Source organism: Allobosea sp. 01N443 (genome assembly GCF_056399325.1).
In genome coordinates, this window is sequence record NZ_JBFTRC010000001.1 from 1 (window position 1) to 112,097 (window position 112,097).

General features: G+C 65.5%; 108 protein-coding genes, 1 tRNA gene and 1 other RNA gene (1 of these 110 running past the window's edge). 52 read left to right on the plus strand and 58 right to left on the minus strand.

The window, feature by feature from the left end:
- Nucleotides 1–400 precede the first annotated feature (400 nt).
- Together AC1DRP_RS00005 and AC1DRP_RS00010 are read right to left on the minus strand one after the other, a co-directional pair.
- Nucleotides 401–475: transfer RNA gene (locus AC1DRP_RS00005), tRNA-Gly, on the minus strand.
- Nucleotides 476–581: 106 nt separating this feature from the next.
- Nucleotides 582–1,670 (minus strand): 2'-deoxycytidine 5'-triphosphate deaminase, encoded by a 1,089-nt coding sequence (locus AC1DRP_RS00010; RefSeq protein ID WP_441505030.1) that lies wholly within the window; start codon nt 1,668–1,670, stop codon nt 582–584.
- Between the two features lie 249 nt (nt 1,671–1,919).
- On the opposite strand from AC1DRP_RS00010, the gene apaG reads away from it, so the two are divergent.
- From apaG to AC1DRP_RS00035, 5 genes are all read left to right on the plus strand, one after another.
- The gene (gene apaG / locus AC1DRP_RS00015) at nt 1,920–2,312 is read left to right on the plus strand and encodes a Co2+/Mg2+ efflux protein ApaG (protein ID WP_069878462.1); all 393 of its coding nucleotides are present in this window, start codon (nt 1,920–1,922) and stop codon (nt 2,310–2,312) included.
- Nucleotides 2,309–3,484 (plus strand): acetylornithine deacetylase, encoded by a 1,176-nt coding sequence (gene argE, locus AC1DRP_RS00020; RefSeq protein ID WP_441505029.1) that lies wholly within the window; start codon nt 2,309–2,311, stop codon nt 3,482–3,484. The genes apaG and argE overlap by 4 nt, the downstream gene beginning before the upstream one ends.
- 422 nt (nt 3,485–3,906) lie before the next feature.
- A complete protein-coding gene (locus AC1DRP_RS00025) occupies nt 3,907–5,340 on the plus strand; it encodes a cytochrome ubiquinol oxidase subunit I (protein WP_476767470.1) in 1,434 nt (477 codons plus the stop codon).
- 5 nt (nt 5,341–5,345) lie between these two features.
- Nucleotides 5,346–6,353 (plus strand): cytochrome d ubiquinol oxidase subunit II, encoded by a 1,008-nt coding sequence (gene cydB, locus AC1DRP_RS00030; RefSeq protein WP_476767471.1) that lies wholly within the window; start codon nt 5,346–5,348, stop codon nt 6,351–6,353.
- A complete protein-coding gene (locus AC1DRP_RS00035; RefSeq protein WP_113516794.1) occupies nt 6,353–6,496 on the plus strand; it encodes a DUF2474 domain-containing protein in 144 nt (47 codons plus the stop codon). The genes cydB and AC1DRP_RS00035 overlap by 1 nt, the downstream gene beginning before the upstream one ends.
- A 33-nt stretch (nt 6,497–6,529) precedes the next feature.
- Here the strand turns inward: AC1DRP_RS00035 and AC1DRP_RS00040 are convergent, their stop codons facing one another.
- From AC1DRP_RS00040 to AC1DRP_RS00050, 3 genes are read right to left on the minus strand one after another with little or no spacing between them, the layout of a single operon-like run.
- Nucleotides 6,530–7,537 carry an Hsp33 family molecular chaperone gene (locus AC1DRP_RS00040; RefSeq protein WP_476767472.1) on the minus strand — a complete coding sequence of 336 codons (1,008 nt, stop codon included), beginning with the start codon at nt 7,535–7,537 and terminating at the stop codon, nt 6,530–6,532.
- On the minus strand, nt 7,537–8,454 hold the full coding sequence (gene argF / locus AC1DRP_RS00045; RefSeq protein ID WP_113516795.1) for an ornithine carbamoyltransferase: 918 nt from the start codon (nt 8,452–8,454) through the stop codon (nt 7,537–7,539). Before argF ends, AC1DRP_RS00040 begins: the two co-directional genes overlap by 1 nt.
- A 46-nt stretch (nt 8,455–8,500) precedes the next feature.
- A complete protein-coding gene (locus tag AC1DRP_RS00050) occupies nt 8,501–9,721 on the minus strand; it encodes an aspartate aminotransferase family protein (protein WP_441505026.1) in 1,221 nt (406 codons plus the stop codon).
- Between the two features lie 535 nt (nt 9,722–10,256).
- Here AC1DRP_RS00050 and AC1DRP_RS00055 point away from each other — a divergent pair.
- Nucleotides 10,257–10,793, plus strand: coding sequence for a GcrA family cell cycle regulator (locus AC1DRP_RS00055; RefSeq protein WP_113516797.1), 537 nt, complete (start codon nt 10,257–10,259; stop codon nt 10,791–10,793).
- Between the two features lie 101 nt (nt 10,794–10,894).
- Here the strand turns inward: AC1DRP_RS00055 and AC1DRP_RS00060 are convergent, their stop codons facing one another.
- The 4 genes from AC1DRP_RS00060 to AC1DRP_RS00075 all read right to left on the minus strand — a co-directional run bounded on the left by AC1DRP_RS00060 (nt 10,895) and on the right by AC1DRP_RS00075 (nt 15,145).
- A complete protein-coding gene (locus tag AC1DRP_RS00060; protein ID WP_441491934.1) occupies nt 10,895–11,935 on the minus strand; it encodes an amino acid ABC transporter permease in 1,041 nt (346 codons plus the stop codon).
- Nucleotides 11,932–13,095, minus strand: coding sequence for an amino acid ABC transporter permease (locus AC1DRP_RS00065; RefSeq protein ID WP_441491933.1), 1,164 nt, complete (start codon nt 13,093–13,095; stop codon nt 11,932–11,934). The genes AC1DRP_RS00060 and AC1DRP_RS00065 overlap by 4 nt, the downstream gene beginning before the upstream one ends.
- A gap of 184 nt (nt 13,096–13,279) precedes the next feature.
- Nucleotides 13,280–14,314, minus strand: a complete 1,035-nt coding sequence (locus AC1DRP_RS00070; protein ID WP_113516799.1) for an amino acid ABC transporter substrate-binding protein — start codon at nt 14,312–14,314, stop codon at nt 13,280–13,282.
- Nucleotides 14,315–14,455: 141 nt separating this feature from the next.
- A complete protein-coding gene (locus AC1DRP_RS00075) occupies nt 14,456–15,145 on the minus strand; it encodes a TetR/AcrR family transcriptional regulator (RefSeq protein WP_441491932.1) in 690 nt (229 codons plus the stop codon).
- Nucleotides 15,146–15,300: 155 nt separating this feature from the next.
- Between AC1DRP_RS00075 and AC1DRP_RS00080 the strand changes: the two genes are divergently transcribed.
- The 3 genes from AC1DRP_RS00080 to AC1DRP_RS00090 are packed head-to-tail and all read left to right on the plus strand — an operon-like array spanning nt 15,301 to nt 18,243.
- Nucleotides 15,301–16,299, plus strand: coding sequence for an efflux RND transporter periplasmic adaptor subunit (locus AC1DRP_RS00080; protein ID WP_476767473.1), 999 nt, complete (start codon nt 15,301–15,303; stop codon nt 16,297–16,299).
- A gap of 4 nt (nt 16,300–16,303) precedes the next feature.
- Nucleotides 16,304–17,551 (plus strand): ABC transporter permease, encoded by a 1,248-nt coding sequence (locus AC1DRP_RS00085; protein WP_476767474.1) that lies wholly within the window; start codon nt 16,304–16,306, stop codon nt 17,549–17,551.
- On the plus strand, nt 17,548–18,243 hold the full coding sequence (locus tag AC1DRP_RS00090; protein WP_476767475.1) for an ABC transporter ATP-binding protein: 696 nt from the start codon (nt 17,548–17,550) through the stop codon (nt 18,241–18,243). Before AC1DRP_RS00085 ends, AC1DRP_RS00090 begins: the two co-directional genes overlap by 4 nt.
- A gap of 21 nt (nt 18,244–18,264) precedes the next feature.
- Here AC1DRP_RS00090 and AC1DRP_RS00095 read toward each other — a convergent pair whose 3' ends face one another.
- Complete coding sequence (locus tag AC1DRP_RS00095; RefSeq protein WP_441478548.1) at nt 18,265–19,308, minus strand: GMP reductase; 1,044 nt, start codon at nt 19,306–19,308, stop codon at nt 18,265–18,267.
- A 178-nt stretch (nt 19,309–19,486) separates the two neighbouring features.
- Between AC1DRP_RS00095 and AC1DRP_RS00100 the strand changes: the two genes are divergently transcribed.
- The 3 genes from AC1DRP_RS00100 to AC1DRP_RS00110 are packed head-to-tail and all read left to right on the plus strand — an operon-like array spanning nt 19,487 to nt 21,001.
- Nucleotides 19,487–19,870, plus strand: a complete 384-nt coding sequence (locus AC1DRP_RS00100) for an ArsR/SmtB family transcription factor (RefSeq protein WP_476767476.1) — start codon at nt 19,487–19,489, stop codon at nt 19,868–19,870.
- Nucleotides 19,857–20,330 carry an SRPBCC family protein gene (locus tag AC1DRP_RS00105; RefSeq protein ID WP_476767477.1) on the plus strand — a complete coding sequence of 158 codons (474 nt, stop codon included), beginning with the start codon at nt 19,857–19,859 and terminating at the stop codon, nt 20,328–20,330. Before AC1DRP_RS00100 ends, AC1DRP_RS00105 begins: the two co-directional genes overlap by 14 nt.
- Before the next feature lie 20 nt (nt 20,331–20,350).
- On the plus strand, nt 20,351–21,001 hold the full coding sequence (locus AC1DRP_RS00110; protein ID WP_441491926.1) for a glutathione S-transferase family protein: 651 nt from the start codon (nt 20,351–20,353) through the stop codon (nt 20,999–21,001).
- Nucleotides 21,002–21,065: 64 nt separating this feature from the next.
- Here the strand turns inward: AC1DRP_RS00110 and AC1DRP_RS00115 are convergent, their stop codons facing one another.
- The gene (locus tag AC1DRP_RS00115; RefSeq protein ID WP_441491925.1) at nt 21,066–21,599 is read right to left on the minus strand and encodes a winged helix-turn-helix transcriptional regulator; all 534 of its coding nucleotides are present in this window, start codon (nt 21,597–21,599) and stop codon (nt 21,066–21,068) included.
- 108 nt (nt 21,600–21,707) lie between these two features.
- On the opposite strand from AC1DRP_RS00115, the gene AC1DRP_RS00120 reads away from it, so the two are divergent.
- Nucleotides 21,708–22,181, plus strand: coding sequence for an SRPBCC family protein (locus AC1DRP_RS00120; protein ID WP_476767478.1), 474 nt, complete (start codon nt 21,708–21,710; stop codon nt 22,179–22,181).
- Nucleotides 22,182–22,254: 73 nt separating this feature from the next.
- On the opposite strand, the gene AC1DRP_RS00125 is transcribed toward AC1DRP_RS00120, so the two are convergent.
- Both AC1DRP_RS00125 and AC1DRP_RS00130 read right to left on the minus strand, forming a co-directional pair.
- Entirely contained in the window at nt 22,255–23,190 is a 936-nt protein-coding gene (locus tag AC1DRP_RS00125) for an acetamidase/formamidase family protein (protein WP_476767479.1), read from the minus strand.
- 27 nt (nt 23,191–23,217) lie between these two features.
- Nucleotides 23,218–24,171, minus strand: coding sequence for a DMT family transporter (locus AC1DRP_RS00130; RefSeq protein ID WP_476767480.1), 954 nt, complete (start codon nt 24,169–24,171; stop codon nt 23,218–23,220).
- Nucleotides 24,172–24,580: 409 nt separating this feature from the next.
- Between AC1DRP_RS00130 and AC1DRP_RS00135 the strand changes: the two genes are divergently transcribed.
- Nucleotides 24,581–25,699, plus strand: coding sequence for an AbrB family transcriptional regulator (locus AC1DRP_RS00135; protein ID WP_441491921.1), 1,119 nt, complete (start codon nt 24,581–24,583; stop codon nt 25,697–25,699).
- A 104-nt stretch (nt 25,700–25,803) separates the two neighbouring features.
- Here AC1DRP_RS00135 and AC1DRP_RS00140 read toward each other — a convergent pair whose 3' ends face one another.
- Complete coding sequence (locus AC1DRP_RS00140; protein ID WP_476767481.1) at nt 25,804–26,973, minus strand: glycosyltransferase; 1,170 nt, start codon at nt 26,971–26,973, stop codon at nt 25,804–25,806.
- Between the two features lie 165 nt (nt 26,974–27,138).
- Here AC1DRP_RS00140 and AC1DRP_RS00145 point away from each other — a divergent pair, with 165 nt between their 5' ends.
- Both AC1DRP_RS00145 and AC1DRP_RS00150 read left to right on the plus strand, forming a co-directional pair.
- The gene (locus AC1DRP_RS00145; RefSeq protein WP_476767482.1) at nt 27,139–28,194 is read left to right on the plus strand and encodes a glycosyltransferase family 2 protein; all 1,056 of its coding nucleotides are present in this window, start codon (nt 27,139–27,141) and stop codon (nt 28,192–28,194) included.
- 10 nt (nt 28,195–28,204) lie between these two features.
- Nucleotides 28,205–29,281: a Gfo/Idh/MocA family protein gene (locus AC1DRP_RS00150; protein ID WP_441505016.1), complete on the plus strand. Its 1,077-nt coding sequence runs from the start codon at nt 28,205–28,207 to the stop codon at nt 29,279–29,281.
- On the opposite strand, the gene AC1DRP_RS00155 is transcribed toward AC1DRP_RS00150, so the two are convergent.
- From AC1DRP_RS00155 to AC1DRP_RS00165, 3 genes are all read right to left on the minus strand, one after another.
- The gene (locus AC1DRP_RS00155; RefSeq protein WP_441505015.1) at nt 29,282–30,427 is read right to left on the minus strand and encodes a Gfo/Idh/MocA family protein; all 1,146 of its coding nucleotides are present in this window, start codon (nt 30,425–30,427) and stop codon (nt 29,282–29,284) included.
- A gap of 39 nt (nt 30,428–30,466) precedes the next feature.
- Nucleotides 30,467–32,860: a Wzz/FepE/Etk N-terminal domain-containing protein gene (locus AC1DRP_RS00160; RefSeq protein ID WP_476767483.1), complete on the minus strand. Its 2,394-nt coding sequence runs from the start codon at nt 32,858–32,860 to the stop codon at nt 30,467–30,469.
- 67 nt (nt 32,861–32,927) lie between these two features.
- Nucleotides 32,928–33,989, minus strand: coding sequence for an endo-1,4-beta-xylanase (locus AC1DRP_RS00165; RefSeq protein ID WP_476767484.1), 1,062 nt, complete (start codon nt 33,987–33,989; stop codon nt 32,928–32,930).
- 254 nt (nt 33,990–34,243) lie between these two features.
- Here AC1DRP_RS00165 and AC1DRP_RS00170 point away from each other — a divergent pair, with 254 nt between their 5' ends.
- Entirely contained in the window at nt 34,244–35,368 is a 1,125-nt protein-coding gene (locus AC1DRP_RS00170) for a lipopolysaccharide biosynthesis protein (protein WP_441505012.1), read from the plus strand.
- Nucleotides 35,369–35,375: 7 nt separating this feature from the next.
- Here AC1DRP_RS00170 and AC1DRP_RS00175 read toward each other — a convergent pair whose 3' ends face one another.
- Both AC1DRP_RS00175 and AC1DRP_RS00180 read right to left on the minus strand, forming a co-directional pair.
- Nucleotides 35,376–36,269, minus strand: a complete 894-nt coding sequence (locus AC1DRP_RS00175; protein WP_441505011.1) for a DUF6492 family protein — start codon at nt 36,267–36,269, stop codon at nt 35,376–35,378.
- The gene (locus AC1DRP_RS00180) at nt 36,266–37,072 is read right to left on the minus strand and encodes a WecB/TagA/CpsF family glycosyltransferase (protein WP_476767485.1); all 807 of its coding nucleotides are present in this window, start codon (nt 37,070–37,072) and stop codon (nt 36,266–36,268) included. The genes AC1DRP_RS00175 and AC1DRP_RS00180 overlap by 4 nt, the downstream gene beginning before the upstream one ends.
- 370 nt (nt 37,073–37,442) lie before the next feature.
- On the opposite strand from AC1DRP_RS00180, the gene AC1DRP_RS00185 reads away from it, so the two are divergent.
- Nucleotides 37,443–38,897, plus strand: a complete 1,455-nt coding sequence (locus AC1DRP_RS00185; protein WP_441505009.1) for an undecaprenyl-phosphate glucose phosphotransferase — start codon at nt 37,443–37,445, stop codon at nt 38,895–38,897.
- A 112-nt stretch (nt 38,898–39,009) separates the two neighbouring features.
- Nucleotides 39,010–39,756 (plus strand): SDR family NAD(P)-dependent oxidoreductase, encoded by a 747-nt coding sequence (locus AC1DRP_RS00190; RefSeq protein WP_069878438.1) that lies wholly within the window; start codon nt 39,010–39,012, stop codon nt 39,754–39,756.
- A 48-nt stretch (nt 39,757–39,804) separates the two neighbouring features.
- Here AC1DRP_RS00190 and AC1DRP_RS00195 read toward each other — a convergent pair whose 3' ends face one another.
- A complete protein-coding gene (locus AC1DRP_RS00195; protein ID WP_476767486.1) occupies nt 39,805–40,182 on the minus strand; it encodes a glyoxalase superfamily protein in 378 nt (125 codons plus the stop codon).
- A gap of 199 nt (nt 40,183–40,381) precedes the next feature.
- Between AC1DRP_RS00195 and AC1DRP_RS00200 the strand changes: the two genes are divergently transcribed.
- Nucleotides 40,382–41,641 carry an allantoate amidohydrolase gene (locus AC1DRP_RS00200; protein ID WP_441505007.1) on the plus strand — a complete coding sequence of 420 codons (1,260 nt, stop codon included), beginning with the start codon at nt 40,382–40,384 and terminating at the stop codon, nt 41,639–41,641.
- A gap of 68 nt (nt 41,642–41,709) precedes the next feature.
- Here AC1DRP_RS00200 and AC1DRP_RS00205 read toward each other — a convergent pair whose 3' ends face one another.
- Nucleotides 41,710–43,341, minus strand: a complete 1,632-nt coding sequence (locus tag AC1DRP_RS00205; protein WP_476767487.1) for an HAL/PAL/TAL family ammonia-lyase — start codon at nt 43,339–43,341, stop codon at nt 41,710–41,712.
- Nucleotides 43,342–43,648: 307 nt separating this feature from the next.
- On the opposite strand from AC1DRP_RS00205, the gene AC1DRP_RS00210 reads away from it, so the two are divergent.
- From AC1DRP_RS00210 to hemA, 3 genes are all read left to right on the plus strand, one after another.
- Nucleotides 43,649–44,272 carry a 2-hydroxychromene-2-carboxylate isomerase gene (locus AC1DRP_RS00210; RefSeq protein ID WP_113516824.1) on the plus strand — a complete coding sequence of 208 codons (624 nt, stop codon included), beginning with the start codon at nt 43,649–43,651 and terminating at the stop codon, nt 44,270–44,272.
- Between the two features lie 145 nt (nt 44,273–44,417).
- Nucleotides 44,418–45,218, plus strand: a complete 801-nt coding sequence (locus AC1DRP_RS00215; protein WP_476767488.1) for an SDR family NAD(P)-dependent oxidoreductase — start codon at nt 44,418–44,420, stop codon at nt 45,216–45,218.
- Nucleotides 45,219–45,308: 90 nt separating this feature from the next.
- Complete coding sequence (hemA, locus tag AC1DRP_RS00220; protein ID WP_476767489.1) at nt 45,309–46,520, plus strand: 5-aminolevulinate synthase; 1,212 nt, start codon at nt 45,309–45,311, stop codon at nt 46,518–46,520.
- A gap of 87 nt (nt 46,521–46,607) precedes the next feature.
- Here the strand turns inward: hemA and AC1DRP_RS00225 are convergent, their stop codons facing one another.
- The 11 genes from AC1DRP_RS00225 to AC1DRP_RS00275 form a co-directional block, all read right to left on the minus strand.
- Nucleotides 46,608–47,804 (minus strand): O-succinylhomoserine sulfhydrylase, encoded by a 1,197-nt coding sequence (locus tag AC1DRP_RS00225; protein ID WP_476767490.1) that lies wholly within the window; start codon nt 47,802–47,804, stop codon nt 46,608–46,610.
- 108 nt (nt 47,805–47,912) lie between these two features.
- On the minus strand, nt 47,913–48,656 hold the full coding sequence (locus AC1DRP_RS00230; protein ID WP_476767491.1) for a pyrimidine 5'-nucleotidase: 744 nt from the start codon (nt 48,654–48,656) through the stop codon (nt 47,913–47,915).
- Between the two features lie 187 nt (nt 48,657–48,843).
- Nucleotides 48,844–49,059, minus strand: a complete 216-nt coding sequence (locus tag AC1DRP_RS00235; RefSeq protein WP_476767492.1) for a hypothetical protein — start codon at nt 49,057–49,059, stop codon at nt 48,844–48,846.
- Between the two features lie 7 nt (nt 49,060–49,066).
- A complete protein-coding gene (argB, locus tag AC1DRP_RS00240; RefSeq protein WP_043234901.1) occupies nt 49,067–49,966 on the minus strand; it encodes an acetylglutamate kinase in 900 nt (299 codons plus the stop codon).
- Nucleotides 49,967–50,048: 82 nt separating this feature from the next.
- Complete coding sequence (locus AC1DRP_RS00245) at nt 50,049–50,417, minus strand: DUF423 domain-containing protein (RefSeq protein WP_476767493.1); 369 nt, start codon at nt 50,415–50,417, stop codon at nt 50,049–50,051.
- 108 nt (nt 50,418–50,525) lie between these two features.
- On the minus strand, nt 50,526–51,191 hold the full coding sequence (yihA, locus tag AC1DRP_RS00250; protein ID WP_441490528.1) for a ribosome biogenesis GTP-binding protein YihA/YsxC: 666 nt from the start codon (nt 51,189–51,191) through the stop codon (nt 50,526–50,528).
- A 9-nt stretch (nt 51,192–51,200) separates the two neighbouring features.
- Nucleotides 51,201–51,833, minus strand: coding sequence for a CatB-related O-acetyltransferase (locus tag AC1DRP_RS00255; RefSeq protein ID WP_476767494.1), 633 nt, complete (start codon nt 51,831–51,833; stop codon nt 51,201–51,203).
- A 97-nt stretch (nt 51,834–51,930) separates the two neighbouring features.
- On the minus strand, nt 51,931–53,823 hold the full coding sequence (gene yidC / locus AC1DRP_RS00260) for a membrane protein insertase YidC (RefSeq protein ID WP_476767572.1): 1,893 nt from the start codon (nt 53,821–53,823) through the stop codon (nt 51,931–51,933).
- A 46-nt stretch (nt 53,824–53,869) separates the two neighbouring features.
- A complete protein-coding gene (gene rnpA / locus AC1DRP_RS00265; RefSeq protein ID WP_476767495.1) occupies nt 53,870–54,274 on the minus strand; it encodes a ribonuclease P protein component in 405 nt (134 codons plus the stop codon).
- A gap of 50 nt (nt 54,275–54,324) precedes the next feature.
- Entirely contained in the window at nt 54,325–54,459 is a 135-nt protein-coding gene (gene rpmH / locus AC1DRP_RS00270) for a 50S ribosomal protein L34 (RefSeq protein WP_038364779.1), read from the minus strand.
- Nucleotides 54,460–54,864: 405 nt separating this feature from the next.
- Entirely contained in the window at nt 54,865–55,020 is a 156-nt protein-coding gene (locus tag AC1DRP_RS00275) for a hypothetical protein (protein WP_441490531.1), read from the minus strand.
- 12 nt (nt 55,021–55,032) lie between these two features.
- Between AC1DRP_RS00275 and ffs the strand changes: the two genes are divergently transcribed.
- The 4 genes from ffs to recR all read left to right on the plus strand — a co-directional run bounded on the left by ffs (nt 55,033) and on the right by recR (nt 58,086).
- An RNA gene (gene ffs, locus AC1DRP_RS00280) (signal recognition particle sRNA small type) lies at nt 55,033–55,129 on the plus strand.
- A gap of 139 nt (nt 55,130–55,268) precedes the next feature.
- Nucleotides 55,269–57,122: a DNA polymerase III subunit gamma/tau gene (locus AC1DRP_RS00285; protein ID WP_476767496.1), complete on the plus strand. Its 1,854-nt coding sequence runs from the start codon at nt 55,269–55,271 to the stop codon at nt 57,120–57,122.
- 24 nt (nt 57,123–57,146) lie between these two features.
- Nucleotides 57,147–57,467, plus strand: coding sequence for a YbaB/EbfC family nucleoid-associated protein (locus AC1DRP_RS00290; RefSeq protein ID WP_113516833.1), 321 nt, complete (start codon nt 57,147–57,149; stop codon nt 57,465–57,467).
- Between the two features lie 13 nt (nt 57,468–57,480).
- The gene (gene recR / locus AC1DRP_RS00295; RefSeq protein ID WP_441490534.1) at nt 57,481–58,086 is read left to right on the plus strand and encodes a recombination mediator RecR; all 606 of its coding nucleotides are present in this window, start codon (nt 57,481–57,483) and stop codon (nt 58,084–58,086) included.
- Nucleotides 58,087–58,102: 16 nt separating this feature from the next.
- Here recR and AC1DRP_RS00300 read toward each other — a convergent pair whose 3' ends face one another.
- Nucleotides 58,103–58,807: an outer membrane protein gene (locus AC1DRP_RS00300; RefSeq protein ID WP_441490535.1), complete on the minus strand. Its 705-nt coding sequence runs from the start codon at nt 58,805–58,807 to the stop codon at nt 58,103–58,105.
- A gap of 259 nt (nt 58,808–59,066) precedes the next feature.
- Here AC1DRP_RS00300 and AC1DRP_RS00305 point away from each other — a divergent pair, with 259 nt between their 5' ends.
- The 3 genes from AC1DRP_RS00305 to AC1DRP_RS00315 all read left to right on the plus strand — a co-directional run bounded on the left by AC1DRP_RS00305 (nt 59,067) and on the right by AC1DRP_RS00315 (nt 62,354).
- Nucleotides 59,067–60,122, plus strand: coding sequence for a YihY/virulence factor BrkB family protein (locus tag AC1DRP_RS00305; RefSeq protein WP_441504997.1), 1,056 nt, complete (start codon nt 59,067–59,069; stop codon nt 60,120–60,122).
- A gap of 3 nt (nt 60,123–60,125) precedes the next feature.
- A complete protein-coding gene (locus AC1DRP_RS00310) occupies nt 60,126–61,361 on the plus strand; it encodes an NAD(P)/FAD-dependent oxidoreductase (RefSeq protein WP_476767497.1) in 1,236 nt (411 codons plus the stop codon).
- Nucleotides 61,362–61,484: 123 nt separating this feature from the next.
- The gene (locus AC1DRP_RS00315) at nt 61,485–62,354 is read left to right on the plus strand and encodes a VOC family protein (RefSeq protein ID WP_441504995.1); all 870 of its coding nucleotides are present in this window, start codon (nt 61,485–61,487) and stop codon (nt 62,352–62,354) included.
- A 111-nt stretch (nt 62,355–62,465) separates the two neighbouring features.
- Here the strand turns inward: AC1DRP_RS00315 and AC1DRP_RS00320 are convergent, their stop codons facing one another.
- From AC1DRP_RS00320 to AC1DRP_RS00345, 6 genes are all read right to left on the minus strand, one after another.
- Nucleotides 62,466–62,918 (minus strand): GNAT family N-acetyltransferase, encoded by a 453-nt coding sequence (locus AC1DRP_RS00320; RefSeq protein WP_476767498.1) that lies wholly within the window; start codon nt 62,916–62,918, stop codon nt 62,466–62,468.
- A complete protein-coding gene (cysK, locus tag AC1DRP_RS00325) occupies nt 62,915–63,901 on the minus strand; it encodes a cysteine synthase A (RefSeq protein WP_441504993.1) in 987 nt (328 codons plus the stop codon). The genes AC1DRP_RS00320 and cysK overlap by 4 nt, the downstream gene beginning before the upstream one ends.
- Before the next feature lie 85 nt (nt 63,902–63,986).
- Entirely contained in the window at nt 63,987–64,436 is a 450-nt protein-coding gene (locus AC1DRP_RS00330; RefSeq protein WP_113516840.1) for an RrF2 family transcriptional regulator, read from the minus strand.
- A complete protein-coding gene (gene dut, locus AC1DRP_RS00335; protein ID WP_441504992.1) occupies nt 64,433–64,918 on the minus strand; it encodes a dUTP diphosphatase in 486 nt (161 codons plus the stop codon). The genes AC1DRP_RS00330 and dut overlap by 4 nt, the downstream gene beginning before the upstream one ends.
- A 5-nt stretch (nt 64,919–64,923) precedes the next feature.
- Nucleotides 64,924–66,210 (minus strand): phosphopantothenoylcysteine decarboxylase domain-containing protein, encoded by a 1,287-nt coding sequence (locus AC1DRP_RS00340; RefSeq protein WP_476767499.1) that lies wholly within the window; start codon nt 66,208–66,210, stop codon nt 64,924–64,926.
- A 79-nt stretch (nt 66,211–66,289) separates the two neighbouring features.
- Entirely contained in the window at nt 66,290–67,744 is a 1,455-nt protein-coding gene (locus AC1DRP_RS00345) for an AMP nucleosidase (RefSeq protein ID WP_476767500.1), read from the minus strand.
- 160 nt (nt 67,745–67,904) lie between these two features.
- Between AC1DRP_RS00345 and AC1DRP_RS00350 the strand changes: the two genes are divergently transcribed.
- The 6 genes from AC1DRP_RS00350 to AC1DRP_RS00375 all read left to right on the plus strand — a co-directional run bounded on the left by AC1DRP_RS00350 (nt 67,905) and on the right by AC1DRP_RS00375 (nt 71,584).
- Nucleotides 67,905–68,285, plus strand: a complete 381-nt coding sequence (locus AC1DRP_RS00350; RefSeq protein ID WP_441490545.1) for an ArsR/SmtB family transcription factor — start codon at nt 67,905–67,907, stop codon at nt 68,283–68,285.
- 110 nt (nt 68,286–68,395) lie between these two features.
- A complete protein-coding gene (locus AC1DRP_RS00355; RefSeq protein WP_113517055.1) occupies nt 68,396–68,818 on the plus strand; it encodes a DoxX family protein in 423 nt (140 codons plus the stop codon).
- 42 nt (nt 68,819–68,860) lie between these two features.
- A complete protein-coding gene (locus tag AC1DRP_RS00360; RefSeq protein WP_476767501.1) occupies nt 68,861–69,400 on the plus strand; it encodes an SRPBCC family protein in 540 nt (179 codons plus the stop codon).
- A 45-nt stretch (nt 69,401–69,445) separates the two neighbouring features.
- Nucleotides 69,446–69,922 (plus strand): DUF1579 domain-containing protein, encoded by a 477-nt coding sequence (locus AC1DRP_RS00365; protein ID WP_476767502.1) that lies wholly within the window; start codon nt 69,446–69,448, stop codon nt 69,920–69,922.
- Between the two features lie 55 nt (nt 69,923–69,977).
- Entirely contained in the window at nt 69,978–70,394 is a 417-nt protein-coding gene (locus tag AC1DRP_RS00370) for a VOC family protein (protein WP_441504986.1), read from the plus strand.
- Nucleotides 70,391–71,584, plus strand: a complete 1,194-nt coding sequence (locus tag AC1DRP_RS00375; RefSeq protein ID WP_476767503.1) for a serine hydrolase domain-containing protein — start codon at nt 70,391–70,393, stop codon at nt 71,582–71,584. Before AC1DRP_RS00370 ends, AC1DRP_RS00375 begins: the two co-directional genes overlap by 4 nt.
- 6 nt (nt 71,585–71,590) lie before the next feature.
- Here AC1DRP_RS00375 and ubiB read toward each other — a convergent pair whose 3' ends face one another.
- A complete protein-coding gene (gene ubiB, locus AC1DRP_RS00380; protein WP_476767504.1) occupies nt 71,591–73,147 on the minus strand; it encodes a 2-polyprenylphenol 6-hydroxylase in 1,557 nt (518 codons plus the stop codon).
- A 16-nt stretch (nt 73,148–73,163) separates the two neighbouring features.
- Nucleotides 73,164–73,925 (minus strand): bifunctional demethylmenaquinone methyltransferase/2-methoxy-6-polyprenyl-1,4-benzoquinol methylase UbiE, encoded by a 762-nt coding sequence (ubiE, locus tag AC1DRP_RS00385; RefSeq protein WP_441490551.1) that lies wholly within the window; start codon nt 73,923–73,925, stop codon nt 73,164–73,166.
- 112 nt (nt 73,926–74,037) lie between these two features.
- Here ubiE and mutM point away from each other — a divergent pair, with 112 nt between their 5' ends.
- The 11 genes from mutM to gyrB all read left to right on the plus strand — a co-directional run bounded on the left by mutM (nt 74,038) and on the right by gyrB (nt 87,686).
- On the plus strand, nt 74,038–74,928 hold the full coding sequence (mutM, locus tag AC1DRP_RS00390) for a bifunctional DNA-formamidopyrimidine glycosylase/DNA-(apurinic or apyrimidinic site) lyase (protein ID WP_476767505.1): 891 nt from the start codon (nt 74,038–74,040) through the stop codon (nt 74,926–74,928).
- Nucleotides 74,929–75,068: 140 nt separating this feature from the next.
- On the plus strand, nt 75,069–75,842 hold the full coding sequence (locus tag AC1DRP_RS00395) for an enoyl-CoA hydratase (RefSeq protein ID WP_069878406.1): 774 nt from the start codon (nt 75,069–75,071) through the stop codon (nt 75,840–75,842).
- A 106-nt stretch (nt 75,843–75,948) separates the two neighbouring features.
- The gene (locus AC1DRP_RS00400) at nt 75,949–76,947 is read left to right on the plus strand and encodes a threo-3-hydroxy-L-aspartate ammonia-lyase (protein WP_441504982.1); all 999 of its coding nucleotides are present in this window, start codon (nt 75,949–75,951) and stop codon (nt 76,945–76,947) included.
- Entirely contained in the window at nt 76,944–77,333 is a 390-nt protein-coding gene (locus tag AC1DRP_RS00405; RefSeq protein ID WP_441504981.1) for a RidA family protein, read from the plus strand. Before AC1DRP_RS00400 ends, AC1DRP_RS00405 begins: the two co-directional genes overlap by 4 nt.
- 188 nt (nt 77,334–77,521) lie before the next feature.
- On the plus strand, nt 77,522–77,788 hold the full coding sequence (rpsT, locus tag AC1DRP_RS00410; protein WP_069878404.1) for a 30S ribosomal protein S20: 267 nt from the start codon (nt 77,522–77,524) through the stop codon (nt 77,786–77,788).
- Nucleotides 77,789–78,588: 800 nt separating this feature from the next.
- Nucleotides 78,589–80,091, plus strand: coding sequence for a chromosomal replication initiator protein DnaA (dnaA, locus tag AC1DRP_RS00415; RefSeq protein WP_441504980.1), 1,503 nt, complete (start codon nt 78,589–78,591; stop codon nt 80,089–80,091).
- Nucleotides 80,092–80,248: 157 nt separating this feature from the next.
- A complete protein-coding gene (dnaN, locus tag AC1DRP_RS00420; RefSeq protein WP_069878403.1) occupies nt 80,249–81,364 on the plus strand; it encodes a DNA polymerase III subunit beta in 1,116 nt (371 codons plus the stop codon).
- A gap of 14 nt (nt 81,365–81,378) precedes the next feature.
- Nucleotides 81,379–82,503, plus strand: a complete 1,125-nt coding sequence (gene recF / locus AC1DRP_RS00425; RefSeq protein ID WP_441504979.1) for a DNA replication/repair protein RecF — start codon at nt 81,379–81,381, stop codon at nt 82,501–82,503.
- Between the two features lie 93 nt (nt 82,504–82,596).
- Nucleotides 82,597–83,211 (plus strand): LysE family translocator, encoded by a 615-nt coding sequence (locus AC1DRP_RS00430; protein ID WP_476767506.1) that lies wholly within the window; start codon nt 82,597–82,599, stop codon nt 83,209–83,211.
- Between the two features lie 77 nt (nt 83,212–83,288).
- Complete coding sequence (recQ, locus tag AC1DRP_RS00435; protein WP_441504977.1) at nt 83,289–85,121, plus strand: DNA helicase RecQ; 1,833 nt, start codon at nt 83,289–83,291, stop codon at nt 85,119–85,121.
- Nucleotides 85,122–85,265: 144 nt separating this feature from the next.
- Nucleotides 85,266–87,686 carry a DNA topoisomerase (ATP-hydrolyzing) subunit B gene (gene gyrB, locus AC1DRP_RS00440; protein WP_476767507.1) on the plus strand — a complete coding sequence of 807 codons (2,421 nt, stop codon included), beginning with the start codon at nt 85,266–85,268 and terminating at the stop codon, nt 87,684–87,686.
- A 273-nt stretch (nt 87,687–87,959) separates the two neighbouring features.
- On the opposite strand, the gene AC1DRP_RS00445 is transcribed toward gyrB, so the two are convergent.
- Nucleotides 87,960–88,241: a hypothetical protein gene (locus AC1DRP_RS00445; protein WP_441504975.1), complete on the minus strand. Its 282-nt coding sequence runs from the start codon at nt 88,239–88,241 to the stop codon at nt 87,960–87,962.
- Between the two features lie 193 nt (nt 88,242–88,434).
- Nucleotides 88,435–89,022, minus strand: a complete 588-nt coding sequence (locus AC1DRP_RS00450; RefSeq protein WP_476767508.1) for a phosphatase PAP2 family protein — start codon at nt 89,020–89,022, stop codon at nt 88,435–88,437.
- A 555-nt stretch (nt 89,023–89,577) separates the two neighbouring features.
- Between AC1DRP_RS00450 and AC1DRP_RS00455 the strand changes: the two genes are divergently transcribed.
- A complete protein-coding gene (locus AC1DRP_RS00455) occupies nt 89,578–90,579 on the plus strand; it encodes a LacI family DNA-binding transcriptional regulator (protein WP_476767509.1) in 1,002 nt (333 codons plus the stop codon).
- Here AC1DRP_RS00455 and AC1DRP_RS00460 read toward each other — a convergent pair.
- The 8 genes from AC1DRP_RS00460 to AC1DRP_RS00495 all read right to left on the minus strand — a co-directional run bounded on the left by AC1DRP_RS00460 (nt 90,546) and on the right by AC1DRP_RS00495 (nt 100,557).
- Entirely contained in the window at nt 90,546–92,207 is a 1,662-nt protein-coding gene (locus tag AC1DRP_RS00460) for a metallophosphoesterase family protein (RefSeq protein ID WP_476767510.1), read from the minus strand. The two genes, AC1DRP_RS00455 and AC1DRP_RS00460, sit on opposite strands and share 34 nt — an antisense overlap.
- Nucleotides 92,204–92,845, minus strand: a complete 642-nt coding sequence (locus tag AC1DRP_RS00465) for a dual specificity protein phosphatase family protein (RefSeq protein WP_441504971.1) — start codon at nt 92,843–92,845, stop codon at nt 92,204–92,206. The genes AC1DRP_RS00460 and AC1DRP_RS00465 overlap by 4 nt, the downstream gene beginning before the upstream one ends.
- 165 nt (nt 92,846–93,010) lie before the next feature.
- Nucleotides 93,011–93,841 carry an inositol monophosphatase family protein gene (locus AC1DRP_RS00470; protein ID WP_476767511.1) on the minus strand — a complete coding sequence of 277 codons (831 nt, stop codon included), beginning with the start codon at nt 93,839–93,841 and terminating at the stop codon, nt 93,011–93,013.
- Between the two features lie 33 nt (nt 93,842–93,874).
- A complete protein-coding gene (locus AC1DRP_RS00475; protein ID WP_441504969.1) occupies nt 93,875–94,990 on the minus strand; it encodes an ABC transporter substrate-binding protein in 1,116 nt (371 codons plus the stop codon).
- A gap of 77 nt (nt 94,991–95,067) precedes the next feature.
- Complete coding sequence (locus AC1DRP_RS00480; protein WP_441504968.1) at nt 95,068–96,177, minus strand: ABC transporter substrate-binding protein; 1,110 nt, start codon at nt 96,175–96,177, stop codon at nt 95,068–95,070.
- Between the two features lie 32 nt (nt 96,178–96,209).
- Nucleotides 96,210–97,343: an ABC transporter ATP-binding protein gene (locus AC1DRP_RS00485; RefSeq protein WP_441504967.1), complete on the minus strand. Its 1,134-nt coding sequence runs from the start codon at nt 97,341–97,343 to the stop codon at nt 96,210–96,212.
- Nucleotides 97,343–99,211 (minus strand): ABC transporter permease, encoded by a 1,869-nt coding sequence (locus AC1DRP_RS00490; protein ID WP_441504966.1) that lies wholly within the window; start codon nt 99,209–99,211, stop codon nt 97,343–97,345. Before AC1DRP_RS00490 ends, AC1DRP_RS00485 begins: the two co-directional genes overlap by 1 nt.
- 455 nt (nt 99,212–99,666) lie before the next feature.
- Entirely contained in the window at nt 99,667–100,557 is an 891-nt protein-coding gene (locus AC1DRP_RS00495; RefSeq protein WP_476767512.1) for a LysR substrate-binding domain-containing protein, read from the minus strand.
- A 113-nt stretch (nt 100,558–100,670) separates the two neighbouring features.
- On the opposite strand from AC1DRP_RS00495, the gene AC1DRP_RS00500 reads away from it, so the two are divergent.
- A complete protein-coding gene (locus AC1DRP_RS00500) occupies nt 100,671–101,372 on the plus strand; it encodes an SDR family oxidoreductase (protein ID WP_476767513.1) in 702 nt (233 codons plus the stop codon).
- A 205-nt stretch (nt 101,373–101,577) separates the two neighbouring features.
- On the opposite strand, the gene AC1DRP_RS00505 is transcribed toward AC1DRP_RS00500, so the two are convergent.
- The 5 genes from AC1DRP_RS00505 to AC1DRP_RS00525 form a co-directional block, all read right to left on the minus strand.
- Complete coding sequence (locus tag AC1DRP_RS00505) at nt 101,578–102,525, minus strand: glutaminase (protein ID WP_476767514.1); 948 nt, start codon at nt 102,523–102,525, stop codon at nt 101,578–101,580.
- Nucleotides 102,526–102,754: 229 nt separating this feature from the next.
- Nucleotides 102,755–103,960 carry a diguanylate cyclase domain-containing protein gene (locus AC1DRP_RS00510; protein WP_476767515.1) on the minus strand — a complete coding sequence of 402 codons (1,206 nt, stop codon included), beginning with the start codon at nt 103,958–103,960 and terminating at the stop codon, nt 102,755–102,757.
- A gap of 157 nt (nt 103,961–104,117) precedes the next feature.
- Nucleotides 104,118–104,687 carry an NADPH-dependent FMN reductase gene (locus tag AC1DRP_RS00515; RefSeq protein ID WP_441504962.1) on the minus strand — a complete coding sequence of 190 codons (570 nt, stop codon included), beginning with the start codon at nt 104,685–104,687 and terminating at the stop codon, nt 104,118–104,120.
- 150 nt (nt 104,688–104,837) lie between these two features.
- On the minus strand, nt 104,838–105,629 hold the full coding sequence (locus AC1DRP_RS00520; RefSeq protein WP_476767516.1) for a class I SAM-dependent methyltransferase: 792 nt from the start codon (nt 105,627–105,629) through the stop codon (nt 104,838–104,840).
- Nucleotides 105,630–105,751: 122 nt separating this feature from the next.
- Nucleotides 105,752–106,516, minus strand: a complete 765-nt coding sequence (locus AC1DRP_RS00525) for a Crp/Fnr family transcriptional regulator (RefSeq protein ID WP_476767517.1) — start codon at nt 106,514–106,516, stop codon at nt 105,752–105,754.
- A 248-nt stretch (nt 106,517–106,764) separates the two neighbouring features.
- On the opposite strand from AC1DRP_RS00525, the gene AC1DRP_RS00530 reads away from it, so the two are divergent.
- The 3 genes from AC1DRP_RS00530 to AC1DRP_RS00540 all read left to right on the plus strand — a co-directional run bounded on the left by AC1DRP_RS00530 (nt 106,765) and on the right by AC1DRP_RS00540 (nt 109,979).
- Nucleotides 106,765–108,540, plus strand: a complete 1,776-nt coding sequence (locus tag AC1DRP_RS00530; protein ID WP_476767518.1) for an ABC transporter ATP-binding protein/permease — start codon at nt 106,765–106,767, stop codon at nt 108,538–108,540.
- A 120-nt stretch (nt 108,541–108,660) separates the two neighbouring features.
- Complete coding sequence (locus tag AC1DRP_RS00535; protein ID WP_441504958.1) at nt 108,661–108,939, plus strand: hypothetical protein; 279 nt, start codon at nt 108,661–108,663, stop codon at nt 108,937–108,939.
- Between the two features lie 158 nt (nt 108,940–109,097).
- The gene (locus AC1DRP_RS00540; protein ID WP_441504957.1) at nt 109,098–109,979 is read left to right on the plus strand and encodes a transglutaminase family protein; all 882 of its coding nucleotides are present in this window, start codon (nt 109,098–109,100) and stop codon (nt 109,977–109,979) included.
- A 6-nt stretch (nt 109,980–109,985) separates the two neighbouring features.
- On the opposite strand, the gene AC1DRP_RS00545 is transcribed toward AC1DRP_RS00540, so the two are convergent.
- Together AC1DRP_RS00545 and AC1DRP_RS00550 are read right to left on the minus strand one after the other, a co-directional pair.
- Nucleotides 109,986–111,632, minus strand: a complete 1,647-nt coding sequence (locus AC1DRP_RS00545) for a sensor histidine kinase (protein ID WP_476767519.1) — start codon at nt 111,630–111,632, stop codon at nt 109,986–109,988.
- A protein-coding gene (locus tag AC1DRP_RS00550) for a sigma-70 family RNA polymerase sigma factor (RefSeq protein ID WP_043234959.1) crosses the window boundary here: on the minus strand, nt 111,632–112,097 show its 3' portion. 95 nt of this gene lie beyond the right edge of the window; 466 of the gene's 561 nt are visible here — the last part of the coding sequence; the start codon falls outside the window, past its right edge; it ends in the stop codon at nt 111,632–111,634. The genes AC1DRP_RS00545 and AC1DRP_RS00550 overlap by 1 nt, the downstream gene beginning before the upstream one ends.

A 112,097-nucleotide genomic window follows, 5' to 3' on the forward strand; every position in this document is an offset into this window, starting at 1 on the left:
ACGCAAAGCTCCTTTAGATCAGCTATCAGGGCATCCACGACCTGCTTTTGATCATGTTGCCGCCGTTTCGCGAAATGGAAGTCACTGATGTGCAGGATTGTCTTAAGCGTCGGCTGAGTCATCTGCGGTTCCGGCCTGCATAGTTTTGCCGTGGCAAGTTACCTTAGGTTGAACGGTATTGTCCGATCTGCTCGCCCCTACTTTAGTATATAGAGCGCCGCCAACCGAGCGCCCCCCGGGGGGCGCTCCTCGGAGGCGTGCGAATGGGCTTGCTCGGCCTCTATCAGCCTTCCCGGCGACTGGTATCGGCTGCTAGATCGGTCGCTTCGAGGATCTAGAGGTAGCTGAGGAGTAGCTGGCGAAATCGCCGACCATACTCAGCTTAAGTGCCTGAAAAGATTGGAGCGGGCGATCGGGATCGAACCGACGACATTCAGCTTGGGAAGCTGACGTTCTACCACTGAACTACGCCCGCATGCGCTCGCAGCGACCGCAGATCAACGGCGAGGACGCGAATCTCATAGCGGCTTCCGGCGCAGGTGTCATCCGGCAATCGTGCAGGATGGGAGCGTCTGATTCAGTCAGTCGCGAAAATGCTTCGAGAGCTTGAGCGCCTGGCCCTGGTAGTTCGATTTCAGGTCGGCGCCATAGAGGGCGTCCGGCCGTGCTGCCATGTGCTCATAGACCAGTCGACCGACGATCTGGCCGTCCTCGATGATGAAGGGCACGTCGCGCGAGCGGACCTCGAGAACGGCGCGTGCGCCCTTGCCACCGGCGCCGCCATGGCCGAAGCCGGGGTCGAAGAAGCCGGCATAGTGGACGCGGAACTCGCCGACGAGCGCATCGAATGGCGTCATCTCGACGGCATAGTCCGGGGGCACATGCACCGCCTCCTTCGAGGCCAGGATGTAGAACTGGTCCGGATCGAGGATCAGGGAGCGCGAGGCGTCCGCCTGGATCGGCTCCCAGAAATCAGCGACGCGGTAGGCACCKACCCGGTCGACATCGACGAGCGCGGTATGGCGCTTGCCGCGATAGCCCACGAGGCCGTCGAAGCCGGCGAGATCGACGCTGACGGCGACGCCGCTCTGGAAGGAGGGAGTGGCCGCGCTGACCAGCGTCTCGCGCTCGTGCAATTCCCCCAGCGTCCGGTCGTCGAGCCGGGCATCGCCGGCGCGGAAGCGGATCTGAGAGAGCCGCGAGCCGGAGCGCACCAGGACCGGGAAGGTGCGTGGCGAGATCTCGATGAAGAGCGGGCCCTCATAGCCTTCCTCGACCAGATCGAATTCGCGCGCCCGGTCGGTGATGACGCGGGTGAAGACATCGAGCCGGCCTGTCGAGCTCTTCGGGTTCGCCGCGGCGCGCAGGCCCTGGGGCAGCGCCAGCCCTTCCATCAGCTCGGCGACATAGACGCAGCCGGTCTCGAGCACAGCACCCCTGGTCAGGTCGATCTCATGCAGGGCGAGCTGGTCGAGCCGCCGTGAGACGGTCGACCCGGGGCCGGGCAGAAAACTGGCGCGGACGCGATAGGCCTTGTCGCCCAGCCTGAGGTCGAGGCTGGCCGGCTGGATCTGGCCCTCCGCGGGCGGCCGCGCGAGCTTGATCACACCTTCTTCGATGAAGGCACGGATGCGGCTGTCGGGCTGGATGCCGGGCAGGAAGGGCAGCATGAGCGTCGGACCTGTTCAGCATGAGCTAGCGAAGCCTGGCATGAGGGCCAGGCGGGCCAGTCCTATCGCCCGTTTTCGGGGCGGTTGTCCATGCGGGAATCATTCTGTCCGCCGCCGCGCCGGGCCGGACGCAGGACTGGCCAGCGCGGCTTCGGGATTGACGCTGCCGCCGGCCGGTCCATAACAGGGACGTCGTTCCCGGCCCAATTCCGCCCGCCGGCGAACCGCAACGGCACGGAGCCGCTGAGCATGTATCAGGCGCAAACCCGAGGCGTGCGCGTGACCGCCGTTCCCGAGTTCATGGAACGGGAATCCGCCCATGAGCAGGGTCGCTATTTCTGGGCCTATACGATCGAGATCGTGAACCAGTCGCGACAGACCGTGCAGTTGATGACCCGCCACTGGTTCATCACCGATGGCCGTGGTGAGGTCCATGAAGTGCGCGGCGATGGCGTGGTCGGCAAGCAGCCGGTGCTGCGGCCGGGCGAGAGCTTCAGCTACACCTCGGGCTGCCCGCTGATGACGCCCGACGGCTCGATGCGTGGCTATTACGCCATGCTGGGCGAGGATGGTGTGGTCTTCGATGTCGAGGTGCCGTTGTTTCCGCTCGATTCCCCCTATGTGAAGAAGGTTCTGCATTGACCATTCCGACCACGGCCGCGCGGCGCTACACGCCGCTCGAAATGCTGTCGCGCCTCGTCGCCTTCGACACGGTGAGCGCCAAGTCCAATCTCGATCTCATCGCCTTCGTTGCGGATTATCTCGAGAGCTGGGGTGTGTCCTCGATCCGGATTCCCAACGCCGAGGGCGACAAGGCTGCGCTTTTCGCCACAATTGGCCCGGCCGATCGCGGCGGCATCGTCCTGTCCGGCCATACCGATGTCGTGCCCGTMACGGGGCAGGCCTGGTCGAGCGACCCCTTCACCCTGCGCATTGCCGATGGCAGGGCCTATGGTCGAGGCGCCGTCGACATGAAGGGTTTTGTGGCCCTGGGACTGGCCCTCGTGCCGGAATTCCTGGCCGCCAGACTGACGACGCCGATCCATCTCTTCCTGTCCTATGACGAGGAACTCACCTGCCTCGGCGTGGTGGACGGCATTGCCCGCATGGGTCGCGATCTGCCGCTGCCGCGCGCTGTCATCGTCGGCGAGCCGACTTCGCTCGAAATTGCCGACGCCCATAAGGGCATCCGCACCTTCAATACCGTCGTCACCGGCTTCGCCGCCCATTCCTCGAAGCCGCATCTCGGCGCCAGCGCCGTCCATGCCGGGGCGTTGCTCGCCGCCGAGCTTGACCGGATGGCGCAGGAGCTGATGGAACGGGCCGACCCGGCAGATCGCTTCGATCCGCCCTACGACACGGTCCATGTCGGCAAGCTCCATGGCGGAATCGCCCGCAACATCCTGGCCGATCGCTGCGAGCTTGGCTGGGAGGTGCGTACGTTGCCGGGTTCGGACCCCGACGAGGTGCCGCATCGCTTCGCCGCCTATGCCGAGACGGTGCTCGCGCGCATGCGCCGCACCGCGCCGTCCTCGACGATCACGACCGTGATGACATCGGATGTGCCGGGTCTTGCGCCCGATGCCGGCTCGACGGCGGAGGCCCTCACGATGCGGCTTGCCGGCCGCAACAGCACGATTGCCGTGCCCTATGCGACCGAGGCTGGGCATTTTCAGCGCGCCGGCCTGCCGACGGTCGTCTGCGGCCCCGGCTCGATCGATCAGGCGCATCAGCCTGACGAGTTCATCACGCTCGAGCAGCTCGCCGCCGGCGAGACATTCATGCGCGATCTGATGGAGAGCTGCCGGAGCTGAGAGGCTCTGAGCCCCCGCATCGGTGACGRCAGGCAGCCGGGGCGAGCGTCGCCTCGGTGCGTTGGGGGTGAGGTCTGCCCAGCCAGCCGCGCAGCCCGATGTTCTGCCGTTCGGCGCGCCCCGGGCGCACCATCCGGGCCAGGTGCGTCGTCTTGCCCGTGCTGAACTTGCTCGCATAACGCCGTACACGTCGCAGCGCAGTCGCCCGTGCAGGGACGCCTGCGCTGTCTTGCCTCGCTTGCGCGCGGCACGCTTCACTGGAAAATGCATACGCTTAGGAATAATGTATGCAGACATTGATTGGATGTAGCGAGCGATAATCCATTGCTCGCCGAACTCTGGTGAAGCGATGGAAAACGCGTCAATCTCGGCGCTCGCCTGCGGGAAACCTGCCTCGGCAGCGGCATGGGTGAGGAGCTGAGATGTTCGGTCTGACCGCACTCGAGCTGGCCCGCATCCAGTTCGGCTTCACCATCTMGTTCCACATCGTCTTCCCGGCGATCACGATCGGGCTCGCGAGCTATCTCRCCGTGCTGGAAGGCCTGTGGCTGTGGAAGCGCGACACCGTCTATCGCGACCTCTACCATTTCTGGTCGACGATCTTTGCCGTGAACTTTGCCATGGGCGTCGTCTCCGGGCTGGTCATGGCCTACCAGTTCGGCACGAACTGGAGCTATTTCTCCTCCTTTGCCGGCAGCGTCACCGGGCCGCTCCTCACCTATGAGGTGCTGACCGCGTTCTTCCTCGAGGCCGGCTTCCTCGGCGTCATGCTGTTCGGCTGGAACAAGGTCGGACCTGGCCTGCATTTCTTCGCGACGATCATGGTCGCGCTGGGCACGCTCGTCTCTGCGACCTGGATTCTTGCCTCCAACAGCTGGATGCAGAYGCCGCAGGGCTTCGAGATCATCGACGGTCGGGTCATCCCGGTCGACTGGCTGAAGGTCATCTTCAACCCGTCCTTCCCCTATCGTCTCGTGCATATGACCATCGCCGCCTTTCTCGCGACGGCGCTGTTCGTCGCCGCCTCCGGCGCCTGGCATCTGCTGCGCGGCCGCAACACGCCGGCGATCAGGACGATGCTGTCGATGGCGATGTGGATGCTGCTGGTCGTCGCGCCGCTGCAGGTTGCCGTTGGCGATGCGCATGGCCTGAACACGCTCAAATATCAGCCGGCCAAGATCGCCGCGATGGAAGGACACTGGGAGAACAAACCCGGCGAGGGCGTGCCGCTGGTGCTGTTCGGTTGGCCCGACATGGCGGCCGAGACAACGCGCTACAAGCTCGAAATCCCCCGCCTGGGAAGCCTGATCCTGACCCATGACTGGAATGGCCAGATTCAGGGCCTGAAGGAGTTCGCTCCCGAGGACCGGCCCAATTCGACCATCGTGTTCTGGAGCTTCCGCATCATGGTCGGCCTCGGCTTCCTCATGCTGGCGCTCGGCCTCTGGAGCGTCTGGCTGCGCTGGCGCGGAGGATTGTACGAGTCGAAGCTGTTCCTGCGCTTTGCCTTGCTGATGGGGCCGTCGGGGCTGGTCGCCATCCTCGCAGGCTGGTTCACGACGGAGATCGGTCGTCAGCCCTGGATCGTCTATGGCGTGATGCGAACGAAGGACGCAGTCTCCAACCACTCGGCACTGGCGCTGTCGGCGACGCTGATCGTCTTCATCGTCATGTACATCGCGGTCTTCGGAACCGGTGTCAGCTACATGCTGAAGCTGGTGGGACATGGTCCAGAGAGCCACGGCCCGGAGCCGGAAGCCCATGGCGATGAGCTCTTGAATCAACGCCCGGCCCGGCCGCTCTCGGCCGCGCCGGATCACCTCGATGCCCCCAGCGGCGCCGGCAAGGGAGCGTGAGCGAGATGGGTATCGATCTTCCGATCATCTGGGCGGTGATCATCGGCTTCGGCCTGATGATGTATGTGATCATGGACGGTTTCGACCTCGGCATCGGGATCCTGTTTCCCTTCGTGAAGGGGCGGGAGGATCGCGACACCATGGTCAACACGGTGGCGCCGGTCTGGGATGGCAATGAAAMCTGGCTGGTGCTGGGTGGCGCAGCGCTGATGGCCGCTTTCCCGCTCGCCTATGCCGTGATCCTCAGCGCGCTTTATCTTCCGCTCGTCCTGATGCTGGCCGGGCTGATCTGGCGCGGCGTCGCCTTCGAGTTCCGCTTCAAGGCCGATGAGGCGCACAAGCCGTTCTGGGACAAGGCCTTTGCCTGGGGCTCCTACATCGCCACCTATTTCCAGGGCGTGTCGCTCGGCGCCTTCATCAATGGCTTTGTGGTGCGCGACGGCGCCTTTGCCGGCGGCGCGCTCGACTGGCTGACACCGTTCAGCCTGTTCACCGGCCTTGGTCTTCTCGTGGCCTATGCGTTGCTGGGCAGCACCTGGCTGATCATGAAGACGGAGGAACAGCTGCAGCAGCGCATGATCGCGCTCGCCCGCCCGATCGTCATCGCCCTGCTCGTCGCCATCGTGCTTGTCAGCCTGTGGACGCCATGGCTGCATCAGCGCGTGGCGGAACGCTGGTTCACGCTGCCGAACCTGTTCTTCTTCGCGCCCGTCCCCATCCTTGTCTTCGCGACGGCCGCGCTGATCCTGTCGGTGCTGAAGCGGTCGCCGCATGCAGCGCCCTTCCTGCTGTCGCTGGTGCTGCTCTTCCTCGGCTATAGCGGCCTTGCGATCAGCCTCTGGCCCAACATCATCCCGCCCGACATCTCGATCCGCGCGGCAGCGGCTCCGCCGCAGAGCCTGGGCTTCACCCTGGTCGGGGCGCTCTTTATCATCCCGATCATCCTCGCCTACACCGCGTGGTCCTATTACGTGTTTCGCGGCAAGGTGAAGGCGGGGGAGGGCTACCACTGATGGAGCCGGTCACTGCCCCTCGCAAGTCCTGGCTCAGCCGCTTCGGCTGGCTCGTCCTGATCTGGGGCGCAAGCGTGCTCTCGCTCGGCGTCGTTGCCCTCGGCTTCCGTCTTCTGATGAAGGCCGCCGGGCTGTCGCTCTGAGAGAACAGCGCCGGAGCGAGAATCGCGGCAGCGTCAGGGCGAGGTGTTCAGCCCCGCCTCGACCTCGGTCGGGTCGAAATCATAGCGCCGCGAGCAGAATTCGCAGGTGACGGCGAGCGTGCCGTCATCGGCGACCATGGCCCGGCGGTCCTCGGCGGAAAAGCCGCGCAGCATGCCGAGCACGCGCTCACGCGAGCAGCGGCAGGATTCATGCACGATCACCGGCTCGAAGACGCGTGCGCCACGCTCGTGGAACAGGCGATAGAGCAGCCGCTCGCTTTCCAGCATCGGGTCGAGCAGTTCGTGGTCCTCGACCGTCTCGACCAGCGAGCGGGCCTCGGCCCAGGCATCGTCGGCGATCCCGTCGGGGTGGTCGCTGGCCAGGATCTCGTGCCCCTGCGGGGCATCGCCCGGATGGATGTCGGCGGCGCGTAGCCGGTCGGGCGAGGTCGGCATGAACTGCACGATCAGCCCGCCAGCTCGCCATTGCCGTCCCGCGCCTGTGACGACGCTGCCGACGCCGAGCCGCACCCGGCTCGGAATCTGTTCGGACTGCTTGAAGTACTGGTGCGCCGYGTCTTCGAGGCTCTGATGTTCGAGCGCGACCACGCCCTGATAGCGCGTCGACTGCGAGCCCTGATCGACCGTCAGGCCGAGATGGCCCTTGCCGAGCAGATCGCCCGTGCTCAACGTGCCCTCAGCGACCGCCTGCTGTAGCCGCGCCTCGTCGTAATGCGCGACGGCGCGATAATTGTCGGGCGCGTTGAAATCGACCACCAGCATGGAGATCGGCCCGTCGCTCTTGGTCTGGAGCTGGAAACGGCCTTCGAATTTAAGTGCGGTGCCGAGCAGAACGGTAAGCGCGGCTGCTTCGCCAAGGACGCGCGAGACCGGCTCCGGATAGTTGTGACGCTCGAGGACTGTGTCGATCGAGGCGCCGAGCCGTACGACCCGGCCGCGAATGTCGAGGTCCGGGACCGTGAACGGCACGACCCGATCGTCTAGCGCCGCCGTCTCCGAGGGGGTGTCAGCGACGGCCATCAGGCTGCGACGCCGCCAAAGCACCAGGCCAGGATGCCCTTTTGCGCATGCAGCCGGTTCTCGGCTTCGTCGAAGACGGCCGATTGCGGGCCGTCCATGACCGCATCGGTGACTTCCTCGCCGCGGCTCGCCGGCAGGCAGTGCATGAAGATCGCATCCTTTTCGGCGCGACCGAGCAGGCGCTCGTCGACCTGGTAGGGGCGCAGCAGATTGTGGCGCGTGCCTTCCTCGTCCCCCATCGAGACCCAGCAATCGGTGATGACGCAATCTGCGCCCTCGACCGCGGCTTCGGGCCGGCTGGTCAGCCGGATCTTGGCGCCCTGCTTGCGAGCCCAGTCGATCAGGGCCGGCGGGGGCGACAGCTCTTCCGGCGTCGCGATCGCAAGCTCGAAATCGAGCCGCCCGGCCGCGTGCACCCAGGAGGTCAGGACATTGTTCGTGTCGCCTGTCCAGGCGATGCGCTTGCCGGTGATCGGCCCCCTGCGCTCCTCGAAGGTCATGACGTCGGCCATGACCTGGCAGGGATGCTGGCGCTTGGTCAGCCCGTTGATGACCGGCACGGTGGCATATTTCGCCATCTCGACCACGGAATCATGGTCGAGCATGCGGATCATGATGGCGTCGACATAGCGCGACAGCACGCGGGCGGTATCGGCAATGGTCTCGCGCTCGCCGAGCTCGATCTCCTGCCCCGTCACCATCATCGGCGAGCCGCCAAGTTCGCGGATGCCGACGTCGAAGGAGACGCGGGTCCGCAGGGAAGGCTGTTCGAAGATCATGGCGATGACCTTGCCTTCGAGCAGGCGGTCGGAGGCTGCCGCCGGCGTGCGGCGGCGGGCCTTCATCTCCTCGCCCGCGCGCAGGATGGCGCGGAGCTGGTCGCTGGAGAAATCGGAAAGATCGAGGAAATGGCGCATCGTCGGCGCTTCCTTCAAAAAAAACGTGCCGTGGGCGGAGGGTTCGTTATTCGGCCGCCGGTCGCTTCAGGGTGGCCTCGACCGCTTGCGCAGCCCTTTCGAGCCGCACGATCGCCTCCGCGGCATCGGCCTCGGTGATGACCAGCGGCGGCAGCAGGCGCACGACATTGTCGCCGGCTGCGACGACCAGCAGCCCGGCCGCACGCGCCTCGACCACGAAATCGGTGTTCGGCGTGTTGAGCTTCAGGCCGATCATCAGCCCCTCGCCGCGGATCTCCGAGATCACGTCGGGATGGTGATCCCTGAGCTGGGCCAGCGACTGTCGCAGGCGCAGACTCATCTGCTGGACGTGATCGAGGAAGCCCGGCGCCAGCACGACATCGAGCACGGCATTGCCGACCGCCATGGCGAGCGGATTGCCGCCGAACGTCGTGCCATGCGTGCCGAGCGTCATGCCCGAAGCCGCTTCCTCGGTGGCGAGGCAGGCGCCCATCGGGAACCCGCCGCCAATGCCCTTGGCGATCGCCATGATGTCGGGCGCGACGCCCGAGAGCTCATAGGAGAAGAACTTGCCGGTGCGCCCCACGCCGGTCTGGATCTCGTCGAAGATCAGCATCAGGCCATGCGTGTCGCAGAGCTCGCGGAGCAGCTTGAGGAAGCGCACGGGCGCGGAGCGCAGGCCACCCTCGCCCTGGATCGGCTCGATCATCAGCGCAGCCGTCTCGGGCCCGATCGCGGCCTTCAGCGCGGCCTCGTCGTCGAAGGGCACCTGGTCGAAGCCGTCGACCTTCGGGCCGAAGCCGTCGATATATTTCTGCTGGCCGCCGGCAGCGATGGTCGCAAGCGTACGACCGTGGAAGGCGCCCTCGAAGGTGATGATGCGATAGCGCTCGGGATGGCCTTTCGCAGCATGGTACTTGCGCGCCATCTTGATGGCGCACTCATTGGCCTCGGCGCCGGAATTGGTGAAGAACGCCCGTTCCGCGAAGGTCGCCTCGCAGAGCCGCCGGGCCAGCCGTTCTCCTTCCGGCATGCTGTAGAGGTTTGAGGTGTGCCAGATGCGCGAGGCCTGCTCGGTCAGCGCCTGGACCAGATGCGGATGCGCATGGCCGAGCGCATTGACGGCGATGCCTGCGCCGAAATCGAGATAGCGCTGGCCGTCCGAGGCGACCACCCAGGCGCCTTCGCCGCGCTCAAGCGCGATCGGCGCGCGAGCATAGGTCGGCAACAGCACGGACTGGGAGGGATTAAAGGGAGCAGGGGTCATGACAGGCGATCCTCACGGAAGGGCGAATGAGAACGGGTGGGCGCTGGATGGAAGAACGGAGTCGCGGGGCAAGAATTGGCAGCCCTCTGCGACCCGCCGGCGACATTATCGTCGCAGCCAGTTCCCGACGTCTCGTCGCGCCGTCATCCGCATCACCAAGAAGACCTTGATCCGTCAAAAACATAAGCGCCGCCCGTGGAAGGGCGGCTAGGTCGGCGAGACTATGCAAAACCGGTCCCCCGCTGTCAATTCCGCGCCGTAAGGTCAGTTGCTCCGCAGGTGGGGGCTTGACCCGCGATCCGCGAATGGCTGGGGAAAAACCAATTTCCGATTCGGGGACTCTTGTGGCCGAGTCCCGGCATCTTGTATGGTCCGGTTTGTCAGATACGACATCTCGTGCGGCGTCTCCTGTACCGTCAATTCCGGGTGTAACGGCCTCCGTTTAACAGCGGGAGCTGCCGGTTTCGGATTCCGCCCACGATCGGCCCATAGGCCGGTTCCGTGAAGGAGCTGGCCCGATGAGACAGGTGAAGCCATGAACGACGTCGGAGCATGGACGGACGAACGCGTCGAGCTTCTCAAGAAGCTCTGGAGCGACGGACTGAGCGCCAGCCAGATTGCGGGCGAACTCGGCAACGTCACGCGTAATGCCGTGATCGGCAAGGTGCACCGGCTTGGTCTTTCCGGGCGAGCCAAGAGCCCGGCCGCTTCGTCGACGCCGCGCCCCCGCAAGGCGCCGACCCGCGCGCCGAGCCATCCTGTCGGCGGCAATGCCGGCATGACCCGTGGCGCCAATGCGCTCGCGCCGCAATATGAGCCCGAGGTCGAGGTCGAGGCACAACAGGCGCCGGCTTTGCCTGAGGACGTCGTGGTGCCGTTCTCCGATCGGGTCACCATCATGGACCTGCGCGAATATATGTGCCGCTGGCCGATGGGCGACCCGACCACGGCGGAATTCCGCTTCTGCGGCGGCCGTTCGCAGACCGGCATGCCCTATTGCAGCTACCACGCCCGGATTGCCTATCAGCCCGCGGCCGATCGCCGTCGCGACCGCAAGGTCGTGCGCGCCTGAGCCAAGGCTCCTTGGATCTGAAATCGAAGCCGGCCCCGCAAGGCCGGCTTTTTCATTGGGGCCCGCGGGAGCGGAGCGGGTGATCCCGACTTTACGGTCGCTTAACCCAGTTTGCGTCGCTCGAGGCGCTTGCTCCAGCGCGATAGCGCGTAGCAGATCAGCCAATAGATCGCCCCGGCAAAGGCATAGGCCTCCATGTTCATCCCGACCCAGTTGGGGTCGGCAAGCGAGGCCTGGGCGATGCCGAGCAGGTCGAGGATCGAGACGACGAGCACGAGCGTCGTGTTCTTGATCAGCGCGATGAATTCGTTGGTCATCGCCGGCAGCGAAATCCGCAAGGCCTGCGGCAGAACGATCAGCCCGGTTGCCTTCCAATAGGTCAGTCCCAGCGCGGTTGCGGCCTCGCGCTGGCCGGAGGGAAGCGCCTGCAATCCGCCGCGGACGGCTTCGGCCATATAGGCGGCGATGACGAGGCCGAGCCCGATCACGGCGCGCGCCAGGCGGTCGATGCCCGTGCCGCTCGGCAGGATCAGCGGCAGCAGCAGCGAGGCGAGGAAGATGACCGCGATGATCGGCACGCCGCGCCAGAACTCGATGAACAGCACGCTGATCAGCCGCACCACCTTGAGCTGCGACTGGCGTCCAAGCGCGAGCAGGATGCCGAGCGGGATCGCGATCAGGCTGGAATAGACCGAGATGAAGAGCGTCAGCATCAGCCCGCCCCACTCGCGCGTCTCGACCGGGCGCAGACCGAACCCGCCGGCAAGCAGCCAGACGCCGAGCGGTGGCAGGATGATCAGCGCCAGGATCGCGAGCCGGATCCGCATGGATTTCGGCGAGAGATAGAGGCCGAGCCCAGAGAGTGCGAAGATTGCTCCGGTGAGATCGGCCCGCCAGCGCTCGTCGACGGGATAGAGCCCATACATGAACTGGCCGAAGCGGGCCCGAATGAAGACCCAGCAGGCACCGCTGCCGGTGCAATCATTGCGCGTGGTGCCGGACCAGGTCGCGTCGATCAGCGCCCAGCGGATCAGCGGGACCGCGACCCAGGCGATGCCGAGTGCGAGGACCACTGTGAGGGCGGCGGTTGCCGGCGTGCCGAACAGCCTCTGGCGCCAGAGCGGAAAGGTCGCTGCGCTCATCGGGTCACCAGCGCGATCCTGGCATTGTACCAGTTCATGAAGGCGGAGACGGCAAGCCCGATCACCAGATAGACCGCTAGCGTCATGGCGATGATCTCGATCGCCTGCCCGGTATTGTTCAGCGCCGAGCCCATGAACAGGCTGACGACGTCGGGATAGGCGATGGCCGCACCGAAGGACGAGTTCTTCAGCACGTTGAGATATTGGTTGGTCATCGGCGGCACGATCACGCGCAGCGCCTGCGGGATGACGACGAGCCGCAGGATCTGGCCGGGACGCAGCCCGAGCGCTGCAGACGCCTCGCTCTGGCCATGCGGCACGGCCTGGATGCCGCCGCGCACGATCTCGGCGATGAAGCCCGCCGTATAGGTGACGAGGGCCGCCAGCAGCGCGACGAATTCGGGGATCACGACGAAGCCGCCGCGGTAATTGAAGCCGCGCAGCACCGGCACGTCCCAGCGCACGGCGAGTCCGGCCCAGGTGACGGCCAGAGCGGGCACGATCAGGACGAACAGGATGCCCAGCATGAGCACGGGCGCATCGCGGCCGGTCTCCTCCTTGCGCCGGCGTGCCCAGCGCATCACCAGCCACTGTATGAGCCAGGACAGGAGCATGATCGCCAATGCCCAGCGGAAGGGCGCCGGCGAGTCGGGCAGCGGCATCGTCAGGCCGCGATTATTGAGGAAGGCGACGCCGAATAGGCTCAGCGAGGCGCGTGGCGCCGGCAGGGCCGCGATCACGCCGAAATACCAGAACAGGACGAAGAACAGCAGCGGGATATTGCGGACGAACTCGATATAGGCACCGGCAATCGTCGAGAGCAGCCAGTGCGAGGACAACCGCGCGATGCCGATGATGAAGCCGAGCACGGTGGCGAGCGCGATCGCGATCACCGTGACGAGCATCGTGTTGGCGATGCCGACCCAGAACAGCGCGAGGATGTTGTCCTGCTGGGTGTAGCCGGTCAGGACGAAGGGAACCTCGATCCCCGAAGTGCGCCAGAGAAAGTCGAAGCCCGACGCGATGCCGGCCTTGACCATGTTCTCCGAGGCGTTGCGCACGAACCAGACGATCGCGCCGACGAGCCCAAGCACGAGCGCGACCTGATAGAACAGGTCGCGCACCCGCTTGTCGTTGATGAAGGACAGAACGCTGGCCACGGTTGCCGCCTCTTAGACAAGTGGCGAAGGAGGGGCCCCATTCCTTGCGGAGCGTAGCGCAGGCCCGGAAACCATCGAAAGGCGCTGCGCGCTGCGATGGCTTCCGGAGCTGTACGGCTTCGCCGCCTGCCCGGAATGACGCCCGGTTTCTCGAAGCACCGTCAGGCGCCTGATGCCGTGGTTCTCACTGGAAAGGCGGCGTGAACAGCAAGCCGCCCTTGGTCCAGAGCTGGTTCTGGCCACGCTCGAGCTTCAGCGGCGAGCCCATGCCGACCGAGCGCTCATAGCTCTCGCCATAATTGCCGACCTGCTTGATGGCCTTGTACATCCAGTCGTCCGGCAGGCCCATCATCGCGCCGAAACCGCCTTCGACGCCAAGCAGGCGGCGGACTTCCGAGTTCTTCGAATTGGCCTTCATCTCATCGACATTGGCCGAGGTGACACCGAGCGCCTCGGCGGCGATGGTGCCATTCAGCACCCAGCGCACGATCAGCTGCCAGCGCTCGTCGCCGTAGCGCGTTACCGGCCCCTGGGGATCGTTCGAGATCGGCTGGGTCAGGATGATGTGCTCGTCGGGGACCTTGAGCTTGGCGCGTTGGCCGGCGAGCGCGCCGACGCCGGCGGTATAGGCGTCGCAGCGGCCGGCATCATAGGCGGCGATGGCGTCGTCGTTCTTCTGGAAATTGGTGATCGTGACCTTGAGGTTGCGCTCGCGGAACCAGTCAGCCGCGTTCTTCTCTTCGGTCGAGCCGGCTGCGACGCAGACCGAGGCGCCGTCGAGATCGGCCGCCGTCTTGGCATTGGTCGACTTGCGGACGATGAAGGTCTGGCCTTCGTAGAAATTGATGCCCTGGAAGTTCAGGCCCAAGGTCGCGTTGCGCGAGAAGGTGATGGTCGAGTTGCGCGAGAGCAGGTCGACCTGGCCCGATTGCAGGATCGGCCAGCGCTGCTGAACCGAGGTCGGCGTGAACTTCACCTTGGTGGCATCGCCCAGCACGGCCGCAGCCAGTGCCTTGCAGTAATCGACATCGAGCCCCGTCCACTCGCCCTTGTCATTGGCGAAGGAGAAGCCGGGCAGGCCGAGATGCACGCCGCATTCGAGATGCCCGCGAGCCTTTATGGCATCCAGCGTCGGGCTCGGCGCCAGCTGTTGCGCATGGGCGGAGGTCGCCGCGACTGCGAGGGCGGCTGCGGCCCCCAGGATCATCATCTTCGTCATTGTCATTCCCCCGAAGCCTGGGCGGCTTTCTGCATGGTGGCGCGACTATGCAACAGCTGAGCGGCGAAGGGGAGTGGGTGGAATTCGAATCCCGGATGCGATGTCGAGTGGAAGACGGCTGGCGACACCGTCATCCCTGCATCACTGCGCGGTCATGATGGCCTGCACGAATCCGTCTTCGACATAGGTGACGCTGCCGTCCGGCAGTCCGAGGATGCGGTCAATGGCGATGCCCTGGAAACGCAGCTGCTGATCGAGCGCATCGATCGCCGCCGGAGCGTCCGGGGTTCCCGATGCCGAGATCGCCCGGGCCATGGCGTCGTGACTGGTGGCGCTGAGATGCAGCACGATCTCGGCTGCGATTCCGGCATCGGGCACCTTGAACACGCCTTCGGCCTTCCCCGCCGCGATGATGCGGGTGAGCACCGGGACCGCGAGCGGGATCACGGTTGCGTTGATGCGGTGATAGAGCACGATGTTCTCGGGCTTGAAGAGGACATCGAATGTCGCTCTGAGCCGGGGTGCATCCTCGAGCTTGATTTGCCGGGCGCGCGCCAGAAAGCCGTTCAATCGCGCAAGCGGTGGGAGATCGGGCGCCTCCGTCAAATCCGTGAGGCGTTCGACCGAGGTCAGGGCGAGCCGAGACGCCAAGGCGGCAAGCAGGTCCTCCTTGGCGGTGAAGTGGTGATAGAAACCGCCCTTCGAGATGCCGGCACGTGCAATCACATCGTTGATCGTCGTGCGCTCGTAGCCGCGTTCGAAGAACAGCGCCTGGGCGCAGTCGAGCAGCTCGTTCCTGCGATCATCGGGGTGTTTCACCACGCGGGGCATGCCGGTTCGGTCTCTCCAACTTGACGACCGACCGTCGGTCTGTAAAATGACCGACGGTCGGTCTGTAACTTTAGCGCCTGGATCGATGCGGGGGCAATGAATAATCGCGTCGCGCCATGCTGCTGCTGCCGCCGCCTCCTCCTGGGAGGGATGCCTTGAAGCTCGTTCGTCGTCTGCTCGTCCTGGCCGCGCTCGCCGTCGCGACTGCGGCCTACTGGTCCGCCACCCGGCCGGCGCAGGTCTCCAGCGTGCTGGCGAAGCGTGGCGACGCGGCGGCCATCGTCTATGCGACGGGCGTCGTCGAGCCTCGGACCTGGGCCAAGGTGACCCCGCTCATCCGCGAACGCATCGTCGAACTCTGCAACTGCGAAGGCATCCGGGTCGAGGAGGGGCAGATTCTGGCCAGGCTGGACAGGGCCCAGRCCGAGGCGACGCTGGCCGAAATGAAGGCGCGCCATGCCCTTGCCTCGACGGAGCTTGAGCGGCTTTCGACGCTTGTCGAGCGCAAGGTCGTCACCCAGCAGGCGCTTGATCGCGCCCGCAGCGAAATCGGCCAGGCCGCGGCGCTTGTCGCAGGCCAGACTGCCCGGCTGGAGAACTATCTGCTCCGCGCGCCGATGCGTGGCACCGTCCTGCGCCGCGACGGCGAGGTTGGCGAGATCGCCGAGCCCGGCACGGTGCTGTTCTGGATTGGCGAGGCGAAGCCGCTGCGCGTCGTCGCCGAGGTGAACGAGGAGGACATTCCCCAGGTCAAGGTCGGCCAGAATGTCTTGCTGACGGCCGATGCCTTCCCGGGCCGGAAGCTTGAAGCCACGGTCGACAGTATCACGCCCAAGGGCGATCCGATCGCGAAGAATTATCGTGTCTATCTGTCTTTGCCGGATGAGACGCCCGTGATGATCGGCATGACGGTCGAGATCAATGTCATCGTGCGGGTGTCGCAGAATGCCCTGCTGCTGCCGAACAACGCCGTGCACGACAATGCGGTATTCGTCGTCGAGGGCGATGTCGTGCGCCGCCGCGAACTGACGATCGGTATCCGCGGCACGAGCGAGGTGGAGGTTCTCTCGGGGGTGCCGGACACGGCGCGCGTCGTTGCGCCCTATCCCGAACGTCTCAGTGACGGCGCGCACGTCAGGGCTCAGGGAGGGTGAGGCCATGCGGCTGATCCTCGATCTTGCCTTGACGCATATCCTCGGGCGCGGTCGGCAGACGCTCGTCGCCGTGCTCGGCGTGGCGCTCGGGGTCGGCTTCTCCATCGCCATGGCGGCCCTGATGCAGGGGGGCGAGGACGATTTCGTCGCGAGGCTCGTCGACACCATGCCGCATGTCGCCATCACCGACGAACGGCGCGCCGCACGCCGGCAACCCGCGCAGGACCAGTTCGCATCGGTTCGGATCGCCGGGCTGAGACCCAAGGACGATCGTCGCGGTATCCTCAACCCGACCGAAGCGACGGCACTGCTGAGAGCCTGGGTTCCCGGCCGGATGGCATCGGGCCTGAAGACGCAAGGGGTGGTGCGCTATGCCGGGCGCGATGTCGGCATCGGCATCATCGGCATCGAGCCGCAGGCCGAAATGCGCGTCTCGTCGATCGCCAGGGATTTCCGCCAGGGGAGCTTCACCTCGCTGATCGCCGGGGGCAACAACATCGTCGTCGGCGACCGCCTGGCCCAGCGTCTTGGTGCCGAACTCGGAACAACCGTGACGGTGGTCTCCTCCACCGGCCAGACCCGTGCCTTCAAGATCGTCGGCCTGTTCCATACCGGAACGACCGCCCGTGACGAGGGAGAGGGCTATGTTCTGCTCAAGAACGCTCAGATCCTGAGCGAGCGGCCGAACGCGATCAACGAGATCCGCCTGAAGCTCGACGATCCCGCTTCCGCTCCCCAGGTGGCACGGCGCGCGGAGGCGCTGATCGGCTACAAGGCGGTCGCCTGGCAGGAGGCGAACGAGTCGCTGCTCGAGGCTTTGGTGATCCGCAATGTCATCATGTACACCGTCGTCGGCGCCATCCTGCTGGTCGCCGGCTTCGGCATCTTCAACATCATCTCGACCATCACCCATGAGAAGGCGCGCGACATCGCCATCCTGAAGTCGCTTGGCTTCACGGAAACCGACATGCGCCGTCTGTTCCTCCTGGAGGGGCTTGTGCTCGGGGCTGGAGGTTCGCTGATCGGCTGGGCGGTCGGCCTTGCCCTGTGCTTCGCGCTCTCGCTCGTCCGCTTCGAACTCTCGGGGGCCTCAGTGGTGCAGGAGATCACGCGGCTGCCGCTGGCCTGGAGCCCCTGGCATTACCTGATTGCGGCCGGGTTCGCCCTGGTTTCGGCCGGGATAGCCGGCTATCTGCCGGCGCGGCAGGCGGCGCGGCTCAACCCGGTCGATATTATCCGGGGGGCGACATGACGGCGCTGATCGAAGCAGCCGGCCTGACGCGCGTGCTCCCGGCCGCCGTGCCCGTGACCCTGGTGCAGGACGTGACGCTGACGATCGGCGAGGGCGAATTCGTCGCCATCACCGGCCCGTCCGGCTCGGGCAAATCCTCGTTGCTCTATCTGCTTGGCCTGCTCGACCGGCCGACAACCGGCCTGCTCCGCATCGGCGGCCGCGACACCGATGGGCTCGGCGAACGGGAGAAGGCGCGGATCAGGCTGGAGACTCTCGGTTTCGTCTTCCAGTTCCATTTCCTGCTGCCGGAATTCACCGTGCGCGAGAATGTCGAGATCCCGATGCGCCGGCTCGGGCGCCTGACGTCTGGAGCGATGCGCGAGCGCTCGACGCAACYGCTCGAGGCGCTCGGCCTCGTCGACCATCTCGACAAGCGGCCGGACCAGCTTTCGGGCGGGCAGCGCCAGCGTGTCGCGGTCGCCCGTGCTCTCGCCAACGACCCGCCTCTCGTGCTCGCCGATGAGCCGACCGGCAGCCTCGACAGCAAGAACTCCGAGCAGGTCTTCGCGATTCTCGACGCGCTGGTGCGTGAGCGCGGCAAGACCGTGATCGCGGTGACGCATGACCTGGAGATGGCGGCGCGGATCGGACGGCGCATCCATCTCGTCGATGGCCGGGTGACCGAGGACGAAACCCCGACGGAGGGCTGAGCCGCCGCCCGCGCGAGCGCCTCAGGTGCCGAACACCGTGTTCAGCTGGCTGCCGACCATGATGAAGGTGGTGCGCTTGGGCATCTCCTTCAGCCGCACGGCGCCGATATAGGTCATCGCCGAGCGCACGCCGCCCATCAGTTCCTGCATCGTGCCCTCGACCGGGCCGCGATAGGGCACCTCGACGGTCTTGCCTTCCGAGGCGCGGTATTTGGCGACGCCGCCGGAATAGCGCTTCATCGCCGTGTCCGAGGACATGCCGTAGAAGGTCATCGCGACCGGAACCTTCTTGCCGTCGTGCTCCTCGTACCGGATCTTGCCCTCGCATTCGTCATGGCCGGCGAGCATGCCGCCGAGCATGACGAAATCGGCACCGCCGCCATAGGCCTTGGCGAGATCGCCCGGCACAGTGCAGCCGCCATCTCCGCAGACCAGACCCTTCAGGCCATGGGCCGCATCGGAGCATTCGATGATGGCGGAGAGCTGCGGATAGCCGACGCCGGTCATCTTGCGGGTGGTGCAGACCGAGCCGGGGCCGATGCCGACCTTGACGATGTCGGCGCCGGCAAGAAGCAGCGCTTCCGTCATGTCGCCGGTCACGACATTGCCGGCCATGATCGCCGCATGCGGGAAGGCTTCGCGGGTCGCCTTGACGGTGTCGACGAATTTTTCGGTGTAGCCATTGGCGACATCGAGGCAGATCTTGCTGATCGGCGCCTTGGAATGGACGTGCTTCAGCTTCTCGTGATCGGTCTCGGTGGTGCCGAGCGAATAGAAGGCGTTGGCCGATTCCTTCTCCTTGAAGAAGGCGATCAGATCGTCGGCATCGTAATGCTTGTGCAGAGCCACCATCGCGCCGTGCTTCAGCAAGGCGCGCGCCATGCCCATGGTGCCGACCACGTCCATGTTGGCGGCGATCAACGGGAAGCCGGTCCAGTCCTTGCCTGTATGGGCGAAGCGGAACGTGCGGTTGACGTCGACATGGGCGCGGCTGCCCAGTGTCGACCGCTTGGGCCGGATCAGGACGTCTCGGAAGTCGAGCTTGGGATCGTTCTCGATACGCATGATGGAAGCCTCGGCTGCTTTGGCGCGGAATTCGGGCGCACGCTGAGGAGGCGTGCCGGGACTCATAGCCGGTCCGGGGCCTTGGACGCAAATGGCGTGCAGCGGCCGTTCGCGGCAACACTTTAGCAGTTGCTAAAATAATTCTGGACGGACTCGCTGCCTCAAGATACTTAAGCGTATGCTTCACCAATCGGCGCAACTCGACTTGATGTTCCAGGCCCTGGCGGACCCGACCCGCCGGCTGATGGTGGAACGCCTGTGCGACGGGCCGGCGTCCGTGAGCGAGCTTGCCGCCCCGMTGGCGATGACATTGTCGGCCGTCGTGCAGCATCTCGCCGTGCTCGAGGAAAGCGGCCTCGTCCGCTCGCAGAAGCAGGGCCGCGTCCGGACCTGCCATGTCGAGACCCAGGCCCTGCGCGCCGCCGAACGCTGGATCAACGAGCGCCGGATGCTGTGGGAGCGGCGCTTCGATCGCCTCGGCGCCTATCTCGCAGAAAATCCGGACGAGCCGGATGACGGAAGCCCGGCATCGAGCAGAGGAGCACGGGATGACAGATCATAGTGTCACGCACGCCACCTTCACCATCGAGCGCGTCTATGACGCCTCCGCGGCCCGCGTTTTCGCGGCCTGGGCCAATCCGGCGATCAAGCGGCGCTGGTTCGCCTGCCATGACGACTGGGCGGCCGGCGCACACACGCTCGACTTCTCGGTCGGCGGCCAGGAGCATTCGACGACCCGGGATTCCGACGGCGTCGACCATGTCTATGACGCGGTCTACCAGGATATCGTGCCCGGCAGCCGCATCGTCTACGCCTATGCGATGCGCTTGGCCGAGCGGCGCATATCGGTGTCGCTGGCGACCGTTCTGTTCAGGTCTGAAGGCGCGCAAACGCGGCTTGCCTTTACCGAGCAGGCTGCCTTCCTCGACGGTTACGACCGCCCGGAGGAACGGGAACACGGCACCCGCATCGGCCTCGACAATCTCGCCCGCGAATTGCAGCGCCAGTCCGCCGCTGCCTGATGTCTCACGGAGGCTCGACCATGTCCCTGACGCTGCATTTCCACCCGCTGTCCTCGTTCTGCCAGAAGGTGGTGATCGCGCTCTATGAGAACGGCACACCCTTCACGCCAAAGCTTGTCGACCTGGGTGATCCGGAACAGCGCATGGCTCTGCTGCAGCTCTGGCCGATGGGTCGATTCCCGCTGCTGCAGGATGAAGCGCGGGGCCGCATCGTGCCTGAGTCCAGCATCATCATCGACTATCTCGACCAGACCTATCCGGGGGCGCTCAGGCTGATCCCTGACGATGCCGGACACGCGCTCGAAACCCGGCTGCAGGACCGCTTCTTCGACATTTATCTCAATGAGACCATGCAGAAGATCGTCGGTGACCGCATCAGGCCGGCCGACGGCAAGGATCCGACCGGCGTCGAACAGGCAAGGAAACGGCTCCAGACGGCCTATGACGTGCTCGAGCATACGCTGGCCGGACGGCGCTGGGCCGCAGGGGATGCTTTCACCATGGCTGACTGCGCTGCCGCGCCGGCGCTCTATTATTCCGAGCTCGTGCTCCCGTTCCGCGACACGCACAAGGCCGTCGCAGCCTATTTCGACCGGCTGCTGGAGCGCCCGTCCTATATGCGCGTGCTGCGAGAGGCCGCGCCCTACCTGCATATGTTTCCACGCGGTTAGCGGCTATCGCGAACAACCCTTGCATCATGACTGCACACTGTGTCGCTCGCGATGAAGCATGCCATCAGCTTGCGCCGGCGAGCGCCTCGGCCGCCTTGCGCGCGACCACGGCGTCATAGGCGGCCCGCAGCCGCGTGCCGACGCTGAGCCAGCCGGGATTTGCGCGTCGCGGATTGGGCTGGCCGAGATGGCTTTCGCGCAGTTCGTCCATGAACTCTTCCCAGAGGGCGGGTCCGCCCTCGGCCAGCAGTTCGGCGCGGATCGAGAGTTCCTCGCTGACCGGCAGGAATTTCAGCCCCCAGCACGACATTTGGGCCAGCGCCGGCAGGAGCCCGATGCCCTTCTCCGTCAGGCTGTAGGTCACCTTCTGCTTGTGGCTCGGGTCGTCGCTCCTGGTGATGATGCCCTGGTCGAGCAGCGTTTTCAGCCGGTCGGCCAGGATGTTGGACGAGATGCCCTCCTTGGAATGCAGCAGCAATTCCCGGAAGTGCCGACGGTTTCCGAACATCATGTCGCGAATGATGAGCAAGCTCCATTTGTCGCCGACCACCTCGAGGGTGAGGTTGATCGGACAGCCCGAGCGAGGATCGTCGGTCATGCGCAGTCTCCCGAAAGCCGGCTTTCAAATACCGCTTGCATTATGGGATCAGTCTCCCTAGCTTACAACCAGTTGCAAAAAGCAACTGGTTTTGATTTGGAGACGAATATGTCTGACCGCACCGTCACTCACGCCAGCTTCGTCATTGAACGCGATTATGCCGCTTCCCCCTCCCGGGTCTTCGCGGCCTTTGCCGATCCGGCGCAGAAGCGCCGCTGGTTTGCCGAGGGCGAAGGCTGGAGCATCGAGCGCTTCGATGTCGATTTCCGGATCGGGGGCTCCGAGCGCAGCAGCTTCCGCTATCAGGGCGGACCGCCGATCAGCAACGACACTACCTTTCAGGATATCGTGCCCGATCGCCRTATCGTCTCCGCCTACACCATGACGATCGCAGGCGAGCCGATTTCCGCGTCGCTGGCGACGGTCGAGCTCATTCCGGTCGGATCGGGCACCCGCCTCGTCTATACCGAACAGGCTGCCTTCCTCGACGGCAAGGATGAGGTATCCACGCGCGAGGCCGGCTCCCGCGAGTTGCTTGAGAGTTTGGCTCAGGAGCTCGAGCGTACCGCGGCGGCGGTCTGATCCTCGTGTCGGCCATAGGGGTCGAAAGCCTGGAGAGGAGGCGCAATTCCTCCTCCCAGTGCCTTGCCGGGAGTCAGGCCACCAGGCTCTTCGCCAGCATGCAGTGCACGCCCTTGGAGCCGTTGACCGTCTGGGTCACACGCAGGTCGGCCGCGAGGCTGCACAGCATATAGGCCTCCTCCCGCGTCAGTTTGGTGCGTTCGCAGATCAGGACGATCATCTCGCGCAGCGCCTTCTGAGCGCAGATGTCGAGATCCGGGTCGATGCCCATGGTGATGTGATGCGTCGGCGTCTCGGCGCGCGGCGTGGTGAAGCTCAAATCCTCGCGCAGGATGAACTCGAAGGTGCCTTCCAGGGCGGTCTCGATCGCGGTGACGCAAACCTCGCCGTCGCCCTGGGCGCCATGGCCATCGCCGCAGGAGAACAGCCCACCTTCGACGAAGACGGGGAGATAGAGCGTCGACCCCGCTCCCAGTTCCTTGTTGTCGAGATTGCCGCCGAAGGCGCGCGGCACCAGCGAGCTCTGCCGGCCCCAATGCGCGGGCGGAGCCACGCCCATCACGCCGAAGAACGGCGCGAGCGGCAGCTCCATGCCCCAGGGCAGATGCGCCAGATTCCTTTCGGCATCGAGCCCGATATGGACAAGCTTATAGGTGTCGAACTCTTCCGGCAGGGTGCCGGCGAGAGGCCTGATGAACGTGTAGCCCCAATCGGTGCGGAGTTTGACCTCGCGGATGCGCACTTCGAGGACATGGCCGGGCCTTGCTCCTCTCACCGCGACCGGACCGGTGAGGATATGGCCCGGCATCGGGCGCTCGACCTTCGCGTGAATCTCGTGAGTTTCGGGCAGAACATGGAAACCCGATTTCGGCTGCTCTCCCGTGCCGCCGTTGATCGTGCGGATGGTGACGCTGTCGCCGCTCGCGATCGTCAGAACGGGCGGCAAGGCAGCGTCGAAGAAACCCCAGTGGCAGGTCTTCGGTCCGGCATCGAGCTGGTGATGGATCACGAGGGCATCCTGTAGCGGGCGCGAAGATCAGGCGGGAGGGGCAAGCGGCCGGGCGTTCTTGCGCATCGTGTAGAGCGTTGCCCCGATCACGAAGGTGGCGCCGATCCAAGTGGTGAGCGCCGGAATCTCGGAGAAGAAGACGAAGCCGGTGAAGCTCGCCAGCAGCAGGCGCGTGAAATCCAGCGGAGCGAGCGCGGCTGCCTCCCCGACCTGATAGGCGCGCGTGATCAGCCATTGCCCTGCCGTACCGAACAGGCTGAGCAGGATCAGCGAGAGCCATTGCTCGGCGGTCGGCTGGACCCAGAAGATCCAGGTCGGCACGGCGAGCACGATGATCAGCACGATGCCCTGGTAGATCAGGATCGTGTCGGTCCGTTCCGTCGCCGCCAGCTTGCGCACGCTGATGGTGATGCCCGCCCCGAGAAATGCGCCTGCGACAGACATCAGCGCGTAGATGTTCAGCCCCTGCGCCGATGGATTGAGCATGATGATGACGCCGATGAAACCGATGGTGGTCGCGACCCAGCGGCGGCCGTCGACCTTCTCCTTCAGCAGCAGCACCGCGGCGATGGTGACGAACAGAACCTGGCTGAATCCGATCGCGGTCGCCTGAGCCAGCGGAATGTAGATGATGGCGCTGAAGCCGCAGAGCATCGAAGCGAGCGTGATCAACCCGCGGAAGACCTGCAGTCCCAGGCGCGAGGTCCGCATCATGGCTGGCAGCTGGTTGGCCGCGAAGGCGATGATGATGACGCTCATGATCACCTGTCGGATCAGCAGCGTCTGGACCAGCGGAATGGCTGAGCCGATATGCTTGATCAGCCCGACCATCACCGCATAGACCAGCATCGACGACAGCATGTAGACTGAACCGCGCAGGTTCGGTGTCGAGCCGCGCCACCAATGCCTCAGCCGGTGCCGGCGGCCGGCGAACCAGCCGGAAGGGCCGGGTTCGATCACGCCGGGAATGGCGGCCAGCACGATAGGCGGAGCCTCGTCGCCTCTTGATTCTGGAGGTTCGGAATCCTCCGGCGATGCGTGCCGTAACGGCGTCGACAGCTCGCCGACACCGTCGTCAGAACCCGAGCCGCGCCGCTGCTCGGAAAGCCGGTCTTCGCTCATCGCCCGAACCATTGGCCGAGCGCGATCGCGCCCCCGGCTCTTCACATCGCAAATGCCCTGAAACCATTGATGATCTTCGACGTCCTGACCAGATGGTCAGTGGGCATGGCGGGGTTGTGATGGAAGGTGGCCGTCATGCGCCGACCCGTTCGGGTCGCGGAGCCGACATTCCATCGGCGGACTGTATGCGTCGGCCGAAGCGGTGTAGGAGCCGTGCCACCATCGACGCATTTCCGGCCGTCGCCGGGTTGAAGGGCACGACAGACGCATGCGGGAATTGCTGTCCGATTTTGTGAGCGGTCTGCGTTCGCTCTCTCCCCGGCGCTTCCCCTATCGCCGTTTTGGCCTCGCCCTTGCGCTCGGCGGCTTCGGCGGCTGGCTCTTCGTGCAGGCGAAGTTGCCACTGCCCTGGATGCTGGGTTCCATGGTGTTCTGCACGGTCGCCGCGCTGCTCAAGGCGCCGGTCTCCGCGCCCGGCGTCATTCGCCCCCCGATGAGCGCTGTGATTGGCGTGATGCTCGGTGCGGGCTTTCGCCCCGATCTCGTGGCGCAATTGCCGAACTGGCTGCCGACGCTGATTGGCCTCGTTCTGTTCATGACCGCCTGCGGCCTGTGCTGCGTCACCTATTTCCGCCGCGTCGCCGGCTTCGACCGGGTGACCGCCTTTTTCGCCGGCATGCCGGGCGGGTTGATGGAGATGGTTCTCCTCGGCGAGGAGAAGGGCGGCGATGCCCGGATCATCGCGCTGATCCACTCGGCGCGCGTTCTGCTTGTGGTGATGACCCTGCCGTTCATCGTTCAGTCGATCGAGGGTGTCTCGCTGTCGGCAACGCGCAATGCCGGCCCCTCGCTGGCGCAGACACCGCTTTTCGCCGAGCTCTGGCTTATCGGCTGTGGCGTCTTCGGGGTCATTCTCGGACATCTGCTGCGGCTGCCGGCCAAGCACCTGCTCGGCCCGATGGTGGTCAGTGCGCTGGTCCATTTCCTCGGCTGGAGCGATTCCGCCCCGCCCTTCCAGGTCGTCAACGCAGCCCAGCTCGTGCTCGGCGTCACGGTCGGCTGCCGCTTTGTCGGCACCTCGCCGAGCGTCATCCTGCGCGTCCTGCTGCTTTCGGTCGGCTCGACGGCGGTGCTGCTCGCCCTGACGATTGCCTTCGCCTGGGGCGTCTCGAAGGTTTCGATCTATGGTCACGTGCCGCTGATCCTGGCCTATTCACCGGGCGGGTTGGCTGAAATGAGCCTGATTGCGCTGGCGCTCCACACAGAAGTCGCCTTCGTCGCGGCCCATCACATCATTCGCGTCTTCCTGGTCATGGTCGGCGCCGGGCCGGTCTTCGGCCTGATCCTCGGCGACAAGCGCAAGACCGAGACCGCGCCGGCCGAGTAGCGCCCAAGGCATCGGCCGGGAAAGTGGATTGCGATTCCCGGGAAAGCCGACGCTAACGCAGACGATGAGGTCGTCGGGTCTGATACGATATCCGGCCCCGTGATCTAGCGGCGCGCGGCCTCGAGCCCGGCGGCCAGTGCGCTCGCCAGGGCAGCCCTCTGGATGGCCATGAACGCCGCTCCATCGATGCGCTGCGGGTTTCCCGCGCGCGCGCTTCGCACCCGTTCGGTCAGGGCCTGGGCAAAAGCCACCGGCTCGTCCGCGAGCGAGAAATTCGCCGGCAGGGCTGTAAAGCCGCGACAGGAGAGTGTCGTCGCCACGGCTGGCATGCCGAGCTGCATCGCCTCGATCGTCTTCAGCTGCACGCCGGTTCCGGCGCGGCTCGACAAGGCCAGCACATGGCAGGATTGGAGGAAGGTATTTGCGTCAGCGACGCGCCCGATCAGTCGCACCTGGGCCGGGACCGGTGGCATCTCCGCCGGAAGGCGTCCGGCGACGGCAACCGAGATATCGGTCGGAAGGAGCGGAGCGACCTCGCGCAAGAACCAGTCGAGACCGATGAAGTTCGGCTGCCAGGTCCAGGTTCCGATCATGCCGATGTCGAAGGCCGGTGCGACCGGCTCCGCCATGGCGGCCGGCTGCGGGCCACTGCCCGAGACGAGTGGCAGCACCGCCGCCTTCCCTGCGGCAGGGCCGAGTGCGCGTCGGTCCTCCTCGGCCAGCGTCCAGATATAGCTCACCTCGTTCCAGAGGCGCGTCTCGACGGCTTCCAGCAACCTGGCCTCGCGGGCATAGAGCCAACTCATCAGCCCGGTGCCGGCATGCGCTGCATTCTGCCGGGCGGAGACATGCTCGATATTATGTTCCACCAGCACGCAGGACCCGAGCGTGGTCAGCTCCGGAAAGGCGCCAGGCAGCATCACCGAGTTGAGAATCAGCGCGTCGAACGGGCCGCGCGCCCTTACTGCCTCGACCAGTTTGCCGGCGCCGGCGAGCCGCAGCTTGGCGCAGGCGACAGGCAGGCCGTGGCTGAGCGCATATCCGAGCCATTGCAGCTTGCGGCTGGCGGGCGCGACCGCATTCTCGATATCGACGGCGCCGATCACCATGGCCTGAGAGGGGTCGGCCGGCACTTCGCCCGGGCGCAGGAAACCGAAGGCGGTGACCTCGTGCCCTGCGGAGCGCAGCGCATCGAGGATTGCGGCATTGGCGATCTCGAAGCCGGTATTGGGCCTTGCAACCGGGATCAGCGAGGTGATGAAGGCAAGACGCAACGGGGCCGATCCTGACGATAGGGATGGCCGTGAGAGAGGCGTCAGATGTTCGGTCGGGTCAAGTTCGGCGACGAACTATCCTGAACATCAGGTGTGGGAGTGTGCGCGCCGGCGCAGGATCGCCGACACCGAACCTTAAGCGGAGATGTGGCATGCTGGGGCACCATGGCTGACCCCCTCCATCATTCCGCCGCCAATTTGGAAGGCGCCTCGCGACGCCCCGCCATTCCCGGCTTCGATGCACCCGAGACCTTCGAGATCGTCGCAGCTTCGCCAGAGGCGGCGCTGCAAGGCGTCGAAAGCGTGATTTGCGTGCCGACCTTCAAGCGGCCGGAGCTGCTGGAGCGCACTTTGCGCTCTCTGGCCGCGCAGCAGGGCGGGCATGATTTTGCGATCATCGTCGTCGAGAACGAAGGCGTCGAACGCGCCGGTGCGGAGCGGGCGAGTGCCCTTCACGCTGCGGGGCTGTTCAAGGGATATGTCATCGTCGAGCCGCGACAGGGCAACTGCAAGGCCTATAATGCCGCCTGGCGCTGCGGGCTGACCCGCCTTCCCGCGCTGAAGCAGGTCCTCGGCATCGATGACGACGAGGAGGCGCTGCCGCTGTGGCTCGACGCTTTTCTGCGTGCTGCGGCAACTGCGCCGGCCCAGCTCTTCGGCGGCTCGGTGACCCCGGTCTTCGAGGATCAATCGCGAGCCTGGCTGAGCGCACACCCGGTCTTTCGATCGCATTATGCTGTCTCGGGCGAAGTGCCGATCCTGTTCTCGAGCGCCAACTACCTGATCCGGCGCGAGGTGCTGGAGGCACTTGGCTTCCCCTTTCTCGACGAGAGCTTCGATTTCACCGGCGGCGGCGACAGTGACTTCTTCCGACGCAGCAAGGAAGCCGGCTTCCGTTTCTGGTGGGTCCAGGACGCCGCGATGCGCGAGACCATGCCGAGGCGCCGCACGGAATTCAGCTGGATCGCGGCCCGCAGCCTGCGCAACGGCGCGATCTCGGCCACGATCGAGCGTCGACTCGATCCATCGGCGCGGGGGCGGCTCAGGGTTCTGGCGAAGAGTCTAGCGCTGCTCGCAGCCTCACCCTTTCGCGGGCTCGCGCTCGGCTTGCGCACCGGCTCGGCGACGATCGGGCTCTATCACGCGCAGGTGGCGCTCGGTCGCCTGATGTCGGAGCTCGGCGTCAGCAACGAGCAGTACCGCAAGCCGGACAAGAACTAGGACGTGCGGCATGGCGAGCGGTGATGCAGCTCCGATCGGAGCGGAGCGCTTTTGCTGGGGCATTATCGGAACCGGCGTGATCGCGCGGCAGTTTGCGGCCGATCTCGCGTTGCTGCCGGACGCGCGGATCGGCGCGGTCCAGTCCCGTGCGTTGGAGAAGGCGCAAGCCTTTGCGGCCGAGTTCGGCGCTACCGTCGCCTATGGCGATGCCGAGACCCTTCTCGCCGATCCGGCCATCGATGCGCTCTACATCGCGACGCCGAACGCCTTGCATGTCGCACAGGGCCTCCGGGGTATTGCTGCCGGCAAGCCGGTCTTGATCGAAAAGCCGATCGCCCTCACCGCGGCCGATGTTCACAGCGTGATCGAGGCGAGCCGGGCGCATCGCGTCTTCGCGATGGAGGCGATGTGGACGCGCTTCCTGCCGGCCGTGGTGGCGGCGCGCGAGCAGGTGGCGGCGGGGCGGATCGGCAAGGTTCGGCGCATTCGGGCGGATCTCTCCTATGTCCGCGAGGACATCCCCGGCAGCCGCTTCTTCGACCCCGCGCTGGGCGGAGGCTCGGCATTCGACCTTGGAGTCTATCCGGTCTCGCTTGCCTTGCATTGGCTTGGCAGTCCCGAGCGCGTCACAGGTCGGTGGTTGGAGGCGCGCAGTGGCGTCGACCGGCGTTGCGAGATCGTCCTGCACTATCGGGAGGCGTTGGCGGAGCTCTCCTGCGGCTTTGATCGCAATGGAGGAAACCAGTTCGTGATCGAGGGGGCCGCAGGCGCGATCCGTCTGGATGCGCCCTTCCTCAAGGCGCAGCGGCTGACCCATTATACCACCGCGGCACTTGGGAGCTCGTGGCGAGGGCCACGGCTCCGGAATGGACCGGCCGGAAAGCTGCTCGACCGCCTGCCGATGCCGGGACGCACCCGAGAGATCTACAGCTTTGCCGGCAATGGACTGCAGTTCCAGGCCCGTGCCGTGATGGATGCCGTTCGGAGCGGCGAGACTGGCTGCGCAATCATGCCGCTCACCGAAAGCGCGGCCGTACTGAATATCATCGAGACGGTCCTGGCGCAGCCGCCAGTCAAAACCTTCTGATCAGAAACGGCTCTGCATCCGATAGGGCTGCGGCAGGTCGCGGGCATTGTTCAACGCCAGCGCAAGCTCGGTGATGTGGAGTGCGAGCGCGCCCGAGAAGACGGGCTTCTGCTTCGCCGCAATCGCGTTTGCCTGGTCGGCGATGCCGCGCGCGAAATCGATTTGCGAGGGGAAAGCCGGCAGCGCGGACCGGCCCGTGGCGGCGGGGTAGGCGAGTTTGCGGCCGGGCTCCGGCTTCCAGGTCAGGAAGCGGCCGAGCCGCGCCTCGACGCGGTTCGCCAGCAGACGGGGGAGGCTGCGCGTTGCATCCGTGCGCTCGAGATGGATTGCGGATCGGTTGTCCCAGAGGTCGCGGACCGTGATCGTTCCCTTGTCTCCGAGAATCTGCAGCGAGCGGTCCTTGGGTGCGGCCAGGCCACAACTCAACCGGGCGACGGGACCGGAGCGAAAGGTGAGGCAGCCGACCGAGAAATCTGGGGCCATGGTGATGGTCTCGGTGCCGGGCCCCTTGTCCGGGAATGTCACCGCGGAGAACGCGGTCAGGGCTTCGACCGCGCCGAAGAGCGACACGAGCCAGGACAGTGCGTAGCCCGCATGCTCCAGCGTGCAGCCGATCTCGAACTCATGCAGGCCAGGCCATGGTGCGCCGGAACGCGACCGCCAGGTCGCCCAATTGCCCCGGAAGACCGGGCCGTCCTCCATGGCGGCATAGATCAGCCGCGGCGTTCCGATGGCCCCCTGCGAGAGCGCATCTCTCACCAGCCGATGAGCATCGCTGAGGCCGTTCGCCGGTGCGGTGGCCAACGTCAATCCAGCGGCATCCGCAAGGGCGACGAGTTCGCTGGCCTGCTCGAGCTGCATGGCCAGCGGCTTTTCACAATAGACATGCTTGCCTGCGGCGAGCGCCTGCCTGGTGATCTCGTAATGGCTTTCGGGCGTCGTCAGGTTGACGATGATGTCGACCTGCGGCTCGGCGAGCACGGCCTCCAGGCTTTCATAAGGCCTCGCGCCGTGAAAGGCGCAGAACGCACGGAGGCGGTCCGGCGAGCGATCATAGACGCCGGCAAGCTGAAGCCCGGGATGGTTGGCCAGCGTGGTCATGTAGTAATCGGCCACGAATCCTGTGCCGATAAGCGCGATCTTCATCACGGTGTCCTGTCTGGCGATCGATGGCGACGGCGGCGCTCAGGCTTCGTTTCTGACGAAGCCGCGGATCTTGGCTGCGTTCCGGCCCAGCGCCGTACTTGCCTGCTGGAGTTCGCCCGCGCCGACCTCACCCTCGCGAACGACCAGCACGATGTCGTCGACCGCATCTGCAAAACGCTCCGTGAAAGCGTCGGAACCCAGCGAGGCACCATCGATGAAGACCGGCCCGAAGCGGCGGGCCGCGCCGAAGAAGTCGTGGCTGATCTGTTCGGCTGTGACGAGTTCCGGATGCCCTTTGCGCGGCACGAAGAACAGGCCGGTGCCCTCGTCCTGCAGCGCCGCACGGATCAGGCTGGCGCTGCCGGAGACGATCTCGTGCACACCTGCCTGCGCGTCCGGCGCGAAGACCGATGTCAGGCTGTTTCCGCCGAGGCCGGCATCGACCAGCATGGCCGGCAACCCCGCTTGCGCGGCATCGAGCGCGAGGTTGAGCGCCAGCGTCGAGGCGCCGGCATTGCGGCGCAATCCGACGACGAGAATCCGCCGACTGGGACTGCCCTGGCTGGCGAGTTCGGTTCGGATGCCGCGGATCGCCCGGGCGAAGGAGGCATTCGGCTTGTCGATGACGTCGACGAGATGAGCCTTGGCCTGAAAGACCGAGCGCACTTCGCCATCCCGCCGCCAGCGTCGATGCCTCACGGCAGGCAGTTTTGCCAGCAAGGCCAAGGGGGGAGCTGCGGGGGCTCGCACGACCTCCGGAGTACGGGCTGGTTGACCGCCTTGAATCGCCATGAAACGCCGCCATCCGGTCCTGGCGGGGGCCGCGACCGCATCAGGGGAAGGCGGCTCCGTGGCCGCAGCGACCACAGGGACGGGATCGGCAGGAGCGGGCGGGGGCGATGCCTGAGCGGCAACAGGCTCGTGGCGATTGCGGAATGGCCAGCGGCGCAGCCCGGCAGGCGGTGCAGGCAGGGAGCCGCCAAACAGCGCCAATCCGAGTGCGGCGATCGCGCCCAGACCGCCCCCGGCGATGCCTCCGAGCATGACGACGGTGCGCCTGCTGACGCCGCTCTTCTCGAGCGCCGGCATGGCCATGCTGATGACGCGCGCATTGGTCGTGTCGATACCGGACAGTTCCCCGGTCTCACGTGCCCGCCGCAGGAAGGCGTCATAGACGGCGCGCGAGGATTCGATCTCGCGTTCGAGCTCGCGCAACTGCACCGAAGCGCGGCCGGCGCTGTATTGCTGCCTGGTCAGCTCCTCGACGCGCCGCGCGATCTGCCTCTCGGCATCGACGGCGCGGTCGTATTCGATCTTGGCGGCGCGCGCGATCCGGGCAAGTTCCTCGTTGATCTGCCGGCGCGCATCGCGCACCTGAGCCTGCGCCGCGGCGAGCGCGGGGTGACGCGAGCCGAGCGAGGCCAGCAGATCGGCTTCCTTGCTGAGCGCCGCGCCCAACTGGGACCGGAGTGCAGTCATGGTGTTCGAGGCGACCGCCTCGGGTATGGCGCCGGCCTCGATGCTCGAGGCGCGCGTCGCAAGCGTCTGGTCGTATTTCGCCTTGGCTTCGCTGACCCTGGTGCGCAAGGCGACGAGCTGGGCATTGTTCAGCGCAAGCTGTTCTTCGCCGATCGACTTGCCGCCTGCACCGACGAGGCTGTTGGCTTCCTTGTATTTCTCTGCCTTCTCCTCGGCGATGCGCAGGCGGTTGCGCAATTCCTCCAGGCGCCCGGTCAGCGCGCCGGTGGCGCGTTGCGCAGCCTCGGCACGGACGGAAGCCTGGTCGTCGAGATAGGCGGTGGCAAGCGCATTGGCGATCCGCGCTGCCTTATCGGGATCGCGCGAGGTCACCGAGATGTCGATGACGAAGGTCCGCTCGCCACGCCGGACCGTGACGTTCTTGTCGAGGGCCGCGAGCGCATAGAGCAATCCATCGCGGGAAGAGGTGCTGTTGCTGCCAGAGAGGAGTCGACCCAGCCCGCTCTTGGCGGCCTCGCCCCCGAATTCCGGATCCTTGTCGAGGCCCTCGCTCTTGACGACGCGCGCCTTGATGCTGTCCGAGGCGATGATGCGCGCCTGGCTTTCGAGATAGGCCGTAAGCGAGGTCGGGTCGCTGCCGACCGCATTGGGCGAGACTTCGTTCTGCAGCACGCGCAGATCGCGCGGATCGATGAAAAGCTGGGCGGTCGAGACGTATTTCGGCGGAATGAACAGGCTTGCCAGGGCGGCAAGGAGGGCGCCCGCCAGCGCTGCCGCGATGATCAGTCCCTTTCGGCTCCACAGCGTCTGAAAGAGCCAGGCCGGGTTGGTCAGGCGCGCCAATGCTGACGGCACAGCTCCGCCGGCCGCCGGCTCCGTGCGGCTGCCGGCCTGTTCGGTTCTGCTGAGCTCGCCATCGGCGGTCTCGGTCGTGAACATGACGCTACGCTTCACTCAAACCTGCCCGGCCCGGGATGATGATGGTCGTCACCCCGGCGGACATCGAACTCACCAACACCGCTCAGCTCGTCCCCAGCCGATAACGGTCAAGTACCTTCATCATCGGCTTCGGCCTGTAGTCCTCATCGAGGGGGAGTGGCCGGGCCTTGGCAGAATCCTTACGCGCGAAGGTCTCTCCGATCCATGAATAGCGGTCGCTGAGGCCCCAGGTGACGATCGCCTTGGGCTGGCGCGCGGGGACCACCGCATTCAGGAAGGTCGAAACGAGGTTTGCCGCGGTGCTGTCGCGCTCCCGCTCTACAGCCSGCAGCTTCCAATCGATCACGTCGAGTTCGGTAATCTCGACATCGACGCCGAGCGTGCCGAGATCCTGCATGAAATGCTGCAAGCCGGGCGTATCGATGGCGCGTTCGCCGTACAGATGGGCCTGCATACCGAGCCCATGGACCGGGATGCCCTTGTCGCGCAGGTCCCGGATGATCGAGAGAGCCGCGGCGCGGCGCCTCACGATGCGCGGATCGGTATCCTCGAAATCATAGTCGTTGATCACCAGCCGCGCCTCTGGATCGATCTGGGCCGCGGTCCGGAAAGCGATCTCGATATGTTCGGGGCCGAGCAGGCGCTGCCAGATCGTGTCGCGATAGGGCTCCTCGAGGGTCGGATCGTGAGCGATCACCTCATTGACCACATCCCAGGTCGGTATGACGCCCTTGTAGCGGTCCACGACGGTCTCGATATGGCTGATTAGCTCGCGCTCGGCTTCCGCCTTCGTGCTCATCTCCTTGGCCCAGGGCGGCAAGGCCATGCCCCAGAGCAAGGCGTGGCCGCGCAGGGCCTGCTTGTTGCCGCGTGCGAAGGCGATCAGCTCGTCGGCTCCGGAGAAGTCGAACCGGGAGCGGTCATGCCGGAGCGCTTCCCATTTGAGGTCGTTCATCGGGACGATGACGTTGCAATAGGTCTTCAAAGCCTCGCGATAGCGCGGGTCGGCGCGGAAGGGCTCGATCTGCGCGGCCGAGCCGAATGGAATGGCGGGTCGGCCGACCTGCGCGAGACCGGCGCTCGGCCACGCCAGGGCGAGGCTGGCAGTTCCGGCCAGGGCGTCGCGCCTGGTGATGCGGCTCATGTTCCGTTCCGATTCAGGCAGCTGCGCGGGGCAGCGCTTCCCGGGCTTCGTTTAGGGTCGCTCAATGCCTTTGCGTTAAGCGAGGTTCGGGCTCAATTTTGGCGTGAGCAGGGCCCGAGCCAGCTCTCGCCGCCGCCGCAATGGACTCCATGTCGCCAGATCGTGCCACCATATCCGCCTACCTTACGATCCTGAGCGGCTCAGCCGGTCGTCTCATTATCTCTCTTGTATATTTCCTCATCGTTGCGAATACGTTGACCCTTGGTGAGTTTGGCCTGTTCGCGACGGCCTCCTCGACAGGACTCATTCTCTCGCGGTTGCTGGCTTTCGGCTTCGTCTCGCCGGTCTATCGCGTCGCCACGGTCAAGCCGCGTCTCCTCGGCGCCTATCTCGCCGGCTTCGGCGGGCTTGCCGTCCTGTCGCTGCCGCTGATCGCTGCAGTTGCCGCCCTGGCCTATGTCGCCTTGTTTAGGGAGCGGCTGGATCTTCTTCCCTTCGCCCTGATCATCGTCGCCGAGGTGCTCGGCTGGCGCCTCGTCGAGGTCGTCGCCATCATCAATAACGGCCTGAGGCGTTTCAGGCAGTCCGCCCTGCTCGTCATCATCGGCTCCTCGCTGCGCACGCTTGCTGCGGTTGCCTTCTATGGTCTGGGCCATGCGAGCCTGGAAACCTGGGTCTGGGCCTATCTCGGCACTACGATCCTGTCCGCGGTGATCGCGCTGACGCTGTTTCTGCCGCCGCTGCGCCTGCGTTTCGTTAGGGCGCTCTATCCCCGCCGCATGGCCGATGCCGTATTCGCGGGCGCGGCCGACATCGTGTTCTACGTCCAATCCGAACTCGACAAGCTGCTGATGCTGGCGCTCGCGGGAGAACGCACCGCGGGGCTCTATGCCATCGCCATGCGCGTCATCGATCTTACCGCGATGCCGGTGCGCAGCTTCAACCAGATGCTGGTCCAGAAGATCATGAAGGATCGCGGCCTCGGCGGCGGCTGGCGACGCAAGATGCTGGTCGAACTCGCGATCGCGTTGGTCTCGATCGGCGGACTGGTCGCCATCGTCATTCTGCTGATGCCGTTTCCCGGCGCGCTCGGCCGCAACGTCTCCGAGGCCGCCTATCTCTTCCTGCCGATGTTCGCGGTGCCTGCCTTCCGCAACCTCGTCGAGTATCACGCCGAGTTGCTCTATGCGCGGGAGCGCACCGGCTCGCGTATCGCGCTGCTCTGCGCCATCACCGCGCTCAAGGCGGCACTGATCGCCTGGGTGATGATTCGCTTCGGCCAGGAAGAGGCCTGGGCCCCCTGGTTCAACGCCGTCTTCGGCGCAGTCTATCTGCTCTCCGTCACGGTCACCTATCGGTTGCTTGGCCGGGCCCGCTGAACCGGGACTATTGTGCTTCGAACAGCGCCTTCAGGCGCTCGACGGGCTGCCCGATGAAGGATTGCACGCCGACCGCGACCTGTCCCGGTTCCAGGATGTCCTCGAAGCTGCGCAACGTCGCCAGCTCGCCGACATCTTCGGGAAACCAGTAAACCTTGCAGAGCTCGTGCTCGTCCGGCCAGTGGCCGGCGGCTTCGAGCCCGAGCACGCGTTCGACGAAATAGCCGTAGATCATGTATTCCGAGAATTGCCGGTGCGTGGCGATCGCTTCGACCCAGCTGCGCCCGGCTATCTCCTCGATGCGCGTCATCATCGCCAGCACGGCGTCCCGTCGCCAGCTGACGAGATTGTTGATGTAGTCGGGACTGGGAAATGCTGGTTCCGGCAGTCCGAGCAGGCGGGCCGCCATCATGCACCAGTCGGTATGCTGGGCCATGGCGCCGGTGATGCCGTCGGGCTTGCGGTAGAGGCGGACCGTCCCGTCCCGGCCGAGGCGCGTGACGTCGAAGGGCCGCAGGAACATCATGTCGGAATCGGCGAAGATCACCACGTCCTCGTGGCTCTTCATCGGAAAGGCGAACTTGCGCAGCTGTTGTGCGTGCCAGCCGCGCAGCGGCGGCAGACCGCGCCGCAGGGCACCGAGGCCCGTCCAGACCCGGCGACGTCCGAGGCTCAGGAGATCGGGCCGGGGTTTCAGCCAGGAGGGCAGAAGCTCCGCCTCCGCGATCACCCGCCGGTGCGGACCTTCCAGCTGCTTGAACAGCGCGACGTCCCGATCCTCGACCAGAAGGTAATGGGCCGTGTGGCCGGTGACGAAACGGTCGATGCTGGCGCAGAGCAGCCGGCAGCGTTCGAAGTCCCCGGCATAGCTCGGCGTCGCAATGGCGTAGCTGAGGCTCATTGCGTCGGACCGCGGGGCTGGAACCTGATGCGCAGCATCCGCAGCAGGAACGCGGGGTTGCCGAGCACATAGCGCCGCCACAGCCGGCGGGGCTCCAGCAGGAGGCGGTAGAGCCATTCCAGCCGCAGACGCCGCAGGACGTCTGGCGCGCGCTCGACCTCGCCTGCCAGAAAATCGAACAGCGCACCGATACCGGCAGCGATCGTCGCGTGCTGGAGCGTGATCTTCTCTGCAATCCAGCGTTCCTGAAGCGGATTTCCGAAGGCCACGAGCAGGAGATCGGGCGGGCTTTCGGCCAGCTGCGCCAGAAGCCCGGCCTCTTCGCTCTGAGCAAAATAGCCGTGGCTCAGCACGGTGAAGCCGTGCCGTGGGTAATCCTGAGTCAGGCGCGCCGCAGCGCGCTCGGCCACACCTGGCTGTCCGCCCAGCAACGTCACGCGGAGCGAACGGTTCTGCGCGGCGAGCAGGGCCGGAATGAAGTCGGTGCCATTGAGATTTGCGGGGAAGGACGCGCCATAGAGAAGCCGGGAGCCGATATCGACGCCGATTCCGTCCGCAAGCACCAGGAAGTCCTTGAGCTGCGCCTGCAGCCTTGCGTCCACGGCGGCCAGGTTGACGAGGTTCGCATTGCAGAAGGCGAGCTTCACGTGGCGGTGACGGGCAAGTGCCGTGTCGAGCACCGCGAGCGCCTGCGCGCGATCGAGCACAGCCACACCAATGCCGCCGATATCGCGGCGGGCATGGTCGGGATGGTCGGCTGGCTGCGTGTGCGATGACATGTCGAAGAATGAAATGGCAGTCACGATCTCGTTCATTTCGAGGCGTTTTCGGTTCCTGTCTTGGCCGCTCACGGCGGTGGATCACGCCAAGCCCGATGGACGGTGAACAGCCCTTGACCCTGACTACCATCAGACCGGCTGCCGAGGAGTTGCGGAACGGGATTGGCGCTGTCTCATAACGGGACGCCGTCATGTCGGTCGTTGCAGCCGGATTCCCTGACCCCTTCGTGTCGCGGCCGAACTCCGCTCTCGGCGTCTCATTCCGGCGCGTGACCGGGCGGCATGGCGCTTGCCGCTCGCAGCCGTGAGAGCAGTTGGAAGGGAGCGTCCTGTTCCGTTCCGGAGCGCTCGCCGCCGGCCGTCAGGCCGTTGTGGCTCCGGAGAGCCTGCCGCGATGATGAGCGTCAACGATCTGAACTATGCGGCGGCGGCTGCCGACGAACGCGCCAATGCCTGGCGGCACTGGATCGGTCTCGTCACGGCGCTGACAGACGCGGTCGTGGTGCTGACGATCGTGTCCCTCGCCTCCGTGGTCTACCACCTCCTGGCCTACGGCCATTTCGGCGATGTCAGGATCACGCGCGAGCTGGCGATGATGATCGCGGCGATCTTCGTCTTCACCAATGTGATGCGCGGTCGCTACCAGCTCAGCCATTATCTCTCTGCGAAGGGGCAGATGGCCTCGGCCTTTACGGTCTGGAACATTACGATGGTGGCCTTCATCGCCGTCGCGTTCCTCGCCAAGATCGTCGATCATTATTCACGCGCCGTCGTGCTCGTGACCTATCTGGCCGGCATTCCGCTGATCACTCTGGCGCGTGCCGGCATTGCCCGCATCATTTCAGTGGCCAGCAAGACCGGCCGCATCACCACGGAGCGGGTGTTCCTGATCGGCCGTGAACCCGACGTGATGTCCTTCGTCTCGCGCCATCAACCCTGGAACATGGGCTTCGCCATCGTCGACGTCGCTTTCCTGCACAGCAACGACGCGCGCCGCATCAATGATCCGATGGCCGCGCTCAAGGCCGATCTGGTCACCGCTGCAGGGCGCTGCCGGCAGATGCGGCCGGACGCGGTCTTCATCGCCTTGCCCTGGTCGGATCAGGAGACGATCGATGCCTGCATCGATGCCTTCATGAACCTGCCGGTCGCGATCCACCTCGCGCCCGAGCGGATCATGGATCGGTTCGACAGTCCCCATATCGTGCGCATCGGCTCGTTCGCCAGCCTGCGGCTGACGCGCCCGGCGCTGTCCACCGCTGCGATCGTCGCGAAGCGCGGCTTTGACATCGTCGCCGCTTCGACCATCCTGCTTCTGGCGTTGCCGGTTCTGCTGATCATTGCGGGGTTGATCAAGCTCGACACGCGCGGACCGGTGTTCTTCCTGCAGCGACGCTACGGCTTCAACCAGCAGCCCTTCCGGATCTTCAAGTTCCGCACGATGACGGCGACCGATGACGGCGACGTCATTCGTCAGGCGACGCGTAACGACCCGCGCATCACGCGCATCGGCCGCTTGCTGCGCCGCTTCAATCTCGATGAGCTGCCGCAACTCATGAATGTCATCGCCGGTCAGATGTCGCTGGTTGGGCCGCGCCCGCATGCGCTCGCCCATGATCACGCGTTCCAACGCAAGATCGCCCTCTATGCCCGGCGTCACAATGTGAAGCCGGGCATCACCGGCTGGGCTCAGGTCAACGGCCTGCGCGGTGAGACCGACACGGACGAGAAAATGGCCAAGCGGGTCGCATTCGATCACTGGTACATCGACAATTGGTCGTTCTGGCTTGATCTCGGCATTCTCCTGCGCACTGTGTTCAGCGCGCGGGCCTATCTCAACGCCCAATAGTCGACGCGCTGATCTGCCCCGATTTGCGCAGACCGGCATGGCACCGAGCGCGCTGGCCTAGCGGAAATCAGGCCGCTACCGTGCAGTCCGACTTCTCAGCCGGGGGCTTGCCATGAACCAAATCGATTTAGACGGTCGCGTCGCCATTGTGACCGGTGGAGCGCAGGGGATTGGCCGTGCGGTTGCCGAGCGCTTCGCGGCGAGTGGCGCCAAGGTCGAGATCTGGGACCTCGATGGCGCGCTCGCAGCAAAGGCGGCGGGCGAGATCGGCAAGGGGGCGACCGGGATCGCCATCGATGTCACCGATGCCGCCGCCGTGAAGCGGGCGGCCGACGCGCTCGAGGCTCGCCTCGGCAGCGTCGATATCCTCGTGACCAGCGCCGGCATCGCGGGCCCCAACCTGAAGACCTGGGAATACCCGCTCGACGAATGGGCGAAGATCATGCGCCTGAATGTCGATGGCACGCTGCATTGCTGCCAGGCGGTGATACCCGGAATGCTGAAGCGCAATTACGGCCGGCTGGTGCTGGTCGCGTCGATCGCCGGCAAGGAAGGCAACCCCAACGCCTCGGCCTATTCCGCCTCGAAGGCGGCGGTGATCGCCTTGACCAAATCGCTCGGCAAGGAACTCGCCGACAAGGATATCGCGGTCAACTGCATCACGCCCGCAGCGGCGCGGACCCGCATCTTCGACCAGATGAGCGAAGAGCATATCGGCTACATGCTGGCCAAGATCCCGCGCGGCCGTTTCCTGCAGCCTGACGAGGTCGCCTCGATGGTCGGTTTCCTGGCTTCCGCCGAGAACAGCTTCACCACAGGCGCGGTGTTCGATCTGTCGGGTGGGCGCGCGACTTACTGATCCCGATCCGCGCCGCGCGGTTCTGCGGGGCGCGGTTTGCCTTTTCGGTCAGAGGCGCTGGCCGACATCGATCCGGTTGCCGTYCGGATCGGCGAAGACGAAGGACCGCAGCCCGTATTCCTGGTCCCGCAGCCCCTTGATGATACGCAGCCCTTCGCGCTGGCAAATCGCGTGCAGGGCCTCGGCATCGCCGACCATCAGATGGGCGACGTTGAATGGCGCGGCGAGATGCGTCTTCTGCAGGGTGAGATGCAGTTCGGCTTCATCGCGCTTCAGGATCATGAAGCCGACGGGGACACCGTTCTCGAAGGTTTTTCGGAAGCCGAGCACCCGTGTGTAGAAGTCGTGGGCCTTGTCCATGTCGCGTACTGGCAACATGGCGGCAATCCGTCCGAAGCGGATTCCGTGGTCGATTGGGTCGGTCATGGCAACGTCTCGCGATGGGGAGCCGCTTCACCCGGTACCGGCGGTGCGGCGCGGACGAGTGCTTTCCAGGGGGTGAAGAGAGACGGTGCTCCGGCTGGATGATTAGCAGGCGGATGGGCTGTCGCGCCAGTCATGGAAATTCGACCTGGGGACGCCTCTGGCTGCTTCCCCCGCAGGGCCGATGCGCTATGGTTTCGCCATGACCGCCTCACTTCCCTCCGCCGCCGTCCTTGGTGCCCGTGCCTTTGCCGCACTCGATGGACTGAACCGCTTCACCGACGAGCCGGGCAAGATCACCCGTCTCTACCTCTCCCCTTCGCATCGGCAGGCTGCCGAGTGGACGAAGGGCGCGATGGAAGTGGCGGGGCTCGACGCCTTCATCGATGCCGCCGGATCGGTCCAGGGCCGTCGCGAGGGCGCAAAGCCTGGTCTTCCCGCCGTGCTGATCGGCTCGCATATCGATACGGTGAAGGATGGCGGCCGGTTTGACGGCAATCTCGGCGTCGTCGCCGGTATCCTTGCAGCGCAGGCGCTTCGCGATGCCGGCATCGTCCTGCCCTTCGCACTGGAGGTGGTCGGTTTCGGGGACGAGGAGACGGTGCGTTTTCCGACCTCCCTTTCGACCTCGTCGGCTTTGATCGGGCACTATGATACGGCTTGGCTCGACTCCCGGGATGCGGATGGCGTGGTGCTGCGTGATGCGCTCGTCGCCTTCGGCGGGGACCCATCGGGAATTGCTGCGCTGAAGCGCAAGCCCGGCTCCGTAAAGGCTTATCTCGAAGTCCATATCGAGCAGGGTCCGGTGCTGGAGAGCGAGAACGAAGCCGTCGGCATCGTCACGGCCATCAACGCCCAGAAGCGGGCCCGGGTCCGCGTCACCGGCGAGGCCGGCCATGCCGGGACGGTTCCGATGAAGCTGCGCAAGGATGCACTTGCGGCTGCCGCGGAGATGGCGCTGGCGCTCGAGGATATTGCGGCTGCGCATGAGCAGGCGGTCGGCACGGTAGGGGTGTTCAGGCCTGATCCGGGCGCCACCAATGTCGTGCCCGGCGCGGTCGACTTCACCGTCGATTTCCGCTCGCCGCGCAACGAGACGCTGGCGAGCATGGACAAGGCCATTGCCGAGCGCTTCGCCGCGATCGCGGCTCGGCGCGGTGTCGGGTTGGAGATCACGCCCTATTCGCAGGAAGATGCGACGCCGATGGCGGAGCGGCTGCAGGAGGCCTTTGCGACGGGCATCGCCCGTACGGGCTCGAACCTCAGTGCTCGCCGTCTCCCGTCCGGCGCGGGCCATGACGCCATGGCGATGGCACGGCTCTGTCCCTCAGCCATGCTCTTCGTCCGCTGCGAGAGGGGCATCAGCCATTCCCCGCTGGAGAACATGACCGAACTCGACGCCGGCATCGCGATCCGGGTGCTGCTCGAGACCGTCCTGGAGCTGGCGCGGCAGGAGGGGTAACCCCTCGTCCTGCTCGGCTGTACGCGCCGAGCAGCTATTTTCGTGCAAAAACCGCGTGACGGCTGGCCTTACTCGAGCGTCCCGACCACCGCCTCGACCGCCTCGACGATCGCGCCCGAGCGCACCAGCGCCGTCGCCTGATTCATCTCGGCAGCGTACCAGCGGTCGCCGTCGAGCGCGGGCGGGATCGTCTCGCGCAACGCGTCGAGCGCCGCCTGCGTGCCCCGGCCGAGCGGATGGCCCTTGGCGGTCTCCGCGATCAGGGTCAGCGCCTGGCAGGCCATCAGGATTTCCATGGCAATGATCATCTCGACATTTTCGACCACGGTGCGGGCCTTTCGGCCGCACCAGGTCGAATTCGAGACATGGTCCTCGGCATTCGACTTGCCGGGGATCGAATCGACGGATCCCGGCGACGACAGCGTCCGGTTCTCCATCACCAGCGCCGACATCGAGCACTGCACCGTGGCGAAGCCGGTATTCAGGCCGCGCTTGCCGGCGAGCAGGTTGCGCGGCAGGCCGTAGCTGAGCGTCGGGTCGATCAGCCGGGCGAGGCGACGCTCGCAGATCGAGCCGAGATCGGTCATGGCCATGGCGAGTAGGTCCATCGCCTGCGCGACGTATTGGCCGTGGAAATGACCGCCGGAGATCACGGTGTAGCTGCCGCTTTCCTCGAAGATCAGCGGGTTGTCCGTGGCCGAGTTGGTCTCGGTGCCGATGACGCGCAGCACGTAGTCGAGCGCCTCGCGTGCCGGACCATGCACCTGCGGGCCGCAGCGCAGCGAATAGACATCCTGTACGCGTGGTGATGGCGGCTTGCCGGGGGTGCGGCCGATCTCGTCGGGGTAGATCGTCTCGCGGGCCGAAGCCGAGCAGCGCTTCGAGCCCTGCGTCAGTTTCAGGATATTGCGGGCCACCAGCCCCTGGCCCGGATGGGGACGCGCGGCGTGGACGCGCGGATCGAAGGCTGCAAGCTCGCCCCGCATCGCCTCCAGCGAAAGCGCGAGCCCGATATCGGCCGCCTTGACCAGGCGTTTGGCATCCTCGCTCGCCAGGACGCCGAGCGCGAGCGAAACCGTCGAGCCGTTGATCAGGGCAGAGGCATCCTTGGCGCCGAGCGGGAAATCCGGTGTGAGGCCAGCCTTCGCCAGCGCATCGCGCGCCGGCATGCGCTTGCCCTTGTAGATCGCTTCGGCTTCGGCGAAGCCACAGACAGCCGCCGACATATGGGCGAGCGGGGCGAGATCGCCGGAGGCGCCGACCGAGCCCTTCTGCGGGATCACCGGGTGCACGCCGGCATTGAGGCAGGCGAGCAGGCGCTCGACGAGCTCGACCTGGGGGCCGGAATAATTCGAGGCGAAGGCATTGGCGCGCAACAGCATGGTGGCGCGCGTCACGTCTTCAGCGAATGGCTCTCCGATGCCGGTCGCGTGCGCGTAGACGCTCTTGCGCTGATATTCGGTCATCTCCGACATCAGCACGCGCTGGTCCTTGAACAGGCCGACACCCGTGTTGAAGGAATACATGAACGGCGCATCGTCGGTCATGAAATGCGCATCGATATGGGCGCGTGTCGCCGCAATGCGCTCGCGTGCCGCCTTGGCGAGGCCGGCCTTCTCGTAGCGACCGGAAGGGCCCGGCCTTGCGACCTTGAGAACCTGCTTGCCCTTGAGCGTGCGCCCGTCGATCGAAACCGCCATGCTCGTCCCTTCCGCGTGGTCCGTTCTGTTTCCTCTGGTCTAGAGCATGGCATCCGAAAGGGGAAACCGGCTTTCCGGCGGTTTTTGCGCCCTAACTCCTTGATCCAAGACGGATTCAGGTTTCAAACCAAGCAGCTTTGCTGTTTCGTGAATAATCGGCCGGTCCTTGTGGCGTGGCTGCAGCAATGAAAAAGGCCGTGCACTGATGGGCGAGGTCAAGATTTGGAATTGGTGGCTTAGCCCCCGGCAGCGCATTGTGCGCCGAACGCCTCATCTTGAGCGCTCCTGACAACGGATTCGCCTGCCAATGCCTCGCATGATCGACTATTTCTTCACGCTGTCCTCGCCCTGGGCCTATCTCGGCCATGCGGCTTTCCTCGAGACCGCCAAGCGCCATGGCGCGACGGTGACCTACCGGCCGATGCCGGTGCGGGCGGTTTTCGACGAGACGGGCGGACTGCCGCTGCCGAAGCGCCACCCCTCGCGCCAGCGCTATCGTCTCGTTGAGCTGCAGCGCTGGCGCGAACGGCGTGGCCTGCCGCTGGTGTTGCAGCCGAAGCATGTGCCGTTCGATCCTTCCCTGGCGGATCGCTTCGTCACCGCCGTGGTGGCGGCTGGCCATGATCCCGATGCGTTCCTGCGCCGCGCCTTCCACACCATCTGGTCGGACGAGCGGGACATGGGCGATCGCTCGGTGATCGCCGGGCTGGCCACCGCGGAGGGGCTTCCGGCCGAGGCCCTGCTGACGGCCGCCGAGAGCGCGGCGAGTTCTGAGCGCTATGAAGCCAATCGCGTTGACGCGATCGCCGCCGGTGTCTTCGGGGCGCCCTCCTATGTGCTCGATGGCGAGGTCTTCTGGGGCCAGGACCGTATCGAACTCCTCGACTCCGCTCTGGCGAGCGGGCGGGCTGCCTATCTCCCGCAAGCCTGATCAGGCTCTCGCAGGCCTGATCTGACGCGACGCCTCGGGTGCCCTGCGACCGAGGCGCTGGCATGCCGTGCCCCAGGCGATATGGTTCAGGAACGCCTCCTAGGCGTGCTCAAGAATTCAATCGATTAAGGGAGAGCCGAGCGCGATGACACAGGATCATTCGACACCGAACTGGCCGCAATTGGCTGATCTCAGGGGCAAGAGAGTACTGATCACCGGTGCCAGCACCGGCATTGGCGCGGCGGCTGCGCGGGCCTTCGGTGCCAATGGCGCTCGCGTCGGCGTTCACTACAATGCCAGCCGTGACAAGGCGGAAGCGGTGGCCCGCGAGATCGAGGCGGCCGGTGGCAAGGCTGTGCTGATTGGCGGCGACGTCACGGAGAGCGGCGAGATTCCGCGCATCATGGCCGAGGCGCTTTCGGGCCTCGGCGGACTCGATGTGCTGATCAACAATGCCGGCGGGTTGGTGAAGCGCGTGCCGGTCACCGATTATGACGATGGCATCATCGACGACATCATCGATCTCAACATCCGCCAGGTCGCGCATTTCATGCGCGAGGCGGCCAGGACCCTGATCGCGCAGGGCACGGGCGGCAGCATCGTCAATGTCAGCTCGGTCGCGGCGCGCATTGGTGGCGGCCCAGGTTCCGTGCTCTACGCCGCCTCAAAGGGGTTCATCTCGACGGCGACCCGCGGCTGGGCTCGCGAACTGGTCAAGCACGGGATCCGGGTCAACGCCGTTTCGCCCGGGGTGATCATGACACCGTTCCACGAGCGCTACTCGACCCCCGAGCAACTCGCCGCGATGCAGGCCGGCATCCCGATGGACCGGCTCGGCAAGGCGGATGAATGCGTCGGCGCGTTCCTCTATCTCGCCTCCGAGACACTCGGCAGCTTCGTCACCGGCCAGATTCTCGAGGTCAATGGCGGCCAGTACATGCCGTAACCGTCGTTCCGTAACGGCCCCCGCGACACCGCGCACCATTTCGCGTTAGGCTCCTCTCTCGTAGGAGAGGCCCGTCGCAGGAGGCCACCGATGGACTACGAACACTTCTTCCGCACGGAGCTCGACGCGCTTCGCAAGGAGGGACGCTACCGGGTCTTCGCCGATCTGGAGCGCATCGTCGGGCGCTTTCCGCGTGCGCGCTACTACGGCGCGGACGGGCCCCGCGAGATCACGGTCTGGTGTTCCAACGACTATCTCGGCATGGGCCAGCATCCCGACGTGCTGGCCGCGATGCAGGAGGCTCTTGCCGGTTGCGGCGCTGGTGCCGGCGGCACCCGCAATATCAGCGGCACCAACCACTACCATGTGCTGCTTGAGCGGGAACTGGCCGACCTGCACGGCAAGGAGGCAGCGCTTCTCTTCAACTCCGGTTACATGTCGAACTGGGCCTCGCTCTCGACACTGGCCTCCCGGCTCCCGGGCTGCGTCGTCCTGACCGATGCGCTGAACCATGCCTCGATGATCGAGGGCATCCGGCATTCGCGCGCGGAGAAGCTGATCTTCGCCCATAATGATCCCGACGATCTGCGCCGCAAGCTGCAGAGCATCGATCCGGCCCGGCCCAAGCTGATCGCCTTCGAGTCGGTTTATTCGATGGACGGCGATATCGCCCCGGTCGCCGCCTTCTGCGACATTGCCGACGAGTTCGGTGCCATGACCTATATCGACGAGGTCCACGCTGTTGGCCTCTACGGGCCGCGTGGCGGCGGCATCAGCGAGCGCGACGGCCTCAGCGATCGCCTGACCCTGATCGAGGGCACGCTGGCCAAATCCTTCGGCGTGATGGGCGGCTATATCGCTGGCTCGGCCGCGCTCTGCGACTATGTCCGCAGCTTTGCCTCGGGCTTCATCTTCTCGAGCTCCCTGCCGCCGAACCTTGCGGCGGGGGCGCTCGCCGCGATCCGTCATCTCAAGACGAGCTCAGTCGAGCGCGAGCGCCAGGCCGACAGGGTCATGGCGTTGAGGAGCCGGCTCGACGCGGTCGGCATCGCGCATCTCGCCAATCCCAGTCATATCGTCCCGGTGATGGTCGGCGACGCGGGGCTGTGCAAGGCGATCAGCGACGAGCTGCTGGCGCGCTTCGACATCTATGTCCAGCCCATCAACTATCCGACGGTGCCGCGCGGCACCGAGCGGCTGCGCATCACGCCGTCGCCGCTGCACAGCGATGCGGATATCGATCAGCTCGTGGTGGCGCTGACCGAGATCTGGAGCAGGGTGGGACTGAAGCGCGCGGCATAGCCGCGCCGACCWCTCCCGAACGGGAGCTCCGGAACCCATTCCGGAATGCCCTGGGTCCCGGCTCTGCGCTTCGCTGAGGGGCGGCCCTCAGACAGCCGCCAATGCACGCTCGAAATCGGCGATCAGGTCGTCGGGATGTTCGAGCCCGACCGAGAAGCGCACCAGCCCGTCGGTGACGCCCATGCTGGCGCGAATCTCCGGCGTGAAGCGCTGATGGGTCGTCGTGGCGGGGTGYACGATCAGGCTCTTGGCGTCGCCGAGATTGTTGGAGATGCGGATCAGCTTGAGCGCATTGAGCAGGCGGTAGACGGCCTCCTTGCCCCCATTGACCTCGAAGGCGATCAGGGTCGAGGGACCGCTCATCTGGCGCGCAATGATCTCGGCTTGCGGGTGATTGGGGTCGCCCGGAAAGATCACTTTCGGCAGCTTGGGCTGCTTGGCCAGCCAGGCGGCAAGGATCGCGGCGCTCTGCGCCTGCCGGTTGACGCGCAGCGGCAGCGTCTCCAGGGCCTTCAGCATCACCCAGGCGTTGAAGGGCGACATCGCCGGCCCGGTCTGGCGCAGAAAGGTCTGGATCTCGCTCTGGATCAATTCCTCCGAGGCGAGGACCAGTCCGCCGAGGCAGCGGCCTTGCCCGTCGATATGTTTCGTTGCCGAGTAGACGACGCAGTCGGCACCGAGTTCGAGCGGACGTTGGAAGAGCGGGGTCGCGAAGACATTGTCGACCACGAGCTTGGCGCCGACCTCCTTCGCCAGCGCGGCGACGGCCGCGATGTCGATGACCTCGAGTGTCGGGTTCGCGGGGCTTTCCAGGAAGAAGACCTTGGTGTTGGGCTGCACGGCCTTCCGCCAGGCCTCGATATCCGGGCCGTTCACCAGCGTCGATTCCACGCCGTAGCGAGGCAGATGATCCTCGACGACATAGCGACAGGAGCCGAACAGGGCCTGCGCCGCGACGACGTGGTCGCCAGCACGCACCAGGCTCATCACTGCTGCCGTCACGGCGGCCATGCCGGTCGCCGTAGCGCGGCAGGCTTCTGCACCCTCGAAGGCGGCCATGCGCTGTTCCAGCATGGTCACGGTCGGGTTCGAGAAACGGGCATATTGGAAGCCCGGATCCTTGTTCAGGAAGCGCGCCTCGCATTGCTCGGCGCTGTCATAGACATGGCCCTGCGTCAGGAAGAGCGCTTCCGACGTCTCGCCGAACTGCGAGCGCAGGGTGCCGGCATGAACCAGCCGCGTTTCGGGATGCAGCGCCTTTGCGCCAGCGTCTGGACCTGACATGAACTGAACTCCGGCCGTTCGTTATAACGGACAAGGGGAATAACAGCTCAGCCATCGTTCGTAAAGACGGACAAAAATTCTCCGGAAGGAACGCCCGAGATCTGCGCCTTAGCGTGACAGTTTCGGCGGGCGCCCGAGCGGGGTGAGGAAGCCGGTGAGGTCGGTCGTGACGTGGTGGACATGGCCGGCTTCAATCGCGGCCTGCTCCCAGGCTTCGCGGAATGGGTCCGGCGTCTGCGGCAGGATCAGCACGGTCTTCATGCCGAGCGCGTTGGGGACCAGCAGGTTCCTCTCGATGTCCTCGAACATGGCGGCGCGGCTGGGATCGACCGCATGTTTCGCCAGGAAATGCTCATAGGTCGCGCGCTCGGGCTTGGGCAGGAAGCCAGCCTCGACGATGTCGAAGATGTCCTCGAAATGGTGGAGGATACCGAGCTTGCCCGCGACATTCTCGGCATGTCCGCGCGAGCCGTTGGTGAGGATGAGCTTGCGCCCCGGCAGGGCGGCGATGGCGTCGCCAAGCGCGGGGTTGGGATCGAGCAGGGAGAGGTCGATMTGGTGCGCGAAATCGAGGAAATCGTCGGGATCGACGCCGTGTTCCTCCATCAATCCCTTCAGGGTCGTGCCGTAGCGCTGGTAATAGTATTTCTGCAGCGCCCGCGACGACAGCCCGTCGAGCCCGAACAGTTCGCCGAGGAACAGCGTGATGCGCTCATCGACCTGCGGCCAGACTTTGGCCTCGTGCGAATAGAGCGTGTTGTCGAGATCGAAAACCCAGTGCTCGACATGCGCAAAGGCTTCCGCATTTGGCAGGAGCGGCGTAGCGGCGGATATGATCGGTTTCTGATTCATGGGCTATGTCATGTGGCGACGTCAGCGTAGCATGCAAGTCTTCCGCAAAGGTTTACCGACGTGCGACGAAACCGGCCGATCGGCGGTCAGGCTGCTGACCCACGATCAAAGCAATGATCAGGCCGTTCTCTCAAGCGCCGCATGTGGCGTGAACGGGTCGCGCCTGAGACTCATGCGGCCCGTCTCCCTACCTTTCGTCCCGAAACGACCTGGCGCTTCGCGCCGGGACACGCGCGATATCCTCTCGCCGTCGTGATGTGGTGCGGACGAGTGCAAGACCGACCATGGCCAGCGAGAGGCCGAGGCCGAGCGCGATGGTGATCGAGTAATCCATGATCGCTCCTCCCGAGACGCCCCCCGGGAGGATGATGAACCTGTCGTTGCCGGCACGCATCACCGGCAAAGGTGGATCACCTTCTGATGATGGTGCCCGAGCCGGTATCGGTGAAAAGCTCGATCAGCGCCGCGTGCGGGATCTTTCCGTCAAGGATGACGACCGCCTCGACGCCCTTTTCGAGCGCGTAGATGCAGGTCTCGATCTTCGGGATCATGCCGCCGGAGATGGTGCCGTCCGCGATCAGGCGGCGGCATTGCTCCACCGTGAGCTCCGGAATCAGGTTCTTGTCCTTGTCGAGCACGCCGGGCACATCGGTCAGCAGCAGCAGGCGCTTGGCGTTGAGTGCACCGGCGATCGCGCCCGCAAAGGTATCGGCATTGACGTTGTAGGTCTGGCCGTCGGCGGCGGCACAGACCGGTGCCAGCACGGGGATCAGCTCCGCCTTCAGCACGGCCTCCAGCACGCTGATGTTCACCGCTTCAGGCTCGCCGACAAAGCCAAGATCGAGCACCTGCTCGATCTTGGAATCGGGATCGACGACGGTGCGGGTCACCTTGCGGGCGGTCACCATATTGCCGTCCTTGCCGCAGAGTCCGATCGCCTTGCCACCCTCGCGCGAGATGTAGCCGACGATCTCCTTGTTGACCGAGCCGGCCAGAACCATCTCGACGACATCGACGGTTGCGCGGTCGGTGACCCGCAGGCCCTGCTTGAACTCCGACTTGATGCCGAGCTTGTCGAGCATGCGGGCGATCTGCGGGCCGCCGCCATGGCAGACGACCGGCTTCAGGCCGGACTGCTCGAGCAGGACGATATCCTCGGCAAAATCCTCGGCGGTCGCGGCATCGCCCATGGCGTTGCCGCCATATTTGATCACGATGATTTCCTGATCGTAGCGCTGCATATGCGGCAGCGCCTGAACCAGCAGTTCTGCCGATTGCGACGGCGTCAGGTGGACGGCGGGATTGATCATCGGCAGGCTCCGCGGGACGCGAGGATCGCGCGCCGGGCCTTCTAGCCGAAGAATGGCCGGGGCGGAAGCCGGCGGGCGCGGTTCAGCTACGCCGCGCGAACAGGGCGGAGAAGGCCAGCGCGAGCCAGCCGGCCAGCATCAGGAAGCCGCCAGCAGGTGCGGCGCCCGCAAAGAGCCGCTCGTCATAGAAGCCACGCCGGGTGAGATCGGCGGCAAAGAGCGCGACGCCGATGATGATGACGGAGAGCGCGACCCGTGCCAGCAGATCGGAGAGCAGGCCGGCCTTGCGTGCGGCCGTTGCGCCCAGGATCACGGGAGCGTGGGTCAGCAGCATCTGGCCGGCGGTCTGGAGGCCGCTCGTGCCTGGCCCATGCGCTGCCGCAGCCAGGAGCGTCACGCCCGCAAGGCCCATCAGCGCGGCCAGCGTGAGATGAATCTTTGCGGCGCTCATGGCAGGATCACTTTCTCTGGACCGGACCGAAATGCTGGCGTGCGGGGCCTCGCGAGGAGGCCTGGCCGGATTGCCTCGCCTCCCTCGCCATCACGGCAGCCGCGAGGCTTATGCCCGCTCTGCCAATACGCGCGCGATCGCTGCGCGCAGCTCCGGAATGCCGAGGCCCTTTTCGCTCGAGGTGAGCAGCACCTCGGGGAAGGCGGCCGGCCGGCGCTTGATCTCGTCGAAGGTCGCTTCCTGCATGAACTGCTGGTCGGCCTTCTTGATCGCGTCGCCCTTGGTCAGCACGACCTGATAGGAGACGGCGGCCTTGTCGAGCGTCTCCAGCACCGCGCCGTCGACATCCTTGATGCCATGGCGGGCGTCGATCAGCACATAGACCCGCATCAGGTTGGAGCGGCCGCGCAGATATTCGTGGATCAGATTGGTCCAGGCTGCGACCTTGTCGCGCCCGACGGCGGCATAGCCGTAGCCGGGCATGTCGACGATGGTCAGGCGCTCATCATGCCCGACCTGACGGAAGAAATTGAGCTGCTGGGTACGGCCCGGCGTATGCGATGTCCGGGCCAGCGCATTGCGCCGCGTCAGGGCATTGATCAGGCTCGACTTGCCGACATTGGAGCGCCCGGCAAAGGCGATCTCCTGGCCGACCATGGGGGGCAGGTCGTCGATCTTGGTCGAGGCCCAGACGAAATCCCAGGGACCTTCGAAGAGCTTGCGAGCGCTCTCGATCTCGTCCGGAGTGAAGGGGGTTGTCGTGCTTGCTGTCATGGGTCCTGCCTACACGGCGGCGCGCAAGGCGTCGATGTTGGCGCCGGCGATTGCACCGAGATTGCGGGAGATTGTCTCTGCATCCCAATCCCACCAACGAATGGCGAGGAGTTCCGCGATCGTCTCGGCCGGGAAGCGCATCTTTACGATCTGACCGGGATTGCCGACAACCACCGCATAGGCTGGCACATCGCGCGAGACCTGGGCCCGTGTCCCGATGATGGCGCCGTCGCCAATCGTCACGCCGGGCATGATCACCGCCTCGCGGCCGATCCAGACATCATTGCCGATCACCGTGTCGCCACGCAGGCCAAGCCTGTCCGGCGTCATCTCGGGAGCGCCCTCGAATCCGAACATCTGGAATGGATAGGTCGAGAAGCCGCCCATCGGGTGGTTCGCGCCATTCATGATGAACTGTGCCGCCTGGGCGATGGCGACGAATTTTCCGATGATCAGCCGGTCGCCGATGAAGTCGAAGTGATAGCGCACGCAGCGGCCGACGAAGTGCTCCGGCCCGCGCGAGTCGTCATAATAGCTGTAGTCGCCGACCTCGATCAGCGGGTGGTCGACGACGGCCTTCAGGAAGGCCGTGCCCTTCCAGCCCGGGATCGGGTGAAGGGTCCGCGGATCGGGAAGCGGCATGGAGGCTCCCTTTCGAAGGCAGCGTGAACAAGGTCCGAAAAAAAAGCAAAAAGCCCCCCTCCCGAGGGAGAGGGGCGTCGCGTCGCAGCCCGGAGGCTTACTTCGCCTTGTTGCTGTTCGCCGGCTTTCCGGGCGCCGGCGTCGCCGTTGCTGCCGCCGCAGCCGGCTTCTTGCCGAACATGCTCTTCAGATTGTCGAACAGTTCGATCTTCACACCGTGCTTGCGCATGATGAAGCCCTGCTGGACGATCGAGAGCAGGTTGTTCCAGCTCCAGTAGATCACCAGACCGGCCGGGAAAGAGCCGAGCAGGAAGGTGAAGAACACCGGCATCCAGGTGAACATCATCTTCTGCACCGGATCGGGCGGCTCCGGGTTCATCTTCATCTGGATGAACATGGTGATGCCCATGAAGATCGGCCAAGCGCCAATCATCAGCATCGCGGGGACCGCGAAGGGCAGCAGCCCGAACAGGTTGAAGACCGAGGTCGGATCGGGCGCGGCAAGATCCTTGATCCAGCCGAAGAACGGCGCGTGCCGCATCTCGATGGTGATGAACAGGATCTTGTAGAGCGCAAAGAAGACCGGGATCTGCACCAGTACCGGCCAGCAGCCGGCGAGCGGGTTGATCTTCTGGGTCTTGTACAGCTCCATCAGAGCCTGCTGCTGCTTCATCTTGTCGTCGGCGTAGCGCTCGCGAATGGCGAGCATCTCCGGCTGCACCGCCTTCATCTTCGCCATCGAGGCGTAGGACTTGTTGGCGAGCGGGAAGAACAGGGCCTTGAGCAGCACGGTGACGATCAGGATCGAGACGCCGAAATTGCCGACGTGCTTGTAGACCCAGTCCATCACGAAGAAGAGCGGCTTGGTGATGAAATAGAACCAGCCCCAGTCGATCATCAGCTCGAAGCGCTTGATGCCGAGATTCTTCTCGTAGCCGTCGATGGCCGCGACTTCCTTGGCGCCGGCGAAGAGCCGGGCATTGGCGGTCGCGCTGGCGCCCGGCGCGACCGTGACGGCCTCGCCCAGGAAATCGGCCTGGTAGGTGTGCGAATTGCCGGTCTGGACCGAGGAATAGCGCCCGTCATACTTGCGCTGCTGATCGGGGATGACCGCGGCCGCCCAGTACTTGTCGGTGATGCCGAGGAAGCCGCCGACGGCGTCCTTCCAGACCTTGCCGGTGGTGCCGGGCGAGAGCGTCGGCTCCTTGTCGATCTTGTCGTAGGTGTATTCCTGCAGGCCCTGCTCGCCGAGATTGCCGACGAGGCCTTCGTGCAGCACGTAGTAGCYAAGCGTATGCGGCTTGCCGTGGCGAACCACCTGGCCGAACGGATACAGCGTGACCGGCGCACCGCCCTTGTTCTCGACCTCGTCGCGGATCGAGAACATGGCGTTGTCATCGACCGAGATCATCCGCTTGAACAACAGGCCCTGGCCATTGTCCCAGGTCAGCGTCAGCGGCGTACCGGGGCGCAGCACTTGGGCGTCCGCGGTCCAGACGGTCGTCGCATTCGGCAGCACCACATTGGCGCCGGGTGCGGCGACCCAGCCGAAATCGGAATAATAGGCGTTGGGTCCGCCGAGCGGCGAGAGCAGCACGATGTTCGGGCTGCTGCGGTCTACGGTCTCGTGATAGGCCCTGAGCGAGACGTCATCGATGCGCGCGCCGGTGAGCGAGATCGAGCCGGCGATCTTGGGCGTGTCGATCTTGACGCGCGGACCGCGTGCGAGCGCCTGCTCGCGGGTCTCGACAGCAGCGACGGCCTGGGCCGTGCCGGGAGCGGCGGTCGCTGCCGGCTGGCCTGGAACGGTCGCCGGAGCCGGAGTAGCCGACGAGCCCGGCTGGGCCGTCTGGGTCTGCGCCTGCTGGCTCTGCTGCGCGGCCTGCTTCTGCTTTTCCATCTGCGGCACGCCGTAGAAGAACTGCCAGCCGAGCAGCACGACCACCGACAGGGTGATCGCCAGAAGCAGGTTGCGATTGTCTTCTTTCATCATGACCGGAAACGGATCTCGCTGAATGCCCCGAAGGGCTTTTGGCCTAAGGCTGGGGACGGGTGCCACCACTGGTGGGGCGCTTGTCGGTCGGCCTGCGGCCGGGTTTTGCGGGTCTGGCGCGATCGAGTGCGACGGAAAGATCGGCGATCAGCGCGGAAAACGGAGCTGTCAGCACCTCGCGCCGCGCGACGATCACGAGATCGCAGGGCCGGTCGGCCTGGGCGGCAAGGGCTTGTTTCGCGGCGGCGCGCAGACGGCGCCGGATGCGGTTGCGCTCAACGGCATCGCCGACCTTGCGGGAAGCGGTCAGGCCGAGGCGCAGGCCGTGACGGCCTTCTTCACCCGCGGCATCGCGCACCTGCGCCGTGAAGGCAGGCGAACGAAAACGGCGGCCATGCTCGGCCGCCGCCAGAAACTGTTTGCGTTCGGTCAGACGGGCGTGGCGCATGGCGATGGGCCTGTCTTCCGGAAACGGCGCGCAGGTCACGCGCCGGTCGCTCAGGCCGACAGGCGCTTGCGGCCATGCGCCCGGCGGGCGGCGATGACCTTGCGGCCACCCTTTGTCGCCATACGGGCGCGGTAACCGTGGCGGCGCTTGCGAACCAGCTTGCTGGGTTGATAGGTTCTCTTCACGGTCCGTCTCCGGGGCCTTGTTCCGGCATGGCGACCGGGTTCCCGCTGGGGAAAATCGGCCGGCCAAGCCTGTCATGCAAAAGGGGCGGCGCCGCCCGAAAGGCTGCGCAGGTCGCGGGCTTATGGCGGAAGGGCGGGGGCGAGTCAATGCCGAAGGCGCATCCTGCGACGATGCCGCGCGGATCGACAGGCCCGGCTCCTCGGCCCGCCCGTGCCTTGAAGACGTTGATCATCAGGAGCCGCGACGCAGTCGGCGTGCAGAGGGCCTTCGATCGTGAAAAGAGGCAGGGCGTCGCCAGGGGCCGCCCGTGCGGCAAGGCTGACGACGCCGAGGTTCATCGGGCCGGCTCTGTCATAGAGCGGCTCGCGCCGGCGCTGGGGAGGCGGCCGAGCGGCTGGTTTCGGTCAGATGCGATCCTTGATGCCCATGCGCAACATCTCTTCGCGCGGCAAAATCATCTCTTCGCGCGGCAAAATCTCTTCGCGCGGTAGGAGGGGAAGCGCCCGGGCGAACTGCGCGACAAGGCGTAGCTCGCGCTTGCGCTCTCGATCGACATGCACGATATAGCGCCCGGGAGGTTGGCGAGGGACGTCTCACTCGCCAACCGGGTCAGGTCCGGAAGGAAGCAGCCCTAACGAGACCGAACGGGTCTTCGTCCAGCCTCCCACTTTGCGGCTGCCTTGCGCGCTGCTCCCGCTTGCCAGGTCTTCGATCCAAGCCTTGGATCGGGGCCGCTCCTGCCTCGTCCCGGCCGGAGTATTGCAAGTCCGGCGTTGACCGTCGCCTCCCGATTGGCGAAAGCATGCGGATGACCGACGAGACCGCCGCTGCCGATTCCGTTGAAGAGCTGGGTTTTCCCGGCCTCGCGCCAGCGCCCGTCGCGACCGCGGCGCCTTACCGGGTGCTTGCGCGCAAATACCGTCCGGCCCATTTCGGCGACCTGATCGGCCAGGACGCCATGGTGCGTACTCTGACCAACGCCTTCGCCGCCGGCCGCATCCCGCAGGCATGGATGCTGACGGGCGTCCGCGGTGTCGGCAAGACGACCACGGCCCGCATCCTGGCGCGTGCCCTGAATTTCCAGAGCGCGGATGGGGCGGGTGGGCCGACCACCGATCTCTCGCGTTTCGGCTTGCATTGCCGCGAAATCATCGAGGGCAGGCATATCGACGTGATGGAGATCGATGCCGCCTCGAACAATGGCGTCGACAATATCCGCCAGATCAACGACAGCGTGCGCTATGCGCCGGTCTCCGCACGCTACAAGGTCTACATCATCGACGAAGTGCACATGATGACCGGGGCGGCGTTCAATGCCTTCCTCAAGACCCTGGAAGAGCCGCCGCCGCACGCAAAGTTCATCTTCGCCACCACCGAKATCCGCAAGGTGCCGGTGACGGTGCTGTCGCGCTGCCAGCGTTTCGATCTGCGCCGGGTCGATGGCAGCCTGCTCGTCGGCCATCTCTCGAACATCTGCAAGGCCGAAGGGGTCGACGCCGAAGAGGAGGCGCTCGGTGCCGTCGCCCGCGCCGCCGAAGGCTCGGTTCGCGATTCTCTCTCGATCCTCGACCAGGCCATCGCCCATGCGGCCGGCCGAATCACGCTCGAGGATGTGCGCTCCATGCTCGGCCTCGCCGACCGGGCCCGCGTCATCGACCTGTTCGAGTCGGTGATGAAGGGCGATATCGCGGCGGCGCTCGGTGAACTCAGGGCGCAATATGATGCCGGTGCCGATCCGGTCGTGGTGCTGACCGATCTCGCCGAGTTCACCCATCTGGTGACGCGTCTGAAGCTCGTGCCCGAAGCCGCCCGGGATAACGGCCTGAGCCAGGCCGAGCGCGTGCGCGGCAGTGATTTCGCGGCCCGACTGTCGGTGCGCGTGCTGGCCCGCGCCTGGCAGATGCTGTTGCGCGGCATGGCTGAGGTGAAACAGGCCGACAGGCCGGTGATGGCGGCCGAGATGGTGCTGGTCCGTCTCACCCATGCGGCCGACCTGCCGACGCCCGACGAGGCCATGCGGATGCTGCGCGACGGCAATGGCTCTCCCGCCGGATCGGGCAATGGCGGGGGGGGCGCAGCGCCCCGCCCTCCCTCCGGTGGCGGCAACACGGCGCTCGCGGCACGGCCTGTGCTCGCCAGCGCGAACCCCGCGCCCGCTGCCGCCCCTCGTGCGGTTGCGGCCCCGGCCGTGCTCGTCGCTTCGATCGAAGATATCGTCGCGCTCGCCTCGCAGAATCGCGACATCACCTTGAAGATTGCGCTCGAGCGCGATGTGCGGCCCGTTCGCTTCGAACAGGGGCGGATCGAGTTCGCCCTGGTCGAAGGTGGTTCACGCACGCTCGCCAATGATCTGTCGCGCCGCCTCAAGGAATGGACGGGACAGACCTGGATGGTCGTCATCGTCAATACGGAGGGGGGCGCGACGCTGCGCGAGCAGGCCGTTGCCGCCAAAGACCAGCGCGAGAGCGACGCTGCCGCTCATCCAGCGGTGAAGGCTGTCCTGGAGCGCTTTCCCGGCGCCCGCATTGTCAACGTGCGCGATCCGCGCGCGGCTGAAGCTGCCGAGGCGCAATCCTCGGGCTCGGCCGACGATGATTACATGTCTGATGCCGAGCCGCTGTTCGACGACAGCGAGCCGGATTTCGACGGCGTCGATTTCTGACACTTTCGCATACGGAGAGACACCATGCGCGACATGATGGGCCTGATGAAGCAGGCGCAGCAGATGCAGCAGAAGATGGCCGATGTTCAGGCCGAGCTCGACACGATCGAGGTCGAGGGCGCCTCCGGCGGCGGCATGGTCACCGTGACGATGACCGCCAAGGGCGCGCTCAAGTCGGTCCGGATCGACCCGAGCCTGATGATGGCCGACGAGCGCGAGATACTCGAGGATCTGATCGTCGCGGCCAGCACCGACGCCCGCGCCCGCGCCGAGCGGGTGATGCAGGAGCGCATGGCTGAGATCACCAAGGGCCTGCCGATCCCGCCCGGCATGAAACTGTTCTGAGCTGCAGGCCCGCATGTCACGCGCCATTGCCGGCCCCGAGATCGAGCGGCTGATTCAGCTTCTCGCCAAGCTGCCGGGCCTCGGGCCGCGTTCGGCCCGGCGCGCTGCCCTGCATCTCGTCAAGAAGCGCGAGCAGCTTCTGGGCCCGCTCGCCGAGGCCATGGCGACCGCGCGCGAACGCATCGTCGTCTGCACGACCTGCGGCAATATCGATACCAGCAATCCCTGCTCGGTCTGTCGCGACGCCCGCCGCGACGATGGGGTGATCGTCGTCGTCGCGGACGTCTCCGACCTATGGGCGCTCGAGCGCTCGGGCGCTGTTTCAGGGCGCTATCATGTTCTGGGCGGCGTGCTCTCGGCGCTCGACGGCATCCGGCCCGAGCACCTGACGCTCGATGCGCTGGTGGCCCGTGCCTCCGACCCGGCCGTGAAGGAGGTCATCCTGGCGCTCAACGCCACGGTCGACGGGCAGACCACGGCGCATTTCATCACCGATCTGCTTGCCCATTTGCCGGTCAAGGTGACGAAGCTCGCCCATGGCGTGCCGGTCGGCGGCGAGCTCGACTATCTCGACGACGGCACGCTCGCTGCCGCCATTCGCCAGCGCACGGGCTTCTGATCCGGGCTTCGTCCCGTCAGAACTTGTAGCTCAGGCTCGTGCGGACGCTATGCAGCGTCGAATCCTGATCGGTCGTCACGCCAAGGAAGGCGCCGCGCGCCAGGCGGTTGAACCGGCCGAAATCGGTGTAGCGGTATTCGACGCCGGCGATCAGGTGGTCGGTCAGCGCAAAGGAAAGACCGCCGCCCACGCTCCAGCCCGAGCGCGATGTCTGGGCGCTGTCACGTGCTCCCGAAGCCGGATCGAAGAGCTGCTGGTCGAACTCGGTGAAAGTCGCGCCACCCGTGGCATAGATCATGAAGCGGTCCATCGCAAAGCCCAGGCGACCGCGCACCGAAGCCTGCCAGTCGCGTTTCACCTCACCGATGCCGAGGGCATGACGGAAGCGCCCATCGCTATTCAGGGCCTCGATATCGCCTTCGATGCCGAGGACATAGGAGCCGAACTGGTAATTGAAGCCGGCATGTCCGCCGCCGAGCACCGAATCGGTATCGGAGGTGAAAGCCGCGCCGATGCCGTTGGCGGCGATGAAGCGGGTGCGCTCCGAGCCCCAGGAATAACCGATCTGGCCGCCGGCGTAGAACCCGGTCCAGGAAAAGAATTCCGGCAGTGCAGGAGCCGGCGGCAGCGTGCCCTTGCGATAGGGCATGTCCGCCGCGGAGGCCGCGCCGCCAGCCAGAAGTGCGAGGCTCGCAAGGCCGGCTTTCAGGAACATCTTCATCGCAGGTCTCTGTATGTCGTTCGCCGATCGGGTGGCCAGATGYGGTGCCTCCCGTCATCCGGGACGAGGAGGTCGCAAGCCTTTGCTGACGCATGTGAAGCGCGCGTTTTCTGGCTCTGATTAGGAACTGTTAAGGTTAACAAACGGATAAGCGGCCTGGGGTGGCCCGCCGCGCAGGGAACAAACTCGTCGTCCGCCCGGTTTGCCCTAGGCTGGTGCCAGGCCGCGTGTCGACCCACCGCGGCGGCGGAGACTTTTCATGGCCTTCTTGAAACGCATCACGGGCGCAGCGGGCGCGGGGGTGGCGCTGGGCTACGTGGCCGAGGCGATCTCGCGCTGGCGTGCGCGGCCTTCGCGAGAGGAGGTTGCACGCGGCCGCGACGCGGCTTCGCCGCTCGAGATGACCTGGCTTGGCTGGAAGGATGTCCTGCTGCGCTTTGCCGGCAATGTTGCCGATAACCGTCTCAGTTCTCTGGCTGGTGCGGTCGCCTTCTTCACCTTGCTTTCGCTTGTCCCGGCGCTCTCGCTCCTTGTCGCGCTGTACCGCTATTTCACCGACCCGCTGACCATCGCCGGCCAGCTCGACAGCCTCACCACGGTCTTTCCAACTGCCGCACGCGAGTTGATCCGCGAGCAAGCGATGCGGCTTGCGACACAATCCAGCACCGGCCTGTCCCTTGCTGTCCTTGTCAGCCTGCTCGTGGCGGCCTGGAGTGCGAACGCCGCGGTGAAGGCGGTCTTCGATGCGCTCAACATCATCTATCGCGAACGGGAGAAGCGCAGCTTCTTCAAGCTGAACCTGATCTCGCTGCTGACCACGCTGAGCGGGGTCGTGCTGCTGATGGCGGCGCTGATCGCGATCGCCATCCTGCCGGTCATCTCCGCGTTCTTCCCGTTCCACTACGAACTCGAGCAACTGGTCCGGCTGGTGCGCTGGCCGACCTTCGTCGTGATGGCGACGCTGGCGATCGCCTGCCTCTACTGGATCGGACCGAGCAGGCGGCGGCCGCGCTTCGCCTGGGTCATGCCAGGCGCGATCGCCGCCTCGCTGCTCTGGGCGGCCGCGTCATGGGCCTTCTCCTGGTATGTCGGCACGCTCGGCAATTACACGGCGACCTATGGCTCGCTCTCGACGGTGGTGGTCTTCATGACCTGGCTCTGGCTGTCGGCGATGATCGTGCTCGCCGGTGCCGAACTCAATGCCGAACTCGAGCATCAGACCGAGCGCGACACCACGATCGGGCGACCCAAGCCTCTCGGCCGCAGGGGCGCGACCATGGCGGACAGGGTCGGTGCTGCCATGGCGGACGAGTAGGCGATGCTGGATCCCGACGACACGCGCCAGAGCGACCTGCGCAGCGGTTCGAGCCCCTGGCGCACAGATGCCGGACATCCGCGAGGCGAGACGCTCGAAGCGGATATTCGCTGCGACGTGGCGATCATCGGCGGCGGCATCACGGGGGCGATGCTGGTGGAACATCTGACCGCGCGTGGGCGGCAGGTCGTGCTCGTCGATCGTGAAAGACCAGGCTTCGGCAGCACGGTGGCCAGCACTGCGATGCTGCAATGGGAGATCGACCAGCCCTTGCGGCGGCTTTCGGCGCTCTACGACTTCGAACGGGCGGCGGATATCTATCGGCGCAGCCTTCGGGCCGTGGCGGGGCTTCGTGAGCTGGTCCTGGGCCAACAACTGCGCTGCGCCTTCCATCCCCGTGACACGGTCTATCTCGCAGCTGGCGAGACCGGGGCGCGTGAATTGCTGGACGAGCATCTCCTGCGGGAGCGCGCTGGCCTGCCCGGCTCCCTGCTCGGCCATGACCTGCTGCTGCGCGAGTTCGGGTTCGACCGGGCGGCAGCCATCGTCTCGCCCGGATCGGCGGAAGCAGACCCCCTCAGCCTGTGCCATGCCCTGCTCGGCGTGGCGGCAGCGCGGGGCGCGCGTCTTATCCGCGACGAGGCGGTGGCATTCGATGGCCAGGGTCGCTCCGCCATGGTCCAGCTCGGCGCTGGCCACACGATCGAAGCCGGTCATGTCGTCCTGGCAGCCGGCTATGTCATGCCAGATTGCGTCCGGAGCGATCTGCATCGCATCGCCTCGAGTTGGGCATTGGCGACGCAGCCGCAGCCCGCACAGGCGCTCTGGCCTCGGCGTGCGCTCGTCTGGGAGGCTTCGACGGACTATGTCTACTGCCGGACCACGGCCGATGGAGGCATCGTCATCGGAGGCGAGGACGAGGGGAGCGATGACGCCGATCTGCGCGAGCGTCTCGGGCCGGAGAAGACAGAGGCGCTGCTCGGCAAGCTCGCGGCCCTTGTGCCGGCTGCGCGGCTCTCGCTTGCTCACACCTGGTCCGGGGCCTTCGGCCAGACCGGGGACGGGTTGCCGCTGATCGGGCGGGTCCCTGGCCAGCCACGCCTGCTGGCGGCCTATGGCTATGGCGGCAACGGCATCACCTTCAGCTTCCTCGCGTCTCGTCTCCTCGGCGCCCTGCTAGAGGGCAGGGAGGAGGCCTGGTTCTCTGATTTTGCGATCGACCGGCCGAGCCCGGTCTGACGGYCCCGCGATATTGCGCGGCTGCAATCTTGGTCTTGCCATGCCAAGGGGCGACAATGGCTCGGTTTCTTGCCATTTGAAGACTGCGGCGGACGTCGGGCCGCATCATTTTCGGAGGCGGCGATGCTCACGGTTAAGGACAAGGTTTCGTCACCGGTACGGCTTGAGGCCTATGACGCGCCCCTTCACATTGGCGCGGTCTCCTTGCGGGTGCGCGATCTGCCGCGCCTGACGGCCTTCTATCGCGACGCGATCGGGCTGACGCTGATCTCGGAAGAGCCCGGCCTCTCCGTGCTCGGTGTCGACGGCGTGCCGCTGGTGCGGCTCGAAGGGGGGGCGAGCGCACCGGTATCGGCCGCCGGCCTCTTCCATCTCGCGATCCTGCTGCCATCGCGCCGTGACCTCGCCAACTGGCTGGCGCATGCGGCCAGGACCCGAGTGCCGCTGGAAGGCGCCTCGAACCATCTCGTCAGCGAGGCGCTCTACCTCTCCGATCCGGAAGGCAACGGCATCGAAATCTATCGTGATCGCAGCCGGCCGGAATGGCCGCGACTTGATGGCGGCGCCATCAAGATGTCGACCGATCGGCTCGATCTCGACCTGCTCCTGCGTGAGTCGGACGGAGCCGCCTATCCCGGCATGCCGACTGGCACGGGCATGGGGCATGTTCATTTGCGCGTCGGCGACACCGCGCAGGCCGAGGGCTTCTACCGCGATGGGCTCGGTTTTGACGTGATGGTGCATTATCCCGGCGCCAGCTTCCTCGCGACCGGTGGCTACCATCACCATATCGCCGTCAATGTCTGGGGCAGCCGGGGGGCAGGCCTGCGGGCTGACAGCGATGCGGGRCTCGCGAGCTTCGAGCTCGTCGCCGCCGACGACCCGGCCTTCGCGGCGATGCGGACGCGGATGATCGCTGCCGGCGGTCGTGATCAGGGAGGCACCGTCACCGTTGCCGACCCCTGGAATAACCGTCTGATCCTGCGTCGCTAACGGATCGGCCCGAAAAGTGGGGCGCGGTTTTCGGGAAAGCCGATGCAAACACGAAAGCCTCGGCCCGAAAGGTGGGGTGCGGTTTTCGGGACGCCGATCCAGGCTTCGATCCTAGCGCGTGAGCAGATGGCTGCGGCGTGTACCGCCGCCATCGGGCTTGAAGCCCATGGCTTCCCAGAAAGCGGCCGCGCCGGAATCCGCAGCGTTGAGCGAGAGCCTCGGCGCCAGCGACAGCCCTTGTTGCACGAGTGCGCTCGCCAGCAGGCGGCCGACGCCTCGGCGCCGGCCGGTCGGCCGGACATAGACATGGCGAATGCGCAGGAGGTCGGGCGCTGGGTCATAAGGGTCCGGCGTCACCGCGCCGATCGCGGCGAGCACCCCATCGCGAAACACCGCAAACAGGGCATTCCGCTCGTCGGCGTCACGATAACGGCCGGATTGCCACTCGTCCCGCAAACCGTCGACGAAGCGGTAGCCTTCGGCCGCCGCTTCGTCCTGCAGGGCAGAAAAATCGTCCGGCAGCGTTTCGCTGAGCCGGACGACCTGAAGCGCGCTGGAGATCACAGGCCTTCGAAGAGAGCGCTCGAAATATAGCGCTCGGCGAAGGAGGGGATGATCACGACGATGGTCTTGCCTTCGTTGCCGGGACGCGCGCCGATTTCCAGCGCGGCAGCGACTGCCGCGCCCGAGGAGATGCCGGCCGGAATGCCTTCGAGGCGGGCCAGCGCGCGAGCCGTGTCGAAGGAGGTCTGGTTGCCGACAGTCACCACCTCATCGATCACCGAGCGATCGAGCACGCCGGGAACGAAACCGGCGCCGATGCCCTGGATCTTGTGCGGACCGGGTTGGCCGCCGGAGAGAACCGGGGAGTCTTCAGGCTCGACCGCGATGACCTTCAGCCCGGGCCGGCGGGGCTTCAGCACCTGGCCGACACCGGTGATCGTGCCGCCGGTGCCGACACCGGAGACGAAGATGTCGATTTCGCCGTTGGTGTCGTTCCAGATCTCTTCGGCGGTCGTCCTGCGGTGAATCTCGGGGTTGGCCGGATTCTCGAACTGCTGCGGAATGATCGCACCCGGGATCTCGGCCTTGAGCTCTTCGGCCTTGGCCACGGCACCGCGCATGCCGCCCGGGCCGGGCGTCAGCACGAGTTCGGCGCCGAGCAGGGCCAGCATCTTGCGACGCTCCAGCGACATCGTCTCCGGCATGACCAAGATCAGGCGGTAGCCGCGCGCGGCAGCGACGAAGGCGAGCGCGATGCCGGTATTGCCCGAGGTCGGCTCGATCAGCGTGCCGCCCGGCTTCAGAACGCCTGAGGCTTCGAGCGCATCGACCATGTTTACGCCGATACGATCCTTGACGCTGGAGATCGGGTTGAAGAATTCGAGCTTGGCAAGGATCGTCGCCTTGACGCCGCGTTCTGCCGGGAGACGGTTCAGCCGCACCAGCGGAGTGTCACCGATCGTATCGGTGATCGACTCATAGACCCGGCCTCGACCGGGCGCCTTGTCCTGTGCGGGATTGAGCTTCTGTGCTGCTTCGGCCATAGCGGCCTCCCTTGCGTCATATGGTCAGGATGGAAGGGCTAACGTATTTCACATCTTATGTCGAATAATTAGTTTAATAACATAATTATATTGTGAAATCGGCTCTCTGGGCGATCTCTCCGAAGACCGACTTCTGCTCGGACTGGCGACAGAGATCTTCGACGGTGACGCTGTCGAGCTCGGCCAGGAAGGCATCGGTCGCCCGCCTCAGCGCCGGGCCGACCACCTCGTCGATAAGGCGGGACTGCGGCAGGGGCGTGGTTTCATCGCTCGTTTCCTGCATGGCCGCACGCGCGATATCGCCGGCGGTGATGCGGCGGCGTTCGCGAGCGAGCTCATAGCCGCCGCGCGGACCGCGCACGCCCTTCAGGATGCCGGCGCGCACGAGCGCCTGCAGCATGGTTTCGAGATGGCGCGGCGGCAGGTCGTGGCGTGCAGCCAGGAATTTGGCGGCGACGGGCGACGGGCGAGCATGCAGCGCGATATCGACGACTGCGGCGACGGCGAGGAGGCTGCGGTGCGAGAGCGGCATCATTGGCCGCCACCTTGCGCCGTCGCCTTGCTCCCAGCGATGCCGGTCGAGCCGAAGCCGCCGTCCCCGCGCGCGGTCTCGTCGAGTGTGGCAGCCTCGACCAAGGCCGCCTGTGAGACCGGGGCGACCACGAGTTGGGCGATGCGGTCGCCGTGCCGGATCACGAAGTCTTCTGCGCCGAGATTGATCAGGATCACCTTGATCTCCCCACGATAGTCGCTGTCGACGGTGCCGGGCGAATTCAGCACCGTGACGCCATGCTTGAAGGCGAGGCCCGAGCGCGGCCGGACCTGCGCCTCGAAACCCTGCGGCAATTGCAGCACGATCCCCGTCGGGATGAGACCGCGTCCGCCCGGCGCCAGAACGCAGGGCTCATCGGCGGCCAGGGCGGCACGGAGGTCCATGCCGGCGGCGCCGCTGCTCTCATAGGCCGGCAGCGGCAGGTCGGCGCCATGGGGCAGGCGCTTGATGGGAAGCGTGACCATGGCGCTCAGCGGTCCGTCTTGCTGGCCTGCGGCATGCGCGCCAGATGCGCAATCAACCGGCTCGCGACCTCGCCCTTGGGCAGGGTCGGCCAGGTTTCGACATTGTCGGAGGTGACGAGATGCACGGTGTTGGCGTCGCCGCCCATCACTCCGGTGCCGCCGACATCGTTTGCGACGATCAGGTCGCAGCCCTTCTTTGCCAGCTTGGCGCGGGCATAGTCGATCACGCGGTCGGTCTCGGCGGCGAAGCCGACGACGAGGGCGGGGCGATCGATCTCGCGTGCGGCGATCGTCGCCAGGATGTCCGGGTTCTCGACGAGGGCGAGGGCAGGCGCGCTCGCGCCGGCCTGCTTCTTGAGCTTGCCGGGCGCCTCTTCCGCAACGCGCCAGTCGGCGACCGCGGCGGCGAAGATCGCGATATCCGCCGGCAGCGCGCCTTCGACTGCGGCCAACATATCGCGGGCGGATTCGACATGGATCGTGGTCACCCCCTCCGGATCGGCGATCGCGACCGGGCCGGACACCAATGTCACGCTGGCGCCCGCGGCCGCGGCGGCGGCTGCGATCGCGTGACCCTGCTTTCCGGAGGAGCGGTTGGCGATGTAGCGCACGGGGTCGATCGGTTCATGCGTCGGCCCGGAGGTGATCAGCACGCGCTTGCCGGCGAGCAGCTTGGGGGCACCGGACGCGCCGCCCGGACTGCGACCGAGGAAGCCGATCGTTCCACCCGGGGAGAGCCGGGTTTCGCCGGCCAGCGCCTGTTCGATCGCCGCCAGCAGCTCATGAGGCTCGGCCATGCGGCCGGRTCCGTTCTCGCCTCGCTCGGCCATGGCACCGGAGTTCGGCCCGACGACGAGCACCCCGTCCTTCTCGAGCTGCGCCATGTTGCGCCGTGTCGCCGGATGCTCCCACATGCGCGGGTTCATCGCGGGCGCGATCAGGATGCGCTTGTCGGTGGCGAGCAGGGCCGTCGAGGCAAGGTCATTGGCAAGGCCCGTCGCCATCTTGGCGATCAGGTCGGCGGTCGCGGGAGCGACGACGACCAGATCGGTCGAGCGCGACAGCGCGATATGGCCGATATCGGCTTCGTCGGTCAGCGAGAACAAATCGGTGAAGCAGCGTTCGCCCGCCAGCGACGATACGGCGAGCGGCGTCACGAACTCTTCGCCGGCTTTGGTCAGGATGCAGCGCGAGGTGATGCCGTGGTCCTTCAGGCGCCGGATCAGCTCCAGCACCTTGTAGGCGGCGATACCCCCGCCGATGATCAGCAGGACGGAGCGAGATGCGGACAAGGGCGGGCTCCCGAGGCAAGAAGCCCTTCACCTAGCATCGCGGAGGCGCGGCTGTCATGGGGCGGACGTGCAGGGGCCTCTAGCGGAAGGGCGGCTCGTCGAAGGAACGCAGCTTGCGTGAATGGATCGTGCTGCCGGCTTCCTTGAGCTTCTCCAGCGCTGCAAGTCCAATTTTCAGGTGCTCGCCGACAGCGCGCTCATAGAAGGCGTTGGCGGCGCCCGGCAGCTTGATCTCGCCATGCAGCGGCTTGTCGGAGACGCAGAGCAAGGTGCCGTAGGGCACGCGTAGCCGGTAGCCCTGTGCTGCGATGGTCCCGGATTCCATGTCGACCGCGATGGCGCGCGACAGGTTGATACGGCGGCGCTCCTTGGTCCAGCGCAGCTCCCAGTTGCGATCGTCCTGCGTCACGACGGTACCGGTGCGCAGCCTCTGCTTCAGCCGGTCGCCCTTCTCGCCAGTGACCTCGGCCGCAGCCTGCTGCAAGGCGACCTGGACCTCGGCGAGCGCCGGAATCGGAATGTCCGGCGGCACATGGTCATCCAGGATGCCGTCCTGGCGGAGATAGGCGTGGGCCAGCACGTAGTCGCCGATGATCTGCGTCTGCCGGAGGCCACCGCAATGGCCGACCATCAACCAGCAATTCGGCCTGAGCACCGCGAGATGGTCGGTGATGTTCTTCGCATTGGACGGGCCGACGCCGATATTGACCAGCGTGACGCCTTCGCCTCCAGCGCGGATGAGGTGATAAGYCGGCATCTGGAAGCGATGCCAGGGCGCGGACATCACGCGCTCGGCGGCGCTGACATCGATGCCTTCGCGGTCGATCCGGATCCCGCCCGGCGCGACGAGCGCCTCGGCGGTGCCGGCCTCGATCTCGGCCAATGCCAGCCGCACGAACTGGTCGACATAGCGATGGTAGTTGGTCAGCAGCACCCAGGGCTGCACCATCCGCCAGTCGGTGCCGGTATAGTGGACCAGCCGCCGCAGCGAATAATCGACGCGCACCGCATCGAAGAGCGAGAGCGGGCGTGGCTCGCCCTCGATGATCTCGAAGGTGCCGTCGGCGATCTCGTCGCCGACCAGCGAGAGCAGCGGCGTCGGGAAATGCCGCGCAAGCTCCGCGGGCGAGATCCGGCCGCCGCCCAGTTCGTCGCCGCCCTCGATTGCATAGGGGTAGGGAATTTCCTGGGTGCTGATGCCCGTCTCGATGGTGGCGCCGTATTCCGTCACCAGGGGGTCGAGCTGGTCGAGCAGATAGGTCCGGAACTCGGCCGGCTGGGTCACCGTGGTCGAGTAGATGCCGGGCGCCGCAAATTTGGCGAAGCCGCGGCGTGTCGCTGCGGGCAGCTTCGACGGCTCATAGGTGACGCGCAGCATCGGGTAGCGATAGCGGGCGCGCTCCTCCGGCGTCGGCGGCTGTCTCGTATCGAAGAAGCGTTGGAGATCGGCGCGGAGCGCGTCCTTCGCTTCGGCATAAAGCGCCTCCAACCGGTTGATGGCGTCATGCGGCGTGGCGGCGATCTCGAAGCTCATGGCTGACTCTAGCCGGCTGCGGGCGCTCCTGACAACAACCGGCATCGCACCGGCCGATGGTCGGCAGGCCGGGCGTTCAGCGGTCTCGCAACGGGCGCTTGACGTTACGGCTTTGGTGCATTAGTAAGCCGGTCAGTTAATTAACCGATCGGTTTAGTTGATGTCGCCGGACCACCTCAGCGCCACGCTCTCTGCCCTCGCCGATCCCACCCGGCGGGCCATCCTGGCGCGCCTCGCGCTGGGGGAAACCTCGGTCAAGGAGTTGGCGGAACCTTTCGCGATGAGCCTCCCGGCCGTCTCGAAACATCTGAAGGTGCTCGAGAAGGCCGGCCTGATCTCCCGTGGCCGCGAGGCGCAGTGGCGGCCCTGCCGGCTCGATCCCGGCCCGCTGCGCGATGTGGCTGCCTGGCTCGAGCACTACCGGGTCTTCTGGGACCAGAGCCTGGACAGGCTGGAGAGCATGATTCTGGAGCTGAGGACTGAGGACCAGAATGCGGCGCTGTCGTTGAGCCCGCCTTCGAAGGGGACGGACGGACAATGATCGCGGCCCGTCATCGCCCCGGAATCCAGGCGGTTTTGCCTGCTCGCCAGGCGGTCTTGTCTGCTCGCAATGAGATCTTAGATCCCAATCAAACAACTTTGGAGAGCATCATGTCTCTATCGATTACCGAGCCCGCCTTCGCAGAGCCAAGAGCCAAGCTCTGGACGGGACGGGTGCTGAGCGGTGTCGTCGTCGCGTTCCTGCTGTTCGACGGCGGTATCAAGCTGGCGCCCCTGCAGGTGGTCAACGATACCCTGCAGCAGCTGGGATATTCGGGAAGCAATGAGCTGGCCCGGGGGCTCGGCGCCATGACGCTGATCATTGCGCTGCTCTATGCCTATCCCCGCACCTCCATTCTTGGCGCCGTGCTGCTTACGGGGCTGCTTGGCGGCGCCATGGCGACGCATCTGCGCGTCGGCAGCCCGCTCTTCAGCCACCTCTTCTTTGGGCTCTATCTCGGCCTCATGGCCTGGGGCGGACTCTACCTGCGCGATCCGAGGCTGCGCGCACTCATCCCGCTGCGAAGCGCCTAGCAGCTTTCGCCACTCCCTCTCGATCCGTCACAGGAGCGTTCCGTGCTCAGCACCCTTCTTTGGGCCATTGTCGCCATTCTCGCCCTCGCCATCGTCGTCGTGCTCGTCCTGGCCGCGATGAAGCCCGACAGCTTTCGCGTCCAGCGTTCGCTCGCCATCAACGCACCGCCGGAGCACGTCTTTCCGCTGATCAACGGGTTCCGGAGCTGGGGTGACTGGTCGCCCTGGGAGAAGAAGGACCCGGCGATGAAGCGCAGCTTCAGCGGCGCGGAAAGCGGCCTCGGTGCGGTCTATGCCTGGGACGGCGACAAGAATGTCGGGCAGGGCCGCACGGAGATCGTCGAGGCCTCGGCTCCCCGCAAGGTTGGATTGAGGCTCGATTTCATCAAGCCCTTCGAGGCTCATAACGACGTCACATTCGCGCTCGAGCCTCGCGGCGGCGCCACCGAGGTGATCTGGACCATGACCGGCCCAGCGCCGTTCCTCACCCGGATCATGCATGTCTTCTTCAACGTCGATCGCATGGTGGGGCGCGATTTCGAGACCGGACTCGCCAATCTGAAAGTGGCGGCCGAGCGCTAGACCCATCTCAGTTCCCGAAGAACCAGCAAGGAGGAGGCTATACCCATGCAGACTGTCGAACCGCAGGACGAACATCGCTGGCTTCAGCAGCTCGTCGGCAACTGGGCTTATGAATCGAACTGCTCGCCCGACAAGCCGGAGGAGATCTTCAAGGGCTCGGAGACCGTTCGCTCCATCGGCGATCTCTGGATCGTCGGGGAGAGCAAGAGCGAGCTGCCCGACGGAAATCCCGCGACCATGCAGATCACGCTCGGCTTTGACCCCCAAAAGGGCCGTTTCGTCGGAACCTGGCTGGGCTCGATGATGGCGATGATCTGGACCTATGAAGGTTCTCTCGACGACAGCGGCAAGATCCTGACGCTCGAATCCGAAGGGCCCAGCTTCTCCGGCGATGGCACGACGTCGAAATATCGGGACATCATCGAGATCGGCAGCCCGACCGAGCGGTTGTTCTATTCGAAGGTTCTCGGTGCCGATGGCAACTGGAGCGAGTTCATGAGAGCTCGCTACCAGAGAATCTGATCCACCAAGCCATCCAAGGCCGGCGCKACCGGCCATTTCTCAAGGGAACAGCCCAATGAAGCTCTCGACTTATCTGATGTTCAACGGCAATTGCGAAGAAGCGTTCACGACCTACCAGAAGGTGCTTGGCGGCAAGATCACCGCGATGATGAGCCATGAAGGCACGCCGGCGGAGAACGACGTCTCGCCGGAATGGCGCAAGAAGATCATCCATGCCTGCCTGGAGCTCGACGGCCAGATGCTGATGGCGTCCGATGCGCCGCCGGACCGCAGCAGCGGCCCGATGCGCAGCGTCTATGTCAACGTCATGGTTAAGGAGGTCGCCGAGGCCGAGCGCATCTTCAAGGGGCTCTCGGAGGGCGGCCAGATCCAGATGCCGATCGGGGAGACCTTCTGGTCCAAGAGCTTCGGCATGCTGACCGACCGCTTCGGCACGCATTGGATGGTCAATGCCGAGTTCAAGAACGGATGAGCGCTGGCTTCTCCGAAAAGGCCCTCGCCGACACGGCCGCCGCGATGCGCGGCCATGTCACGCGCGGTGCCGTCGCCGGGATCGTCACGCTGATCGCCCGGGCGGATGACGTGCATGTCGAGACCTTCGGCCTGGCCGATTTCGACAGTGCTGCGCCGATGCGTCGCGATGCGATCGTCCGCATCGCCTCGATGACCAAGCCGATGCTGGCGGTGGTGGCTCTGTCGCTCGTCGAGGATGGAGCGATCGGGCTCGATGACGCCGTCGAGCCTTGGTTGCCGGAGCTGGCGGACCGCCGGGTCCTGCGCAGCATCGCTGGCCCGCTCGACGACACCGTGCCGGCCCGCCGATCAATCACGTTGCGCGATCTGCTGACGCTCAGGCTCGGCATCGGCGCGATCATGGCGCCGCCGGGCCGTTACCCGATCCAGCAGGCAATGGCCGATGCCGGCGTCGCGCCCGGTCCAATGAGCCCCGAGATGTCGCCCGACGCCTGGATGAAACGGCTCGGCTCCCTGCCGTTGATCCACCAACCCGGGGACGTCTGGATGTATCATACCGGCTTCGACGTGCTCTCGGTGCTCTTGGCCAGGGTTTCCGGCAAGCCGCTTGATGATCTCATGCAGGAACGTCTGTTTCGACCGCTGGGCATGGTCGATACCGGCTTCAGCGTGCCGGCGGGCCAGGCCGGACGACTGGCCAGCGCCTATCGTCTCGATTCGGACGCGGGCCGGCTCGTCCTGTTCGATCGCGGCGCCGGAAGCGCGTTTGCCCGCGCGCCCGCCTTTCCCTGCGAGCTTGTCTCGACGGCCGACGATGTCCTGAGATTTGCGCGCGTGCTCCTGGCGCGCGGGCAATACGGCGGGCAGGGCATCCTCTCGCCAGGGATGGTCGAGCAGATGACGCGGGATCAGATCACGCCGGAGCAGAAGGCGGTTTCACCGTTCTTCCCGGGCTTCTGGGAGAGCACGGGCTGGGGCTTCGGTCTTGGGATCGCGACGCAGCCCGATCCGATCTCGGCGGTTCCCGGGCGCTATGGCTGGGAAGGCGGGTTCGGCACCAGTCTCAATATCGACCCGCATCGGAACCTCGTCACGGTCTTCCTGAGCCAGAGACTGATGCAGGGTCCGGAAGACGCCGCCCTCGGCCAGGAATTCCAGGTCCTGGCCTATCGGGCGGTCGCCGGCTGAGGGGCGTCAGCTGAAGATGCTGTAGGCCAGCAGGCCCGCGATCAGCCACAATGCCCAGTTGCCCCAGCGGTTGCGCCGGGCTTCGGCCCGGCCAATCTCCTGGATGCTGCGTTCGTCCAGGACAAAGCCCTGGCGCGAGGCGTCCTCGAGTTGGCCCAGCACACGCTCGGCCCGAGCGGCCGTTTCAGGAAGGCTGGCGAGCGTCGAGAGCATGGACTGGGCGCCTCGGCTGACTTCCTCGATCTTGCCGAGAGGGCCGAGATTGCGGGTGATCCACTCGCGCACCACCGGCTCGGCCGTCTTCCACATATCGAGCTGCGGATCGAGCGAGCGCGCTACACCTTCGACCACGACCATGGTCTTCTGCAGCATGACGAGTTCGGTCCGGGTCGCCATATCGAACAGCCCGGTGATCTCGAAGAGAAGGGTCAGAACCTTCGCCATCGAGATCTCGTCGGCACGCCGGTCATGGATCGGCTCGCCGACGGCCCGGATCGCCTGGGCGAAGTCAGCGACATCGTGATGGGCCGGAACATAGCCGGCCTCGAAATGGACCCGGGCCACGCGGGCGTAGTCGCGCGTGATGAAGCCGAGCAGGATTTCGGCGAGGAACCGCCGTTCCTTGAGGCCGAGCCGGCCCATGATGCCGCCATCGACTGCAACCAGCCGGCCCTGCGCATCGACGAACAGGTTCCCCGGATGCATATCGGCATGGAAGAAGCCGTCGCGGATCGCGTGCTTCAGGAAGGACTGGATGACGGTGCGGCCGAGCGCCACGAGGTCATGGCCGGCAGTACGCAGCGCTTCGACATCGGAGAGGCGAATGCCGTCGATCCATTCGTCGACGAGCACCTCGCGCGCCGTCAGCTGCCAGTCCGGCTTCGGGACGCGGAAATCGGCATCGTCCCTGGTGTTCTCGGCGAATTCCGAGAGCGCTGCGGCCTCGAGGCGAAGGTCCATCTCCATGGTGACGGAGCGCGCCAGCGTCTCGACCACGCCGGAGAAACGCAGGCGCCGCGCCTCGTGCGAGCGGCTCTCGGCGAGTTCGGCGCCGAAGCGCATCGCCGCCAGGTCGCGGTTGAAACGGTCACGGATGCCGGGCCTAAGCACCTTGACCGCGACCTCCGAGCCATCCTTCAACCGTGCGCGATGGACCTGGGCGATCGAGGCGGCCGCGACGGGCTCGCCGAATTCGGAGAACAGCGCCTCGACTGGCTCGCCATGCGCGRCTTCGATCGCGGCGCGGGCCTGTTCCATCGGGAACGGCGCCATCCTGTCCTGAAGCGCCGACAGGTCTTCGGCGATCTTCATCCCGACCACATCTGGCCGCGTCGCCAGAAACTGGCCGAACTTGACATAGGACGGACCAAGCCGGGTCATCGCAGCGGCAAGGCGCGTGGCCGAGGAGCCGGCGCCCCGGCGCTCGATCAGCCGGCCGACCCTGATCAGCGCACGTGCCGCGGGCGGCAGAACCGACGGATCCACCAGCGCGAGCGCGCCTTCGCGAGCCAGAACGAAACCAACCCGCGCCATGCGGGTGAAATGGGCGATTGAGGAGATCATGCTGGAAGGCGGGCCGTCACAGCTTCCAGCCGGAATGCAGTGCCACGACCCCACCGGTCATGGGCGTGAAGCGCGCCCGCCGGAAGCCGGCTGCTGCGATCATGTCGGCGAAAACCTGTGGTTTCGGGAATTTGCGGATCGATTCGACCAGATAGCGATAGGGCTCCGCATCTCCCGTCACGAGCCTGCCCATCGGTGGGATCAGGTTGAAGGAATAGGTCTCGTAGATCTTGTCGAGCACCGGCACGTCGACATGGCTGAATTCGAGGCAAAGGAAGCGCCCGCCGCGCTTCAGGACGCGATGCGCCTCCGTCAGCGCCTTGTCGATGCGTGGCACGTTGCGAATGCCGAAGGCGATCGTATAGGCGTCGAAACTGTTGTCCGGCAGGCCGAGCTCCTCGGCATTGCCCTGGACGAAGCGGATGCGGCCATCGCCTGGAAAGCGCTTCTGCGCGCGTTCGCGCCCGACGCTCAGCATCTCGCCATTGATGTCGAGCACCGTCACATCGGTTGCCGGGCCGCCGGCTTCCAGGACCTGGAAGGCGACATCGCCTGTGCCGCCGGCCACGTCGAGATGGTGGAAAGCCCGGTCGCGCGGCGGCTTCAGCGTCGAGATCAGGGCATCCTTCCAAAGCCGGTGCAGACCCGCCGACATCAGGTCGTTCATCAGGTCGTAGCGGCCGGCGACCTTGTGGAAGACGTCGTCGACCTTGGCCTGTTTCTCGGCGAGCGGCACGGTCTCGAAGCCGAAATGGGTGGTATCGGAGGCTGCTGTCACGGCTTGGCCCGGAGCTTGTGTTCTGGTGAGGCGGTAACTAGAGCCGGATGAATAGCGAAACGAGCGAGCCTTGTCGCGGCCCGTCTCGACGCATGCTGAAGAGCGAAGTGCAATGCCCGAGCTTCCCGAGGTCGAAACCGTCCGCCGTGGGCTGGAGCCCGCCATGCTCGGCCAGGTGCTGGCCCGGGTCGAGCAGCGCCGGCCTGATCTGCGCTTTCCATTGCCTGAGCATTTCGTCGAGCGCCTGACCGGGCGGCGGGTCGAGGGCCTGTCGCGCCGCGCCAAGTACCTGATCGCCGATCTAGACGATGGCGAGGCGCTGATCATGCATCTCGGCATGAGCGGCCGCTTCGTGGTCGAGGCGTCGGGCACGCCACCCACCGAACCTGGCGCCTATTACAACGAGATCGGCCGGCACCTGCAGCACGATCATGTCGTCTTCCATCTCGGATCGGGAGCGCGCGTCACCTATAATGATGTCCGTCGCTTCGGCTTCATGGATCTCCTGCCGCGGGCCGAGCTGGAGAGCTCGAAGCATTTCGCGGCAATGGGAATCGAACCTCTCGGCAACGAGCTCTCCGGCGAAGTCCTGGCAAAGCTCTTTGCCGGCAAGCTCGCGCCGCTGAAGGCGGCGCTGCTCGACCAGCGGCTCGTGGCAGGCCTTGGGAATATCTATGTCTGCGAGGCGCTGTTCCGGGCGGGGCTTCACCCGGAAGCGGCGGCCGGTACGATCACGACGCCAACCGGTCGGCCCCGCGAGGCAGCCCATGCGCTCGCACAGATTATTCGCGAGGTTCTCGAGGAGGCGGTGGCCGCTGGCGGCTCGACCTTGCGCGATTTCGCCCATGCCGACGGCTCGCTCGGCTATTTCCAGCACCGCTTCAAGGTCTATGACCGCGAGGGCGACCCATGTGTCACGCCCGGCTGCGGCGGCCTGGTGAAGCGGCTCGTCCAGTCCGGTCGCTCGACTTTCTATTGCGAGCGCTGCCAACCGAAGCGCTGAGCCAACGTCATATCGCGCGCGGAGCGGTGTCGGCGGCACGGCTTCCGCAGGGTTCGAAAGCCGCCTTTGCGCGGCCGCGCATGGACCGCGCCCGCGGCCGCCGCTAATGCTGCAGGCGAAGCATCATCCGGGAGGCCGCCATGGCTTATGAGACCATTCTCGTCGAGGTGAAGGGCAAGGTGGGCGTCATCACGCTGAACCGCCCGCAGGCGCTGAATGCGCTCAACGGCCAGCTGATTGGCGAGGTCAACACGGCGATCGATGGTTTCGAGAAGGATGCCGGCATCGGCTGCATCGTCATCACCGGCTCGGAGAAGGCCTTTGCCGCCGGCGCGGACATCAAGGAAATGCAGTCCCGCACCTTCCCCGAGACCTATCTCGACGACAAGTTCGAGCCGTGGGACCGCATTGGCCAGCGCCGCAAGCCGATCATCGCGGCGGTCGCGGGCTTTGCGCTCGGCGGCGGCTGCGAACTCGCCATGATGTGCGATTTCATCATCGCCGCGGACAATGCCCGCTTCGGCCAGCCGGAGATCAATCTCGGGGTCATTCCCGGCGCCGGCGGCACGCAGCGCCTGACCAAGGCGATCGGCAAGGCCAAGGCCATGGATCTCTGCCTCACCGGCCGCATGATGGACGTGAACGAGGCGGAGCGCTCCGGCCTCGTCGCCCGTATCGTTCCGCTGGCCGACCTGATGACGGAAGCGCTGAAGGCGGCCGAGGCGATCGCGGCGAAGTCGCTGCCCTCGGTGATGATGGTCAAGGAATCCGTCAACCGGGCCTTCGAGGTCACCCTGAACGAGGGGCTGCGCTTCGAGCGGCGCGTGTTCTCCTCGCTCTTCGCCACGCAGGATCAGAAGGAAGGGATGGCCGCCTTCTCCGAGAAGCGGCCGCCGGATTTCAAGAACCGCTGAACCCAGTCATGAGCGGGGCGAATGCCGGGGCCGACGATCTTTGATTTGCGGCTCAGCCCCGCTTGCTGACACGATGGGGGTTCTCTTCGAAGCTTAGGGATACCAGATGAACGCTGCCGCTCCTTCCGCCACGGGCGGGCTCGTCCTGCCGACCTATGAGGATGTCGTGACGGCGGCGGGTCGCCTCCAAGGCATCGCACACCGGACGCCGGCACTGACCTCGCGCACGGCCAATGCCCGCACCGAGGCCTCGCTGGTCTTCAAGGCCGAGAACCTGCAGCGCATGGGCGCCTTCAAGTTCCGTGGCGCCTTCAACGCGATCTCGGCGCTGAGCGCCGAACAGAAGCGTGCTGGTGTCGTCACCTTCTCCTCGGGCAATCACGCTCAGGCGATCGCCCTGTCGGGCAAATTGCTCGGCGTGCCGACCGTCATCCTGATGCCGCAGGATGCGCCTGCCGCGAAGGTTGCGGCGACCCGTGGCTATGGCGCCGAGGTCGTGCTCTTCGACCGTTACAGCCAGGACCGCGATGCGCTCGGCCGCGAGCTGGCCGAGACCCGCGGCCTCTCCCTGATTCCGCCCTATGACCATCCCGATGTCATTGCCGGCCAGGGCACCGCCGCCAAGGAGCTGATCGAGGAGGCTGGCCCGCTCGATATCCTGCTGGTCCCCCTCGGCGGCGGCGGTTTGATTTCCGGCGCGGCTCTCGCGGCCAAGGCGCTCAACCCCGGCATCCGCGTCTTCGGCGTCGAACCGGAGGCCGGCAATGACGGCCAGCAATCCCTGCGCAGCGGCAAGATCGTCAAGATCGACGTGCCCAAGACCATTGCCGACGGCGCCCAGACCGCCTTCCTCGGTCAATACACCTTCCCGATCATCCAGAACCTCGTCGAGGATATCGTCACGGTGCCGGATGCGGCGCTGATCGAGACGATGCGCTTCTTCGCCGAGCGCATGAAGCTCGTGGTCGAGCCCACCGGTTGCCTTGCGGCTGCAGCGGCCTTCACCGGGGCGGTTCCGGTCACGGGCAAGCGTGTCGGCGTCATCATCAGCGGCGGCAATGTCGATCTTGCTGCCTTCGCACGCTTCGTAGGGCCTTCGGCATGAGCAGGATCGAGACCATCGCCTCGCCCGAGGTGCCGGCCCCGGCGGGGCATTATGCGCATGCCGTGGCCTATAAGGACCTCGTCTTCGTCTCCGGCCAGCTCGCTCCCCGCCCTGACGGCAGCCATAGCTCGGCCGAGCCCTTCGCCGTCCAGGCGCATCAGGCGCTGGCCAACATGCTCGCGATCCTCACGGCGGCTGGCTGTGCGCCGTCCGATGTCGTCAAGGTTACGGCCTATCTGGTCGGGGTGGGCAACTGGCCCGAGTTCAACCGGATCTACGCTGAGGCCTTCGGCGATCACCGCCCTGCGCGCTCGGTCGTGCCGGTGCCCGAGCTGCATCATGGCTACCTGATCGAGATCGAGGCTGTGGCGGTCCGAAGGGGCTGATCTGGCGCTCCTGGCGTGATACGGCCATTCCGGCGTTGACGCGGCCCGCACAAGATACTATAGGCCAGCGTCTCGCGACGGCTAGCGCAAGCAACCGCCGCCGCACATGCATTTCAATCAAGGTAGCGGCCCGAACCCGCCAGGCAAATCCGCCGGGTGTTCGGTCGCAATGAAGACGAGGACGATCGATGGCCAATACGACGTCGGCCAAGAAGGCCACGCGCAAGATCGCGCGGCGCACCGAGGTGAACAAGGCGCGCCGCAGCCGTATGCGCACCTTCCTGCGCAAGGTCGAGGAGGCAATTGCCTCGGGCGACAAGGGTGCCGCTGCGGAGGCGCTCAAGGCCGCTCAGCCGGAGATCATGCGCGCCGCTCAGAAGGGCGTCGTTCACAAGAACACCGCTTCGCGCAGGGTCTCGCGCCTGGCGCATCGGATCAGCGCTCTCGCTTCCTGAGCGGCGTTCTGCAGAGCAGTTTCGGACTAAGAAAAGCCCGGCCGTCAGGTCGGGCTTTTTGTTTGCTGTGTTAACCGACCGTTAGGCAAGCCTGACTGCCGCAGACGAGAAAAATCTCATCTGCGGGGCCGATTCAGTAATCTTTCCGCTGCGTTATGGGGTTGACTTCGGTTGTGGTTTCAGGGCGCCAAAAGGTGCTTTTTTCGCCTTTTGGCCGCGCAAATAAATCCCATATTTTTCATGACGTTAGCGGGCAAAGGAATCTGTTGTCGGGAATCGCCGGAGCTTCTACCTGCGTCTCCGTCGCTTCCCGAAAAAAAGATTCGCGCTCCGCGCGCAGCCTCCGCCGTAAAAAAAACGTTAAGTTCCCCAACCTATTGGGCCTGCCTTGCCCATAGGTCATGGGGGCTCTGAAAGGGCTTGAGTCTCCGAAGCCGGCTGACTGGGATATTGCCCCCGTTCGAGGCGCCCCTGTAAGGTCCCTTCATCGCCGGGCGGACAGCAATGACCTCCGGTGGTTTCCAAAGATTAACGGCGTTTTTGGCTCACGCCCCAGAGGGGAGAGGATGCGGCTCTTTGTCTGTTTGAGTTGAGATGAAGTAGCGGCTCCGTCCTTCGGCGAGCCTTCTAAGCGTAATCAGAAATGGATCGAGAGCCTGTCACCCGCCGGCGCATGCCGTCGAGTGGGCGTCATTCTCTTTGTCCAAACAACAGCTCCGGCAGGCGGTCCACCAAGAGCCGCCGCCGATAGCGCATCTCTTGATATTGAAATGGGGCACGAAATGTTCGAGCGGCAAGCCATGGACGAGATTACCGATGCGAAGGCTGTGCCGGCGTCTGTGATCGCGACCACGACTGCGAGCATCCAGGGGGAGGGAGCAGCGCTTTCCCTGACTGAAGCCTGGGACCGCGTGCGCCGCCGCCTGCGTGCCGAACTCGGCGAGGATGTTTTCTCCAGCTGGTTTGCGCGTGTCGAGATCGGCGGCCTCGTCGATGGCGTGGCCTATCTCACCGTGCCGACCCGTTTCCTGAAGAGCTGGCTGGAGGCGCATTATGCCGAGCGCCTGCGGGCGCATTGCCTGGCCGAGTTGCCTGCTGCCAATGGCATCCTGCTTTCGGTGCGCCAGGCTGCCCGGGATGCCATTCCGGCCGCGGTCCGCGAGGCTGCCATGGCTGCCCCGCGTGCGGCGGCACCCGAGCCCGTCATGGCCCTTCGCTCGGCGGAGGCCGGATCCCTGCCCTGTGAGCAGGAGCTTGTTGACGCCTGCGGCACCATGCTCGACCGGCGCCTCAACTTCCAGAGCTTCATCGTCGGCAAGTCGAACCAGCTGGCCTTTGCAGCGGCCGAGCGAATTGCCGCGGCCCCGGCCGGATCGACCCCCTATAATCCGCTCTACCTTCATGCTGGGGTCGGGCTCGGCAAGACGCATCTCCTGCAGGCGATTGCTCAGGATGCGCGCAATCATGGCAAACGCGTGGCCTATTTCACGGCCGATCGCTTCATGTACGGTTTCGTCGCGGCCCTGAAGTCRCAGACGGCGCTCGCCTTCAAGGAAAAGCTGCGCGGCATCGACCTGCTGATCGTCGACGACGTACAGTTCATCCAGGGGCGCTCGATCCAGCAGGAGTTCGGCCACACGATCAACGCCTTGATCGATGCCGGCAAGCAGATCGTGGTCGCGGCCGATCGGCTTGCCAATGATCTCGAAGCGCTCGACGAGCGCATCCGTTCGCGGCTGGCCGGCGGGCTTGTCGTCGAGGTCGGCGAGCTTGACGAGGCGCTGCGCGTGAAGATTCTCGGAAGCCGGCTCGAGTCGCTGCAGGCGGCGCATTCGAGCTTCCACGTCAATTCCGACGTGATCGCCTATGTTGCCCGCGTCATCACCGCCAATGGCCGCGATCTCGACGGCGCCGCCAATCGGCTGCTGGCCCATGCCACCTTGTCCGGCAATGCGGTGACGCTGGAAACGGCCGAGGCGGCGATCCGTGACCTGGTCCGGACCCGCGAGCCGCGCCGCGTCAAGATCGAGGACATCCAGAAGCTGGTCGCCACCCGCTACAATGTCAGCCGGGCCGACATCCTCTCCGAGCGCCGCACCGCGGCAGTCGTGAAGCCGCGCCAGATCGCCATGTATCTGTCCAAGGCGCTGACTCCGCGCTCGCTGCCGGAGATCGGCCGCCGCTTCGGTGGCCGCGATCACACCACCGTGCTGCACGCCGTGCGCAAGATCGAAAAGGCGATCGCCGAAGATCGCCTGCTGCATGACGAGGTCGATCTCCTGAAGCGGATGCTGCAGGAGTGAGCTGCCTGCCGCGCTATGCCCTGAAGGCGAGCGCGGCTTTGGCTGTGGCCGGTTGTGAGAGCGCCCTTGCGCCACCGGCGCGCGTCCTGCAATGTCGCGGGCCATTCCGTCGCCCGTGCAGCCGCTGCTCGGGCGCTAGCACGCCAGAAGACAGACGATGAAGGTCACGGTCGAACGTTCTACGCTGTTGAAGTCGCTGGGTCATGTCCACCGCGTGGTGGAACGCCGCAACACGATCCCGATCCTGTCGAACCTTTTGCTGAGCGCGGACGGTGCCGGCCTCAAACTGAAGGCGACCGATCTCGATATCGAGGTCGTCGAGACGGTGCCCGCCGATGTCCCGGAGCCGGGCGCGACGACCGTGCCGGCACATACGCTCTACGATATCGTGCGCAAGCTGCCCGACGGCGCCCAGGTCTCGCTCGAGACGACGGGTGAAGCGGGGCTGACGCTCCGCTCCGGCCGCTCGCGTTTCATGCTGCAAACCCTGCCCGAGGGCGATTTCCCCGACATCACCGCGGGCGAGATGGCGCATCGCTTCACGCTCGCCGCGGGTGAGCTCAAGCGCCTGATCGACAAGACCCAGTTCGCGATCTCCACCGAGGAGACGCGCTACTATTTGAACGGCATCTATCTCCACACCATCGAAGTCGAAGGCCGCAGCCTGCTGCGCGCCGTTGCGACGGACGGGCACAGGCTTGCCCGCGTGGATACCGCGGCTCCGAGCGGGGCTGCCGGCATGCCGGGCGTGATCGTGCCGCGCAAGGCCGTGGCGGAGATCCAGAAGCTGCTGGAGGATGGCGACACCGAGGTCTCGGTCGAGCTCTCCGCCACCAAGATCCGTATCGCGACGCAGGCGGTGGTGCTGACCTCGAAGCTGATCGACGGCACCTTCCCGGATTACCAGCGGGTGATCCCAAGCGGAAACGACAAGCGCCTGACCGTCGACAAGGGCGATTTCGCTGCCTCGGTCGATCGTGTCTCGACGATCTCCTCCGAGCGCGGTCGCGCGGTGAAGCTGTCCATCGCCGATGGCCGCCTGACCCTGTCGGTCACCAATCCCGATTCCGGATCGGCGACCGAGGAGGTCGAGGTCGATTATGATGCGAGCCCGCTCGATATCGGCTTCAACGCCCGCTACCTGATGGATATCGCCGCCCAGCTCGATGGCGACACGGCCCTCCTCAAGCTTGCCGATCCCGGTTCGCCGACCGTGATCCAGGATCGCGAAGGTGCGTCTGCGCTCTATGTGCTGATGCCGATGCGGGTTTAGGCCGCGCTCGCATCTTGACCACGGTCGCGCGCCTGATCCTTCAGGATTTCCGCTCCTATGAGGCCCTCGATCTCGCGATCGGGGGCCAAATCGTTGCGCTTGTCGGTGAGAATGGCGCCGGCAAGACCAATCTGCTCGAAGCCGTGTCTCTGTTCGCGCCGGGCCGGGGGCTGCGCCGCGCCGATCTCTCCGACATGGCGCGCCAGGCGGGCCCGGGCTCCTTCGCCGTATCGATTGCGCTCGCGGAGGATGGGCCGCGCCTCGGCATCGGGCTTGGCAGCGAAAGCGACGGGCGGCGTGCAAGGCTTGCCCGCATCGACGGGGTCCAGGTCGGCTCGGCGCTGGCTTTCAGCGACTATCTCCGCGTGGTCTGGCTGACGCCGGATCTCGACGGCTTGTTCCGTGGCTCGGCCGGCGACCGCCGCCGCTTCCTCGACCGGCTCGTGCTTGCGGTCGATCCAGGCCATGCGACACGCTCGAACGCGCTAGAACGGGCTTTGCGCTCGCGCAACCGGATCCTCGAGGACACTCCGCAAGAGTCGTCCTGGCTTGAAGCGATCGAGCGGGAGATCGCCGAACTCGGCGTGGCCGTGGCTGCCGCGAGGGCCGAGACGGTTGGCCGACTGGCGATGATCATCGCGGCCAATGGCGACGACGCATCTCCCTTCCCCCGTGCCGCGCTCGGCCTTGAAGGCGAGATCGACCGGCTTGTGGCGGGGCTGCCGGCACTCGATGCCGAGGATCGCTATCGCGACATCCTGAGGCAGGGGCGCCAGCGCGACCGCGCGGCCGGGCGCACCCTTGTCGGCCCGCAGGCGTCGGACCTCCTCGTTCGCCATGCCGCCAAGGATATCCCGGCCGAGCAGGGCTCGACCGGCGAGCAGAAGGCCCTGCTGATCGGGCTCGTGCTTGCGCATGCGAGGCTGGTCCGGAGCATGAGCGGGCTTCCGCCACTGGTCTTGCTCGACGAAGTCGCCGCCCATCTCGATCCGCGTCGGCGCGCGGCGCTCTACGCCGAACTCGGCGAGCTGGGCTCGCAGGTCTGGATGACGGGTGCCGATCCGGCGTTGTTCACCGATCTGCCGGCAGGGGCGCAGTGTTTCACCGTGACATCCGGGCAGGTCGAGGCCATCGGCTGACGTGCTTGAGCTGGGCTGATCGGTCAGATCACGCGTCGCAATGAGACGCCTCGGGTGCATTAGGGTTGCCGCTGCTCTGAAGAGGCTGCTCCCATGGAACTTACAGGCCTTCTGGTATTTGCCGGCGTCTATTTTCTGGCGGTCGCTTCGCCTGGTCCTGCGGTCGCTGCCCTGGTTGCGCGCTCGCTCGGCACCGGCTTTCGCCGCTCGCTTCCCTTTGCGGCGGGAATCGTCGCAGGCGATCTGATCTGGTTCTCCTGCACGGCGCTTGGCCTTGCGGTGCTGACGCAGGGCTTCCATGGACTCTTCGTCGCGATCAAATATGCCGGCTGTGCCTATTTGCTCTATCTCGCCTGGAAACTCTGGACCGCCCCGGCCGAGGCGCCGCGTCAGCCGCCGAGTGCCCGCGGGGAGGGCTTGCGGCTGTTCTTCGGCGGCATCGCGCTGACGCTCGGCAATCCCAAGGTCATGGTGTTCTTCCTGTCGATCCTGCCTCTTGTCGTCGATCTCGGCCGGATGACGATGCTCGCCTTCGTCGAGGTTGCGTTGCTGCTGACCCTGATCATAGGCTCGACGATGCTCGCCTATGCCTATGCCGCGGATCGGGCTCGGCGGCTGGTGGCGAGCCCGACGGCGATGCRTCGGATCAATCGCCTGACTGGCGGCGTCATGGCCGGTGCGGCGGCTGCTATCGCCGCTAGGGGCTGAAAACCAGCTCCATCGCCCCCAGGATGGTCGCGGCTTGGGGCTGGCCATTGCCGCCAGCCTCGGGCAAACCCTTCGGCATGCCGCAATCTCGCGAATCACAGGCGCGCGCGACGCTGAAATCCGTCTTCGGCTATGACGATTTCCGCCCGGGACAATGGGAGGTCATCGCGGCCGCGCTGGCGGGAAACGACGTCTTCGCGGTGATGCCGACCGGCTCCGGCAAGTCGATGTGCTATCAGCTGCCCGCACTGGTCACGGGCGGGCTGACGCTCGTGGTCTCGCCGCTGATTGCGCTGATGCGGGATCAGGTCGGGCAGTTGACGCGGGCCGGTGTCGCGGCGGCTTCGCTCAACTCGATGAACAGCGAGAGCGAGGCGGCGGACGCCTGGGCGAAGCTCAACGCCGGCGACCTGCGTCTGCTCTTCGTCTCGCCGGAGCGATTGGCGGGGGAGGGACTGGTCGCTCGGCTGCGCAGGCTCGGCGTTGCCCGGCTTGCCATCGACGAGGCGCATTGCGTCTCGCAATGGGGGCATGATTTCCGCCCGGAATACCGCCTGCTTGCCAAGGTTCGCGAGGCGCTCGGCGGCGTCCCGGTCACGGCACTGACGGCCACTGCGGATCGGCAGACGCGCGATGACATCGCCCAGCAGCTGTTCCCGAAGCCGCCTGTCACCGTCATTCATTCCTTCGATCGGCCGAATCTGAAGCTCGCCTTCGCCCCGAAGGACCAGCCGCGGCGCCAGATCGCCGATTTCCTGAAGCGACATCGCGGCGGCAGCGGCATCGTCTATTGTTCGTCGCGAGGCCGGACCGAGCGCCTCGCCGAAGGCCTGCGCGAGCAGGGCTACAAGGCCTTTGCCTATCATGCCGGCATGGAGCAGCAGGAGCGCAACCGCAACCAGGACCTCTTCCTGCAGGAGGATGGTGTGGTGATCTGCGCCACCATCGCCTTCGGCATGGGCATCAACAAGCCCGATGTCCGCTTCGTCGTCCATGCCGACATGCCGGGCTCGATCGAGGGCTATTATCAGGAGATCGGCCGCGCCGGCCGCGACGGACTGCCGGCCGATACGCTCACCCTCTACGGCGTCGAGGACATGGCGCTGCGCCGCCGCCAGATCGACGAGAAAGCGATCGACGACGAGCGCCGGCGCATCGAGCATAGGCGTCTCAGCGCGATGACCGACCTGTGCGAGTCGGCGCTCTGCCGGCGCTCTTCCCTGCTTGCCTATTTCGGCGAGGAGACGCCGCCTTGCCGGCATCGGGAAGCACAATTCCGCTGCGATCTCTGTGCTGGAGAGGCGACGCTCCAGGATGCCACGCTGGATGCCCGAAAGCTGCTTTCGGCAGTGGCGCGCTCGGGACAGCGCTTTGGCGCCGGGCATCTCGCCGATATCCTGACCGGCACGATGAGCGAAGCGGTCCGCCGCCAGAACCATGACGGGCTGAAGACCTTCGGCGTCGGCAACGACAAGCCCAAGGCCGCCTGGGCAGCCCTGACCCGCAAGCTCTTCGCCGCCGGCGCGCTCGCGGAAGCCAGCACCGAACATGGCGGTTTCCGCCTGACGGAGAAGGGCGAAGACATCTTGTTCGGACGCGAGCCGATCGCGCTCAGGGCCGATGCCCTCCCCGTACGGCGCGGTCGCCCTGCCGAGCGTGGCGCGCGGGCCGATGGGCTCGATGAAGGCACCGCTGCCCTGTTCGAGCATTTGCGCCAGCTCCGGCTGACGATTGCCCGCGAGGAAGGCGTGGCGGCCTATATCATCTTCACCGACCGCACGCTGATTGCCATGGCGCGCGAGCGGCCGCTCGGGCTCGATCAGATGCGCGGGATCGAGGGCGTCGGCGAGCGCAAGCTCGCCCAGTATGGCGAGGTCTTCGCCGATGCGATCGCGGGCTTTCGGGGATAGCGGGGCAGTCTCGTCACGATGCGCCGGGGCTGCCCCTGCGCGCACGTACGCGTACGCGCGTGAAAAAGCCACCGTTCCCGCCTATATTCATGATACGAATCAAGACGATCGCGGGCATAGCCTCGCCCGCTGAAGGACCCCGACATGAGTGATGCTGCCCGCGACCTTGAAGACGCTGCCTATGGCGCCGATTCCATCAAGGTTCTCAAAGGCCTGGATGCGGTGCGCAAGCGCCCCGGCATGTATATCGGCGACACCGATGACGGCTCGGGCCTGCACCACATGGTCTACGAGGTGGTCGACAACGCCATTGACGAGGCGCTGGCAGGGCACGCCGATCTCGTCACTGTCACGCTGAACGCCGATGGCTCGGTCACGGTCACCGATAACGGGCGCGGCATCCCGACCGATATCCACAGCGAGGAGGGCATTTCCGCCGCCGAGGTCATCATGACCCAGCTCCATGCCGGCGGAAAGTTCGACCAGAATTCCTACAAGGTTTCGGGTGGCCTGCACGGCGTCGGTGTCTCCGTCGTCAACGCGCTCTCGGTCTCGCTCAAGCTGCGCATCTGGCGTGGCGGTAAAGAGCATTTCATGGAGTTCCATCATGGCGACGCCGTCGCGCCGCTCGCCATTGTCGGCCCGGCCGGCGACAAGCGCGGCACCGAAGTCACCTTCCTGCCCTCGACCCAGACCTTCACGATGGTCGAGTTCGACTACAAGACGCTCGAGCATCGCCTGCGCGAACTCGCCTTCCTGAATTCGGGCGTTCGCATCGTCCTCACCGACGCACGCCATGCCGAGGTCGTCCGGGAGGAGCTGAGATATGAGGGCGGCGTGGAGGCCTTCGTGCGCTATCTCGACCGCGCCAAGACCCCCGTCGTCGACAAGCCGGTGGTGCTCGGCGCCGAAAAGGATGGCATCACCGTCGATGTCGCCCTGTGGTGGAACGACAGCTACCACGAGAACGTGCTCTGCTTCACCAACAACATCCCGCAGCGGGATGGCGGCACGCATTTAGCCGGCTTTCGTGCTGCGCTGACTCGCCAGATCACTGGCTATGCCGAGACCTCCGGCATGATGAAGAAGGAAAAGGTCTCGCTCACCGGTGACGATTGCCGCGAAGGACTGACGGCCATCGTTTCGGTGAAGGTGCCGGACCCGAAATTCTCCTCGCAGACCAAGGACAAGCTGGTTTCCTCCGAGGTGCGTCCCGTCGTCGAGAACATCGTCAATCAGGCGCTTTCGACCTGGCTCGAGGAGCACCCCAATGAAGCCAAGACCATCGTCGGCAAGGTGGCGGAAGCTGCCGCGGCCCGCGAAGCGGCCCGCAAGGCGCGCGATCTGACCCGGCGCAAGGGCGCGCTCGATATCGCCTCGCTGCCCGGCAAGCTCGCGGATTGCCAGGAGCGCGACCCCGCCAAATCAGAACTCTTCATCGTCGAGGGTGACTCGGCCGGTGGCTCCGCCAAGCAGGGCCGTGCCCGTGAATACCAGGCTGTGCTGCCGCTGCGCGGCAAGATCCTCAATGTCGAACGCGCGCGCGTCGACAAGATGCTTTCCTCCGAGCAGGTCGGTACGCTGATCATCGCGCTCGGAGCCGGCATCCGCGAGGAGTTCAACATCGAGAAGCTGCGCTACCACAAGATCATCATCATGACCGACGCGGACGTGGACGGCGCCCATATCCGCACCCTGCTGCTGACCTTCTTCTTCCGGCAGATGCCGGAGGTGATCGAGCGCGGGCATCTCTTCATCGCCCAGCCGCCGCTCTACAAGGCGGCGCGCGGCAAGTCGCAGACCTATCTCAAGGATGAGCGCGCGCTCGAGGAATACCTCGTCGACTCGACCTTGGACGGTGCTGTTTTCCGGACAGGAGACGGCATCGAGCGCGCCGGTCCCGACCTGCGCAGTCTGATCGACGAGGCGCGCGGCGTACGCAACACGCTGTCGCAGCTCCATTCGCGTTATGACCGGCGCATCGTCGAGCAGATGGCGATCGCGGGCGCGCTGCATCCGCTGACCAACGAGAGCGATGCGCAGGCCAGCGAAGCCGCGGCCTATGTCGCGCGGCGGTTGGACGCGATCTCCGATGATCTCGAGCGCGGCTGGGAAGGCCGGGTGGAGGACGGCAGCTTCACCTTCTCGCGCCTCGTGCGCGGCGTGAAGCAGGTCGCGGTACTTGATGCCGGCCTGCTTGCGAGCGCCGAAGCGCGCAAGCTCGCTGCGGCAGCCGTCTCGCTGCAGGAAGCCTATGCCAAGCCGGGCGTGCTCAGCCGCAAGGGCGATGATCACATCGTCAATGGCCCGAGCGATCTCTTCGACGCGGTCAGCGCCATCGGCAAGAAGGGCGTCTCGCTGCAGCGCTACAAAGGCCTCGGCGAAATGAACCCCGAGCAGCTCTGGGAGACGACACTCGATCGCGACGTGCGCTCGCTGCTCAGGGTCAAGAACGACCAGAATGACGAGGCTGACGATCTCTTCGTCAAGCTGATGGGCGACGTCGTCGAACCCCGTCGCGACTTCATCCAGAGCAACGCACTGAACGCGACCGTCGATACGTGACGGCGCGGCCCTGGCGGTCCGTGACCCGGACCGATCGTGCCGCCCTGCTCCACGGACGCGTCCCTCGAGTGGTGTGCCAACACCACCACTCAAGCACGCGGGTGCCGTCGGATGGGGGCGTCCTGGGATGCCCATCAGATCGGCTGATATCAAATCTGCGCGACAGCGAGGTTAGGGAAAGAAAACAGAGGCGTAGCGAGATGCGCGCGGACGGAATCGCGCAGCGGGCTACCGCGGCTACGCGGGCAGTCGCTGAGGCCTGAGGCGAGGGCATCAGGGTTTCTTTTCGTTGGGTGCCTGCGTTGCCGCGGTGATTGCCGCGATCAATCGCTGGCGATTGTCGAGCACGAAGGCCGTGAAGGTGTCCTGACCGACGATCGACCTCAGCATGGTCGGCAACATGCCGTAGAGCTTGAGGGCGAAACCGGTCATTGCAGCGTCGTCGTTGATGAGACCGGAGGCCTTCTGCCCCACGAAGTCCGTGATGAGATGCTGGTTCTGGCTCACCAGCGCGACGATCTCCGCTTCGATTTTATCTTTCACGGCTTCGAGCATGAATCACCTCGGTCGGCACGATCGGGAAACCAAGAGTATCGGCCCGCAAACGGGAATGTGGCTCTCAGGCTCATGCTAGACGCTATCCCGATCAGGCGGGCGTGTCGCCGAAAGGAGGCAATTGGCTTCAGAACGCGTCACCTGAACCGAGATGCCGACGCGGTGGCCGATGATGTCCGCGGATGTTGCCCTTTCAGCGTCGACTGGTTCGCGTCAGGCGGGTCTGCAATCTGCGCTGCAGGCCCTCGACCGCTGCGATGATTGACCCACCGTGTCTCGCTGTCACCGCGAGCGAGATCAAGGCCGCTGGAATGGCCACGATAATCGCGCCGAAGAGGTCGGATGGGTAGTGGACGCCGACGTAGACGCGCGACCAGCCTACGAGCGCACCAATCGCGGCAGCAAGRCAGGCCACCCCGTATTGCCGCACCAAGGAAAGCACAGCCACAACCACCGCGAAGGCGAGGGCGTGATTGCTCGGGAAGGAGGCGCTGGAGCGGTGATCGACCAAGCTGTGCCCGAGGCTGACCATGAAAGGACGAGGCCGAAAGGCGATGAGCCCGATCACAAAACTCATGGTCATTGCGATGACCAGAGCGAGAGTGAGGGCAAAGGCGAGAAGGCGCCGCCTTCGAGAGCCGCGGATCCACAGGACGACGATGTAGCAGGGAATCAGGAGAATCACGAAGCGAGTGACCGCTATCGCGAAAAGAGCGACATAAGAGCTTGGGCTCGGCCCGGCATTGAGAGCAAGGAACAGTTCGGTATCTAGTGCGAGCATCGGCGAGAGAATCGGTCACGATCTTGGGGGACGGCTGTCGCACACGATGCGGTGGCGGGCGAATGAAATTTACCGGCCTTTCCTCGACCGTATGGAGGCCGTGCGCCTGCGGCTCCTTGGAGGGTGGGAGCCTGTCTCGGCCCGATTTTCATCGCAGCCTTCGTTCTCGACGCTTCCGGGATCGTCTTCGTCCTGATGCCGAGCCTGTTGCCGCTCTGCTGGAGATCGAGCCCGTATCAGAGGGATGACACCGGTCGGGACCGCCGGCTTTCTGCTTTGCAACGGCGACATCAAGGCCTCCGCATCGATCGAAAGCATGGCGCGATGAGCGCGCGGCGAGCACGGCTGGACCGCTCGTAACGGATGTCCGATTCCGGGCCGTGACGGCTCGGCAAGTGGCGCTTGAAACGCGGAGATATTTAGCCGTCTGCACATGCTTGCGTTCAGCAGAAATTATTACGATCTAACAATAATTTCTGCTGGCGGAGACCTCGTTCGGTTCCATTTTTGGGAGCCCTGTGCAAATTTGCACAGGAGCGCGCCAAAGGGTTCCCTATGAACAAGCCGATTCGTCCGCCGATCAACGCCCAGCAAGTCGCCGATCGCGCCGGCGTGTCGCGTTCGGCGGTGTCGCGCACCTTCACCGAGGGCGCCAGCGTGTCGGAGTCGACGCGCGCCAAGGTGCTCCGGGCAGCCGCAGACCTCGGCTATCACGTCAACCATCTGGCTCGCGGCCTGACCAGCCAGCAATCCGGCATCGTCTGCCTTTTGATCGGCGAAATCGCCACGCCTTACCAGTCGGCCTTGCTCGATGTGGTGACGCGGCGGCTGCAAGCCATGGGCAAGGTCGTGATGGTCTTGAACACGGCGGGGCAGGCGGAAGCGACAGAGGCCGCGTTACGCCAGACGCTCAATTACCGCGCGGACGCCACCGTGGTCGTGTCGGGCAGTCCTTCATCCTCGCTCGTGGAGACCTGCGTCGCCAACGGCCAGCGCGTCATCCTGATCAATCGCGACGATCTGCTCGAAGGAACCCAGCAGATCCTCGTCGACAGTTCCGGCGCCGCTGCCGAGGCGCTGATGATGCTGCGGCGCGCTGGCTGCGAGCGCATCGCTGTCGTCAGTTCGACCGCCGGCACGCCCAGCATCGTGGCGCGCGAAGTCAGTCTTTCGGTTGCTGCCGCCAAGGCCGGGGTCGACGTGCAGCTGTGCCGTTTCGGCCCGACGGGTTACGCCACGGGCGCTGAGACGGCGCGTCAGCTTTTCGCCTCGGCGGCGCGGCCGGATGGCGTCTTCTGCGTCACCGACCTGCTGGCATTGGGCTTCATGGATGCGGCGCGGAAGGAATTTGGCCGGCGCGTCCCCGAGGATCTCTGTGTCATCGGCTTCGACGATATACCGCAGGCCGGCTGGGCTGCCTACGAGCTAACGACCTTCCGCCAGCCGCTCGACACCATGGCCGACCATATCGCAACAATCCTGGAGGGCGGCTGCCTGGTCGAAGGCCCCATCAACCTGCCGGCTCAGACGGTCTGGCGGCGCAGTGTCCGTCCCTGAGACGGCGTGACGACGAGCGCCTTGAGATCCAGCGCGACATCAAGGGTCGGCATGCGGTCGAGATAGCGCCCGAGCAGGCTGATGAAGGCGATGAGCCGCCCGGCCAGCCCCGCGGCTTCGGCATGATGCAGTTCGCCGATCCAGCGGCGATAGACGGCAAGGCGCGCTTCAGGCACCAGATCGAGCGCGAGGTCTGCTGCCTTGCGCAAGCGGTACCAGTCCTCGGCGAGGGCGGTCAGGGCTATGTCACCCGTGCTGGCAGCCGGCGTTGCCTGTGGCCAGAGCAGTCTCTCCAGATCGGCGAAGCGCTGGGTGTGTGCGAACTCCGCCATATCTCGCGGCCATTCGCGTGCCATGTAACGGGCGCCGACGAGGGCGCACAGATGACGGTCGAGAAAGCCAAGATGGCCGCCGGCGCTGACAGCCTTCGGTGACGGATCGCCGGCGGCGCCCGCCTCGCGGCTATAGTCATCGAACGCGGCATCGTGACCGGGCACGTCGTCGAGACGGATGGTGCGTAATCGCACGTGGTCCGTGGTGACATCGAGCAGCTTCATCGCCGGAGCGAAGCCGACCGGCGATGGCACGGCGATGTTGAAGAAGCCCCCATTTTCGTCCCGGAACACGGCGGTATCGTTCACGTGCAGATGGCCGGAGAGGTGAAGACGCACGCCGGTCTCGGTGAAGCACCGCGCCACCTCCATGGTCGGCGCGCGCCGGGCGAGGCCGGAACTTGGGAAAAGTGCGCACTCCAATGCCGAGGCGCCGGCGAGTGCGTCCAGCACCGGATAATGCGAGAATGCGACGAGAGCCTTGCCGCCGCGCCGCGCTCGCTCGGCGACGTCGCGCATCCAGGGGAGCAGATGCGGGCGCGTGCGCAACACTGCAGACCACCCGCCATCCGAGGGATCGAGCATCTGCGCGGGATCATCGAGATCAGTTGCCCCATCGCGCGGCGCGACGATGTTGGCGTCGATCGAGAGCAGCCACAACCCCGCAACGGGCTCGATCAGATATGATGCGTCGATCATATCAAAGCTCGTGGCTCCGTCAGGGCTGGCGGCACGGACCGTTCGCGAGCTCCAACGGGCATCGCTGCCAAACGGCGTTTCAAAATGCTGGTCGTCGGTGCGAGGTTGGAAGCCGAGATCGGCCATGAGCGTCAGCGCCTCGGGCGCGCCGAGCATGGCAGTCTCCGGCGACGCGATCGCGGCGCCACCCGGTGCGGCGTGGCTCCCGACGATGACCCGGCTGCCGTCGCGCCCGACGAACTCCTTGCGCTGCGGCCGGCCCTTCAGCGCCCAGAAATCGTGATTGCCGGGTGTCATGAATACGCGCAGGCCATGGCGACGCTCGTACTCGGCGATGAGCGCGACGGCGACTTCGATATTGTGCCGCTGACCATCGTCGGTGAGATCGCCGGGAACGATGACGAGCCTCGCGCCTTCCGCAACAGCGCAATCGAGCGCGGCGCGGAAGGCAGGAAGGCTCTCGTTGAATACGCGGGTGGACGCAGCTGTATCGGCCCAGCTGCGCACTGCGCCCGTAAGCCCCGCCCCCGCTGGTCGCCAGGCGACGTCATGCACATGCGGGTCGGCGATGACGGCGATGCGGTATGTTGGGTTCAATCAGCCAACTCCGGCAGAGGGCCGTGCTCTTCCGGATGCGCGGCGATGTCGTCCTCGATCATGCGCGCCCAGCGAGCAGTCCGTGCGGCGGCGGCGATCAGCATGGGCTTGGGCGTCTCATGCCACTCGTCGGGACGGAGTTCGCGCTTGCCGCGAACGTAATTGATGGCGTCCTCCAGGGTGGGAAACTCCGCTGGGAGACGCAGATGCAGAAACAGGGCCACCAGGATGACGGAACGCGACCGCCCGGCCCGGCAGCTGACCAGCACATTGCCGCGCTCGCGCACGGAATAGGACGGCTTCTCCGGCAGAATCTGGTCGAGTGCGCCCTTCAGCTGAAAATAGCCGGCCAGCATCATGGTTTGCGGGTTGCCCGGTCCGTCAACGATACCAAGCTTGTAGTAGCGGATCGGGGCATGCCCGAAATCGACGTCGTTCAGCGCGTCCGGCGCCGGCTCGGCCACGTAGTTGAAGTCGAGATTGACGGCGCAGTTGAGCACCGTGGTGATTCCGTGCCGCTTCAGCAGCGGGATATCGGATGCGCCTTCACGCCCGCCGACATAGAGATCGATGCCATAGCCGGGCAGGTTCTCGTAGACGCGCGAGATGTGCGGCCGGTCATAGCGGGGCGTGGGCATTTCAGGGGCAGCAACGTCTCTTGTCGGAGCCATAAGGGTACTCGCCAATTCCGGATCGAATGAGTTTGCACAGCTGTTCACTATCGCTCGCTCGCAGCCGCTCGTGCAGATGCAATGACGCAGTCCACTCCTGCGGTGACCGCGCCGCCGCAACGGCACGGCCATCTAGGCGACGCGTCGCCTTCGCCCTTCGGAGATCTCGCGCGCGACGCGATCGAGCGTCGGATAATTCGCCCCTGCGCCTACAGCGACATAGCCCGGGTGGAGGAACGCCGGCGCGGTCGGCCCCACCTTGCCGAGGTCGTGCGGGGTGTAGCGGCCGCCCGCCTTCTCTAGGATCAGGATGGCGGCGGTGACGTCCCAGGCGTTGACGCCGAAACCGGCGGCGGCGTCGACCCAGCCGGCCGCGACATGGGCGATGCTGAGTGCGGCGCTACCCGGTCGTCGCAGGGTCGCGAAGGTGCGTGTCAGTTCGCCGAAACGGCCGAGCGCGACCGCTTCGCCGTCGTTGCGGAAGTCGCGCGGCACCGGATAGCCGGTGATCAGTACGGCGTTGGCCTCGTCGGGGGCGGCACGGCTGGCGAGCGGTTGCCCGTTGAGCCAGGCCCCGTTCCGATCGGCGAGGAACAGGTTGCCACCGATCGGATCGAGGATGGCCCCGGCGACGGTCTCGCCGTCGACCACCGCTGCCACCGACGTGCACCAGAACGCCATCCCGCTGGCGAAATTGGCCGTACCGTCGATCGGATCGACATACCAGTGCACCGCGCCGCTCCCGACCGAGCCGCCTTCCTCGCCGACAAAGGTCGAGTCGGGAACCTCCCGGAACACGAGATCGCGGATCACCGCCTCGGCGCGGCGGTCATGCTCGGTGACGGGGTCGTGCCGGTCGCGCTTGAAATCGACCACCATGCCGGCGCGAAACGCGGCCGTGAGCGGCTCCTGAACGGCGAGAACGGCTTTGCGGGCAATATCGGCGATCGTCGTATGCAGCATTGTCTGGACTTCCGGCTCAAGGGGCGCGGTGTGTTAGCGCTTGTAGTGGATCTGCCAAAAATCCTGCCAATCCTGCCGCTTGTCCCAGTCGTCGAGGCCTGTCTTGGCGTCGTAGGGAAACAGGCGGTCCAGCACGACGGCAACACCCGATGGCTCGTCCTTGGGGACCGGGATCGCCTTGCTGGTCGGCAGCTTGCCATCTTGCATCTGCGGCATCAGCCCCTCTTCCGTCAGAATGTAGCGGACGAAGAGTTTGGCGGCGTTTGGGCTTTTGGTGCCTTTGGCGATGAGCGCAAGCTTGGTGTAGCTCCAGCCGACCCAAGGCTGAAGCGTCTTGCAAAGGCCAAGCTTGTAGCCCTTGTCGGCGTTGTCGCGGAACTTGGCGGAGCTCAGCAGCCCCATGAACGGCGCCTTCTGCCCGGGCGCCCCGACTGCGTCGGAAATGCGGTCGTCATTCTCGGACACGAGCGGCGCATTCTTCGCCAAAGCCGCGAGCCATTCGGCGGCAGCGGTCTTTTGCTGCGGGACCAGCGGCTTGCCGTAGTGCGCCTTGTAGGCGGCAGCGAGCGCCTCGTTGCCGTGCTGGGCCAATTGGTTGAACCAGTCAGTATAGGTTCCCTTGGTCAGCGGATCGATGAAGGCGACGCGACCCTTCCATTCCGGCTCGGTCAGCTGCCAGACATTGGAGATCGGGCAGGTCGCGCCGTGGATTTCGGTGTTGTAGGCCCAGACATTGGCGTTGACGGAAATGGCGAGCGGGTCGCGATAGCCGGCCGGGATTTCGCCGGCGAGGTCGGCAGGCAGGTAGCTTTCCAGCACCTTGGCCGGCAGCATCTGGCCGATGACGGCCGGCGTGTCGGTCAACAGCGCCACGTCTCCCTTGACGTTGCGGCTCTGGCTCTCACGCAGCAGCATTTCGAGCTGGCTGTTGGCCGACACCTTCTGCCCCGTGGCACTGAGGCCGTACTTGGCCGAGAACGCCTTGGCCATGTCGACGATCTTKCCGGTGCTGTCGTAGATGGTGATCGGCGGCTCTTTCCTGGCCGCGGCGATCAGGCTGTTGAGGTCGAGCGGCTCGGCGGCGATGGTCGGAGTGGCGGCGGCTGCCAACGCAACGGCCAGCAGCGGTGCTCTCCAGTAGGCGCTCATGGTCGTTCCTCCCTTGTGCGGCTTGCGAGCTGTTGCACCCGCGCCGCTTGCTTGTTGGGTTCGCGTGCAGGGCGCCGTCAGCGCCTGAGGTTGACGCGCCACAGGTCCTGCCAATCCTGGCGGCGCTCCAGGTCGCTCACGGACGACGCGAGATCCCACGCCATCATCCGGTCGAGGGAACGGCCGATGCCCGAGGGCTCATCAGCGGGCAAGGCGATCTTGGGGTGCGTCGGCACCTTCCCGTCGACGAGTTGCGGCGCGAGTCCCGGTTCGGTCAGCAGGTAGTTGATGAACAGCTTCGCCGTGTTGGGGCTCTTCGTGCCGGCCGCAACGACAGCCATGCTGGGATAGAGCATGCCGGCGAAGGGTTGCATGTCGCGGCAGATCGTCAGGCTGAACTTCTTGTCGATATTGTCGCGGAACTTGGCGACCGGCACCATGCCAAAAAACGGCTGCTTTTGTCCGGGCGCGCCGACGGCGGCGGCGACGGCGGTCGAATCGGCGATGAGTGGCCCGTTGGCGGCCAGCGCCTTCACCCAGGCGGCGGTCGCCGAGCCCTGCCGCTTGTCGAACGGCTTGCCGAAATGCGTCGCATATGCGGCCGCCATCGCGGCGTCGTGGTGCGTCTCCAACTGGTTGAACCAGTCGGCATAGGCCGGCCTCTCCAGGGGGTCCATCAGGGTCACCAGACGCGACCATGCCGGTTCGGTCAGTTCCCAGACGTTCTTGACCGGGCAGGATTGCGATGCCGCGCCGTTATAGCTCCAGACATGCGGATCGGTGACGAAGACCAGCGGATCCCGCGCATTTTTCGGCAACAGGTTCGCCGCGTCGTCGGGCACGTAGGAGGTGACGACCTTCTTTGGCAGCAACTCGGCCGCGACCGACGCCGTGTCGGCCGCAAGCGAGATGGAGGCGAGCGCGGCACCGGCGCGATGCTCCCGAATGAGCAGTTCCACCTGGCCTGCCTCGCTGACCTTCTTGCCGGTGACTCCAAGCCCATAGATCTTGTTGAAGGCGTTGGCCGTATCGACGATCTTGCCGGTAACGGCGTAGACCGTCATCGGCGGCTCGGCCTTCGCACGCTCCGCGAGCAGCTTCAGATCCTCGGCCATGGCGGCCATTGCAGCGACCGACGCGGCGACCGCCAGGCCGGTGCGGAGTGCAGCCCTCGTCATGACAAGCATGGATCCCTCCCGTTTTCTGTCGTTGGGGGCGTTCATTGGACAGCTGTTTGCGCGAGGACGTCGTCGGCACGTTGGAGACGCTGGCCGTCGCGCGAAAACACATGCAGCGCTGCCGGTCGGACGTGGAACCAAATCGTGTCGCCGACCTTGTGGCGCGGCGCCTCGTTGGCGGTCGCGAATGTCTTCTTGCCGCCCGAAGTCAGCTCGACGATCCAACTGCCACCGGTCGGAAGGATGCCGGTCACGACCGCCTCGTCGGCGAAGTTGCCGAGAGGCACCGCGTCGGCCGAGTCGGCAATCTGAATGGTTTCGGGCCGGAGCCCGAGCGAGCCGATATCGGCATCGGGGCCCAGTCGGGCCGTGAGAAAGGTCACCGCGTGCCGCCCGACGACGTCGTGCGAGGCAGCGCCGATCTCGAAAATGTTGATCGGCGGGCTGCCGACGAACTCGGCAACGAAACGGTTGGCTGGCCGGTCATAGATGTCGTTCGGCGTCCCCATCTGTTGCAGCGAGCCCTCGTTCATCACCGCAATTGTGGTTGCGAGCGTCATCGCCTCCCATTGATCGTGCGTGACGAAGACGATGGTGGTGCCGAACTCAGCATGGATGCGCTTCAATTCGGCGCGCATTTCCAGCCTCAGTCGGGCGTCGAGATTCGACAGCGGCTCGTCGAGCAGCAATACGCCCGGATTGACCACAAGCATGCGGGCAAGCGCCACACGCTGCTGCTGGCCGCCGGAGAGCTGCGACGGATACCGTCCCCGGTATTTTTCGATGTCGAGCGCCTTCATGACGCGGGTGACGAGAGCCTCGCGTTCGGCCTTCGGCACCTTGCGCAGGCGCAGGCCAAAATCGGTATTGCGCTCGATGGTCAAGTGCGGCCAGAGCGCGTAGCTCTGGAATACGAGGCCGAGCTCGCGCTTTTCCGGCCCGACGAACAGGCCCTTGGAAATGCTGTCGACGACGCGCTCGCCGATGCGGATCTCGCCGCCGGAGAGGTTCTCCAACCCCGCGATCATCCGCAAGGTCGTCGTCTTGCCGCAGCCGGATGGGCCGAGCAGGCACATGAACTCGCCATTGGCGATCTCGAGGTCGAGATTCGACACTGCGTTGGGCGAACCGGCGCCGTAGCTCTTATTGGCGTTTTCCAGGATGATCGCGGGCATCAGCTGCCTAGTCCTTCCGCCAGGTTCGTCTTGGTGAGCTTCTGCGCCGCCAGAGTGCCGAAATAGGCGATGGCCGCGATGATCAGGACGACCGCGTTGGCCGCCTGCGTGTAGTGATAGTCGACGAGGCGCATCGAGAAGGTGGTCAGCACGTCGGTGCTGGGCACGGCGAGCATGACGAACAGGCTGAGCCCCTTGATGCCGGAGATGAAGGGCAGGAGGATGCCGGTCATCAGCGAACCCTTCTGGATCGGTACGACGACAAGGCGCATGCGCGCGAGCCAGCCTGCGCCGACGACCTGGGCCGCCTCCTCCGGATCTCTGCCGAGTTGCATCATGGCGGAGATGCCGGCGCGCGAGGCATAGGGCATCTGGTCGGCGATGAGTGCCAGGATCAGGATGAGCGAGGTGCCATAGAGCGCCGGAATCGGCCCGCGCGGCACCGCAAACAACGAGAGATAGGCGGCTGCGAAGGCGATGCCCGGCACGAGATAGGGCATGAACGTCACCTGGCGCAGGACGGCGGCGAGTGGCCGGACCGGCGTGCGCACCACGACATACCCGGTGATGATGCCGAGCAGGCCCGAGCAGGTCGAGGCCAGGCCGACGATCCATAATGTATTGAACGCCGCCTGCCACAGGTCCGGGCTGAGCAGGATGCCGGTGCGCATGGCGACCGTTGGCAGATTCCAGCCGATCCAATAGTCGAGGGTGAAGTTCGACCATGAAAAATCCGCCGGTACACGCATGACCGTCGACAGGAACAGGGTCAGCAGTGGCACGCCGACGCTGGCGGCGTAGACGCCCGCGGCGAAGCCGGTGGCCGGCCAGCGCCAGATGCCGAGCCGCGCCGGCCGGTTCATGGCGCCCTTGCCGCCGACTGTGACGAAGCGTTGCGCCTCGCGCACCAGATAGGCGTCGATCAGGATCGTGATGATGCCGATCAGCATGATGGCGCCGGCAATCACCCCGGCCACGCCGGTCTGGCGCGAACCGATCGAGCGGTACAGCGAGGTCGCGAGAACGTCGTACTTCACCGGCAGTCCGAGCACATAGGCGACGCCGAACTCGCCGAGGCACTTGGCGAAGATCAGCACCACCGCCGACATCAGCGCCGGGCGCATCAGGGGCAGGATGATCTTCAGCGCGATAGCCCCGCGTCCGGCACCGAGGACGCGAGCCGAATCCTCGAGTTGACTGTCGAAGCGGCGCAGCGCCGACCCGAAGAGGAGAATGACGAACGGCGTGTAGTGCAGCGCCAGGATGAGCGTGATCGGCACCTGGCCGTAGGCGAGCCAGTCCGGCGGGGTGAAGCCGAGGCTCTCCATCCAGCCGGCCTGGCCGCCGACCGTGCGGTTCTTGAACAGCGTCGTCCAGGCGAGCGCAAAGGTCCAGGCCGGCAGCATATAGGGCACGATGAGGGCCGTCGCGAACCACTGCCGCGCGAACATGTCCGTGCGGCAGATCAGCCAGGCGATGGCCGTGCCGACGACGACGGCGATACCAATGGCGCCGGCGGCCACCATCAAGGTGTTGCGCAGCGGTTGCCAGAACAGGTTCGCCGCCACCGGCGATGTGAAGGCGCGGGTGAGGTAATAGGTTGTGAGGCTGCCGACCTCCGCGGCGGTCCGGCGCTCGTCGCCGAACTGCACGGTCACCGCATCGCGCAGAATGGAGACCACCGGCACGACGATGAGATAGGCAAACAGAAGCGCGGCGAAGAGGCCGATGATGGTCGTCGGCTCGCGCAGCGCAACGCGGAGCCGGTAGCGCAGCCGACATGTCCAGGCCGGCGACGGGATAGCATTCGTCCGGGCCCCTTCCCGGCCACTCTCGCGGCGTGGCGCGACGGCATTACCGGTGGTCATCGAGGCGCCCTATTCCGCGCAAGGGCGGGCGCCCGCTGAAGCGGGACACGTCTTGGCCATCGTACCCTCCCTCTCCCCGCACAGCCTTGCAAAGAACGCTCTGCTGTGGGGCAGCTCTTATTTAGCTCTGATCGTGGGGCTGCACGCAGCTTGACCCGATCCGTTGCGTATCAAGCTCAACGCAAACGGCAGGCCTGTCAATCGCAATTTTGCACATGCGTGCAAGCGCGAACCTGGGCAGGTTGTGGTGAACCTCGACCGCGGTTTGCGACGCGATCCTCGCGTTTGAGCACGTTGGGCGGGCGCCGTTGGCCAAAGCCGCTACGGCCCGGCGGATGCGATCATCCGCCTCGGCGGAACCGTCATGGGAGCACTCTCATCATGGGAGCTCTTGGCGGTCCGACCTCCTCAACCGGGCGGGCCGGACGTCAGATCCAGGCAGCCCGGCGGGGCCGTCACTCCGCATCCAGGCCGGCGTCGCATTCGTCGATCAGCCAGGAGCGAAAGCTCGAGACCTCAGCACGCATTCGGGAGAGCCTCGGCGTGAGAAGATAGAAGGCCCGCTCCGACGCGACACGCAGGGCCGTGCCGAATGGTGCCGCCAGGCGTTGCCCGGCGAGATCCTCCGCAACGAGAGCAGATGGCGCAAGCGCCACGCCCTGGCCGTCAAGCGCGGCAGCAAGGGCCAGCGCGGTCTGGTTGAATCGGCGTCCGACCGTTGGTGGGGTCGATGCGTTCGCCAGTTCCAGCCAGAGCGGCCATGCGTCGTGGGCGTCGTGAAGGAGCGTCGCTCCTGCAAGGTCGTCCAGGCTCGAGAGTGTCTTGGCGATGGATGGGCTGCAGACTGGAAAGAGATCGTCCGCAAGCAGGCGCCGGGCATCGAGCGAGCGCTCGAAGGGCGGAGCTGACAGACGCACTGCGAGATCCGGCAGGCCATGTCCTCCGAGGCGTTCGGTCGATTCCGACGCCAGGAYGCGTACCTCGACATCCGGCGCAATCACCGAGAATTTCCCGAGCCGCGGAATGAGCCATCTTGCCGCGAAGGAGGGAGTGACAGTGACCGTCACGCCGCGTCGTTCGCGTTCCTGCGTGGGTTCGATTGCGACCATGGCGCCCGCGATAAGTGCGAAGGCCCGTCTGATCTGCGGATGAAAGGCCCGCCCGGCCGCGGTGAGCGCGAGGCCGCGCGGCTCCCGCTCGAACAGGGCGACCCCGAGGCTGGCCTCCAGGGCGCGAACTTGTTGGGCGACAGCGCCATGCGTCACATTCAGCTCTTCCGCCGCAAGGCGAAGATTGAGATGGCGCGCGGCCGCATCGAATGCGCGCAAGGTCGCGAGAGGGGGCATTCGTGACATGATGAGGGTGTAGCAACGCTACAGGGACACCGCACGGAAAATCCATGGTTCGGGGCGTCCTCGTCGCCTACGACCAGCTGCAGCAGGCAACCAGGGGAAAGTCCATGACTCAGAAAGTCGCGATCATTACGGCCGGTGGCAGCGGGATGGGGGCTGCCGCCGCGCGCCGTCTCGCCAAGGACGGTTTCGCGGTTGCCATCCTGTCCTCATCCGGCAAGGGCGAAGCCCTGGCCCATGAGCTCGGCGGCATCGGAGTGACCGGTTCGAACCAGTCCAATGACGATATCAAGCGCCTCGTCGATGCGACCGTCTCCCGCTGGGGGCGCATCGACGTTCTCGTCAACAGTGCAGGCCATGGCCCGCGCGCGCCGATCCTGRAGATCCCGGACGAGGACTGGCATCGCGGCATGGAGGTCTATTTCTTGAGCGTCGTACGGCCGGCCCGGCTGGTGACGCCGGTCATGCAGGCTCAACGCTCGGGATCGATCATCAACATCTCGACGGCATGGGCCTTCGAGCCCGACGCTATGTTCCCGACATCGGCCGTGTTCAGGGCAGGGCTCGCCTCCTTCTCCAAGATCTTTGCCGACAAGTACGCAGCGGACAATATCCGCATCAACAACGTGCTCCCCGGCTGGATCGACAGCCTGCCGGCCACCGATGAGCGACGCCAGCGCGTGCCGCTGCAGCGCTATGGCAGGAGCGACGAAATCGCGGGCACGATCGCCTTCCTTGCCTCCGACGATGCCGGCTACATTACCGGACAGAATATTCGCGTCGACGGCGGCATCACGCGCGGGATCTGAGCAACAGCGCGCGCTGGGCTCTTGAACATTTGGGGGGCTTGCGGAAAACGCTCGCGGCCCCCTCAGGCGCGCCCGGAAATGCCCTTTCCCCCCAGAAGGCTCCTTCCGACAGAGGGCTCTTGCCCGGTTGCCCTCGGGGGGAGTGGCTCCCGGGTCAGGGCGGAGGTGCAGGCCGGTGACGTGCTGTCTGGATGCTGCCGACCGCTCAGGGGCGGCCGCCTCCTGATGGGCTGAACACCGACCAGCCCGTCGCTTCGGCAATGCGCTCCAGCGCGAGGGTGCCGAGGCGGGAATTGCCGCATTCGTTCAGTCCGGGCGACCAGACGGCGATTGCGGCCTTGCCCGGCGCGATCGCCAGGATGCCGCCGCCGACCCCGGATTTTCCGGGCAGGCCGACGCGGAAGGCGAAGTCGCCGGAAGCATCGTAATGACCGCAGGTCAGCATCAGGGCATTGATGCGGCGGGCTCTTTGCGCCGAGATTACCCGCGCTCCGCCGGGCGAATGCAGGCCGCCGAGCATCAGGTAGCGCCCGGCCATGGCGAGCTGCCGGCAGCTCATGGCGATGGCGCATTGGTGGAAATAGACGCCAAGCGTCAGTGGCGCCGCATGCGTCAGATTGCCGAAGGCCTTCATGTAATTGGCCAGCGCAATGTTGCGGAAACCGGTCTCCTGTTCGGCGCGGGCCACGGTCTCGTCGATGACGATCGTCTCGTCCTCGGCGAGATAGCGGATGAAGCGCAGCAGTTCGCCGATCGCGATGCGCGGTTCATGTCCGGCGAGATTGACGTCGCTGACGACGAGTGCGCCGGCATTGATGAAGGGATTGCGCGGAATGCCCTGTTCGCGCTCGAGCTGGACGATCGAATTGAAGGGGGTTCCGGAAGGCTCGCGTCCGACGCGGCGCCAGAGCGTGTCGCCGACCTTGCCGAGCGCCTGGGTCAACGCGAAGACCTTGGAGACGCTCTGGATCGAGAAGGGCTCTTCGGCATCCCCGGCAGCATGCGTTGCGCCATCGGAGGTGACGATGCAGAGGCCGAACTGTCCGGGATCGACATGGGCGAGCGGCGGAATATAGCTCGCGACCTCGCCCCGTTCGGGATGGGCGGCCATCTCCTCGGCCACCTCGTGGACGATTCGTCCGATATCTGCCACGGCCGCTCTCCGCTTTCTCGGACGGCAGGAAGCCCGAGGGCTGCAGGGGGGTCAAGACTGCGGCGCGCCAGACCGACCTTGCAAGGGGCCGTCGTTGCGGTGCTGCGGGCGACGATGCTTCGCTGCCGGATGACGCCGTGGGCGTGCGGCATTGCCTGGCCAGGATCGCTTTGGCGACATGCCGTGGGGGAGGAGCGCTGCGAGCTGCAGCAAGCCGCGAATCTTGGGCTCAGTGCAACTGGCGGGCCGAGCTGACCAGCAGCGGCGCGCCGGAGAAGGGCCGGTCGAGTTCGCTTTGCGACGCGATCATGCAGCGCGACTTGCCGCGCGACTTGGCCTGATAGAGTGCGCTGTCTGCCGCAGCGAGCAGGGTCATCATGTCCGTGCCGTGGTCTGGAGCAAGCGCAATCCCGACCGAGGCTCCCACGGTGACCTCGTGCTTGTTGTCGAGCTCGTAGGGCCGCGAAATCTCGCGGATCAGCCTTTCGCCGAAGCCGAGAAGTTGCGCGGCTTCGGTTTGCTCGGACAAGACGATGAACTCGTCTCCACCCATCCGGGCGGCGAGATCACCAGTGCGGATCATGCCACGCAACCGCTCGGCGACGAGCTGCAGCAGCCGGTCTCCGGCCATATGGCCATAGCTGTCGTTGACGGCCTTGAAGCCGTCGAGATCGAGATAGATCAGTGCGAGCCGCTTCTGTCCGGCATCGCGGGCGAAATGCGCGTCGAGTGCCTTCGTCAGGCCCGAGCGGTTCGAGAGCCCGGTCAACATGTCATGGCGCGCATGGAACTCGTTCTCGCGCTCGGCGCGCATCGTCGTGACCAGCATCTTGTTGAGCGTGCGGGTCGCCCGGCTCATGCTGAAAAGATAGAAGGGGATCTGCATGAAGACGATCAGCATGATCGGCTCGCCGAGGAAGGGCGCGGCAAAGCAGCAGGCCCCGAGCGTGAGGAAGATCATCACTCCGGCGAGTCGTGGCGCCCCGTAATTGCGAAAGCAGATGCCGCCGACCATTGCGGCGGCCGACAGGCAGGCGAGCGTGGCCACCACCCAATCGCCGCTGCTCAGGCTGATGAAGGTGCCGTAGCCGACACCGCCGGCCCAGGCGACGCCGAGCAGGATGTAGAGATCCGTCGGTGTTTCCTTGCCCTGCCTCGCCCGCTTCTGGGCGACGAGCAGCACGAAGAGCCGCGTCACGCAGCAGAGGACCTCGAAGGCGCACCAGAGCACGAATGGCAGCGTCGGAATCCGCATCGCGATCAGAAACGACACGGCGATGGTGTTGATCACGCCGCCGGCGAAGATCGGCAAGGTGCCATAGAGGCTCCCAATCAAGGCGACCCTGATGTCGGCGGGCACATCGGGGCCAGCATCGGTCAGCCAGCGCGTCAGGCGCCAGCGCGGCAAACTATAGCTTGATGCCTGGCCATTCATACGCGTGCTGCAACTCCCTGGCCGTGAGGTCCTGGAAGAGACCGGGTCGAGACCAGTGCTCTTGTTCGCGGCTCATAGGGCCGAGCTGTTACGATTCCGTGTGGAAGGCATAATGACTTGCGCACTTCCCTAGCGTCGGATCGTCAAGCCGCCGCGACTACAGGCCCTTGCCGGAAAGTTTGAGCAGTCGGGCCACCTGGGCATCCAAGAAACCGCTGCTGCGCGCATCGGTGAGGTTGCCATCGGCATCAAACATCTTGTCGGCGAAACTGACGGCGACCATCTCGGGCACCATCAGCGCGCCGAAGCCGAGTTCGAGTGAGGTTCGCAACTGGGTCAGCCCGCGATAGGCGCCGAGCGAGCCGGTGGAAGCTCCGCCGAGCGCCACGACCTTGCCTGCAAGGCCGCTGGCGGGGGCGCCAGGCTTGGCTGTCGATGCCCAGTCGAGCGCGTTCTTCAAGGCCGGGGCGTAGCCGGCATTGTATTCGGGGCTCGCGATGTAGAGGCCGTCATGCGCGTCGATCAGCGCGCGCAGCTCATGGGCTGCCTGCGGCGCGTTTCCGAAGCCGGTGGCATCGACCAGGGGAAGCGGATAGTCGCCGAGCGAGATCTGCTTCACCTCTGCGTCGGCGGCACGCAGCCTCCTTGCCGCCAGCGTCGCGAGCTTGGTGTTGAGGGAGCCCTCGCGCCAGGAACCGGCGAAAACGAGAATTCTAGGTTCTGGCATGTGACGACCCCATGACCTGGCCGGAAAGCTCCGGCCTGTCCGCGATCAGGAAAGCCTGCACTCTTGCTGGCGGCCTGGAAACCCGGGCTGCGGTATCGACACTATGCGCGGGAGGGCGGGTGGGACCATCGCCCGGGAGCCGTCGCAGTCCTATGCCGCGCGACGATAGACCCAGACGCGGGCCGGCGGGATATTCCGCAAGACCCAGTCGGACACCATGGCCTTGAGGCCCGAACCCTTCCGCGGCACCGGCGAGATCACGGAGTAGGTGAACTGGATAAAGGGCGCATCCTGGATGAGCAGCGTGAAAGCGTCCTTGACGAGGGCCGTGCGCGTGGCCGGCGGGCGCGTGAATAGCGGCAGGCTGGAGACGACCGCTACGGCCTTCTCGCTCAGATGCCCGGCAAGCGTCGTCGATAGCGCATAGGCGTCGCCTTCCACCACGGTGGCGCGCGGAAAACGTTCGCGCAGCAGCTTGCAGAATTCGGGGCTGTACTCGACCAGGATCAGCCTGGACTCGTCGATGCCGCGTTCGATCAGCGCCTCTGTCACAGGGCCGGTTCCGGGGCCGATCTCGATCACCGGACCAGGTACGCTCGGATCGACGAAGGAGGCCATGCGGCGCGCCAGGAACGGGCTTGACGGGGTCACCGAACCCGTGCGCAGCGGGTCGTCGATCCAGGATTTCAGGAAGCGGGCATCGTCGCCGAACTTCGCCTTGGCCTCATTGACCCGGGTCTTCAGCTTCCCGRCCGTGTTGCGGACCTCGCCCTCGACCTTGTAACGCACGGCTGCGACCTTGAGCCTGGCCTCCGCCACGCTATCGGCCAACTCTGCGGCCGTGACGCGCATTTCACCCTCGATGCGAGCGGCAACGCTCGATTTGCCGAGCCGGCCGGCAAGCGCGCCGCGAGAATCCCGGGTGGTGGAAGGACGCGTCATGAAACCTCAGGCCTCGCCCCGTTAGCCGAAGCATCAGAACGAACAGATGCCGCTAGCGAGCAGAATTGACGTTAACCGTCAAGAAGTTCGGGTCAAGAGTGCGGCGTAGCGGTTGAGCTGTTTCAGATCAACGGTCTCGGATGGCGTTCGCGTTCGAAAAGCAGGGCCATGCGCGCGGTCAGCCGCGGGTTGAGCAAGGTGAGCCGTCCCCCGGCAAGCGAGAAGAGGCCGGCACGGCGCAGGCGCGACCAGGTTTTGCTGGTGTGGACAAGTGACAGGCCAAGCGCGTCTGCGAGGTGCTGTTGCGACAAGGGGAACTGGAAACTGTTGTCGCTGACGAGATCGAGCGCCTCGGCCCGGCGATAGAGCGAGATCATCAGTGCAGCAATGCGCTCGCCCGCATTGCGCTGGCCGACCGAGGTCAGATTCTCGTCGATCAGGCTCTCCTCGCGGGAGCCGAGCCACGCGATCTCGTATGACAGCGACGGCATGTGCACGAAGAGATCCCAGATCCGCTTGCGCGAAAAGGTGCAGAGCTCGACATCGGTCAGCGCTTCGATGCCATGTTGGGCCGCGCTCAGGAGTGACGCCTGCAGCCCGACCAGATCGCCCGGCAGCAGGAAGTTCAGAATCTGACGCCGGCCGTCGGGGAGCGATTTGTAGCGAAAGGCCCAGCCGGAGAATAACGTGAAGAGCTCGGCATCTTCCTGGCCGGGATGAATGACCTCCGATCCGGCCGGAACGGAACGATGATCGATCTTCATCCCCTGGATGAAGCGGACTTCCTCATCGCTCTTGTCCTTGAATGCCGCCTTCAGCCGCAAAGGGCAGGCCAGGCAAGGCACTCCGAGCCGGGCTATGCTGGCATGGTCGGGCATGGTCTTCATGACGCCATTATGCGCGGGGGAGCCGGCATAGCTCAATGGCGAATCGCATGCTGCGTGCGGTGCAACATATCCTTTGCAATTGGCGGAACTGGCAGAAGCGTTGCGGCGTTCTAGCGCCGTGGAGCGTGCCGATCTCCAGCCTCCGGTTTATGATTGCGACACCTCGCGATGATGCTCCGGTCAATGACATCTCGGGCGGGAGTTGCAAGGCCATGGCTGAGACACCGCAACCATCCAGGCGGTCGCGCATGCGGCAGTTTTTCCGCATCGCGCTGCGGTTCTGGAGCGGTGAGACCCGGTTGCGCGCCTGGGTCCTGACGATAGCGGTGCTGGTTTTCGTCGCTGCGCAGACGGCGAGCGCCGTCGGCATCAATAGCTGGAACCGGTACTTCTTCGATGCGCTTGAAAAGCGCGATACCGGCGCTGTCTGGTCGGTGATCGCCTGGCTGCCGGCGCTGGTCATCGCATTCAGCCTGTCGCTGTCTGCCCTCGTGATCAGCCGCATGCTGCTCCAGGCGCGATGGCGGGAGGACCTGACCATGCGTCTCGCCGGCTGGTGGATCGCTGATCAGCGCTATTATCGGCTCGGCTTCCTCACCAAGAGGCAGACGGCTCCCGAATACCGGATCGCAGATGACGTCCGGCTCGCGATCGAGCCGCTCGCCGAATTCGCGATCGGGTTGATCAGCGCGGCGGTGACGGCCGCGACCTTCGCCGCCATCCTCTGGCAGGTCGCAGGCTCAGCTCACTTCACGCTCGGTGGCGTGGCGGTCGTGATCCCGAGCTACATGGCGCTGGCCGCGATCGTCTATGCGGCGGTCGCGTCGCTCGCGGCCTATCTTACCGGACGACCGCTGGTCGCTCGCATTGCGGCCAAGAACGAGGCCGAGGCCCAGTTCCGGGCAGAAATGACGCGATTGCGCGAGAATGCCGAGAGCATTGCCCTGATCAAGGGCGATGCCGACGAGCGAGCATCGGTTGGCGAGAACTATGGCCGCGTCCTGGCCGCCTGGCTCCGCGTCATTCGCCAACAAGGCGTGATCGCATTGGTGCTCAACACCAATGGTGCCTTGTTTCCGATCGTGCCGCTGCTGCTGATCGCGCCGAAATATCTCTCGGGCGAGGTTACGCTCGGGGCCGTGATGCAGGTCGTCGCGGCGTTCAGCGCCGTTCAGGCCGCGCTGATCTGGTTCGTCGACAACTTCGTCAGGCTGGCCGAGTGGTTTGCCTCCGTCATTCGGGTCGACGAGCTTGTCGAAGAGCTGGAGGCGCTCGATGTCGGCACGATCATGGTCGGCGAGACCCAGATCTCGCTCGGCGAGAGTGATGACGGCGCGATTCATATCAAGGAGCTCTCGCTGGCGCACAGCAATGGGCGCATCGTCATCGCAGACGCGACGGTTATCATCGAACTCGGCGAGAAAGTTCTGATCGTTGGCGAGAGCGGCTCCGGCAAGAGCACGCTGATCCGGTCGCTGGCCGGCCTCTGGCCCTGGGGTTCAGGCTCGATCCAGGTGCCTCGCGGCAAGAGCATCGCCTTCGTGCCGCAGAAGCCCTACTTGCCCCTCGGCAATTTCAGGACAGTCCTGCTCTATCCCGATTCCGACATCCCCGTCAGCGACGAGACCATCATTGCCGCCCTTCGGCGCTGCGGCCTGGCCTACATGGCCAAGCGCCTGAACGAGGAGGATAATTGGGATCGCGTCCTGTCCGGCGGCGAGCGTCAGCGCGTCGCCTTCGTGCGCTTGCTGATCCAGAAGCCCGATATCATCATCATGGACGAGGCGACTTCGGCCCTCGATGAGGACAGCCAGAATTCGCTCCTTGGACTGTTCGAAGGCGAGCTCGCACACGCGACAGTCATCAGTGTCGGTCACCGCCCCGGCCTCGAGGATTTCCATGACCGCAAGATCACCCTGGAGAAGCGTCTCGCCGGCGCGCATTTGAGCTCGCGCCGGATCGGGAAGTCGCTCTGGCGGCTGTTTCGCAGCCGTCAGCCCGCCAACGAGGACGAGGAGGCCTGAACCGCCGCTCCCGGTTTCGTGATCGCTGCCACCCGCACAACGGGAACCGAACGGGCGGCGTCGCGTTCTCTTCGACGTAAACCGGTCAATGGTGACCGGTCGTGGCGTAGGGAGAGACAGATGTTGAATGACAGCCTTGCCCCCATCAAACGCGCCTTCGCCTTCTTTGGAATCATGGGCGCGGTGGTGGCCACGCTGACCTTCGGCTCGGCTCTCCAGAGCGCGACCGATCAAAGTTCGACCTCCGTCGCGGAGGCCAAGATTCGAAACAACGTCCCGACGGATAGCCAGCTGGCATCGGTGGATCCCGCCCAGAGGGTCGCCGATCGGACCAAGCGCGCCATCGCGAGCTCCCAGGAGGCTCGCGTGGCCGGGCCGATCGCCAGCGTTATTCGCTGAGCCGGAACCTACTGCGGGATAGCGCAATCAGGGGCGCTCGGTCGCGGTGCGACGGGAGCCCCGCGCGCTTGTCACGCGTGAAGCCGCCTTCGGGCGGCTTGTTTTGTCCGTGGCCGCGCTGACTGCCATGAGGCGCATCGCTTGGCCGGGAGGGTTCTGTGCAGCTGCGTATCCGTCACGCGACGACCTATCGCTACGCCCAGCCGGTCGGGTTCGGACCGCATCGCCTGATGCTGAGGCCGCGGGACAGTTTCGACCTGCGCGTCGTGGAAACCGCGCTCAGCATCACTCCGGCGGCGCAGTTGCGCTGGATGCATGATGCCTATGGCAATTCGGTTGCCATCGCGAGCTTCGAGGGGCAGGCCGACAGCCTCGACATCGTCAGCGAACTGGTGGTCGAGCGCTTCGGACCGGCCCTTCCGAGCCCGGTGCTCGCGTCGGACGCGGCCATGACGGGGGTTGTCTACACCCCCTCCGAACGCGCGGCGCTACAGCCCTATCTGGCTCTGGCGAGCGCCGATCCGGATGGCGCCCTCGACCAATGGCTTCTCGCCTTTCGCGCGCGGAGCGGCACCGGCACCGGGCACCTGTTGCGGGATCTCGCTCATGCCATCAATGACGCATTGAGCTACGCCATTCGCTATGACGAGGGCACACAACACCCGCTCGACACACTACAGCTGGGGAGCGGCTCCTGCCGTGACTATGCGTGGCTGTTTATCGAGCTGGCGCGCCGCCTGGGCTTCGCTGCCCGGTTCGTGACCGGTTATATTCACGAGCGTACCCTGGAAGGCGGCGGCCTCGTCTCACCGGCCGGCCTGACGCATGCCTGGGCCGACGTCTTCATCCCCTTCGACGGCTGGGTCGAGTTCGATCCGACCAATGATCTGGTGGCGGACCGCCAATTGCTGCGCATCGCCGTGGCCCGCGTTCCTGAGGACGCATCGCCGGTCTCCGGCAGCTATACCGGGCTCGCCGGAGCCTTCCTTGGCTTGAACGTTGGGGTCAGCATCGAGCCGGTCGAGACGGACGCCTGCTGAGCAGGCTCAGTCCCGATGCACGATGCGCCAGGAGCCCAGTGAGCGCCCGCCCGGTGCGGAGACCTCGGTCGCCGCGATCTGTGTCAGGAGACCGGCGAAGAGCTTGGGGGGCTCGGCATGGTCGATCTCGCGATCCGCCTTGATGCTGATCTCGATGGTCTCCTCATCGATATCGGTAGCGGTGACCGTCACGGTGAGGCCCGGTCCGTGCCGCAAGGCGCGCCCCACCACGTCGACGATCAGGAAGCCGAGCGGAATGATCCGGTCGACAGAAAGGGACGACATGGTCTCGATCTGGCTGATCAGGCCCTGGTCGCGGCGGCGGATGAGGTTCGAGATCATCGTCATGACGTCGTCGAGGAACAGGTCGACGCGGACAGGCTGCATTTCTCCATCGGCGAGCGTGAAGCGATAGGCTGCCGAGAGGACGTGGACGCGGCATTCGGCGTCGGCGAGCGCTAGCCTGGCTTCGCCGCGGGAATCGCGCTTGGTCAGCCCGATATAACTCTGGACGACCTGCAGGCTGTTCTTCACCCGGTGATGCAGCTCGCGCACCAGGAAGCGATTGTCGTCGAGGGCGTTCGAGAGCTTGCGCTGCCGCACCTCCTCCTCCTCGACCATCGCATTGAAGGCCTCCGCCACGCTCCGCATGTCGCTCGGCATATCCGCCGCAATCGGGGCCCGGGCACTCGAGAGTTTCGCACGTGTCCTGGCCGCCGTTTCGATGCCGCGCAGCCAGCGCACGCAATGCCGGTCGATTGCGCGCAGGTAGACGAAGCAGAGCAAGGCGAGGGTGAGGAGCGGGGTCAGCAGCAAAATGAGGAACTGCGTCTGGGCCGCACGTTCGGCTGCGTTGTCGAAACTCGCGATCACATAGAGGTCAGGCTCGGCAACCATGCGGGCGGCATAGGCGCGGTTGGGTCCGGCCCTGCTTGCCGCCTCCCAGCGGGCCTTGACCTCGGGCACCACTTCCTGCGCCGGCAGCCAGGACTCGTCGCCTTCATCGACTCCCCGGCTGGTGACGATTCCGCTGCCCCGATGGATCAGCGCGACCGCAAGGCTTTCATCGCTCTCGCCGAGGTCGAAGACCTTGTTGAGCAGGTCGGAGTCGGCGAGCAGCAGAGCTTCCTGCGCAGGCTGTTCGGGATCGTTACTATGAGCATAGACTGCGAGATAGCGCTGCCGATCGAGGATGAGATCGTCATAACGCACGGTCGCCAGTTCCGTGCCTGCCCAGATGCGGACCGGTGGTTTGGCGCTCAGTCGCTCTGCGGTCGCGGCAAGCTTGGCAGACGTGACATGCGGATCGAGCGAGACCGAGCAGATCTCGCCGTTGCGCATCTTGAGGTGAAGGGCGCTGTAGCCGGTTACCCGCTTCAGAATCTCTTGGGCGGCCGCATCGCAATCCCCGCTGCTCGACGTGCCGACGGCCGCGGCCGCCGTCAGCAACGAGCGCAAGGCGCCGCGATACCAGACGCGAGCGCGCACGGCATAGTCGTCCGCCGTGCGGATCTGGAAAGTCTGAATTGAGGCGATGACCGTTCGATAGGTCGTGATCGCGGCGATCGCCGACAGGCAGGCGATCGGCAACGCGATTGCGACCAGCAGAGCGAGAAGCCTGCCGCGGACGGTCTTGAACCGCGCCAGTCGCATCAGGGTCGGATGGGTTCGGAGCTGGTCCTGTGAACCGCTGCTGCGCTCTGACGATCGGGCCCGAGATCATCGAGACCTTTGATCGACAGCAGCTCCGCAAGCTTGGTGCGCGCCCTGTTGACGCGGCTCTTGATGGTGCCGATCGCGACGCCGCAGATCTCAGCAGCCTCCTCATAGGAAAGGCCCGTTGCGCCGACCATGATCAGCACTTCCCGCTGCTCCTCCGGCAGCTTGGCCAAAGCCTTGCGGAAATCGGCGAGATCGAGATGGCTCTCCTGGTTGCCGTGCACCGCCATGCGCTCGGCATAGGTGCCTTCACTGTCCTGCACCTCGCGGCCGCGCTTGCGGTAGAGCGAGTAGTAGGTGTTGCGCAGGATGGTAAAGAGCCAGGCGCGCAGGCTGGTGCCCGGTTCGAACTTGTCCGAGTTGCCCCAGGCCTTGAGCAGGGTGTCCTGCACCAGATCG

What these genes read in the sequence shown, in the direction of transcription:
- AC1DRP_RS00400 (WP_441504982.1), top strand. Translation starts at nt 75,949, where the DNA reads ATGAACGCTGCCGCTCCTTCCGCCACGGGCGGGCTCGTCCTGCCGACC.
- AC1DRP_RS00365 (WP_476767502.1), top strand. Translation starts at nt 69,446, where the DNA reads ATGCAGACTGTCGAACCGCAGGACGAACATCGCTGGCTTCAGCAGCTC.
- AC1DRP_RS00510 (WP_476767515.1), bottom strand. Translation starts at nt 103,960, where the DNA reads ATGAATGGCCAGGCATCAAGCTATAGTTTGCCGCGCTGGCGCCTGACG.
- AC1DRP_RS00175 (WP_441505011.1), bottom strand. Translation starts at nt 36,269, where the DNA reads ATGAGCCTCAGCTACGCCATTGCGACGCCGAGCTATGCCGGGGACTTC.
- AC1DRP_RS00245 (WP_476767493.1), bottom strand. Translation starts at nt 50,417, where the DNA reads ATGAGCGCCGCAAAGATTCATCTCACGCTGGCCGCGCTGATGGGCCTT.
- AC1DRP_RS00070 (WP_113516799.1), bottom strand. Translation starts at nt 14,314, where the DNA reads ATGACGAAGATGATGATCCTGGGGGCCGCAGCCGCCCTCGCAGTCGCG.
- AC1DRP_RS00135 (WP_441491921.1), top strand. Translation starts at nt 24,581, where the DNA reads ATGCGGGAATTGCTGTCCGATTTTGTGAGCGGTCTGCGTTCGCTCTCT.
- AC1DRP_RS00465 (WP_441504971.1), bottom strand. Translation starts at nt 92,845, where the DNA reads ATGCCCACGCCCCGCTATGACCGGCCGCACATCTCGCGCGTCTACGAG.
- AC1DRP_RS00515 (WP_441504962.1), bottom strand. Translation starts at nt 104,687, where the DNA reads ATGCCAGAACCTAGAATTCTCGTTTTCGCCGGTTCCTGGCGCGAGGGC.
- AC1DRP_RS00375 (WP_476767503.1), top strand. Translation starts at nt 70,391, where the DNA reads ATGAGCGCTGGCTTCTCCGAAAAGGCCCTCGCCGACACGGCCGCCGCG.
- AC1DRP_RS00490 (WP_441504966.1), bottom strand. Translation starts at nt 99,211, where the DNA reads ATGACCACCGGTAATGCCGTCGCGCCACGCCGCGAGAGTGGCCGGGAA.
- AC1DRP_RS00305 (WP_441504997.1), top strand. Translation starts at nt 59,067, where the DNA reads ATGGCCTTCTTGAAACGCATCACGGGCGCAGCGGGCGCGGGGGTGGCG.
- AC1DRP_RS00470 (WP_476767511.1), bottom strand. Translation starts at nt 93,841, where the DNA reads ATGCTGCATACGACGATCGCCGATATTGCCCGCAAAGCCGTTCTCGCC.
- gyrB (WP_476767507.1), top strand. Translation starts at nt 85,266, where the DNA reads ATGAGTGATGCTGCCCGCGACCTTGAAGACGCTGCCTATGGCGCCGAT.
- AC1DRP_RS00115 (WP_441491925.1), bottom strand. Translation starts at nt 21,599, where the DNA reads ATGACCGACGATCCTCGCTCGGGCTGTCCGATCAACCTCACCCTCGAG.
- mutM (WP_476767505.1), top strand. Translation starts at nt 74,038, where the DNA reads ATGCCCGAGCTTCCCGAGGTCGAAACCGTCCGCCGTGGGCTGGAGCCC.
- AC1DRP_RS00330 (WP_113516840.1), bottom strand. Translation starts at nt 64,436, where the DNA reads ATGATGCCGCTCTCGCACCGCAGCCTCCTCGCCGTCGCCGCAGTCGTC.
- AC1DRP_RS00210 (WP_113516824.1), top strand. Translation starts at nt 43,649, where the DNA reads ATGCCTCGCATGATCGACTATTTCTTCACGCTGTCCTCGCCCTGGGCC.
- AC1DRP_RS00480 (WP_441504968.1), bottom strand. Translation starts at nt 96,177, where the DNA reads ATGCTTGTCATGACGAGGGCTGCACTCCGCACCGGCCTGGCGGTCGCC.
- AC1DRP_RS00150 (WP_441505016.1), top strand. Translation starts at nt 28,205, where the DNA reads ATGGCGAGCGGTGATGCAGCTCCGATCGGAGCGGAGCGCTTTTGCTGG.
- AC1DRP_RS00355 (WP_113517055.1), top strand. Translation starts at nt 68,396, where the DNA reads ATGTCTCTATCGATTACCGAGCCCGCCTTCGCAGAGCCAAGAGCCAAG.
- hemA (WP_476767489.1), top strand. Translation starts at nt 45,309, where the DNA reads ATGGACTACGAACACTTCTTCCGCACGGAGCTCGACGCGCTTCGCAAG.
- AC1DRP_RS00310 (WP_476767497.1), top strand. Translation starts at nt 60,126, where the DNA reads ATGCTGGATCCCGACGACACGCGCCAGAGCGACCTGCGCAGCGGTTCG.
- apaG (WP_069878462.1), top strand. Translation starts at nt 1,920, where the DNA reads ATGTATCAGGCGCAAACCCGAGGCGTGCGCGTGACCGCCGTTCCCGAG.
- AC1DRP_RS00200 (WP_441505007.1), top strand. Translation starts at nt 40,382, where the DNA reads ATGACCGCCTCACTTCCCTCCGCCGCCGTCCTTGGTGCCCGTGCCTTT.
- AC1DRP_RS00060 (WP_441491934.1), bottom strand. Translation starts at nt 11,935, where the DNA reads ATGAGCGCAGCGACCTTTCCGCTCTGGCGCCAGAGGCTGTTCGGCACG.
- recR (WP_441490534.1), top strand. Translation starts at nt 57,481, where the DNA reads ATGTCACGCGCCATTGCCGGCCCCGAGATCGAGCGGCTGATTCAGCTT.
- AC1DRP_RS00395 (WP_069878406.1), top strand. Translation starts at nt 75,069, where the DNA reads ATGGCTTATGAGACCATTCTCGTCGAGGTGAAGGGCAAGGTGGGCGTC.
- AC1DRP_RS00525 (WP_476767517.1), bottom strand. Translation starts at nt 106,516, where the DNA reads ATGAAGACCATGCCCGACCATGCCAGCATAGCCCGGCTCGGAGTGCCT.
- rnpA (WP_476767495.1), bottom strand. Translation starts at nt 54,274, where the DNA reads ATGCGCCACGCCCGTCTGACCGAACGCAAACAGTTTCTGGCGGCGGCC.
- AC1DRP_RS00085 (WP_476767474.1), top strand. Translation starts at nt 16,304, where the DNA reads ATGCGGCTGATCCTCGATCTTGCCTTGACGCATATCCTCGGGCGCGGT.
- AC1DRP_RS00105 (WP_476767477.1), top strand. Translation starts at nt 19,857, where the DNA reads ATGACAGATCATAGTGTCACGCACGCCACCTTCACCATCGAGCGCGTC.
- AC1DRP_RS00110 (WP_441491926.1), top strand. Translation starts at nt 20,351, where the DNA reads ATGTCCCTGACGCTGCATTTCCACCCGCTGTCCTCGTTCTGCCAGAAG.
- AC1DRP_RS00445 (WP_441504975.1), bottom strand. Translation starts at nt 88,241, where the DNA reads ATGCTCGAAGCCGTGAAAGATAAAATCGAAGCGGAGATCGTCGCGCTG.
- AC1DRP_RS00095 (WP_441478548.1), bottom strand. Translation starts at nt 19,308, where the DNA reads ATGCGTATCGAGAACGATCCCAAGCTCGACTTCCGAGACGTCCTGATC.
- AC1DRP_RS00300 (WP_441490535.1), bottom strand. Translation starts at nt 58,807, where the DNA reads ATGAAGATGTTCCTGAAAGCCGGCCTTGCGAGCCTCGCACTTCTGGCT.
- cysK (WP_441504993.1), bottom strand. Translation starts at nt 63,901, where the DNA reads ATGGCCGAAGCAGCACAGAAGCTCAATCCCGCACAGGACAAGGCGCCC.
- yihA (WP_441490528.1), bottom strand. Translation starts at nt 51,191, where the DNA reads ATGACAGCAAGCACGACAACCCCCTTCACTCCGGACGAGATCGAGAGC.
- AC1DRP_RS00055 (WP_113516797.1), top strand. Translation starts at nt 10,257, where the DNA reads ATGAACGACGTCGGAGCATGGACGGACGAACGCGTCGAGCTTCTCAAG.
- AC1DRP_RS00350 (WP_441490545.1), top strand. Translation starts at nt 67,905, where the DNA reads ATGTCGCCGGACCACCTCAGCGCCACGCTCTCTGCCCTCGCCGATCCC.
- AC1DRP_RS00545 (WP_476767519.1), bottom strand. Translation starts at nt 111,632, where the DNA reads ATGCGACTGGCGCGGTTCAAGACCGTCCGCGGCAGGCTTCTCGCTCTG.
- AC1DRP_RS00050 (WP_441505026.1), bottom strand. Translation starts at nt 9,721, where the DNA reads ATGACCCCTGCTCCCTTTAATCCCTCCCAGTCCGTGCTGTTGCCGACC.
- dut (WP_441504992.1), bottom strand. Translation starts at nt 64,918, where the DNA reads ATGGTCACGCTTCCCATCAAGCGCCTGCCCCATGGCGCCGACCTGCCG.
- argF (WP_113516795.1), bottom strand. Translation starts at nt 8,454, where the DNA reads ATGCGCCATTTCCTCGATCTTTCCGATTTCTCCAGCGACCAGCTCCGC.
- AC1DRP_RS00530 (WP_476767518.1), top strand. Translation starts at nt 106,765, where the DNA reads ATGCGGCAGTTTTTCCGCATCGCGCTGCGGTTCTGGAGCGGTGAGACC.
- AC1DRP_RS00290 (WP_113516833.1), top strand. Translation starts at nt 57,147, where the DNA reads ATGCGCGACATGATGGGCCTGATGAAGCAGGCGCAGCAGATGCAGCAG.
- AC1DRP_RS00145 (WP_476767482.1), top strand. Translation starts at nt 27,139, where the DNA reads ATGGCTGACCCCCTCCATCATTCCGCCGCCAATTTGGAAGGCGCCTCG.
- rpsT (WP_069878404.1), top strand. Translation starts at nt 77,522, where the DNA reads ATGGCCAATACGACGTCGGCCAAGAAGGCCACGCGCAAGATCGCGCGG.
- AC1DRP_RS00035 (WP_113516794.1), top strand. Translation starts at nt 6,353, where the DNA reads ATGGAGCCGGTCACTGCCCCTCGCAAGTCCTGGCTCAGCCGCTTCGGC.
- AC1DRP_RS00205 (WP_476767487.1), bottom strand. Translation starts at nt 43,341, where the DNA reads ATGGCGGTTTCGATCGACGGGCGCACGCTCAAGGGCAAGCAGGTTCTC.
- dnaN (WP_069878403.1), top strand. Translation starts at nt 80,249, where the DNA reads ATGAAGGTCACGGTCGAACGTTCTACGCTGTTGAAGTCGCTGGGTCAT.
- AC1DRP_RS00215 (WP_476767488.1), top strand. Translation starts at nt 44,418, where the DNA reads ATGACACAGGATCATTCGACACCGAACTGGCCGCAATTGGCTGATCTC.
- AC1DRP_RS00405 (WP_441504981.1), top strand. Translation starts at nt 76,944, where the DNA reads ATGAGCAGGATCGAGACCATCGCCTCGCCCGAGGTGCCGGCCCCGGCG.
- AC1DRP_RS00370 (WP_441504986.1), top strand. Translation starts at nt 69,978, where the DNA reads ATGAAGCTCTCGACTTATCTGATGTTCAACGGCAATTGCGAAGAAGCG.
- AC1DRP_RS00075 (WP_441491932.1), bottom strand. Translation starts at nt 15,145, where the DNA reads ATGCCCCGCGTGGTGAAACACCCCGATGATCGCAGGAACGAGCTGCTC.
- AC1DRP_RS00155 (WP_441505015.1), bottom strand. Translation starts at nt 30,427, where the DNA reads ATGAAGATCGCGCTTATCGGCACAGGATTCGTGGCCGATTACTACATG.
- AC1DRP_RS00185 (WP_441505009.1), top strand. Translation starts at nt 37,443, where the DNA reads ATGATGAGCGTCAACGATCTGAACTATGCGGCGGCGGCTGCCGACGAA.
- argB (WP_043234901.1), bottom strand. Translation starts at nt 49,966, where the DNA reads ATGATCAATCCCGCCGTCCACCTGACGCCGTCGCAATCGGCAGAACTG.
- AC1DRP_RS00455 (WP_476767509.1), top strand. Translation starts at nt 89,578, where the DNA reads ATGAACAAGCCGATTCGTCCGCCGATCAACGCCCAGCAAGTCGCCGAT.
- recQ (WP_441504977.1), top strand. Translation starts at nt 83,289, where the DNA reads ATGCCGCAATCTCGCGAATCACAGGCGCGCGCGACGCTGAAATCCGTC.
- AC1DRP_RS00190 (WP_069878438.1), top strand. Translation starts at nt 39,010, where the DNA reads ATGAACCAAATCGATTTAGACGGTCGCGTCGCCATTGTGACCGGTGGA.
- AC1DRP_RS00485 (WP_441504967.1), bottom strand. Translation starts at nt 97,343, where the DNA reads ATGCCCGCGATCATCCTGGAAAACGCCAATAAGAGCTACGGCGCCGGT.
- AC1DRP_RS00255 (WP_476767494.1), bottom strand. Translation starts at nt 51,833, where the DNA reads ATGCCGCTTCCCGATCCGCGGACCCTTCACCCGATCCCGGGCTGGAAG.
- AC1DRP_RS00535 (WP_441504958.1), top strand. Translation starts at nt 108,661, where the DNA reads ATGTTGAATGACAGCCTTGCCCCCATCAAACGCGCCTTCGCCTTCTTT.